We start from the raw sequence: 92,626 nt of genomic DNA on the forward strand, positions 1-92,626 counted from the left end.
GTCCCCGTGTGGCACCCCCCTCCCTGCCCCTCCCCCACAAGGGGGGAGGGAACGGAGAGTGCGCGGTGTTGGCCCGACTCGATTCGACTTCAATTCATCACGCTCTAGGAATGCCTCAACCGCTGGGCGATGTCGGGAGCACTGCTTTTCGCGCCATCCCCTGTTTGTGGCATTGCGCGGGGCTCGTCAAAAAACCAAAGCATTCTCGTGACATACCAGCTGGGCGCGCCATCAACTTGCCACGAAGGTGCCCCTGAGTTCAGATGGTTCTGAATGATTTGCGCTGTGGCAGCGGGGAGAGCTTGAAATGACGGATTTTCGTCGCCTGACGGGGATGTTTGTGGCCGCGATCGGCCTGATCCTTTCTCCGCCCCAGGCCGTCGCCCAGCAGCCCGACCGCGGCGACGAGCCGGGCCTGGTCGCCGACGACGCCTACGAACTCGATCCGGAATGGCAGAAGCAGGTCGTCTACTTCCGCACCACCGAGGCGCCGGGCACCATCATCATCTCAACCTCCGAGCGCCACCTCTATCTGGTGCAGCCGGGCGGGCGTGCGATCCGCTACGGCATCGGTGTCGGCCGCGACGGCTTTCAGTGGCAGGGGCTGCTGAACATCGCCAACAAGAAGGAATGGCCGGACTGGACGCCGCCGCCGGAGATGATCCAGCGCCAGCCCTATCTGCCGCGCTTCATGGCCGGCGGCCCCGGCAATCCGCTCGGCGCCCGCGCCATGTATCTCGGCACCACCGTCTATCGCATCCACGGCACCAACCGTCCCGACACCATCGGCACCAAGGTCTCCTCGGGCTGCTTCCGGCTGGTCAACCACGACGTGGCCGACCTCTACGATCGCGTCCCGGTCGGCACCAAGGTGGTGGTGCGGCAGAAGCCCGAACTCTGAGGGTTATGGTTTGAGCATGATCTTCTCGGAAAAGCGCTTCGCACTTTTCCGGATCATGCTTCCCGCCTTCGTCCAAATTCCTTTTCCCGATATTTTCGAGAGAGAGACATGATGCGCACATTTCGAGGCGGCCTGCTGATCGGGCTCGCGGTTGCCGTGCTGGTTGGCGCCCTGGCGGTGATCTATGAGTTCTACGATACCCGCACCTTGAAGCGCACCGTTCGCCGCGGCGAGGTGTTGTGCGGCGTCAACAAGGGCCTGCCGGGCTTCTCGATCCCGGACGACAAGGGCAACTGGACCGGCTTCGACGTCGATTTCTGCCGCGCGGTGGCCGCGGCGATCTTCAACGATCCGGCCAAGGCCAAATTCGTTCCGCTCGATGCCAGCGAGCGCTTCAAGGAATTGCAGAGCCGCAAGGTGGACATCCTCTCGCGCAACTCGACCTGGAGCATGGCGCGCGAGCTCGACTACGACCTCTATTTCCCAGCGGTTGCCTATTACGATGGCGCAGGCTTCATGCTGCCGCGCGCGCGCAACAAGGAGACCGCGTTGGACCTGACCGGCAGCAAGGTCTGCGTGCAGTCCGGAACCACCACGGCGCTCAACGTCGCCGACTACTTCCGTGCCAACAACATGAAGTACGAAGAGGTGAAGTTCGACAAGCTCGACGACGTCGTCAAGGCCTATGATACCGGCAAGTGCGACACGCTGACCGCCGACGTCTCCCAGCTCTACGCGCTAAGGCTGAACCTGTCCAAACCCGGCGACCACATGATCCTGCCGGACATGATCTCCAAGGAGCCGCTGGCGCCCGTCGTGCGCCAGCGCGACGACGACTGGATGATGATCGTGAAGTGGACGCTCTACGCGATGATCAACGCCGAAGAGCTCGGCGTCAGCTCGGAGAACATCGACGAGGCCCTGAAGTCGAAGAAGCCCGAAGTGATGCGGCTGGTCGGCACTGAAGGCAATTACGGCGAGCAGCTCGGCCTCACCAAGGACTGGGTTGTCCGCATCATCCGCCACGTCGGCAATTACAGCGAGATGTACGAGCGCAATATCGGCGAGAAGTCCAAGCTGAAGATCCCGCGCGGCATGAACCAGCTCTGGAACGCGGGCGGCGTGCAATACGCGCCGCCGGTGCGGTAGGCGGCCGTCATTGCGAGAAGCGGACGCCGTCGCTCGAAGAGCGATGGCGGACGCGACGAAGCAATCCAGACTGCCTCCGCGGAAAGATTCTGGATTGCTTCGCTGCGCTCGCAATGACGAGCTTGGGGCAGGCGCTGTCCCTCTTCTCCGCTGTCATCGCCCGCGAAGGCGGGCGATCCAGTACTCCGAGACGCCAATCGTATACGGAGAAGCCGCGGCGTACTGGATCACCCGGTCGAGCCGGGCGACGACACCGAGTGTAAGGCGGCCCTGCCGCGCCTCACGCAATAGCCTCGAACCCGGATTTCGCTGCCCAGGCTACCGAGCTCAATACCCCCGCGCCCTTGCCAGCTGCTCGGTGTGGTAATTCGCATCGCCGAACAACTCCTCGCACACCCGCGCGCGCTTCATGAAGAAGCCGATGTCGAACTGGTCGGTCATGCCCATGCCGCCGTGCATCTGCACGCCTTCCTGCACCGCGCGCGTGGCGGTGGTGCCGGCGCGGGCTTTTGCCACCGCGACGGCTGACGCTGCTTTGGCAATATCGGCGTCCAGCGCCTGCAGCGCTTTCATCACGGCGGCGCGGGTGATCTCGATGTCGACATAGAGCTCCGCGGCGCGGTGCTGGAGCGCCTGGAATTCGCCGATCAGCTTGCCGAACTGCTTGCGGCTCTTCAGGTACTCGACGGTGCGGCCAAACACCTCTTCGCTCAAGCCCACCATTTCGGAGGCCACCGCGCCGCGGCCGATGTCGAGCACGCCGTCGAGCAGGCCGGCGCCCTGATCGACCTCGCCGAGCACGCTGTCCGCGTCGACCTCGACGTTCGCGAACTCGATCCGCGCGGCGTTGTGCGCGTCGACCATGATGGTGCGCTCGACCGCGACGCCCTTGGCCGCAGGGTTGACCAGGAACAGCGTCAGGCCCTCGCGCTCACCGGGAGAGCCCACGGTGCGCGCCGCGACGATCAGGAGATCGGCGACATGGCCGTCGACAACCAGCGCCTTGGCACCGCTCAGCTTGAAACCATTGCCGGCGCGCACGGCCTGAAGATTAGTCTGGAGCGGACGATGCTTGGCGCCCTCGTCGATCGCAAGCGTCGCAAGCAGCGAGCCGCTGGAAATCTTCGGCAAGAATTCCGCCTTCTGCGCGGCATTGCCCCCGCGATTCAGCGCCGAGGCCGCGACCACGCTGGTGGCGAGGAACGGGGACGGCATCAGGGTGCGGCCGATCTCCTCCATAATCACGCCGGCCTCGACGAAGCCGAGACCGCTGCCGCCGAACTCCTCCGGCACGAGCAGGCCGGCAAAGCCCATCTCCGCGAAGGAATGCCAAAACTCCTTGGAGAAGCCGGTTGGGTCCTTGCTGTCGCGCAAGTGCCGCAGATGCGACACCGGCGCCTTGTCACTGATCAGCCCGCGTGCGGAATCGCGGAGCATCGATTGTTCTTCGGTGAGGACGAGGGCCATGGTGGGCTCCAACAAATGCGGTTCGACTGGATTCGGTGGTCACCCTCATGGTGAGGAGGCGCGTAGCGCCGTCTCGAACCACGAGGCCATCCTTCGAGACGCGGCCTGACGGCCGCTCCTCAGGATGAGGACTTTTGCTAGGCTCCGGGCAAATCGAGGATGCGCTTGGCGACGATGCCGAGCATCACCTCGGACGTGCCGCCCTCGATCGAGTTGGCCTTGGTGCGCAGCCAGGCGCGCGGGCGGGCGCCTTGCCTGGAGCGTTCGCTCTCCCACTCCAGCGCGTCGACGCCACCGGCCGACATCAGGATCTCGTAGCGGCGCTTGTTGAGCTCGGTGCCGTAATATTTCATCGCCGAGGAGAACGCCGGATGCGCCTGCCCGGCCTTGGCAAGATCGACGGCACGCTCGGCACAGGCGGCGAGCGCGGCCTCGTCGACATCGAAGCTGGCGATCCGGCCGCGCAGCATCGCATCGTCCAGGCGGCCAGCTGCGTCGGTGCCGACCGAGTCGGCCGCGATCTGGCCGAGCGGACGGCCGACACCGCGCTCGCCCATGCCCGAGATCATCGCGCGCTCGTGCTGCAGCAAGTATTTCGCGACATCCCAGCCGCGGTTGACTGTGCCGACGACCTGCGATTTCGGCACGCGGACATTGTCGAAGAAGGTCTCGCAGAACGGCGAATAGCCGGAGATCAAGAGTATCGGCTTGGTCGTGACGCCCTTCGAGGCCATGTCGAACAGGATGAAGCTGATGCCGTCATGCTTCTTCGCGGTTGGATCGGTGCGCACCAGGCAGAAGATCCAGTCGGCGTAGTTGGCGTAGCTGGTCCAGATCTTCTGTCCGGTGATGACGAAGTCGTCGCCGTCGCTCTCGGCGCGGGTCTGGAGCGAGGCGAGATCGGAGCCGGCGTTCGGCTCGGAATAGCCCTGGCACCAGCGGATCAGGCCCGCCGCGATCTTCGGCAGATGCTCCTTCTTCTGCGCCTCGTTGCCGTATTTGAGCAGCGCCGGCCCGAGCATCCAGATGCCGAAGCTCGACAACGGCGGCCGTGCGCCGATTCTTCCCATTTCCGCGCGCAGCACCTTGTGCTCGACAGCGCTCAAGCCGCCGCCGCCATATTCCTTCGGCCAGTCCGGCACGGTCCAGCCCTTGTCGCGCATGCGCTCGAACCAGACGCGCTGCGGCTCGGAGGAGAATTTTGCGTTGCGTCCGCCCCAGAACACGTCGGCATCCGAGGTCGCGGGCTTGCGCATTTCCGGCGGGCAGTTGGCCTCCAGCCAGGCGCGGGTCTCAACGCGGAAGGTTTCGAGATCGGCGGCCTCGGAGTCGCCCGCTACGGTGTCTGTCATGGATCGTTTCCATCATTCGAAATCGGCTTGTTGCAGGCGACTCTGAGCCATCGCTCCGTGGAATTCAACCATTTCCACGACGCGCCGCCGCGCATGCCACGCCGCATCGGGCTATAGTGGCCGGCATGGCGATGCCTAAAAATGAAGAGGAAACAACGATGCGGCTGAAACTACTTTCGCCTGGCGAAATGAGCGAGGCCCAGCGGCAGACCTATGACGAGTCGATCGCCGGCAAACGCGGCAAGCCGCCGGCGCCGATGATGGCCTGGCTGAGCAGCCCGGAGATGGCCCGTCACGCCACGCGGCTCGGCGAGGTCCTGCGCTTCGATACGATCTTTCCGGCAAAGCTCTCGGAGATCGCGATCCTGGTGACGGCGCGGCACTGGACGGCCCATTACGAATGGTACGCCCACAAGCGCCTCGCGCTGGCGGGCGGCATGGATCCTGAAATCATCGACGCGATCCGCGACCGCCGCACACCGGAGTTCGACGATCCCAAGGCTAAGATGATCTACGATCTGGCGAAGTCGCTGCATGAGGGCCATGGCGTCGAGAAGGGCCTCTATGACGACGCGGTGAAACTGCTCGGCGAGCGCGGCGTGGTCGAGGTGATCGGCCTGTGCGGCTATTACACGCTGGTGTCGATGACGTTGAACGCCTTCGAGTTCGGACTGCCCGAGGACGAAGTGTCGGAGCTCGCCTGATTGCCGCTCCGGTGCACAGTTTCGCATCGGGAAACGCTGGGTTTCGGGATAGGCCAGTAGCACTGTCCCGGGGCCCGACTTAAGTGGAGCTGGTCAACGGAGCAGCCACATGCCGCAGAACCCAGCCATCAATGCCGGCACCAGGATCGGCCACGTCCATCTCAAGGTCGCCGATCTCGATCGCGCGCTCGGCTTCTATTGCGGCGTGCTCGGTTTCGAGCTGATGCAGCGCATGGGCTCCGGTGCGGCCTTCATCTCGGCCGGCGGCTATCACCATCACATCGGGCTCAACACTTGGGAGAGCAAGGGCGGCTCGCCGCCGCCGCCGGGCACGACCGGACTCTATCACACGGCGATCCTTTATCCGACGCGGCCGGCGCTTGCGGATGCGTTGCACCGCGTGCTCACCGCCGGCATTGCGCTCGACGGCGCCAGCGACCATGGCGTCAGCGAGGCGCTTTACCTGCGCGATCCGGACGAGAACGGCGTCGAGCTGTATTGGGACCGGCCTAGGGAGCGATGGCCGTTCGCGGCGGATGGGAAGCTTGCGATGATCACGAAACGACTGGATGTCGAGGAATTGTTACGGCAGCGGGAGGGGTGAACTTCGCTCTCACCTCGTCATTGCGAGCGCAGCCCGTAGGGTGGGTTAGCGAAGCGTAACCCACCACGCTTCGGCAAAATGCCGGACTAAGTTGGTGGGTTACGCTTCGCTAACCCACCCTACGAAGTCTTCATGTGAGGCACCCCCCGCACCATGATCATCGCGGCCGCCACGACCTCCAGCGCGATGCAGAGGTAGAACGGCAGCGAATAGCCGCCGGAGAGATCGCGCAGAAAGCCGACCACGCCGGGGCCGAACGCATAGGTCACCTGGTTGATCGCGGTGTTGAGGCTGATCAACACGCCGAACGAGGCCGAATCGAACTCTCGCTGCACGATCAGCGACGGCAGCGTGATGAGGTTGCCGACCGAGAAACCGAACACCGCGCAAGCTGCGATCAGCACGTAGTCATTGTGCAAATTGATGACGACGAGGAGCGCCGCGGCCTGGCTCAGGAACGACAGCGCCGAGGCAAGGCGCTGGTTGAGGCGGTCGATCACCATCGAGAACAGCACGCGGCCGACCACCGCCATCGCGGTCAGCACCGCCACCGCGACCGCCGCGCGCTCGCGCCCGATCACGGGATCGAGGAACGAGATCAGGTGTACGATGAAGCCGACCTGCGCGAACAGCACCAGCGCGAACGCGATCGTCACGGTCAGGAAACCGACGTCGCGCATGGCGTGCGTGCGGATCTGCGCCGACGATTGCGGCTTCGCTTTCTCGGCCCCACGCCAGCCGTGGAGATCGGGCGGACGGCCGACGACGATCAGGATCACCGGCACGAGCAGCACCAGCATGGCGCCGGCGACGGTAAACATCGCGCTGGCGAAGCCGATCTGGCCGATCAAGGTCACCAGCAGCGGCACGCCGACGATGCCGCCGAAACTGGCGCCATTGAGCGCCAGGCTGATCGCCATGCCGCGCTTCTGGTCGAACCACAGGCTGATCGTGTTGGTGATCATGGCAAGGCTGGTGCCGGCCCAGCCGAAGGCGAGCACGGCATTCGCCAGATAAAGCTGCCAGGGCTCGCGCACCGCGCCGATCGCAACCGCGGCGGCCGACATCGCCAGCGTGCCCGCGATCAGGCCGAGCCGCGGGCCATATTTGTTGACGGCTTCGCCCACGAAGACCACGAGCAGCGCGCCGAACAGGTAGAAGAACGTGGTGCACGAGGAGATCAGCGAGGCCGACCAGCCGTGCGCACGCTGGAGCTCGGCGACATAGACGCTCTGGCCGTAGAAGCCGAGCCCCCAGCCGAATGTCGCAAGCAGGAAACAGACCGCAACGATGCGCCAGCCTTCGTAGCGGAGGGAGGATTCGTCGATCGCGGGATGTTGAGGATTGTCGAGCATTTTTGCTTACCGCTTGTTTTGCTCCGTCATGCCCGGGCATAGCCGTCTGAAGGACGGCGTCGCTTCCGCTCGCCTATGCCCGGGCATCCACGTTCTTTTTTTCGCGCAGCAAAGACGTGGATGGCCGGGACAAGCCCGGCCATGACGACATCTATTAACTCTCTCTCAGAAAATCACTTCGACAGCGATCGAAGTATCAACGCTGCTGCCAGCCTCCTGCCAGTCAGATCGCGTCCGGGAACTCGCCCATCGCTGCTTCCAGCCGTGCCCTGCGGCGGCGGGCCCAGGAGACGAGCGAGAGCACGACGAGGCCGAGCAGCGCCGGCGGGAATACCACCATGTTCACCGCGGACCAGCCGAAATTGGCGAGCAGCTGGCCCGACGAGAACGAGCCGATCGCCATCATGCCGAACACCAGGAAATCGTTGAAGGCCTGCACCTTGTTGCGTTCCTGCGGGCGGTGCGTCTCCAGCACCAGCGCGGAGGCGCCGATGAAGGAGAAATTCCACCCCACACCCAGCACGATCAGCGTGGCCCAGAAGTGCATCGCGGTGATGCCGGAGAGACCGATCGTGGCGGCACCTGCTTCCAGCAGCAGGCCGGCGGCGACGATTCTGGGCGCACCGAAACGGGCGATCAGCGCGCCGGTGAAGAAGCTCGGTCCGTACATGGCGACGATGTGCCATTGAATGCCGAAATTGGAATCGCTGAGGCTAAGGCCGCACAGCTTCATGGCGAGCGGCGCCGAGGTCATCACCAGGTTCATCATGGGATAGGCGATGACGCCGCACAACGCCGCCGCGATGAAGCGCGGCTGGGTCACGATTGTGAGCAGTGGCCGCCCGCCATGGAGATCCGCCGGCGCCGGCCTCGGCATGTCGACGCCGGCGACGATGCCCATCGCGACCAGCGCGACCGCAGCCTGCACCAGGAAGCTGAAGGCGAACAGATAAGGCGACCAGACGTCCATGGTCCATTGCACGAGCTGCGGACCGAGCACGCCGGCGAACACGCCGCCGGCCATCACCCAGGACACCGCCTTGGGCCGGTACGCCGCGCTGGCACCGTCGGCGGCGGCGAAGCGATAGGATTGCGCCACCGCGCCATAGAGGCCGCCGAGGAAGGTCGCGACACAGAACAGCGTGAACGAAGCGTGCAGGATCGCGAACGAGCCGAGCAGGCCGGTGAGCGTGCCGCAACCGGTGCCGATGACGAAGGCGGCGCGGCGGCCGAAGCGGCGCGAGATCGCGCCGGTCGGCAGCGTGCCGGCGGCAAGCCCCACCACATACATCGATATCGGCACGGTCGCGAACGACATGTCGGGCGCAAGCGTGGCGCCGACGATCGCGCCGGTGGCGAAGATCACCGCCGAATTGGCGCCGGTCAGCGCCTGCGCCGCCGCAAGGCGCACCACATTGGTACGCACGCGGGCGCCGGCGCCGGCAGCGATTTCGTCGGTAGAAGTCACGTCAAGCATCGGCATTTCCGCCCCAAAGGAGCTCACAAGGGCCTAGTTGATTCCCGGCACTATGGAGGGGCGCGGGAGGGGGAGCAACCGGCGCAAACGGGCGCAGGCCATGCCTCTGACGCAATCGGACCGATGATACCGGGCCACGCTCTTGACGGCTTGCGCTCGATCAAATCCTATCCCGCCGCGCGATGTTTGCGGAGTTTGCATCATGTCCATCGACGACAGGCCCACGCTTGGCATGCCCGATGACGATCCCTGGCTCTGGCTGGAGGAGATCGAAGGCCCGCGCGCGCTCGATTTCGTCGAACGGCAGAACAGGGTGACGCTCGACAAATTCGGCGGCCCTGCGTTCGAACGCGACCGTGACACGCTCGCCGCGATCTACGACCGGCCCGACAACATTCCCTATGTCAGCCGCCGCGGCACGCATCTTCATAATCTCTGGAAGGACGCTGCCAACCCGCGCGGCCTGTGGCGGCGGACCACTCTGGCGGAGTTTCGCAAAGCCAGCCCGGCGTGGGAGATCATGCTGGATATCGACCAGCTCGCGGCGCGCGAAGGCGAAGACTGGCTGCTGAGCTCGATCAGCTCGCAGCCGGGACAGTCGCAAGTCATCTTGAGCCTGTCGCGAGGCGGCAGCGACGCCGTCACCTTGCGGGAATTCGACGTCGACACGAAGAGCTTCGTCGCTGATGGCTTTGCGCTGCCGGAAGCCAAGGGCGGCGTCGACTGGCTCAATCCGGACACGCTGCTGCTGTCCAGTGCTCATGGCGAGGGCATGACAACGAGCTCTGGATATTCAAGGACCGTTCGGCTGTGGCGGCGCGGCCAGCCTGTGGATCAGGCGCAAATGATCTTCGAGACCACGGCCGATCATATGATGGTCTATGGCAGTGCCGACGACACCGGAGCAAAGCCGCGCACCTGGATCACCGACCAGATCGATTTCTTCAACTACGCCATCTGGCTGCGCGACGAAGCCGGCGCCACGAAAAAGCTGGACCTGCCGACGGGCATCTGGCTGCAAGCGCATGGCGACTGGTTCGCGATCAAGCTGCGCGAGGCCTGGTCGAGCGAAGGGCGAACCTATGCCGCTGACGCCGTGCTCGGCATTTCGCTCCCGGCGTTCATGGCCGGCAGCCGCGACTTCACGCTGCTGTTCGAGCCCGGACCGCGACGCGCGCTACAAGGCTTCTTCTGGACCGCGGGCAAGCTGGTGCTCTCGATCCTCGACGAGCTCAGACCGCGCTTCGAGATCTGCACGCCGTCGACCAGGGGCTGGAGCCGCCAGACACTCGGCGGCCTTCCCGGCATCGGCGTTGTCGATGTCTGGCCGCTCGATCGTCATGCATCCGAGAGCAATGGCGATTTGCTCGCCAATGTGCAGGACCCGCTCACGCCGCCGTCGCTGCTGTTGATCGAGCGCGGCGTGACAAGCCCCACCGTGCTGAAGCAGGCGCCGAGGACGTTCACCGCCGACGGTCTCGTGGTGACGCAGCACGAGGCGATCTCGATCGACGGCGAGCGCATACCTTATGTTCAGACCGGCCCTGCCGGCGAGACCGGCGATGCGCCGGTCTATATGACCGCCTATGGCGGCTTCGGGCTCGCGGTGAAGCCGTACTACAACGCCTCGCTCGGCAAGCTGTGGCTGGAGCGCGGCGGCACCGTCGTGCAGGCGAATTTGCGCGGCGGCGGCGAGTTCGGCACGCGCTGGCATGATGCCGGCCGGCTCGCCGGCAAGAAGCTGTCGCATGACGATTTTGCGGCCGTGGCCGCCGATCTCGTCCGCCGCGGCGTCACGAAAGCGAAGTGGATCGCCGCACAGGGCGGATCGAACGGCGGCATCCTGATCACCAACATGCTGGTGCGCTATCCAGAGCGTTTCGGCGCGCTGTTCTGCACCATCCCGCTGATCGACATGCGCCGCTACACCAAGCTGCTCGCGGGCGCGAGCTGGATCGCCGAATATGGCGATCCCGACAAGGCCGGGGAATGGGAGTGGCTGAAGACCTACTCCGCCTATCACAACGCAAAACCCGGCCAGTCCTATCCGCCGATCCTGATCGCCACCACGCGGCGCGACGACCGTGTCCATCCCGGTCACGCGCGCAAGATGGCCGCAAAGCTCCAGGCAATGGGCTACGAGGCCTGGTTCTACGAGCCGGCGGCGGGCGGCCACGGCTACGGCAAGGACAACAAGGAGCGCGCCGGCTTCGAGGTGCTGGGTTATCAGTTCTTGACGGACAAGATCGGCTGGCGGGACGGCGAGGCCTGGGGCCTCCCGTCCTGAGGTACAGGAGCTTCGCGGCCATCCTTCGAGACGCCACTGCGCGGCTCCTCAGGATGAGGTCTCGTTTCGCGGCGAGATTTTAGACCCTCATGGCGAGGAGCGCCGCCTCACGGCGCGTCTCGAACCACGAGGCCGAGCAGGTTCGCAGCAACGCCGCCGCCTAACCCCGCTCAAACACCAGCACGAGATTGTTCGCGGGCATCTCGAGCGTGTCAATCAATGTGAGCCCCGCGCCTCGCGCCAGTTCCTCGACATCGCCGATGTCGCGCACGCCCCAGTCGGGATTGCCTTCGCGCAGCGAGGTGTCGAACACGGCATTGCTGAGCGCGGTGTGCTTGCCGTCGCGCTTGAACGGGCCGTAGAGGAACAGCTTGCCGTCGGCGCGCAAATAGCGGCCGGCGCCGGCGAACAGGCCCTTGGCCACATCCCATGGCGCGATGTGGATCACGTTGGCGCAGAACACGGCCGCGAGACTTGTCGGCCCCTGCCCGCTCTCGATCTCCGGACACCAGTGCGGATCGGACAGATCGATCCGCAGCGGCGAGCGGACGTTCGGCAGGCCGGAATGCACGCGCCAGGCCTCGATGCTCTTGAGGTGCCGCTGGTTGAGGTCACTCGGCCACCAGATCAGGCCGGGCGTATGGCGGGCGAAATGGACCACGTGCTGGCCAGTTCCGCTGCCGACCTCGACCACGTTGCCCGAGGTCCCGGCGAGGTGCTTTTCCAGGGCCGCCCAGATCGGCTCGTGATTGCGATGAAATGCCGGCGCATCAAGCCGCCCGTCCGGCTCGACCCGGCCGCCGTCCCTGCCAAATTCAACGACATAGTCAGCCAATTTGAGGTCCCCTGAAAACTGGAGAACGAAGATGAAAACTCGATGAGCGCCCGAACGCTCCAAAATCACCGGCCTGCGCTCAAGGACCGAATCCCCGAACAAATAATCTCTTTAGTTGTAATGCGGAAGATATTAACTCCATTTTGGCGCGCGCATAGTCTTGATTGTCAGGCGATGCCCTTTGTGCTTTGGAACGCTCCTGTTTCCGCCAACGAGATCATCGACATAACGTCTTGGAACGACGCCTTGGAATGACGCCTTGACCGCCCTGTCCTGGAAGCCCCTGCTGTTCATGCTGGCCATCGTCGCCGGCCTCGCCGCGAGCCCGGCGCTGGCGCAATCCACTGTGACCGACGGCCAAAAACTCGCCTTCGACCGCGGCAAGGGCAATTGCCTGACCTGCCATGTCATCAAGGGCGGCGACCTGCCGGGAACGATCGGGCCGGAGCTGAAGGACATCAAGGCGAAATACCCCGACCGCAACGACCTGGTCGCGATCCTGTTCGACGAGACCAAGCGCAACCCGCAGTCGATGATGCCACCGTTCGGCCGGAACCGGATTTTGACCGAACAGGAGATCAGCGCGATCGTCGATTTCCTGCAAACCCTGTGACGGCCGGCCAAGGGACCGACCAGGAGAGATTTGAGATGCACAAACCCCCTCTCGCGACGCGGCGCCTGATCCTTCAGGGCGCAGCCTCGGTCGCGCTGCTCGGCCTCGGCAATCTGCCGTTCGCAGCCCCCGCGCGCGCCGCGGCCAATGACAAATATCCGGAAGAGGCGTTCAAGCAGAAGGGCGAGGCGGACGCGATCAAGGCGCTCTATGGCAGGAACGCCGAACCCTCCGACAAGGTCAAGTTAGATGCGCCCGAGATCGCCGAGAACGGCGGCGTGGTGCCGATCTCGGTGACGACGACGCTCGACAAGGTGACCTCGATCTCGTTCTTCGTGGCGGAGAATCCGAATGCGCTCGCAGCTTCCTACAGGATTCCTGACGGCACGATGGCGAGTGTCGCCAACCGCCTGAAGATGGCCAAGACCACCAACGTGACCGCGATCGTGGAAGCCGACGGCAAGCTCTACAGCGCGACCAAGGAAGTGAAAGTCACCGTCGGCGGCTGCGGCGGTTAAGGGAGGAAGTTCGAGATGGCATCCAGCATTCGCGTCCGCGCCACCGCCAACGGCGACATCACCGAGGTGCAGGCGCTGATCCAGCACCCGATGGATACCGGCTTCGTCAAGGACTCCAAGGGCGAACTGATCCCGGCGCATTTCATCCAGGAGCTGAAGTTCGAATGTAACGGCAAGGACGTCTTCGTCGCCGAATGGGGCACCGCGGTTTCCAAAGACCCCTACGTCAAGTTCAGCTTCAAGGGGGCCAAGAAGGGCGACGACCTCAAGGTTTCCTGGACCGACAACAAGGGTGTGTCGGATACGACCACCGCGAAGATTTCGTGATGACACGGCGCGCTGCGATCCTTCTCGGTTCAGCCTTCGTCGCGCTCGCGGCGCTTGCGTTTGCGTCCCCGCGCGTGGTCGCAGCAGACAAGGTCGACCCTGTCGCCGACGCAAAAGCGTTCCAGAACTTCTTCTTCCAGAAGTTTCCGAACGTGAGGCACGAGGATTTCGTCAACGGTCCTTATTCCATGAACGAGGACATGAAGCGGCAATGGCGGGAGAAGGAGGAATTCCCGCCCTACGAGTTCGCGCTCGATGCCGGCAAGGAGATGTTCGCGACGCCGTTCAAGAACGGCAAGACCTATGCCGATTGCTTCCCGAACGGCGGCATCGGCATCCGCCAGAACTATCCTTACTTTGACGAGAAGGAAGGCAAGGTCGTCACGCTGGAGCTCGCGCTCAACCGCTGCCGCGAGGCCAATGGCGAAGCGCCCTATTCCTACGTCAAGGACGAGATGGCCTCGCTGACCGCCTACATGGCCTTCACCTCGCGCGGCAAGCCGATGGACATCAAGATCCCGGACGATCCGCGTGCACTGGCGGCGTTCGAGAACGGCAAGCGCTATTTCTACACCCGGCGCGGTCAGATGAACTTCTCCTGTGCCAGTTGCCACGTGCAGAGCCCGGGCGAGCGCATCCGCGCCGAGATCCTGGCGCCGGCACTCGGCATCCTGAACGCGATGCCGATCTACCGCTCCGAATGGAGCGGCATGGGCACGACCAGCCGCCGCTTCATCACCTGCAACAGCCAGACCCGCGCGGTTCCGCTGGAACCGCAGGCGGATGAATATCGCGACGTCGAGTATTTCCTCTCCTACGTCGCCAACGGCCTGCCGATTTCCGGACCGGGAGCGCGGCCATGAAGCGGTCACTTCCCATCGCCATGCTGCTCGCGCTGAGCTTCGCGCCACCCGCGCGCGCGGCAACCGAGGCGGACTACAAGGCGGCCTATGTCGCCGCAGAAGCCGCATCGAAGGAGGCGGCCGCCTTGCGCCACCAGTGGACCACGACCGTCTCGACGCTGGCCACGGCCAGGAAAGCCGCCGACGGCGGCGATTTCGATCGTGCATTTGCCGCGGCGAAAGAGGCCGAGGCGCTGGCGAAGGCATCGATCTTCCAGGCCACGTCTGAAAAAGAGGCCTGGAAAACGATGGAAATCCGCTAGACTGTTCCTCAGTGGAACTGTCTTTGCGATCATTGAGGGCGCGTCGAGTTCGAGATGGCCATCCGCCGCCGCGATTTCCTGAAGAGTGTAGGCATTGCCGCCGTCTCGGCCGGGCTGCCGCGGCTTGCCCGCGGCGCTGACGCTGCGAGCATCTACGACATCGAGCGCTCCGGCAACGCGCGGATCCTGCACATCACCGATACGCATGCGCAGCTCAACCCGGTCTATTTTCGCGAGCCAAGCGTCAATATCGGCATCGGCCAGATGATGGGACAGCCGCCGCACCTGGTCGGCCGCGCCTTCCTCGACCGGTTCGGAATCCGGCCCGACAGCGCCGATGCCTATGCCTTCACCTGCTTCGAGTTCGAGAAGTTCGCCGCCCGCTTCGGCAAGCTCGGCGGCTTTGCCCATCTGAAGACGCTGGTCGACCGCCTGCGCAGCGACGCCGGCGAGAAGCACACCCTGCTCGTGGATGGCGGCGATCTCTGGCAAGGCACTGGCCTTGCCAATACCATGCAGGGCCGCGACATGGTCGAGGTCGCCAACCTGCTCGGCATCGAGGCGATGACCGGGCATTGGGAATTCACCTTTGGCGAGCAGGTGCTGCGGGACAATCTCGAGCGCTTCAAGGGCGAGTTTCTGGCGCAAAACGTCTTCCTGACCGAGGAAGCCGCCTTCAACGACGCTCAAGCCTTCGACAAGGCGACGGGCCGCGTGTTCAAGCCGTCGATCATCAAGGAGCTCGGCGGCCATCGCGTCGCGATCATCGGCCAGGCCTTTCCTTACGTGCCGATCGCGCATCCAAAGCGGTTCACGCCGGACTGGACTTTCGGCATCCGCGAGGAGGAATTGCAGAAGCATGTCGACGTGTTGCGCGGACACGACAAGGTCGATGCCGTCGTCCTGCTGTCGCATAACGGCATGGATGTCGACCTCAAGCTCGCAAGCCGCGTCACCGGCATCGACGTCATTCTCGGCGGCCACACCCACGACGCGATCCCGCAGCCGGTCGCGGTGAAGAATGCGGGCGGCACCACGCTCGTGACCAATGCCGGATCCAACGGGAAATTCCTAGGCGTGCTCGATCTCGCGCTCGACAAGGGCAAGGTCAGCGACGTCAGGTATCATCTGCTGCCCATCTATTCCGAACTGCTCAAGCCCGATCCTGGGATGGCCGAGCTGATCGGCCGGCTGCGCGCGCCGTACGCGGCGGACTGGTTGGAGAAGATCGCCACGCCGGACCGCCTGCTCTATCGGCGCGGAAATTTTTCCGGGCCCGTCGACGAGCTGATCTGCACCGCTTTGCGCAGCGAACTCGATGCCGAGATTGCGCTGTCGCCGGGCTTCCGCTGGGGTGTCACCTTGCTGTCCGGCCAGGGGTTGACCATGGAGGACGTGCTCGCGCAAACAGCGATCAGCTATCCCGAGACGTACGTGCAGGAGATGACGGGCGGCCAGATCAAGGACGTGCTGGAAGACGTCTGCGACAACCTCTTCAACGCCGATCCCTATTATCAGCAGGGTGGCGACATGGTTCGCGCCGGCGGCCTTGCCTATACCTGCACGCCGACGGCCGCGATCGGCAGCCGCATCTCCGAGCTGAAGCTCGGCAACGGAAAGTCGCTCGACGCAAACCATCGCTACAAGGTCGCCGGCTGGGCGTCGGTCAACGGCCAGCAGGGCGCGCCGGTGTGGGATGTCGTCGGCAAATATCTCCGCTCGGGCCGGTTGATGCCGCCGGAGCGGCTCGGCTCCGGCGTCACGCTCAGGGGTGTCGAAGACAACCCGGGCATTGCAGGACAGGGATGACGCGTTCGCAAAAATTTGGCGCGATGATGCTGACGCTGTTGGCCTGGACGGTGATCGCACCGGCTTCGGCCCAGCAGGTGCCGCTCCAGGACAAGCCGTTCGCCGAGCACAAGGTCGTGCTCCAGCTCTCCGACGGCGATGCGAAGAAGCAGGCGCTGGTGCTCAGCGTCGCCAACAACCTGTTGAAGGCTTACGATCCCGACAAGGTCGCGATCGAGGTCGTGGCCTTCGGCCCCGGCATCGATCTCTTGCTTGCCGGCAACGACCGCCGCAAGCAGGTCGAAAGCCTGATCGCACAGGGCGTGCGCTTCGACATCTGCCTCAACACCGTCGACACCATCGAGCGGGAAACGGGAAAGCGGCCGGAGTTCATTCCTGCGGCCACGCCGGTGCAGGTCGGCGTGGGGCAGATCCTGTCTTTGGCGGAGAATGGCTATACGGTGGTGCGGCCGTAATCTCTCCGCCAGTCATGAAGGCTGTCGTGTGGGATGCTTTGCCGAGCGCCGCCGGCCTTCATGGTTCGAGACGCGCCGTAAGGGCGGCGCTCCTCACCATGAGGGTCTAGGATTTCCCGCGAACAAGACCTCATCCTGAGGAGCCCGCCAACATCGGGCGTCTCGAAGGATGGGCCACAAAGGCGCGGCCTCCCACGGCCGCCGGGATCGACACTTACGTAAAATAATATTCCCTATTTTCCTCTCCACACAGTGACTTGCTTCTCTTTTTAACCCGTGGCGTAGTAGAAACCTGAATCAGTTCGCGCCGGGTGTTGCCATGATCTTCCGCCAGCTCTTCGACAGCGTTTCAGGCACCTACAGCTACGTCCTGGCGAGCCGACCGGGCGGCGAGGCGCTGATCCTCGATCCCGTGCTGGAAAAGGTCGACCGCTACTGCCAGCTGCTGCGCGAGCTCGACCTCAAGCTGGTCAAGGCGGTCGACACTCATCTGCATGCCGACCACGTCACCGGTCTCGGCGAATTGCGCGACCGCACCCATTGCATGACCGTCATGGGCGACCAGACCAAGGCCGACGTTGTGGCGATGCGGGTTGCCGACGGCGACAAGGTGACGATCGAGGGACTGTCGCTCGACGTAATGTACACGCCCGGCCACACCGACGATTCCTATTCCTATCTGATGGGCGACCGCGTCTTCACCGGCGATACGCTGCTGATCCGCGGCACCGGCCGCACCGATTTCCAGAACGGCTCATCGCGCGCGCAGTACGACTCGATTTTCAACCGCCTGCTCAAATTGCCGGACGAGACGATGGTGTTTCCGGCGCATGACTACAAGGGCGACACCGTCTCCACCATCGGCGAGGAGAAGCGCTACAATCCGCGGCTCCAGGTGCGCTCGGTCGACGAATATATCGAGCTGATGGCCAATCTGAAGCTGCCCAATCCGAAGATGATGGACGTCGCGGTGCCCGCCAACATGCATGTCGGCTTGCATCAGGAGGAGCTGGAGAAGGAGGGCCGCGCGCTCAGCGCGGCCGAGGCGATCCGCTCGCTCGGCCGTCCCGACATCCTGCTGGTCGATCTGCGCGAGACCAATGAGCGGATGAAGCACGGCACGCTCGAAGGCGCGCTGCACACGCCCTATCCGTCCGTCGAGGAGAGCCTGAAGCCCGGCGGCATGCTGCGTGAGGTCGCGGCGGCGACCGGCCGCCGCGTGGTGTTCTTCTGCGCCTTCGGCGAGCGCTCTGCGATGGCGGTGGCCGCCGCCAAGGATGCCGGGCTTTCCAACACCGCTCACATCGCCGGTGGCATCGACGCCTGGAAGAAGGCCGGTGGGCCGGTCATGCGGGGCTGACGTCATCGTTTCGCCCCTTGAGATAAGTCAGGGACCGCACATATTTTCAGGCTAGAAGCGGATGACGCATCACCATCCGGGAACAGCCATGGCCAAGACCGCCAAACCAAGCGAGCCGCCCAAAAAGGTGGGCGACAAGACGAAGCAGCCATCGCCCCCGCGCGACGATACCGGCGATGATTACGAGGATGGCGACATCGCCACCCCGAAACGCGATCGTTACGGCCCGGATGACGAGCCGTTGTGAGCGCGGTGAGTGCTGCGTCTTGACTGGCGATCGCGCATCACCCTTCAATGTCGTCCCGGCGAAGGCCGGGACCCATACCGCGTGATCCATCTATGCGGATGGTCGTAGTACCGAACGACGATTCGTCGTCACACTGCTCCTTGAGGTTATGGGTCCCGGCCTTCGCCGGGACGACCACGTGGAGACGTCTGGATTCCCCTCGCTTTGCCACCCGCACTAGCTGCCATGCGCCTGCGTTCATGGACAAATAGCTGCAGTCCCCGATAGTTTGCGCTCCCTGACGGACCTGAAACGGTAGCAATGGTCGACGTTCTCGCCGCACCGCAACAAGGCAAGGCGGACAGCGCGCTGCGCACGCTGACCGGAATCTCGATCGCGCATTGGGTCAGCCATTTTCATCTGCTGGTCCTGCCGATGCTGTTTCCGTTCCTGAAGAGCCAGCTGGGCGTCGGCTATGTCGAGCTCGGTTTCGCGCTGACCGTCCTTGCCGTCGTCTCGGGACTGACGCAGGCGCCGACTGGCTATCTCGTCGACCATTTTGGCGCGCGAAGGATCCTGCTGGGCGGGCTGACACTCGGTGGGCTTGCGCTGATCATCCTCGGCCTGCACCTGAGCTACACCTCGCTGATCGCGGCCGCCGTGTTGCTCGGGCTCGCCAACAGCGTCTATCACCCCGCCGACTACGCCATCCTGGCCGAGCACATGGACGAGGCGCGGATGGGCCGCGCCTTCTCGGTTCACACCTTTGCCGGCTATTTCGGTGGCGCGGTGGCGCCGGCGATCGTCGCAGCGCTGGTCATTGTATCCGGCGGCGTCGGCGCGCTGATCGTATCGGGCGCGATCGGCGTGCTGGTGGCGCTGCTGCTGCTCTTGATGAACATTCCAGATGCCGGCGCCAACAAGAACAGGCCGGGCAACGCGGCCGAGCCGAAGCATGCCGTCATCACACCTGCCCTGATCACACTGACCATGCTGTTCATGCTGCTCAGCCTGTCCGTTGCCGGCATCAGTAATTTCGGCGTGGTCGCCCTGATGAGCGGCTACGGCGTCTCCTACTCCGCCGCCAATGTCGCACTGACGGCGTTCCTCGCCGCCAGCGCCGCCGGGGTGCTGGCGGGTGGCTTCCTCGCCGACCACACCGAGCGCCACGGCTACGTCGCTGCGGCCTGCTTTGCCGTGAACGCGGCGATCGTGCTGCTGATCGCTTTGGTCACGCTGCCGGGTTGGGCTTTGACAGCGGCGATGACGGCCGCGGGATTCCTCTCCGGCGTGATCGCGCCCTCGCGCGACATGCTGGTGCGCAATGCGGCGCCTCCCGGCGCCGCGGGGCGCGCCTTCGGCATCGTCTCCACCGGTTTCAATCTCGGCGGCATCGTCAGCCCGCTGCTGTTCGGCTGGATCATGGACCAGAGCGCCCCGCACTGGGTGTTCGGCGCCTCCGTGATGTTCATGCTGGCAACGGTGCTGCTGTCGCCGTTGACGGAGCGGCGGGCGCAAGCCACTGCGAACTGATTGGCGGTATCTCCACGTATTCAACTGTCGTCCCCTTACCCTCCCCTGGAGGGGTCCGAGACGAGCGAAGCTCGCTCGTGGGTCGGCTCACATGGAGCGCAGCGAAAATGTGAGACGGGGTGGGGTGGTCTCTCCAAAGAAACGGTGCCCGAGTGGACGGATCACCCCACCCCGCTCGCGCTTCGCGTGATCGACCCTCCCCCTCCAGGGGAGGGTAAGAGCGCCGCCCCTTACGTCGGCGACACTGCGCCCTTCAGCGCGGCAGCCTGCGGGGCAGCGTTGCCGGTCAGCCTGGCGCGCTCGGTGTTCGGCCACAGCAGCAACAGGCCGAGCAGGCCTGAGCCGACCATGATCACGGCGTTGATGGTGAAGCCGGTCATATAGCCGTCGACCATGTTTCCGGCGCGCTGGATCACGGTGCCCATGACGGCGGGCGCGACAATGCCCGCGAGCGTGTAGAGCGCACCGTAAATCGCGAGAACCGCGCCGCGCTGCGAGGCCGGAGTGAATTCGCCGAGCATGGGCGGGCAAACCACATAGATGGCACCGCACAGGCCGGTGCCGACCACGAGCAGGGCGATCTGGAAACCCGCGCCCTGGACATGCGGCATCGTGGCCAGGATCAGGCCACCGATCACCAGTGGCACGGAGCCGAGTACGCCACGCGCGATGCGAGTGGTCGAGCCGCGCGCCATCATCACCTGCGAGATCCAGCCGGTGAGGATCACGATCGTGGCGCCGAACACCCAGGGCAGGATCGAGATGAAGCCGGCCTGGCTCTGCGAAAAGCCGAGCCCCTTGACGATGAAGGGCGTGAACCAGGTGAGACCGAGCGACAGCGCCCAATAGGCGCCGAAGGTCGCCGCCACGCAGCCGATGAAGGTGCGTGAGGTGAGGAGCTGAAGATAGGGGATCCTCGGCTCGTTCGCCGCGAGAAACTGGGTGTCCTCCAGCGGGCCTTCCTTGCCGAGCGCGAGCCAGGCCGCGACCCAGATCAGGCCGACGATTCCGAGCGCGCCGAAGGCATAGTGCCAGGAATGGTTGACGATGATCCAGTTCAGCGCCGGCACGGCGAGGATGACGCCGAAGGCCGAGCCCTGCGACAGGATTGCGGTCGGCAGCGTGCGCTTCTCGTCGGGGAACCATTTGTAGATCGCGTGCATAGCGACCGAAGCCGCCGGACCTTCGCCGGCGCCGAGCGCGATGCGGCAGATCACGAGTGTGGTGAAGCTGACGGTGCCAACCATCGGGAACTGAGTGAGCGCCCAGATCACGGCCAACGTCAGCAGCACCCAGCGCGTCGGCACCTTGTTGACGATGAAGCCGACCACGATGGCCGAGATCGAGAACAGGAAGAAGAACGACGAGCCCAGCAGGCCGAACTGCTCCGGCTCGAGTTTCAGCTCGGTCATGATCGGTACGCCGGCGAGACCGACGACGATCTTGTCGGCGAAGTTCACCAGCATGAACAGAAACAGGAGAAAGGTAACGGTCCAGGCGCCCTTCGGTGTTGGCTTGGACATCCCCGTCGTCTTGTCCGCCGCTTTGGGCGTTCCCTGAGCGCTCATGCTTCTCCCCGTCTGCCTCATTTGGCAGTTTTATGATTTGGCTTTCCTGGAGCTAACAACGGCTTCGATGCCAACGCAACCCGGCATTTCCACGTCAAGTGTGCTACGCAGCATTCCCGTTAATTCCGTCCGGCGCCATTGATCGTGCTGAGCATCAAGAATCTCTCCAAGACCTTCTCCTCGGCCGGCGAGCCCGTTCATGTGCTGCGCGGTGTCGACCTCGAGCTCAGGGCCGGCGAGCGCGTCGCGCTGACCGGCGAATCCGGCAGCGGCAAGAGCACGCTGTTGCACCTGATCGCCGGGCTGGATGCTGCCGATGGCGGCACGATCCGGCTGGAGGACGCCGAGGTCACCAACCTGTCGGACGCGGGCCGCGCGGCGGTGCGGCGCGACCGGATCGGACTGGTTTTTCAGCAGTACAATCTGATCCCGAGCCTGTCGGTCGAGGACAATCTCGCCTTCCAGGCGCGAATCGCCGGCCGGCACGATGCGGCCTGGACCAAGGAACTGGTCGAACGGCTCGGGCTCGCCGGCCTGCTCAAGCGCTATCCCGAGCAATTGTCCGGTGGCCAGCAGCAGCGGGTCGCGATCGGCCGTGCCTTGGCGACAAAGCCCTCGCTGCTGCTCGCGGACGAGCCGACCGGCAATCTTGACGAAGAGACTGCCGACGACGTGCTGGCGCTGGCGCGCGACCTCGTCGCGCGCACCGGCTGCGGCTTCCTGATGGTGACGCACAGCCTGCACCTGGCCGGCACGCTCGACCGCCACGTCATCCTGCATGCGGGGCGGATCGCATGAGACGGGCGCTGTGGGTTCTCGCGGTGCTGCTCAGCCATTGGCGGCGGCACAAGATGCAGTTCGCGACGCTCGTGATCGGACTGGTTGCAGCGACCGCACTGTGGAGCGGCGTGCAGGCGATCAACCAGCAGGCCCGCAACGCCTATGACCGCGCCGCAGCGACCTTCGGCGGCGTTCGCACGGCGATGCTGGTTGCACCGAATGCGGCAACCTTCTCGCAGGACCTGTTCGTCAAGCTCCGCCGCGCGGGCTGGCCGGTCTCGCCGGTGCTGGAAGGCCGCGTCCAGGTCAACGGGCGTTCGATACGGCTGCTCGGCATCGAGCCGGTGACGCTGCCGGCTGATGTCGGCAACGCGCCGCGCCTTGGTGCTTCGGATTTGAGCAGTTTTGTTGCACCGCCCGGCCAGACATTGGTGGCGCGGGAGACGCTGACGGACCTGCAGGAGCAAGAGGGCGCGGCACCCTCGATCAGCAGTGGCGCAAAGCTGCCGCCGCTGCGCGTGCTGCCGCAGCTCGTCCCCGAGGTTCTGGTGGTCGACATCGGTGTGGCGCAACGTCTGCTGAACAAGCCGGACCAGGTGTCTCGCCTCCTGATCGGCACGCCGAAGGGCAAGCCCGCGCCGCTCGCAAGCATCGTTGGCGACCAGTTGCAGCGGATAGAGCCGAACGCAGAGACGGAGCTGGAGCGCCTCACCGACAGCTTTCATCTCAACCTCACGGCGTTCGGCCTGTTGTCGTTCTTCGTCGGTCTCTTCATCGTCAACTCGGCCGTGGGCCTTGCCTTCGAGCAACGGCTGCCGATGCTGCGCACCTTGCGGGCCTGCGGCGCGTCGGCGCGGCTGGTCAACACGGTCATGGTGGTCGAGCTGGTGGTGCTGGCGCTGGTCGCCGGCCTGATCGGGCTCGCCTGCGGCTATTTCATCGCGGCTGCGCTGTTGCCCGATGTCGTCGCGTCGCTACGTGGGCTCTATGGTGCGCAGATCCCGGGGCAGCTCACGCTGCGGCCCGAATGGTGGCTCGCCGGCATCGGCATCAGCATCGCCGGCGCGATGGTGGCGGCCGCGACCAGCCTGATCAAGGCGTTCCGCATGCCGGTGCTGGTGACGGCGCAGCCCTACGCCTGGCAGCAGAGGCAGCGCCGCTGGCTGATCCTGCAAAGCGCGGCGGCCTGCGCCGTATTCGCGGTCGCACTGCTCCTGCTTCGCTATGGCGATTCGCTGATTTCTGGTTTCGGCGTGCTGGCGGCCCTGATGTTTGGCGCGGCACTAATCTTGCCGGCTTCCCTGGAAATCATCCTGCTTGTGGGCCAGCGCACCGCGCGGGGGCCGCTGGCGCGGTGGTTCTGGGCGGACAGCCGGCAACAGCTCTCCGGATTGTCGCTGGCGCTGATGGCGCTGCTGCTTGCGCTTGCCGTCAATGTCGGCGTCTCCACCATGGTCGAAACCTTCAGCCGCACTTTTGTCGGCTGGCTCAGCGGCCGGCTCGCGGCCGATGTCTACATCAGCGCATCCGACAATGCGCAAGGCGTTGCGATCCGAAACTGGCTGAAGGACCGCAGCGAGGCCCAGGCGATCCTGTCAGGCGGGCGCGCCGAGACGCAGGTTCAGGGCCAGCCGGTGGAATTGCTCGGCCTTCCCGATCATGCGCTCTATCGCGAGCGCTGGCCGCTGCTGGAGGCCGCGCCGCGCGCCTGGACCCGGCTCATACCGGGCAATGCCGCCTTCATCAGTGAGCAACTGAGCCGCCGCATCAACGTCCGTGTCGGCGATGTCGTCGAGGTGCCAGCACCGGGCGGGACCTGGGAGCTCGACATCGTCGGCATCTACGCCGATTACGGCAATCCCAAGGGGCAATTGGCTGTCAATGTCGCGGCGCTGATCCGGCAGTTTCCGCAGACGCCGCAGACGCGGATCGGCCTCATCGTCGCGCGGGACAAGATTGCCGGATTGATCGTCGCATTACAGAAGCAGTTTGCGCTCGACGAGCGCAGCGTCGCCGACCAGGCGACGGTGAAGGCCGAATCGATCCGCATCTTCAATCGCACCTTTGCCGTGACGTCGGCGTTGAACGCCTTCACGCTCGGCGTGGCCGGCATTGCGCTCCTGACCAGCCTGCTGACGCTGGCAAATTCCCGCCTGCCGCAGCTCGCGCCGCTGTGGGCGATCGGCATCACGCGGCCACGCCTTGCCGCGATCGAACTGACCAAGACGCTGTCGGTCGCGCTGTTCACCGCGCTGCTCGCGGTACCGCTCGGGCTGTTGGTGGCGTGGTGCCTGATTGCGATCGTCAACGTGAAGGCGTTCGGCTGGCGGCTGCCATTCCATGTGTTTCCGCTGCAACTGGTCGAGCTGATTGCGGTCGCGCTGTTGGCCTCGCTGCTCGCCGCTGCACTGCCGGTCTTGCGGTTGGCGCGGATGCAGCCGGCGAACCTCGTCAAGGTGTTTGCCAATGAGCGCTGACAGGATTTCGCGGCGCGCCTTTGCCGGCGGCATCGTCGCCCTCACCCTCGCACGCCGTGCCGGCGCGCAGGGCTATGCCGGGCTCGGCGAGAAAGCCGACGGCTTTGCGCAGGTCGCGCCGGGAAAGCTGTTTACCTTTCCGGCCGATCACGGGCCGCATCCGGAGTTTCGCATCGAATGGTGGTATCTGACGGCGAACCTCGTCGATAGCAGCGGCGCGGCTTGCGGCCTGCAATGGACGCTGTTCCGACAGGCGACGCAGCCGGGGCCGCAAGGCGAGGGCTGGGCCAATCAGCAGCTCTGGATGGGGCATGCCGCCGTGACGCGCGCCGACACCCATCGTTTCAACGAGCTGTTTTCGCGCGGCGGCGTCGGACAGGCTGGGGTCACGGCAAAGCCGTTCGCGGCGTGGATTGACGATTGGGAGATCAAGGGATCCGAGCAGACCGATGATCGCACCCTGGCGCCGCTGACGCTGAAAGCGTCGGGCGCCGATTTCAGTTACGCGCTCACGCTGGAGGCCGACCGGCCGGTAGTGTTGCAGGGCGATGGCGGCTTCAGCCGCAAATCCGAGCGCGGGCAAGCCTCCTACTATTGCAGCCAGCCGTTCTTTCGCGCGCGCGGCAGCCTCATCATCGACGACAAGCCGGTCGACGTCTCGGGCCAGGCCTGGATGGACCGCGAATGGAGCAGCCAGCCGCTCGACGCCGACCAAACCGGCTGGGACTGGCTGTCGCTGCATCTTTCGTCCGGCGACAAGCTGATGCTGTATCGGCTGCGGCAGAAGGACGGCAAAGACTATCCATTCGGCAACTGGATCAGCGCAGACGGCCGCACGCAAATGATCGCGGGAAACGATATCCAGATGACCCCGAAGGCGACGGCAGAGGTCGCAGGACGCAAGCTGCCGGTGGAATGGCAGATCGCGATCCCGTCGCGATCGTTCTCGGTTGTCTGCAAACCTCTCAATGCAAAGGCATGGATGGGGACCGGCTTCTCCTACTGGGAAGGACCGATCAGCTTTGCCGGCACGCATGATGGCGTTGGCTATCTCGAGCTGACCGGGTATTGAACCGCCACCTCCTTCAAGGGACTAGTGATGTATCACCTTACCGCCCTCGTCACGCTGCTGGCGATCCTGTTTTATTTCTTCGTCTGCATCAACGTGTCGCGCTCGCGCACCAAAACCGGCGTCAAGGTCCCGGCGATGTCGGGACACCCGGATTTCGAGCGGGCCTTCCGCATCCAGATGAACACGCTGGAATGGATGCCGATCTTCCTGCCGTCGCTCTGGCTGTTTGCGATCTACATCAGCGATGCGGCCGCAGCCGGAATCGGCGCGGTCTGGATCATCGGCCGCATCGTCTACTTCATCGGCTATTCGAAAGCTGCCGCGAAGCGCGGCCCGGGCTTTGCGATCCAGGGCATCGCCAGCATCGTGCTGTGGGCGGGCGCCCTGGGAGCGGTGGTGTTGCGGTTGGTGTAATTCCGCAAGCCCTTCGCATCTGCACTCTGACATGATGAGAGCGCAGCCTTCGTCCTTCCGTCATCCGAATTGTCGAGGAGGCAGCCGGCCTTGCCGGTTGCCTCGCTGCGCCTGCGTCGCTATCGTTCGCCCAAACAGGCCGCAAAAGGCCCAAAAGACGGAAGTCCAGGGAGGACGAGGATGCGGAGCGTTTGGGCGCTCGCCGCGACGGCGGTGGTGCTATCTTTGCTGGCGTTTTCGACCATCACGTTGGCCGGCGAGCCCAAGCAGGGCGGGATTTTGCGGATGTACCACCGCGACAGCCCCGGCAACGCCTCGATCCATGAAGGCGCGACCTACTCGATCAATGTTCCCTTCATGCCGGTGTTCAACAACCTCGTCATCTACAAGCAGGACGTGGCGCAGAACAGCATGGACACCATCGTCCCGGAACTCGCCGAGAGCTGGGCCTGGGTCAACGACAACAAGACGCTAACCTTCAAGCTGCGCCAGGGCGTCAAATGGCATGACGGCAAGCCGTTCACCGCGGCGGACGTCAAATGCACCTTCGACATGCTGATGGGCAAGTCGCAGCAGAAGTTCCGGCAGAACCCGCGCAAGACCTGGTACGAGCAGGTGAGCGACCTCACCACCAACGGCGATTTCGAGGTCTCCTTCAATTTGAAGCGGCCGCAGCCTTCGCTGCTGGCGCTGCTCGCCTCGGGCTACACGCCGGTCTATCCCTGCCACGTCTCGCCCGGCGACATGCGCACCCATCCAATCGGCACCGGCCCGTTCAGGTTCGTCGAGTTCAAGGCCAATGAATCGATCAAGCTCGTCCGCAATCCCGACTACTGGCACAAGGGCCGGCCCTATCTCGACGGCATCGAGTTCACCATCATCCCGAACCGGTCGACCGCCATTCTCGCCTTCGTCGCCGGCAAGTTCGACATGACATTCCCGACGCATATCACGATCCCGCTGCTGAAGGACGCGAAATCCCAGTCACCGAATGCAGTCTGTACGGTCGAGCCCACCAACGTCTCGACCAACATCATCGTCAATTCGTCCGCGCCACCGTTTGATAACATCGACATCCGCCGCGCCATGGCGATGACGCTCGACCGCAAGGCCTTCGTTTCCATCTTGTTCGAAGGGCAAGCAGATATCGGCGGCACGATGCTGCCGCCGCCGCAGGGTCTGTGGGGCATGCCAAAGGACATGCTGCAGAGCATTCCCGGCTATGGACCGGATGTGAACGCCAACCGCGAGGAGGCGCGCAAACTGATGCAGAAGGCGGGCTACGGCCCGGACAAGCACCTTGCGGTCAAGGTCTCCACCCGCAACCTCGCGGAATATCGCGATCCCGCGGTGATCCTGATCGATCAGCTCAAGAGCATCTATATCGACGGCGAGCTCGACGTCGTCGAGACCGCGAACTGGTTCCCGAAGATCGCGCGCAAGGACTACATGCTTGGCCTCAATTTGACCGGCAGCGCCGTCGACGATCCCGACCAGTCGTTCTACGAGAACTATTCCTGCGGTTCGGAGCGCAACTACACCAATTACTGCAACAAGGAGATCGAAAAGCTGTTCGACGCGCAGTCGCAGGAGACCGACCTCAACAAGCGCAAGAAGCTGGTGTGGGATATCGACAAGAAGTTGCAGGAGGACGTCGCCCGCCCGATCATCTTCCATGCACGCGCCGGCACTTGCTGGCACCCTTATGTCAAGGGTGTGACGGTGATGTCGAACAGCTCCTACAACGGCTACCGCTATGAGGACGTCTGGATGGACAAGTAGCGCAGGCGGCTGACGGGCTCGGGAGGCGAGACATGTTTGCCTATCTGGTACGGCGCCTGTTCCTGATGCTCGTGACCCTGTTCGGGATCTCGATCGTCATCTTCTGCCTGCTGCGCATCGTGCCCGGCAATATCGTCGACATCCTGTTTGCCGCGGCCGGGTATGTCGATCCGGCCGACAAGGCCAACCTCGAAAAGGAACTCGGCCTCGACCAGCCGTTGGTGGTGCAATATCTGCACTGGATCGGCGGATTTTTGCGCGGCGATTTCGGCTACTCCTACGTCTCGGAGAAGCAGGCGCTGCAGGAAATCCTGCCTCGTATCCCGATCACGGCGCGGCTGGCCGGGCTTGCGCTGCTGTTTTCCGCCTCGATCGGCATTCCGCTCGGCGTCATCAGCGCGGTGAAGCAGGGAACACGGCTCGACTATGCCTTGCGGGTGGTTAGCCTCAGTGGCCTGTCGCTGCCCTCGTTCTGGCTTGGCCTTTTGATCCTCACCGCGTCGGTGGCGATGTTCGGCCAGATGCCGATCTTCAATCCCAATCCGCAGACATATCTCGAAGCCTTCGCCACCTATGCCGTGCCCGCAGCCGCCGTCGGCTTCCGCAGCGCCGCTCTGACCATGCGCATCACCCGCTCCTCGATGCTGGAGGTGCTGCGCCAGGACTACATCCGCACGGCCCGCGCCAAGGGCGCGTCCGACGCTGCCGTGAACTATCAGCACGCGCTGAAGAACGCGATTTTGCCCGTGATCACCGTGATCGGGATCGAGGCTGCGTTCCTGATCGGCGGCCTGATCGTCACCGAGACCGTATTCAACATCCCCGGCGTCGCACGCTTCCTGGTCGAGGCGATCCGCTGGCGCGACTATCCGATCGTGCAGAACCTCGTGATGCTGATCGCGGTCGTAGTGGTGAGCGCGAATTTCATCGTCGACATGCTGTACGCGGTGTTCGACCCGCGGATCAGGTACACGGATTAGGAGCTCTGCTTGGTCTCTATCGACTATGATCTCGAACTCAGGCGGGCCGGTGCATACGCGACTGGCGGTTGGCGGCGCGTGCTGTTCCTGGCGCAGCGCCATGTGCTGGGTGCGGCAGGACTCGTCATTATGACCCTGTTCGTGTTCACGGCGATCTTCGCCGACTTCATCGCACGCTACGATCCCCTCACCGTCGATTCCGCCCGCGCGCTGGCGCGCCCCAGCCTGGCGCACTGGATGGGCACGGATTCCTTCGGCCGCGACGTGTTCAGCCGCATCATCCACGGCGCGCGGATCTCGCTCGCCGTCGGTCTCGGCTCGACCGCGCTCGGCGGCTCGATCGGCGTGATCGTGGGGCTGACCTCAGGCTATCTCTCGGGCTGGGTCGATCTGGTGTTCCAGCGCGTCTCCGACGTCCTCCAGGCACTGCCGCTGCTTGTGCTGGCGCTGGTGATGACGGCAGCACTCGGCCCGTCGCTGCCGAACGTGATCATCGCGATCGCCATTCCCTTGATCCCGACGGTTGCGCGCGTGATCCGCGCCAACACGCTGGCACTGCGCGAATTGCCCTTCATCGAAGCCGCCAAGTCGATCGGCATGAGCGAGGTGCGGATCGCGCTGCGCCACGTGCTGCCGAACACGCTGGCGCCGCTGATCGTGCTCGCGACCGCCCAGCTCGGCTCAACCATCCTCACTGAGGCCTCGCTCTCCTTCCTCGGCCTCGGCATTCCCGAGCCGTATCCGTCCTGGGGCCGGATGCTGTCGGAATCCGCGGCCGAATATGTCCGCACCGCGCCGTGGCTGGTGATCTTCCCGGGCATTGCGATCAGCCTCGCGGTGTTCGGCGCCAATCTGTTCGGTGACGCCTTGCGCGACATTCTCGACCCGAGGCAGCGCGGCTGATGAAAGAGGCAACCGATCTCGTGCTGGAGGTGAAGAACCTGAAGACGGTGTTCTTCACGAACTCCGGTCTGTTCAAGGCGGTCGACAACGTTTCGTTCACCGTGCGGCGCGGCGAAACGCTGGCGATCGTCGGCGAATCCGGCTGCGGCAAGAGCGTGACTGCGCTGTCGCTGATGCGGCTCGTCCCCGATCCGCCCGGGCGCATCGTCGGCGGCTCCGTCACCCTCGAAGGCACCGATCTGTTGGCGCTCGACGAGACCAGGATGCGCGCGATCCGCGGCAATCGCATCTCCATGATCTTCCAGGAGCCGATGACCTCGCTCAATCCTGTGATGCGGATCGGCGACCAGATCGCCGAGGCCGTGCGGCTGCACCGGGCTATGCCGAACCGGGAGGCTCAGGACATCGCAGTCGAGATGCTGCGGCTGGTGCGCATTCCCGAGCCGGCGCGGCGCGCAAGGGAATATCCGCACCAGCTCTCCGGCGGCATGCGCCAGCGCGCGATGATCGCGATGGCATTGGCTTGCCGGCCGGCGCTGCTGATCGCGGACGAGCCGACCACCGCGCTTGACGTCACCATCCAGGCACAGATTCTGGCACTGATCCTCGACCTTCAGAGAGAGCTCGGCACCGGCCTCGTGCTGATCACGCACGATCTCGGTGTCGTCGCGCAGACGGCGCAGCGCGTCATCGTGATGTATGCGGGGAAGAAGGTCGAGGAAGCCAGCGTCGAGGCGCTGTTTGCCGCGCCAAAGCATCCCTATACGCGCGGGCTGATGGCCTCGATCCCGGCGGTGCCGGCGTCCGGTCTCGCCGCGCAGGCGCGACTGAACGAAATCCCCGGCACCGTGCCGTCACTGGTCCGGCTACCGCCCGGCTGCCCCTTTGCGCCGCGCTGCAAGCTCGCGATCAAGCATTGCGAGGCCGAATATCCTCCGCTTGTCGATTGGGGCGGCGGCCATCTCGCCGCCTGCTGGCGCGCGGCCGAAGTCGCGGAGGTGGCATGAGTGAGGCGCTGCTGGAAGTCACCGACCTGACAAAGCACTATCCGGTGCGCGCCGGCGTGCTGCGCCGGCAGGTCGGCACCGTGCACGCAGTCGACGGCGTCTCGTTCTCGGTTGGCGTCGGCGAGACGCTGGGTCTCGTCGGCGAATCCGGCTGCGGCAAATCGACGGTGGCGCGCAGCGTGCTGCGGCTGGTCGAGCCGACATCGGGGCAGATCCGCCTCGGTGGCGAGGACATCACCCACCTTTCGAAGTCTGCGCTTCGGCCGCATCGCCGTTCGATGCAGATCGTGTTCCAGGACCCGTTCGCCTCGCTCAATCCGCGCATGACCGCGGGTGACATCGTCGGCGAGCCACTGGCCGTCCATGGTCTCGCCAGTGGCAAAGCACTGGAGGCACGTACCGCAAAGCTATTCGAGCAGGTGGGATTAAGGCCCGACCAGATGCGCAGCTTCCCGCATCAGTTCTCCGGCGGTCAGCGCCAGCGCATCTGCATTGCCCGCGCGCTGGCGCTCGGGCCACGCCTGATCGTGTGCGACGAGCCGGTCTCGGCGCTCGACGTCTCGATCCAGGCGCAGGTGATCAACCTGCTGATCGACTTGCAACGGCAGCACGGCTTCTCTTATCTCTTCATCGCGCATGACCTCGCCGTGGTCGCCCATATCAGCCACCGCGTCGCCGTGATGTATCTCGGCCGCATCGTCGAGATCGCCGACAAGGACGAGCTATTTCGCAATCCGCGCCATCCCTATACGCAAGCCCTGCTCGCCTCGGTGCCGATCGCCAACCCGCTTGCCAAGAAGCTCGCACCGCTGGTCGACGGCGACGTGCCGAGCCCGGTCAATCCACCCTCGGGCTGCGCGTTTCACACCCGGTGCCGGTTTGCGATGGAGCGGTGCAAGATCGAGCGGCCGGCGCTGATGGAAGCGGGCGACGGGCACCAGGTGGCGTGTCTGCTCAATGAGGGGACGGGACGAGCCAACGTGGTCCCGTAGGGTGGGTTACCGAAGGCGTAACCCACCACTGTCTGGCTCCGCGAAAGCGAAAAAGTGGTGGGTTACGCCCAGCGAACTGCGCTCCGCGCAGTCGCAAGGCTAACCCACCCTACGGTCGCGCCCCTTGCCGCGCTACCCCGCCCCGATCTTCGCCACGATCCTGCCTGTCGTCACCTGCTCGCCTTCGGCAACGTCGATCGCCGCGATCACGCCGTCGATGCCGGCCTTGTGGACGTGCTCCATCTTCATCGCTTCCAGCGTCAGCACCGGCTGGCCGGCGGCAACGCGCTCGCCCGGCTTGACCAGGACGGCGACGACGCGGCCGTTCATCGCGGCGCGGACCTTGCCGTCGCCGCCGTTGGTTGCGGCGGATTTTGGCGCGGCGAGGGTGAGATCGGTGACCGCTAGCGGGAGGCCGCGGTGCTGAACGTAGAGCCGGTCGCCGTCGCGCAACAATTTTGCGCTGTCCATCACGCCATCATGGCGGAAACGAACAGCGTCGGCATCGAGCTGATCGATCTCGAACCTGTCCTGGCGACCGCCGACCGCAACCGTGAAGCCGCCATCGCGTTCGCCGGTGACCTCGACCTCATGCGTGTGGCCGGCGATCTCGATCTTCGCGGGCAGTGGAAAGGTTGCCGCCAGACTCCGTCCGCCGCGCCATGACGGCGCGAGGGGGCTGGTGACGTAAAGCAGGAGACCCGCCAGGGCGGTCTCGAACGCGCTATCCTGCCGTGGCGCCAGCAGCTCATCGCGATGCGCGCCGATAAACGCCGTGGTCGCCTCGCCGCTGGCAAAGCCGGGATGGCGCAGGCACGACATCAGGAAGGCCTGGTTGGTGGTCACGCCGAAGGCGGTGAGCTGCTCCAGGCCGACGATCAGCCGCCCCCTCGCCTCCTCCCGCGTCGTGCCGCTGCTGATCACCTTGGCGATCATGGAATCGTAGAACGGCGGGATCTCCGAGCCTGATTGCAACGCGTGCTCGACGCGCAATCCTTCCGGCATCTGCCAGCGCGCCATGCGGCCCGACTGCGGCATGAAATCATTTGCGGCATCTTCCGAACATAGCCGGACCTCGATGGCGTGGCCGGAGAACCTGATGTCCTGCTGCTTTACCGGCAATGGCTCGCCGCGCGCCACGCGCAACTGCAGCTCGACCAGATCGAGCCCGGTGATCGCTTCCGTCACGGGATGCTCGACCTGGAGGCGCGTGTTCATCTCCATGAAATAGAATTCGCCGCTCTCGTCGAGCAGGAATTCCAGCGTGCCGGCGCCCTCGTAGCGCAGCGCCTTCACCGCGGCGACCGCGACCTCGCCCATTTTCGCACGCAGCGCTGGCGTCACCGCCGGCGACGGCGCCTCCTCGATCAGCTTCTGATGCCGTCGCTGCACCGAGCAGTCGCGCTCGCCAAGATGGATCGCGTTGCCATGGCTGTCGCCGAACACCTGGATCTCGATGTGGCGAGGATTCTGGATGGCGCGTTCGAGGATCACCGTTGGATCGCCGAACGCTGCCTTCGCTTCCGACCGTGCGCTACGCAGAGCGTCGGGCAACGACCCCGCGTCGACCACGAGCCGCATGCCACGGCCGCCGCCGCCGGCGACCGCCTTGATCATCACGGGGAAGCCGATCTTTCTGGCCTCGGCGAGCATGACCTCGTCGGCCTGATCGGCGCCCTGGTAACCGGGCACGCAGGGCACACCGGCCTTCTTCATGATCTCCTTGGCGCCCGCCTTGTTGCCCATCGCCTCGATCGCCTGCGGCGACGGGCCGATGAAGACGAGGCCCGCATCCTTGCAGGCTTGCGCGAACGCCTCGTTCTCGGCGAGGAAGCCATAGCCGGGATGCACGGCATCCGCGCCACCGGCTTTCGCCGCCGCGATGATGGCGGCAATGTTGAGATAAGACTGCGCCGGCAGCGCTCCGCCGATGCGCACCGCCTGGTCGGCCTGCCGCACATGAAGGGCATCGTGATCGGCATCCGAGTAAACCGCGACGACACCAAGTCCGAGCCGCCGCGCGCTGTGCATCACACGTAGCGCGATCTCGCCGCGATTGGCGATCAGGACCTTGAAGAACGGCCGGTGCTGCACTGATCCGTTCCTCATGGGCGGGCCACCGAAAATTGCATGCGCTGGGGAGTCCGCGCATCGCCCTCGCGGCAGATCGCGAGCACTTCGGACAGCACCGCGCGGGTGTCGCGCGGATCGATCACGCCATCGTCGAGCACGCGGGCGCTGGTCGAGAACACGTCCATCTGACCGTCGAACACGCCGACGATCTGCGCCTTCATGGCCTCGAGCCTGTCCTTCTCGATCGGCTTGCCGCGCCGTGCTGCGGCTGCTTCAGTCACAATCGCCATGGTCTCGGCAGCCTGCTCGCCGCCCATCACAGCGGTTCTGGCGTTGGGCCAGGAGAAGCAGAAGCGCGGATGGAAGCCGCGCCCGCACATACCGTAATTGCCCGCGCCGAAGGAGGCGCCGCAATAGATGGTGATCTGCGGCACGGTCGCCGACGTGACCGCCTGGATCATCTTCGAGCCGTGCTTGATCATGCCGGCTTCTTCGTAAGATTTGCCCACCATGTAGCCGGTGGTGTTGTTCAGATACAGCAGCGGCGTGCGGGTCTGGCAGCAGGCCTGGATGAAATGCGTCGCCTTGTTGGCGCCGGCCGGATCGAGCGGACCGTTGTTGGTGATGATGCCGATCGCCTGCCCCTCGATGCGGGCATGGCCACAGACCGTGGCGGGGCCGTAGTTCGGCGCCATCTCGGTGAAGTCGGAATCATCGACGATACGCGCGATCACCTGCTTCATGTCGACGGAGCGCTTGTGGTCCATCGGCATGATGCCGAGCAGATCGTCCGGATCGTAGCGCGGCGGCTTGTATTGCGCAGCCGCCCTGCCCGGCCGCTGCCATTCCAGCGCCGCCATGATCTCGCGCGCGATGCGCAGCGCGTCGCGGTCATCTTCGGCGAGGTAGTCGCCGAGGCCGGAGATCTGCGTGTGCATCTCGGCGCCGCCGAGCTCTTCTTCGGTGGCGACCTCGCCGGTTGCGGCCTTCAGCAGCGGCGGCCCGGCGAGAAACGCGCGAGTGCGGCCGCGCACCATGACGATGTAGTCGGACAGGCCGGTTTGGTAGGCACCGCCCGCGGTGGAAGATCCATGCGTCACGGTGACGACCGGCAGGCCTGCCGCCGAAAGCCGCGCAAGATTGCGAAAGATATTACCGCCGCGCACAAAATCCTCGACGCGGTAGCGCAACAGATTGGCGCCGGCGCTTTCGACCAGCTGGACGTAAGGCAGCTTGTTCTCCAGCGCGAGCTCCTGCACGCGGAGCGTCTTGTCGAGGCCGTAGGGCTGAAGCGCACCGGCATCGATGCCGGCATCGTTGGCGCTGACCATGCAGCGGATGCCAGAGACGAAGCCGATGCCGGCGATGACGCCGCCCCCGGGCACGCTCTTGTTGGCATCGGGCACGTCGAACATGTAGCCGGCGAGCGTCGACAGCTCGATGAAGGGCGCGCCGGGGTCGAGCACCAGCGCGACGCGCTCGCGCGGCAGCAGCTGGCCGCGCTTGTGGAAGCGATCCTTGGCTGCGGCGGACGCCGCGCGCGTGCGTTCCTCCAGCGCGCGCATGCGGTCGATCAAGGCGAGCATGCCGTCGCGATTGGCGTGGTAGGCCGCGCTCCCGGGGGAGATGGTGTTTTCGAGAATGGACATAACAGTTTCCTGCTCGTCATTGCGAGCGAAGCGAAGCAATCCAGACTGTCATCGCGGAAAGATTCTGGATTGCTTCGCTTCGCTCGCAATGACGGTTGAGGCGATAGCTACCGATTCGTCCCAAAGATCTTCCGCGCCTCGGCCGGGCTTGCGATGGCGCGGCCCGCGCGGCGCGCGCAGGCGGCAACGGCCTCGATCAGCTGGCCGTTCGAGGTCACTTTCTTGCCGTCGGCGAGATAGAAGGTGTCCTCCAGACCGGTGCGCAGATGACCGCCGAGCTCGGCACAGCGCTGGTGCAGCGGCCAGATCTCCTCGCGTCCGATCGCCGTGACCTGCCAATGCGCCTCGGGGCGCTTCAGCTTGAGCAGGATCGGCAGCAGATCGGGATCCGACGGCATGCCGGACGCCACGCCCATCACGAAGTTATATTCGAGCGGGCCGTTGTACATGCCGACCTGGTTGTACATGCCGACGCAGCGGACGATGCCGACGTCAAAACATTCGAACTCCGGGATGGTGCCGACCGCGTTCATGACGTCGAGATAGTCCTTCACCTTCTCGACCGAATTATCGAACATCATCGGCGGCCATGCCCATGTGTTGTCGGCCTTCACCTTCAGGTAATTCAGCGAGCCGGCGTTGCAGGCGGCGATCTCCGGCCTGGTTTCGCGGATGCAATCGAGCGCGCCGCTGTAGTTCGGCCCGGAGATGCCGGAGGTGTGGTTGATGATCACGCCGGGACAGGCCTCGCGTATCGCCTGCTGGATTTCCTTGCTGACGCTCACCTCCCAGGACGGCAGGTGCCCCTTGTCCGGCGCCTGCTGGCGCAGATGGATGTGCATGATGCTGGCGCCGGCATCGAACGCAGCCTTGGCCTCGCGCGCCATCTGCTCCGGCGTGACCGGCACGTTGTGCTGCTTCGGGTCGGTAAGCACGCCGTTCAGCGCGCAAGTGATAACGACCTTGTCGCTCATGCCTCTTCGCCCATGATCTGGATGTCTCGCACGTTGACAATTCAACGCTTGCGATCATGTGACGCGCGGCATGCGGCTTCTTGCGCGGAGAAGCTAGAGATTCGGCGATGCTGCGTAGGGTGGGTTAGCGAAGCGTAACCCACCAAGGTCTCTCAACCGCGGAAGCAAAAGTGGCGGGTTACGCCCAGCGGACTGCGCTTCGCGCAGCCGTGGGGCTAACCCACCCTACGATGCCTCCGCGAGCCTCACCGTCTCGCTGCTGCGATAGATCGCAAGGTCGCGCGAGCCGACGAAGATTGCGCGCGGCTTCAATCCGTAGAAGCGGCGGATCGAATGGCTGAAATGGGTGCTGTCGGGATAGCCGATGTCCTGCGCGAGATGGGCGAGGTTGAGGTCCTGGTTGGCGAAGTGCAGCAGGTGCCGCGCGCGTTTCCAGGCGCGGAAGGAGCGGAACGAGATGCCGGTCTCTTCCTTGAACAGATGCAGGAAGCGCGAGGCGGAAAGTCCGGCATCCGCCGCACATGTATCCGCCGTCACAGGTTCTCCCGTGAAGCGACCGAGGCGCGCGACTGCGCGCATCACACGGGGGTCGAGCACGCGGCGCGGCAGCGCCTCGCCAAAACACATCTCGTCGAATTCGGCGGTGGTGATGTCGCCATAGCGGCGCTGCCGCAGCAGCGCATAGGCGGCCAGGATCTTGCGGGCATAGACGGCCTTGTCCGGCCCGGTGAGCCGCGCAACCAATGCTTCCGACGCTCCGTCCGACATGCTTTCCGGTTCGAGCGTCACACTGATCGCAGTGCGGTAGTCGCTGGCGATGGAGTGCCGCTGGTTCGGCAGGGTCACGATCAATTCGCCTGACGTGTTGACGTCGTCGATCGAGAGATGCAGGTTGCCCTTGACCGCCACATAGACATGGCAGCAGCCGGGTGTCCGCTTGCGCGGGCGGCCGAGCAGGCCGGCATAAAACACCCGCTCCGGCGTAATCAGCATCAAATGGTCGGATTCGCGGCCGGGATCTTCCATTGGGGGTCCTCCTCGCGCGGCTCTCTGGCCGCTGCGGACGGAGGTCACCTTAGCGGAAATTTGGGCGCTGTCACGGCGCGATAGCGCTGTCATGGGGCGCAAAGGGTTGGCGGTGCCGGGACGGGTCAAGCCTGTCGTCCCGGCGAAGGCCGGGAACCATACCGCGAGGTCTATCTATTCGGGTGGTGCTGATCCCGAACAATCAATCTTCGCAAAATACCTCCCTGGGGGTATGGGTCCCAGCCTTCGCCGGGACGACAAGGCTTAAGCCCTTACCCTTGGCGCCACGTTCTGCTCGATGCCGGCCTTCTGCTCCGCGGCGACCGCGCGCTTGAAGCCGTCGCGTTGCTGCAGGCGCGCCCAATAGGCTGCGACATTTGGCCCAAAATCCTTGGCGAGCCCGATATTGTCGGCCAGGCGGAGCGCATAGCCGATCACGATGTCGGCGGCGGTAAAGCGGCCGGCGCACAAGGTCTCGGTATTCGCGGTCGCGGCCTCGACGGCGCGCAGCCGGCCCAGAAACCATTTTGCATAGTCGCCGGCAACCTGCGGATTGCGCCGCTCTTCCGGCTCGAGCTGGCTGTAGCGGAGCACCAGCGTCTGCGGGAAGGTCAACGTGGCATCGCTGAAATACATCCAGTTCAGGAACGCGCCGTAGGCGGGATCGCCGGGGTCCACCATCAGCGGCGTCGGCCCGTGCTTGATGCCGAGATAGTGGCAGATGCCGGAGGATTCGGTCATCCGCGCCTCGCCGTCGATCATGAACGGAATGGTTCCGAGCGGATTGAGCGCAAGATAATCCTTGGCGAACACCCGCGGCGGGAACGGCAGCATTTTCAATTCGTATGGCAGCCGCATCTCCTCCAGCATCCAGAGCGGGCGAAACGAGCGCGCGGCATCGCAGTGATAGAGCGTGATCATCAAGAACTTCCTTTGCTGCCGGGCAGCGTGCCCATCATCTTGCACAGGACCATCAGCATGACCTCGTCGGCGCCGCCGCCGATCGAGGTCAGGCGGCTGTCGCGATAGGCGCGGCTGACCGGCGTCTCGTTGGTAAAGCCCATTCCGCCCCAATATTGCAAGCAGGCGTCGGTGAGTTCGCGGCCGAGCCGGCCGGCCTTCAGCTTGGCCATGGTCGCAAGCTTGGTGACATCCTCGCCGGCCACCAATGCCTCGCCGGCGCGATAGATCAGCGCGCGCAACAGCTCGACTTCGGTCTGCATCTCCGCGAGCTTGAAGTGCACGACCTGATTGTCGAGGATCGACTTCCCGAAGACCTTGCGGTTGCGGGTGTATTCGATGGTCTCGCTGATGATGTGCTCATGTGCCTTGAGGCAGGCGGCCGCGCCCCACAGACGCTCCTCCTGGAATTGGATCATCTGGTAGGTAAAGCCCTTGCCCTCCTCCCCGATCCGGTTGCGCTTGGGCACGCGGACATTGTCGAAGAAGATCTGCGCGGTGTCGGAGGAGCGCATGCCCAGCTTATCGAGCTTTCGCGCAACGTTCACGCCCTTGGCCTTCATGGGCACGCAGATCAGCGACTTGTTGCGGTGAACCGGCCCGTCGCCGGTGTTGGCGAGCAGGCAGATCCAGTCGGCCTGGGTGCCGTTGGTGATCCACATCTTGCCACCATCGATGACGTAATCGTCGCCATCCGAGCGCGCAACGGTCTTGATCGAGGCGACGTCGGAGCCTGCGCCGGGCTCGGAGACGCCGATGCAGGCAACGAAATCGCCCGCGATCGAGGGACTGAGAAACTCCCGCCGCACCTCGTCGGAACCGAACCGCGCCAGCGCCGGCGTCGCCATGTCGGTCTGCACCCCGATCGCCATCGGCACGCCGCCGCAGGTGATAGCCCCCAGCTCCTCCGCCATCATCAGCGCATAGGAATAATCGAGGCCCGAGCCGCCGAACTCCACCGGCTTGTTCAGCCCGAGGAAACCGAGACTGCCCATCTTCTTGAACAGCTCATGCGCCGGAAAGATGTCGGCCCTCTCCCATTCATCGACATGAGGGTTGATTTCGTTGGCGATGAACTTTTGCAAGCTGCGGCGGATGTCGTCATGGTCGGCGGTGAATAGCATTTTTACCTTCAGATTCTCCGACAAGTGCTTTTATTTCAGTCGTCATGGCCGGGCTTGTCCCGGCCATCCACGTCTTTCTATCGCGACGGCTGCAAAGAACGTGGATGCCCGGGACAAGCCCGGGCATGACGGAGAAGGCAATCACAATCCCATCTGCCTGCTCGCCAGGTCCTTCATGATCTCCTCGGTGCCGCCGCCGATGGCGTTGACCTTGACCTCGCGGTAGATGCGCTCGGCCTTGATGCCGCGCATGAAGCCGGCGCCGCCGAAAATCTGCACGGCCTCGGAGGCACAGAACGCCATGGTCTGCGTCGCCTGGTTCTTCATCATGCAGATTTCCGCGACCGGGCTCTCGCCCTGCTCAAGGTGCCACGCCAGCAGCTCCAGCATCGCCTGGCTGGCCGCGACCTTCTGCGCCATGTCGACGATCTTGTGACGGATCACCTGGTGCTGCGCCAGCGGCTTGCCGAAGGTCTTGCGCTCCTTGGCATAGGCGATCGCTTCATCGAGGCAGACCCGCGCGAAGGCGGTGCAGCCCGCCGCCATGCCCATGCGCTCGCTGTTGAAGTTCTGCATGATGATCTTGAAGCCCTGCCCCTCTTCACCGATCAGATTTTCGACCGGCACGCGGCATTCGTCGAAATGCAGCGTCGCGGTGTCGGAGGCCCACCAGCCCATCTTCTTGAGCTTGGTGCGCGACAGCCCGGGCGTATCGCCCTCGATCAGGAGCAGGCTGACACCGCCGGCGCCCTCGCCGCCGGTGCGCACCGCAACGGTCAGATAGTCGGCGCGCATGCCTGAGGTGATGAAGGTTTTCTCGCCGCTCACGACGTAGTGATCGTCGTCACGTCGGGCCTTGGTGCGCAGATTAGCGACGTCGGAGCCGCCGCCCGGCTCGGTGATCGCGAGCGCGGAGATCTTCTCGCCGGCGAGGACCTGTGGCAGCACGCGTGCCCTAACCTCGGGACGCGCTGCGCGCGCGATCGGCGGCGAACCGATGGTGTGGCTCATCAGGCTGGCGCTGACACCGCCGGCGCCGGCACGCGCCAGCTCCTGGCTCGCCACGATCTTCATGAACTGGTCGGCGGCGACACCGCCATATTCCTCGGGAAATCCGAGCCCCAACAGCCCGATCCCGGCGGCCTTGCGATAGAGCGCGCGCGGGAATTCGCCGGCCTCGTCCCATTCGTGGGCGAACGGCTCGATCTCCTTTTCGACGAAGCGGCGCATCACGTCGCGGAACGCATCATGCTCGGCGGTATAGAACGGGCTTGTCATTGCGATTTCGCCTCGCTGATGGCGATTCTTCTCATCCACCATGGCCGGAACATCGGCGCCTCACTTGCGCGGAGTGGCTGGCTCGAGCGAACCGCGCCGATCAGAACGCGACCTAGCAACTCAACGCAAGACGATTTTCATCCGTCGCAGGCCAACTCCGAGTCAAAAAAGGCGTCGTGCATAAAACTCCGGCTGGCCTCCCAAGGCCATGCCGGCCATGTTGTACGGCAATGAAGATGCCGGCGGCAGAAGACCGTCGAGGGAGGGACTAGTGGCCGTTCGTTACTACGACTGGATCGCCCATCATGCCCGCCGCACGCCGGGCAAGGTCGCGGCCATCGACCTCGCCAGCGAGCGCCGCATCACCTATTCGCAATTCGACGCGCGCGTCTCGCGTCTCGCCTCATTCCTGCGCGACACGCTAAAAGTCTCGCGCGGCGACCGCATCGCGGTGCTGGCGCTGAACACCACCGAGACGCTGGAGGTGCAGTTCGCCTGCGGACGGCTCGGCGCCGTGTTCGTGCCGCTCAACACCCGCCTGACCATTCCCGAGCTCCAGTTCATCACCGCCGATTGCGCGCCAAAGGTGATGATCCATGACGCCGACCTCGCCGAGACCGCGCTGAGCGTGGCGAAGCTCTGCGGCGTTGCCACCAGCCTGCTGCTCGGCCTCAGCGGCTCCTACGAGGCCGGCATCACTGCCGCAAAGCCGCTCGAGGCAATCGAGGAGGTCACGCTCGATGACGTCTCGACCATCATGTACACCTCGGGCACCACCGGCCATCCGAAGGGCGCGACCATCACCCACGGCATGACCTTCTGGAATTGCGTCAATCTCGGCGGCCCCGCCTGCATCGGGCCGTCTTCGGTGCTGCTCACCGTGCTGCCGCTGTTCCATACCGGCGGGCTGAATTGCTACACTAATCCGGTGCTGCATGCCGGCGGCACCGTGATGATCATGCGCGCCTTCGATCCCGGCACAGCGCTCGGCCTGATCAACGATCCCGCACAGGGCATCAACGTGTTCTTCGGCGTGCCCGCGATCTACCAATTCATGGCGCAACATCCCGCGTTCGCGACAACCGATCTCAGCCGGCTGATCGTCGGCGGTGTCGGCGGCGCACCGATGCCGGTGCCGCTGCTGAAGGTCTGGGAAGCCCGCGGCGTCGCGCTCCAGCAGGGCTACGGCATGACCGAGACGTCGCCGGCCGTGCTGGTGCTCGACCGCGAGGATGCGGCGCGCAAGGCCGGCTCGGCCGGCAAGCCGGTGCTGCACACGGAAGTTCGCATCGTGCGCCCCGACGGCAGCGACGCCGATATCGGCGAGCTCGGCGAGCTCTGGGTCAAGGGGCCGAATATCACGCCGGGCTACTGGAATAGGCCGGAGGCGAACAAATCCTCCTTCACCGACGGCTGGCTGCACACGGGCGATGCGACGCGCGTCGACGAGGAAGGTTTCTACTACATCGTCGACCGCTGGAAGGACATGTACATCTCCGGCGGCGAGAACGTCTATCCGGCCGAGGTCGAGAACGTCCTGCACCAGCTCACGGGAATCGCCGAAGCCGCCGTGATCGGCATTCCCGATCCGCAATGGGGCGAGGTGGGCCTCGCCATCGTCGCAGTCAAGCCGGACGAAAGGCTCACCGAGACAGACGTCTTCGCGCATTGCGCGGCCAATCTGGCGCGCTTCAAATGTCCGCGCCAGGTTCGCTTCGTCACCGCGCTGCCGCGCAACGCCACCGGCAAGATCCACAAGCCAACCTTACGCAAGGAATTTTCGGTGGCCTCCGAAGTCGACGAGGCCAAAGTCGCCAACGCCTGACCAAAGCGCCCCACGCGGGCGCTTCTTTATCTTGAAGTGCCTGCTCCAACCCACAAACAGTCCAAGGAATTTTCATGAAGAGCAAGAAGCTCTCGCTGCTTGCCGCGGCAACGGCTCTGACATTGCTCTCGGCCCAGGCCGCTTCCGCGCAGAAGAAATGATGACGGAGAACATCGGTCGGTGGGGGCTCATGCCGGATCTTACTGCTCAACCTGATCGCGCGGATCGCCGACTGAGGCGCAATATCTAGGCCGGCAGAAACAACGCAAAAGATTCGTCGACCGTACGCCGCAGGTGATCCCGGTACAGCTTGTAGTTTGCGTGGTCGGATGCGATCCGGCCCACGGCCGGATCGATAATATTTCGTGCGGGCACGTAGGCGATCGGCGCCGCAATGGGCGTCAGTTGCGAGCCTGGGCCGGCGCGGAGCGTCGAGATGATTCCGTACATCTCGCCGGCGACCGTCGGCCGCGACACCGTGATCACGCGATGCTGGCCGTGCTTGATGATGACGAGATAGATGAAGCCGGACTGGTGAGGCACGGCGACTTCGCCGCTGTGCTCATAGGCGGCATCGGTCCGCTCGCCCTCGCGGAAGACAAGCGAAGGGACCTTTGGCTCCCAGGCGATTTCGGTGCGATAGGCAAAGATCGCGTCCTTGTCGCCGAAGGACGGTCGCAGCGTGATGTAGAGATCCTCGAGCCAGGTCACCGCGCGGTGCGAATAGGATCCGAGACTGTCTGGCGCGACATCGTTTGCGGCCGGAGGCGTCACCACGACGGGGCTCCTGCGCAGCGACACGCCCAGCGCCTGTTCGAGCCGGACCGTGGTTGCCAGCGTGAACGGCCGGCGTCCGCCGAGCACCTTCTCCAGCGTCGACAGGCTGAGCTTGGCCTGTTCGGCCAGAGCCTGCCGCGAGATGCGGCGTTTGGCGAGCTCCTCGCGGATCGCGCCCGCGACCTCGCGGCTTTGCTCGTCCGAAAGCTGCTTGTCGGAGAGTTTATCCTGCGTCTGCATCGTTACCCTGCTCCAGGGCGATTACTCTAGCAGGACGGACAAGTCAGCACAAAACCGCACATCGCCGCCTTGGCGACCGCCTGCCCGGGCCAGGGGCGGCGGAACATTGCCGATCATTCTGCTCGCGAAATCTGCTCCTCCGGCGAATGCTGATAGCCAGCAAACATCCTTCGGGAGCAGGTCAAATGGACACCTACGACGCGGTCGACAACGATGAACACCCTATGCTGGGCCGGCTGATCAAGCTCGGACTGTTCCTTCTCGTGCAGGGCATTGCCGTGATGTTGGTTGCCTTCGTGGCCCTGCTCGTGAGCTTCGAGCCGGGCTGGTCGGCGACGACGGAGCAGGCGAGCCTGCTGCAGCCCGGCGATGCCCGGTCCGGCACCCTCCTCCTGAAGGAGGACGGCGTCTATACCGAAGCCATCCGGCTCGGCATCGATGTCGACGTCACGGTGTCTGGCCCGACACTGCGCGCCCGCATCACCCAGGTCTTCCGCAATCCCAGCAAGGACTGGGTCGAGGCGACCTATGTCTATCCGCTGGCGACCGACGGCGCCGTCGATGCGCTGAAGATGGTTGTCGGCGACCGCGTCATCGTCGGCGACATCAAGGAGCGCCAGCAGGCGCGCGTCATTTACGAGCAGGCGCGCCGCACCGGCCAGAAGGCCGCGCTCACCGAGCAGGAACGGCCCAACATCTTCACCAACTCGGTCGCCAATATCGGCCCTGGCGAGACGGTGCTGGTGCAGATCGAATATCAGGAGCCGGTGCATCAATCCGGCAGCGAATATTCACTGCGGCTGCCGCTGGTGGTCGGACCGCGCTATAATCCCGCCCCGATCGCACAGAGCGTCGACCTCCGGGCCGACGGCTCCGGCTGGGGCACGACCACGACCGACCCGGTGCCGGACCGCGAACGTATCTCGCCGCTCGTGCTCGATCCCGGCAAAGATCCGCCTGTCAATCCAACCAGCATCACTGTGCGCCTGAAGGCCGGCTTTGCCCTCGGCGAAGTGAAGAGCCATCACCATAACGTCAAGATCGAGAGCCCGGACAGCGCGACGCGCGTCGTCACGCTCGCCGGTGGCACCGTCGCCGCCGACCGCGATTTCGAGTTGACCTGGAAGCCGGCGGCAGAGAAGGCGCCGTCGGTCGGACTGTTCCGCGAGCATGTCGGCGACGCCGATTACCTGCTCGCCTTCATCACACCGCCCGCCGAGCAGACGACGCAGAAGCCGCTGCCCCGCGAGGTGGTGTTCGTGATCGACAATTCCGGCTCGATGGGCGGCACGTCGATCGTTCAGGCCAAGGCGAGCCTGCTTTACGCACTCTCTCGTCTCCAGCCGTCCGACCGCTTCAACGTCATCCGTTTCGATGACACCATGGACGTGCTGTTCCCCGCGTCCGCGCCTGCGGACGCGGAGCATATCGGCGAGGCAACCTCTTTCGTAAGCGCCTTGCAGGCGCGCGGCGGCACCGAGATGGTGCCGGCGATGCGCGCGGCGCTGACCGACAAGCTTGGCGAGACCAGTATGGTTCGCCAGGTCGTGTTCCTGACCGACGGCGCAATCGGCAACGAGCAGCAATTGTTCGAAGCGATCACCGCGATGCGCGGCCGCTCGCGCGTGTTCATGATCGGCATCGGATCTGCGCCCAACACCTATCTGATGACGCGCGCGGCCGAACTCGGCCGCGGCGCCTTCACCCATATCGGCTCGGTCGAACAGGTCGAGGAGCGCATGCGCGGCCTGTTCGCCAAGCTGGAGAACCCGGCCGTGACCGGCCTCACCGCAAAATTCTCCGAGGCCAAGGCCGACGTCACCCCGGTGATCATTCCCGACGTCTATCGCGACGAGCCGCTGGTGCTGGCGGCAAAGCTCGACAAGCTCGCGGGCTCGCTCGAGATCAAGGGACGCGTCGGCGACCGCCCGTGGTCGGTGACGCTGCCGCTGCAAAATGCCGCCGAGGGCAAGGGCCTGTCAAAGCTCTGGGCGAAGCGCAAGATCGCTGACGCGGAAGTGGCGCGCACCATGCGCGAGGCGACACCGGAAGAGACCGACAAGACGATCCTGGCGCTGGCGCTCGACCATCAGATCGTCACACGACTGACCAGCCTCGTCGCGGTCGACGAGACGCCGAGCCGTCCCGAAGGCGAGCCGCTCAAGCTCAGTGAACTGCCGATCAACCTGCCGGCCGGTTGGGATTTCGAGAAGGTGTTCGGCGAACGGCCGCAACAGTCACCGATGCAACTGCGCGAGCGCCGCGCCGATGCGGGCAGCCAGCCCGCGACCAGGCGGCCGATGCCCGCCGCGCCCGATGCGATCCGTTTGCCCAAGACCGCAACCTCGGCCGAGCTGAAGATGATCGCGGGCCTGACCCTGATCGTGTTCGCCCTGATCCTGTTCGTGTTCAACCGGCGTCACCCCTTGCTCACTGACGCCGCTTGAGGGAGGAGCCCCCGAACTCCTCCTTCTGCGCGCGCGGCTGCCCGTCCCACCCAAATGGCCGCGCGCGCCTTTTCTGTTGTCATTGCGAGCGCAGCGAAGCAATCCAGGCTGCCTCCGCGGAAAGATCCTGGATTGCTTCGCTTCGCTCGCAATGACGAGTGTGGAGACAAATGCGCCGCATCATCTCACCCCTCGTCCTCGTGCTGGTCGGCGGCATCCTGTTCGGCGACGGCGCCTACATCCACGCCAAGGCCTGGTTCGCGCAGGTGCTGCTGGAGCGCGCATTCGACAGGAGCGTTGCGACGGGCCAACCGGTCAAGCCATGGTCCTGGGCCGACACCTGGCCGGTTGCGCGGATCGAGGTGAAGCGGATCGGCGCCAGCGCCATCGTGCTTGCGGGCACAAGCGGCCAAGCGCTTGCCTTCGGGCCCGGCCACATCGACCAAACCGTTGATGCCGGCGAGCGCGGCATGGCCGTATATGCCGCACATCGCGACACGCATTTCCGGTTCTTGCGGAAGGTTGCCATCGGTGACGTGATCGAGATCACTCGCCGCGATGGGAAGCGCTTCCGCTATCGGGCGGATGCCTCGGCCGTGGTTCGTTTCGATGCATCGGGCATCGACCCGGCGACGAAGGATGTCGAACTTGTGCTCGCCACTTGCTGGCCGTTCGACGCCGTGACGTCCGGCCCCGAGCGCTATGTCCTGCATGCCACCTTGATCGGGAGCGACCGATAGCAGTGCGACCGGCCTCTCGTCGCCGACAACGCGAGCGGTGATCCGAGCGCGTCGATCACCCGTGCTTGATGCGTGTTCATTCCATCGCACGGCATACCCACCCGTTGCCACTCCGAAGAACTCGCCCTAGAACAGAATGACGCGCACCAACAAGAACAACAGGTGAGGTCATGCCATGGAAGCTCGCGTATCTGCTGCGTCCGGTTCTTCGCACCCATGGTCTCCGCCGCGCGACGCCAGCGACATCGTCAAGGGCATCCACGCCATGCTGCACCCGCACAATATCGTGCTGGTGGGCGCGACCGACAAGCCCGGCAACTATGCCGAGCGCATCTGGAATAATCTGGTCAAATACGGCTTCGAGGGCGGGCTCTATCCGGTCAATGCCAAACGCGAAGCCATCTGGGGCGTCCCCTGCCACAAGGATTTTGCCAGCCTGCCCGAAAAGCCCGATCACGTGCTGGTGCTGGTGCCCGCACGCTTTGCCGTGCAAGTGATCCGCGACGCCGCCGCGGCCGGCGCGCGCTCGGCCACCATCGTGACCTCCGGCTTCAGCGAGCTGCAGGATGAAGGGAGCAAGAAGCTCGCCGCCGAACTGCAACAGGCGGTGCGCGAGACGGGCCTTGCTGTCACCGGCCCAAACTGCCTCGGCAATCTGAGCGCCGGCGAAAAGCTCTTCACCAATATCGACGACCGAATCGTCACTATGGAACAGGGCGCTGTGGCGATCGCCGGGCAGTCCGGCGCTATCGTCATGGCAATCCGCCAGGCGCTCGAGGACCGCGGCGTCGGTGTCGGCTACATGGTGACGACCGGCAACGAAGCCGGACTCGAGACGCCGGACCTGATGCGCTATTTCGCCGAGGATCCGAGCATCAAGGTGATCGTGGTCTATCTCGAAGGCGTGCGCAACACCAAGGCGTTCCGCGACGCCTGCAAGGCTGCGCGCGCGGCCAGCAAGCCGGTGATCGCGCTCAAGCTCGGGTCGTCCGAGGGCGGCCGCGCGGCGGCGATGGCGCACACCGGTGCGCTCGCGGGCTCGATCGAGACGTTCGACGCCATCGCAACCCGCGAGGGCGTGATCCGCGTACGTGGGCTCGACGAGCTGATCGAGACCACCGAATGTTTCGTGCATGCGGCGGTACCCAAGGGCGATCGGCTCGCCGCCGTCACGCTGTCCGGCGGCAAGCGCGGCATGCTCATTGACGCCTTCTACGCAGCCGGCCTGAACTTCGCGCCGCTGAGCCCGCATGTCAGCGGCGAACTGGCAAAAATGCTCGGGCCAGGCTCGATCGTCGGCAACCCGCTCGATGCCGGCTTTGCCGCGGTGGTCGACCCCTCCGTCTACATGAAATCGATCGAACTGATGATTGAGGATCCCGACATCGACATCGTCATCGTCGATTCCGAGCTGCCAAAGGCGCCGCACGAGCTGCGCGAGCGTAATTTGCGCATCGTCAATGAGATAGCGAGCCGGGCCTCGAAACCGGTGATCTATCTCAGCGCGATGTCGATCGGCTTCAGCGAATTCACCAAGAGCTTGCGCAAATCGCTGCCGCATTTGGCGGTGATGCAGGGCATGGACCGCGCGGTCACCGCGATCAAATCGCTGCTCGACTATGCCAAGCTGCGCAAGGAGGTGCCCGACATCGTCTCAAGCTCGAGGCCTGCCGCGCGCGCCGTGCTGGAGAAGACGCTGAAATCGGCTACCGGCGCCGCACTCGACGAGGTCGCCTCGAAGAAGCTCCTGAAGGCCTATGGCATCCCGGTCTCGAAGGAGGCAATCGTGCAGACGTCGGCGGACGCCGCGAAGATCGCCAGGCAAATCGGCTTTCCGGTCGTGGCAAAAGTCGTCAGCGCCGAGATCCTGCACAAATCCGATATCGGCGGCGTGGTGTTGAATCTGAGCAGCGCGGCGGAGGTGAAGAAGGCGTTTGCCGACATCACCGCGCGGGTGAAGAAACTCGAAGGCAAGCCGAATCTCGACGGGATCCTGATCGCGCAGCAGGTCAAGGCCGATCTCGAGCTCGTGGTCGGCGCGTCCCTCGATGCCGAGATGGGGCCTGTCGTGTTGTTTGGCACCGGCGGCATCGACATCGAGCTGATGAAGGACGTGGCGCTCGCCGGCGCGCCGCTGGACGAGGCCGAGGCGCGGCTTTTGATCGGCCGGACCAAGGCCGGCGTCAAGATGCGCGGCTATCGCGGCAAGCCGGCGTTGCACGAGGCTTCCGCCGTGAAGGCACTGGTCGGCCTTTCCAACCTGATCGCGGATGCCGGCGACCGGATCGCCTCGATCGACGTCAATCCGTTCCTGATCAACGCCAGGACCGGCGTCGCCGTCGATGCCCTCATCGTGCTGAATAACGCTGCAGCAAAACGCGCTGCCGGGCACTGAGGCACCGTAGGGCGGATTAGCGTAGCGTAATCCGCCAACTTGTCCCCATGCACGCGCCAGGCAGTGGCGGGTTACGCTTCGCTAACCCGCCCTACTTACCATTGCGACCGAAGTGCCATCCGGGCACCTTCCAACTTCCCCGCTTTGGCCGTAGAATCGCACCTGCATGGCACGCGCAAGCAATCTGGTGATCGGTATGGCGACGCTGGCGGCGATCGCCGTGGCGTTCGGTGGCGTGCTCGGCGTGCAGAAATGGCGCAGCATCCAGAGCCGGAGCCAGTTGCGCGTGGTGTTCGAAGGCGGCTCCGCCAGCGGCCTGCGCCGCGGCGGGCCGGTCAATTTCGATGGCGTGCCCGCCGGCCAGATCCTGTCGATCAAGCTGGACAATCCGCGCAAGGTCGTGGCGCTGGTGATGCTCGACAACACAGCGCCAATCCGCAAGGACACCGTCGCCGGTATCGAGTTCCAGGGCCTCACCGGCGTCGCGGCGATCTCGCTGATCGGCGGCGCGCCCTCCGCGCCGCCAGTGCCGCTGGACGCCGACGGCATCCCCGTGCTGACCGCCGATCTCAGCGATGCCGAATCCATCGTCGATACCCTGCATAGTGTCGATCGCACGATCGTCAGCAACGCGCCCGCGATCAAGGACGGCCTGCATACGTTCGAGGGCTACACCGCCGATCTGAGGAGCAAGGGCGCCGAGATCGACTCCGTCATGGCCAAGGTCGATAGCGCCTTCGCGGGCTTCGACAAGGCGGTCACAAAGATCGAAAGCGTGGTGCCCGGCTTCATTGACGGCAAGGCCGACGAGCTGTTCGAAAAAATAAGGGAAATGCACGAGCTCGCCGATTCCATGAAGAAGAAATCGGCGAATTTCCTCGAGGACGGCCGCAAGACCCTGCTCGACGTCAGCGAAGCCGCCAACAAGATGAGCGGAACGCCCGTAGCTCCACGCCCGCCGCGCAAGCCGCCGCAGACGAAACAATAGGGCCTACCACGTGTAGCGCACGAGGCCCTTGCCTGCGTAGGAGCGAGTGACCTCTGAGAGCTCGCCCTCGAAGGTCAATGCCGCGGACCAGCCGTTCATCCAGTTCATCTGCACCGATGCAGTGGTCAGCGCGGAATCGCGCGCCTGCGCGGCGCCGTTCACGACGAAGGCCGATCCCGGCAGCGTCTGGAACACCGCATTGACGCTGCGGTCCGGGTTGAAATCATGCGCCCAGGCGGCGCGACCGCGCAGCGTGACCACACCACCGGCGGCCGCAAACGATTTGTCGGCGCGCAGGCCGAGCTCGGTGCGGGTGTTGGTCACGCTCTTCGCGGCATAATTCAGCGCGAAGACGTTGCTGCCGACGACCGCGAACTCTGAATAGCCCGGAAGGCTGAACATGGTGGCCTGGAGCGCGGCATAAGGCGTGAGGCCGATCCACTGCGTCGCGTGGCGGTAGCCGCCCTCGATTCGGCCTGAGAGCGCGTTCGCATTGAACTGCGCGCGCAGCTGGTCGACGCCGGCGGCCGTGACGACGCGGTTGGTGGTGACGTCCTGCCAGCCATAGGCCAGCGCCGCCGTGACATAGGCAGGTCCCGCGGCGTGGCGCACGAAGGCGCCCGCCTGGAACAGGTCCGAGCGGCCCCAGCCGAGCCCGTTGACGCTGAAGCCGGTGCCGCCGCCGGCCAGCGCAAAGCCCGCGATCGTCGATGGCGAGAAGCGATAGTCGAGACCGACCGCTGTGCCGTAGACGCTGCTGGTGGCGTTGTTCGAACCGAGCGCGGCATTGCCGTCGGTCGTCTGCGAGCCGCCATAGCCAGCCGCCCAGACGTTCCAGCGCTGCTCGAAACTTGTCGGCGGCGCCTTGCGGTAGATCGAGGCAAAGGCATCGCTGGGGCGCTTGCCGGTTGCGGCATAGGCACTTGCATTCGTCTCGACCGCATAAGGCGTCGCGCCGGGCACGCCGCTGCGCCCAGTACCGAAGACATCGGTCAACAAGCCGAGGAACAGATTCATCGCATCGAAGGTCGTCTGCTGCGATCCTGTCCCCGGCTCGCCGGAAGCTTGCGTCAGGCCCGTCGGCGAGAGATTGGCCAGGGCCACGGGAAGGCTGCCGGTCCGGTTGAAGACGCCCGTCAGGGCGTTGGCAACATTCTGCTGATTGACGCTGAGACCTGTACCGTAGCTCAGCGAGAGATCCAGAAAGACGTTGTTGGGATCGTAGCTCAGGCTGGCCTTCAGGTTCGACGACAGACCCGCGACGGCCGGATTGAACGTGTCGGGAAGCGTCGTCGCATTCAGGATCGTGTAGTGCTTCGCGATCGAACCGGTCGGGACGACTGTGACCGTGGCACCATTGAGCGTAGAAGTCCCGGTGACGACCGTGATGCCGTTGCTCGCGCCCGAGACCTGCACCATGTACGTCGACGCCGTCGTGAAGGTGAGATCGCCGTTCACATTGAGCGTTCCGGTCGGGTTGCCCGGCGCCAGCGTGCCGCCATTGAGGTTGATCGTGTTGACGTTGCCGACGCCGCCGAATGTGCCGCCGGTCGCGACGCTCACATTGCCGTTGATGGTGCCGGCCAGCGTGAGCGTGCCACCCAGCACGTTCCAGTCCTGATTGCCGGTGCCGGTCACGGTCCAGGTCGAATTGTCGACCTTGTTGAAGGTCGAGAAGCCGTCATACTGAAGACCGACACCGAGCAGGCTGAGGTTGAACGTATCCTTGCCGGTGCCGCCAAGCTGGAACGTGTCGGTGCCGGAGGCGAACACCTGGCCGTTGATGACGCTGCCGGGACCCAGCGTGAGTGTGTTGTTGCTACAGCCGCAAAGATCGATCGCCGCAAAACCGGTCGCAGCATTGATCGTGCCGGAATTGAAGACGGTACCGCCCTGGTTCAGATTGATGCCGATGCTTCCAACGCCGACATTGATAGTACCGGTGTTGACGACCTGGTTGCTTGTCGACGTCGTCGACACATAGATGCCGTAGCCCGCGTCCCCGACGGTGATTGTGCCACGGTTGGTCGCGACGTTGTCGTTTCCGATGATCGCGATGCCGTATGCGCCATCTCCCCCGGTAATGCTGCCGTTATTCGTGACCGAACCGGACAAGCCGGTGAGACCGACGCCCAGACCTACCGCACCAACGTTGACCGTTCCATTCTGGGTGATGACGGCATTGTTGCCGTTCACCTGCATGCCGGCCGTGGAGTCGACGCCCGTGATCGTCCCGGTGTTGGTCACCCTGGCGGCGCTGCCGATCAAGGCGATGCCTATGCCAAACTGCGCGACGGTGATTCTGCCGGCGTTGCTGACGGTCTCGCTATTGCCATTCGCGAGGATGCCCGTGGCGCTCTGGCCGACGGAAATACTGCCAGTCGCCGTGTTCGTGACCGTGTTGTGATCACCGATCGCAAAAATGCCGCCGGAAGACCCGCTCGAGGCGCCGACCGTGATCGCACCGGCATTGGTGACAGTGGTGTTGCCGAAAACGTAAATGCCGATCGTGCCGTCGAGACCGGTGATCGTGCCGCTGGCAGAATTCGTGATCGTGTTGTTCAGGCCAGCGAAAATTCCAGACCCGCTCGCTCCGACCGACAGCGCGCCGGTGTTGCTGATGACGTTGTTGTCGTGGACCGAGATCGCGGAGCCACCGTTGCCCGTAGTGATCGTCCCGTTGTTGGCGATGGCGTTGTTGTCCAGCACCGAGATGCCGAGACCGTTGTCGAGCACCGTGACGGCGCGATTGTTGGTCACGGTGTTGAAATTGCCGCCATTGATGCCGGTGAGGCCCGAGCCCGCCGACACCGTGCCGTTGTTGGTGATGATGTTGGTGTCGTTGACGTTGATCGACGCCGTGCCGTTGTCGTTGACGGTCGCGCCGGTCAGCACATTTACGGTCAGATTGGTGATGCCGCCGCCGGCCGCAAAGCCGTCGGCATCGGCCCCGCTACAGGTGACGGTTTGCCCGCTTGCCGCCGGATCGGGCGCGCAGTCCGCCTGCGCCGATGTCGCCGACAGGTCGAGGCTGAGAACGACTGCCACGACAGACGACGCGACCGCGCCAAGGCGCAGTCCAATCCGTCCGGTCGACGGCAACCGAAATTCCACCCCAATGCCCTCAGTCCAGCGCTCCCAGCGGCGCTGCCGGCAAATTAGGCGACCGGGTCCCTACGTGGAACTACGGAATCGGCGGAATCGCTGGGCGGCAGCAAAACTGGGCTGATTCAGCTGGTCATGTTGCAACCGAGCCACGCATTTGCGGTGCAGACCGATCAATCCACGATGTATGACGTGTGCGGCTCGGTCGCAGTATTGACCGTCGTTCACATCAATGACTGATCATCCAGGACCGCGCCGCCCCCCACTGGGAGCGAGCGGCACGCCTTCGCATTCTGGTTTGGGCATTGACTTAGTAGTTGCTCGGCGCCGCCTCATTCGGGATGCCGTCGATCGGGCACTCATCGGTGCCCGGGGTCGAGCGGGTCATCGCCTCGACCATATCACGCGTGCCCTCGGGATCGGCGATCCAGTTCTTGTAGAAATCATACGGGCAGGCTGCAACGCCGCGCGGACTTTCGCCGGAATTGATCATGCCGGTGTAGCCGCGGTGAACCAGCTTGTAGAGATGGTTCTGCGACTGGCCGTTGCGGCGCGCGTCGCGGATCAGATTTTTCGACAGCTGGGCATACTGGATGCCGTACTCCTCCTCGCCGGTTTCGCCGAGGGTGCGGCCGTCGAAGCCGATGATCGCGGAGTGACCGAAGTAGGAATAGACGCCATCGAAGCCGGCGGCATTGGCGACGGCGACATAGACGTTGTTGGCCCACGCCATGGCCTTGGAAATCAGGATCTGCTGCTCCTTGGCCGGATACATGTAGCCCTGGCAACGCACGATCAGCTCGGCGCCCTTCATGGCGCAGTCGCGCCAGATCTCCGGAAAATTGCCGTCGTCGCAGATGATCAGGCTGACCTTCATCCCCTTCGGGCCGTCGGAGACATAGGTGCAATTGCCGGGATACCAGCCCTCGATCGGCACCCACGGCATGATCTTGCGGTATTTCTGGACGATCTCGCCCTTGTCGTTCATCAGGATCAGGGTGTTGTAAGGCGCCTTGTGAGGATGCTCCTCGTGGCGCTCGCCGGTCAGCGAGAACACACCCCACACTTTCGCCTTACGGCAGGCCTCGGCAAAAATCGCGGTCTCTTCGCCGGGTACCGCCGAGGCCGTCTCGTACATCTCCTTGGAGTCATACATGATGCCCTGGGTGGAGTATTCCGGGAAGATCACGAGGTCCATGCCGGGCAACCCGAGCTTCATACCGACGATCATGTCGGCAATCTTGCGGGCGTTATCGAGCACCTCGGCCTTGGTGTGCAGGCGGGGCATCTTGTAATTCACCACTGCGACGCCGACGGTGTCGTTGCTGCTGGAAATGTCGCCGTGAAGCATTGTGACCGCTCCTGTGCTTTTATTCGTTTGAGGTTGCCGGCGGGCAGCCGGCCGCATGCGTCAATGACTGATCATCCAGGGCCGCGCGGTGGGAAAGCCCTTGGCCCCACTCTTGGTCTTGGTCATCAGCCGCGCGGGCTTTTTCTTGTCCGACGCGCCCTTGGACGAACTCTTGCCCGGTGAGCAGCAGCCGCAGCCGGGTCCATGCGAAGCCTTGTACTGCGCGAGCGTCTGCGGCGCATGCGAGCTGCGCTCGTTGACGGCGTGCGCCTTGCGCGTCTCGGACGGCATGCAGAAGAAGTTCGGCGCGGTCAGGATGACGCGCGGCGCCATTGTCTCGCAGTGCGGGCAGGCCTGCGGATCGTCGCATTCCGCCATCGGACGCAGGTCCTTGAAGGGACCGCAGTCGTCACAGAGATATTCATAGACCGGCATCTTGTATCCCTTCGTTCGGTGATGACAGAGCGTCCGCTTCATCTCGCCTCGCTTGCGGGGGGAGGTCGGGACGCATCGCAAGATGCGTTCCGAGTGATGGGGAGTCTCCGCAACCTCACTGCCACCGCTTGTGCCGAGACAGCCCCTCACCCCAACCCTCTCAGCGCGAGCGAAGCTCGTCGCGTCCCCGCAAGAACGGGGAGAGGGAGCGCAGCGTCATTTGTCCGGCGAGATCGGCATCTGGATATCGCCCGTGATGTGCTTGATCGGTCCCGCCGACGACGGCATCACGTCGAAGTCGAAGATCTCCGTCGGCAGCCACAACGTGGCGCAGGCATTGGGCACGTCGACCACGCCCGAGATGTGGCCCTGGCACGGCGCGGTGCCGAGGATCGAATAGGCCTGGGCACCGGAGTAGCCGAACTTCTTCAGATACTCGATCGCGTTGAGGCAGGCCTGGCGATAGGCGATGTGGACGTCGAGATAATGCTGCTTGCCGGCCTCATCGACCGAGATGCCCTCGAAGATCAAATAGTCCTTGTAGTTCGGCGTGATCGGCGACGGCTTGAAGATCGGATTCTTGATGCCGTATTTCGCCATGCCGTCCTTGATCACCTCGACCTTCAGGTGCAACCAGCCGGCCATTTCGATCGCGCCGCAGAAGGTGATCTCGCCGTCGCCCTGGCTGAAGTGCAGATCGCCCATCGACAGACCCGCGCCGGGCACATAGACCGGGAAGTAGATCTTCGAGCCGCGCGACAGATCCTTGATGTCGCAATTGCCCCCATGCTCGCGCGGCGGCACGGTGCGTGCGCCTTCGGCTCCGATCTTGGCTTTAACGTCGCCTTTGGCGCGACCGCCATGGGCGGTCGGCGCGAACGGCGGATTGGCAAGGCCGGGCACGCGGGTCGGGTTGGTCGAGATCAGCTCGGCCTCACGCTTGTTCCACATGTCCAGCATCTTCGGATCGGGCAGACAGCCTATCAGGCCGGGATGGATCAGGCCGGCGAAGTTGACGCCCGGGATGTGGCGCGACGAGGTGTAGAGGCCCTTGATGTCCCAGATCGACTTTTGCGCCAGCGGGAAATGGTCGGTGAGGAAGCCGCCGCCGTTCTGCTTGGAGAAGAAGCCGTTGAAGCCCCACAGGCTCTCCTTCAGCGGGCCGACGTCGAGCAGGTCGACCACCAGCAGGTCGCCCGGCTCGGCACCCTTGACGCCGATCGGGCCCGAGAGGAAGTGCACGATCGACAGATCGATATCGCGGACGTCATCGGCGGAATCGTTGTTCTTGATGAAGCCGCCGGTCCAGTCATAGGTCTCGATGATGAAGTCGTCGCCGGGATTGACCCAGGCCACGATCGGGATGTCCGGGTGCCAGCGGTTGTGCACCATGTCATTATCGTAAGCCGACTTGGTGAGATCGACCTTGATCAGTGTCTCTGGCATCGAGATGCTCCCCTTTTACACGGTTGGTTAGACGGACAGATATTTCGACACTTGCGCGGCATCGACGCTGTCGCGCGGATCGTCGCGCACGATCTCGCCGTTCTCGATCACCAGCACGCGGTCGGCGATCTCGAGCGCGAAGCTCAGAACCTGCTCGGACACGACGATCGACAGGCCACGTTCGTCGCGGATGCGCTTCAAGGTGCGCGCCATGTCCTTGATGATCGAGGGCTGGATGCCCTCCGTCGGCTCGTCCAGCAGCAGCACCTTCGGCTTGGTCGCGAGCGCGCGGGCGATTGCGAGCTGCTGCTGCTGGCCGCCGGAGAGGTTGCCGCCGCGGCGCCCCTTCATCTCCAGCAGCACCGGAAACAACTCATAGATGTCGCCGGGCACCTCGGTCCCGCCGGAGACGACGAGGCCGGTCTCGATGTTCTCCTTCACCGTCATGGTCGAGAAGATCATGCGGCCCTGCGGCACATAGGCGAGGCCCTTGGCCACTCGCTCATAGCTGGGCAGGCTGCCGAGCTCGGCACCGTCCATGGTCACCGAGCCGCTCTTGGCCGGCAGGATGCCCATCAGCGATTTCATCAGCGTGGTCTTGCCCATGCCGTTGCGGCCCATGATCGCAACGATCTCGTTGGGCGCGACCTTGACGTTGAGCCCGTGCAGCACCTCGCTCTGGCCGTAGGCGACATGAAGATCGGAGATTGCCAGCATGATCGCTTCCCGGGTCAGTGTGAGTTCTGGTGTGGCCGTTTTGCCGTGAACGCCTTCCTTCTCCCCTTGTGGGAGAAGGTGGCACGGACGAAGGCCGTGCCGGATGAGGGGTCTGCATCTACGAATGCGAAAGGCCGTTTGACGCGCGGAGAGATACCCCTCACCCGGATCGCATCTGACGATGCGATCCGACCTCTCCCACAAGGGGAGAGGTGCACCGTCAATGCCGCAGCGGACTCACCCAACTTCGTCATCTGTCAGTGCCCCAGATAGACTTCGATGACCTTGGGATCGTTCTTCACCTTCTCCATGGTCCCTTCGGAGAGGATCTGGCCCTGGTGCAGCACGGTGACCTTGTGCGCGATGTCCTCGACGAACTTCATGTCGTGCTCGATCACCAGCACCGACCGGTTCTTGATGATGCGGTTGAGTAGCTCGGCGGTCTTGGCACGCTCGGACAAGCTCATGCCGGCGACGGGCTCATCCAGCATCAACAGGTCCGGGTCCTGGATCAGCAGCATGCCGATCTCGAGCCACTGTTTCTGGCCGTGGCTGAGCTCGGAGGCGTAGGTATTGAGCTTGTCCTTGAGAAAGATCATCTCAGCGACCTCCTCGACGCGCTGCTTCACCGGCTGGTCGCGCTGGAAGGTCAGCGAGCCGAACACGGTACGGCCGCGCGGAAAGGAAATTTCGAGGTTCTCGAACACTGTGAGATCCTCGAACACCGACGGCGTCTGGAACTTGCGTCCGACCCCCGTCTGCACGATCTCGTTCTCTTTCATTTTCGTGAGCTCCTTGCCACGAAACTGGATCGAGCCCGCGGTCGCCTTGGTCTTGCCGCAGATCAGGTCGAGCACCGTGGTCTTGCCGGCCCCGTTGGGGCCGATGATGACGCGGATCTCGTTCTCCTCGACATAGAAGGAGAGATCGTTCACGGCCTTGAAGCCGTCGAACGAAACCGTGAGGCCGGACACGGCGAGCAAAAAGTCCTTGGGCTGATGACCGACAAGCATGATGATCTCCTCACTCGGCCGGCGCGCCGTCGGCGACTGAATCGTCGGTCCATGCGGCCGACTTCGGTTTGCGCGAGGCGAACAGACGGTCGATGCGGGGCTGGACATAGTCGGCCCAGATGCCGGACAGTCCATTCGGGAAGGCGAGCACGACGGCGATGAACAGTGCGCCGAGGCCGAACAGCCAGAGTTGCGGGAAAGATTCCGACAGGCTGGTCTTGGCGAAATTCACCAGAATGGACCCCCACACCGCGCCGAAGATCGACATCCGGCCGCCGACCGCTGTGTAGATCACCATCTCGATCGACGGCACGATGCCGACAAAGGACGGCGACATGAACCCGACATTGAGCGCGAACATCGCGCCGCCGATCGCGGCGAAGATCGCGGCCATGCAGAATGCGAAGATCTTGAAGTTGGCGACGCTGTAGCCGGAGAAACGGACGCGGTCCTCCTGTTCGCGCATCGCCACCAGGATGCGGCCGAGCTTGGTCAGGCGAATGAACTGCGCGATGCCGATGCAGGCGAACAGCAGCACCACCTCTACGAAGTACAGGATGACCTTGGCGTGGTCGGGCCGGATGTCCCAACCCTTGAGGGTGCGAAGGTCGGTCATGCCGTTGATGCCGCCGGTGTAGCCCTGCTGTCCGACGATCAGAATGGTGAGGATTGCGGCGACGGCCTGGGTAATGATCGCGAAATAGGTGCCGCCGACGCGACGCTTGAACATCGCGGTGCCGATGATCAGGGCGAACAGACCGGGGACCAGGATGATGGCAAGGATGGTAAAGCTGAGGCTGTGAAACGGTTGCCAGAACAGCGGCAGCGACGTGATCTGATTCCAGTCCATGAAATCCGGAATGCCGGGCGTCGACTGGATCTTTGTGTTCTCGACGCTGGAGGCTTCCAGCTTGAGGAACATTGCCATGCAGTAGCCGCCAAGGCCGAAGAACACGCCCTGCCCCAGGCTCAGAATGCCGCCATAGCCCCAGCACAGCACGAGCCCGATCGCGACAAAGGCATAGGTCAGGTATTTCGCGACCAGATTGAGGCGGAACACATCCAGCGACAGCGGCAGGATCACGAACAGCACCGCGGCTAGCACAATGAAACCGATAAGTTCGGACCGATTGAAGAAGCGTGAGTTGACGACCATCATTTGCCTGCTTCTTGTTATTTGCGGACTTTGAGGGCGAACAGACCCTGCGGCCGCAGCATCAGAATGCCGACCACGGCGAGCAGCGTCAGCACCTTGGCCATCGAACCCGACAGGAAGAATTCGAGCGTCGATTGCGTCTGCGAGATCGAGAATGCGGAGGCGATGGTGCCGAGCAGGCTTGCGGCGCCGCCGAACACGACGACGAGAAAGGTGTCGACAATGTAGAGCTGGCCCGACGTCGGCCCGGTCGAGCCGATCATGGTGAAGGCGCTGCCAGCGACGCCGGCGATGCCGCAGCCGAGCCCGAAGGTGTAGCGATCGACCTTCTCGGTGTTGATGCCGACGGCGCCGGCCATGATGCGGTTCTGCACCACCGCGCGCACCTGGCGGCCCCAGCGCGACTTGTACATCACATAGGCGACGCAGACGGTGATCAGGACGGTGAGACACATCACGAAGACGCCGTTGATCGGCACTTCGATGCTGTCGGTCACATGCAGCGAACCGAGCATCCACTGCGGCAACTCGACGCCGACCTCGCGCGCGCCGAACACGGAGCGATAGGCCTGCTGCAGCATCAGGCTGAGGCCCCAGGTGGCAAGCAGCGTGTCGAGCGGGCGCTTGTAGAGATGCCGTATCAGCACCCACTCCACCAGCATTCCCAACGCACCGGATGCGACGAAGGCCAGGATCATCGCGAGGAAGAAGTAGCCGCTGAACAGGTTGGGCAAATAGGTCTGGAATAAATTCGAGGTCATCCAGGTGACGTAGGCCCCTAGGATCATGAACTCGCCATGGGCCATGTTGATGACGCCCATCTGGCCGAAGATGATCGCAAGCCCGAGCGCCATCAGGACGTAGACCGAGAACAGGATCAGTCCTGCAAAACCCTGCATGACGAAGATGGAGCCAAGGTCACCAAGCGAGTAGTCGCCGAACATCGATGTCCTCCGTCGGGGAATAGGGTCCCCGCGTCGCGAGCAGGTTCGCGACGCGGGGGTCTTGGGCGTGGACTTGCAATCCACGCCAGGGAGCGGCTTGATCTCGAGGAAGCCGCGGCAGCCGCCGCGCGCTTCTTACTGGTAGCCTTTGGGGAACGGATCCGGCTCGACCAGATCGGCGGTCTCGTAGATCAGTTCGAACTGACCATCGAGCTTGGCGCGGCCAACCCGGGTCTTGGACCAGAGGTGATGATTTTCGTGGATGCGCACATAGCCTTCCGGCGCACCCTTGAACTCGACGCCCGGTGAAGCCGCCGCGATCTTGTCGACGTCGAAGGAGCCGGCCTTCTCCACCGTCAACTTCCACAGCCACGGGCCGAGATAGGCAGCCTGGGTGACGTCTCCGATCACGGTCTTCTCGCCCCACAGCTTCTTGAACGCCGGCACGAAGGTCTTGTTGTTCGGATTATCGAGCGACTGGAAGTACTTCATGCAGGCATAGGCGCCCGCGATGTTCTCGCCGCCGATGCCGTCGATTTCGTCTTCGGTCACCGAGATCGTCAGCAGCGCCTGCTTGGAGAGGTCGATGCCGGCGGCCTTGAGCTGCTTGTAGAATGCGACGTTCGAGCCGCCGACGACGTCGGTGAAGATCACGTCGGGCTTGGTCAGCTTGATCTTGTTGATGACCGAATTGAACTGGGTGTTGCCGAGCGGATAATATTCCTCGCCGACGACCTTGCCCTTCAGCACGTTTTCGACGTGCTTGCGCGCGATCTTGTTCGAGGTGCGCGGCCAGATGTAGTCCGAGCCGATGAAGAAGAACGACTTGGCGCCCTTTTCCTTGGCGATCCAGTTCAGGCCGGCGAGAATCTGCTGGGTCGCCTCCTGGCCGGTGTAGATCACGTTCTTGGACTGCTCGAGGCCTTCGTAGAAGGTCGGGTAATAGAGCATGCCGTTGTACTGCTCCATGACCGGCAGCACCGCCTTGCGCGAGGCCGAGGTCCAGCAGCCCATGATGGCCGCGACCTTGTCGTTGACCAGCAGCTTCTTGGCCTTTTCCGCGAAGGTCGGCCAATCGCTGGCGCCGTCTTCCTGGATGAACTTGATCTTGCGCCCAAGTACGCCGCCCATGGCATTGATCTGCTCGATGGCGAGCTTTTCGGCTTCGATCGAGCCGGTTTCGGAGATCGCCATGGTGCCGGTCGCCGAATGCAGGATGCCGACCGTCACCTCTGTATCGGTGACCGCGAGGCCCGTGGTGTTGACGGCTGAGGTCGCAGGTGTCTGCGCAAACGACGCCCGCGGCAGCATCGTGATGGCCGGCACGGCCGCCATTCCCATCAGCAGTTTGCGCCGTAGCGGCGACAATAGGCCCTTGTTTGTTTCGTCTGACATGAGCACCCCACTTTTTGTTCGAGGACACGCGATTGGTGCCGTGAGGATGGCTCGAATTTGTGCACCGCAAGCATACGCAAGATCGCGTATACTGCACCGCAAAATGACGACGTAGGCTTTTGGTACGGGTTTTGCGAGGGATCGGCGAGTTCGGGAGTGGGATTAAGTGGCAGGGCGGCAGCGAATAGACCGCGTCAGGCGCCAGTACAACCAATGGGTCGCCAACCAGACGCTGGAAGACTACGCGCTGCGCTTCACCGCCAAGAGCGCTCGCCGGTGGTCCGCCGCCCGGGTCGCCAACACCGCCATCGGCGCGATTTCGTTCCTGGCCCTGGAAGCTATCGGCGGCACCATCACCCTCAACTACGGCGTCACCAACGCCACTGCCGCGATCCTCGTCGTCTCCGCCATCATCTTCTGCTGCGGCGTCCCGATTGCCTATTATGCCGCCAAGTGCGGCATCGACATCGACCTGCTCACTCGCGGCGCCGGCTTCGGCTATATCGGCTCGACCGTCACCTCGCTGATCTACGCCTCCTTCACCTTCATCTTCTTCGCGATCGAAGCGGTGATCCTGGCGACTGCGCTGGAGATGTGCTTCGGCATTCCGCGCCCGATCGGCTACCTCGTCAGCGCGGTCGCGATCATCCCGCTGGTGACCTACGGCATCACGCTGATCAGCCGCTTCCAGCTCTGGACGCAGCCGCTCTGGATCATCCTGCACATCCTGCCCTTTGTCGCCATCGCCTGGGCCAACCCGCACTCCTTCGCGGAGTGGCACAAATTCTCGGGCGAGCACGGCGACATGAACGGCAATTTCGATCTGTTGCTGTTCGGTGTGGCGTCCTCCGTGGTGTTCTCGCTGGTGGCGCAGATCGGCGAACAGGTCGACTTCCTGCGCTTCCTGCCGCGTGACCGCCGCGCCTCCAAGGCGTCGTGGTGGATCGCGCTGATGAGCGCGGGGCCAGGCTGGATCGTGCTCGGCGCACCGAAAATGCTGGCCGGTTCGTTCCTCGCCTACTTCGCTCTCAGCCACGGCGTGCCGTCCGAAGAAGCCGCCGAGCCCGCGCATATGTATCTCGAGGCGTTCCGCTATGTGCTGTCGCAGCCGGATCTCGCGCTCGCCCTGACCGGCACCTTCGTGATCCTGTCGCAGCTCAAGATCAACGTCACCAACGCCTATGCCGGTTCGATCGCCTGGTCGAACTTCTTCTCGCGTTTGACCCACAACCATCCCGGCCGCGTCGTCTGGCTGGTCTTCAACGTGATGGTGGCGCTGCTGCTGATGGAGATCGGCGTCTACAAGGCGCTGGAGCAGACTCTCGCGCTCTATTCCAATGTCGCGATCGCCTGGGTCGGCGCGCTGGTCTCCGATCTCGTGGTCAACAAGCCGCTCGGCCTGCGCCCGCCACAGATGGAATTCAAGCGGGCGCATCTCTACGACATCAATCCGGTCGGCGTCGGTGCCATGACGATCGCGACCATCGTCTCCATCGCCGCCTTCTACGGCCTGTTCGGACCGACCATGAAGGCGCTTGCCGCCTTCGTCGCGCTCGCTGTCGCCTTCGTCACCGCGCCGGTCATCGCCTGGCTTACCGACGGCAAGTACTACATCGCGCGCAAACCGAAGCGGAGCTGGGCTAATATCGAGGCGATTCAGTGCTGCATCTGCGAGCATGCGTTCGAACCCGAGGACATGACGTCCTGCCCCGCCTATGCCGGCCCGATCTGCTCGCTGTGCTGCTCGCTCGATGCGCGCTGTCATGACCTCTGCAAGCCGCATGCGCGCGCGCAGGTGCAGTTCTCCGAGGCGCTCGGCAGGATTTTGCCGCAACCGATCTATCAGCGGATCAATTCGCAGCTCGGCCATTACGTCGGCGTGTTCGTGATCTCTGCCGGCCTCGTCGCGCTCGTGCTCGGGCTGATCTATCTCCAGACCTCGGCGAGCGTGCATGGCGAGAACGTGCTGGTCTCCAACGTGCTCTGGAAGGTGTTCTTTTCGCTCAGCATCATCATCGGCGTGGTGGCCTGGCTGTTCGTGCTGGCGCAGCAGAGCCGCCGCGCCGCCGAGGCCGAGACGCTGCGGCAGACCACGCTGCTGATCCAGGAGATCGACGCGCACAAGCGAACAGACGCCGAGCTCCAGCGCGCCAAGGAGGTCGCCGAATCCGCCAACCTCGCCAAGAGCCGCTATGTGGTGGGCCTGAGCCACGAGCTGCGCTCGCCGCTGAACGCAATCAGCGGCTATGCCCAGCTGCTCGAGCAGGACACGACGCTGCCCACCAAGCCTCGCGATCAGGTCCGCGTCGTCCGCCGCAGCGCCGACCATCTCTCCGGTCTGATCGACGGCATTCTCGACATTTCCAAGATCGAGGCGGGACGGCTCTATCTGTCGCGCGACGAGGTGCGCTTGAGCGAATTCCTCGACCAGCTCGTCGGCATGTTTCGCCTTCAGGCCGCGGCGAAGGGCATCGACTTCGTGTTCAGGCGGCCGGCGACGTTACCGACCGTGGTCTATGCCGACGAGAAACGGCTGCGTCAGGTGCTGATCAATCTGCTCTCCAACGCCATCAAGTTCACCCAAAGCGGCAGCGTCCAGTTCGTGGTGCATTACCGCAGCCCGGTCGCCGAGTTCGAAGTGATCGACACCGGCCCCGGTATCCAGGGCGACGATCTCGAACGCATTTTCGCGCCGTTCGAGCGCGGCGCGCTCGGGGTCTCGCAGCCGCAGAGCGGCACGGGACTGGGTCTCACGATCAGCCGGCTGCTCGCCGGCGTGATGGGCGGCGACATCAAGGTCACCAGCACGGTTGGCCGCGGCAGCACGTTCAAGGTGAAGATGCTGCTGTCCGAGGTTACCAATCCCAGGCGCACGGCACCGGTGGAGGCGCCGGTCTCCGGCTATCAGGGCGCGCGCAAGACCATCCTCATTACCGACGACGACCCGGTGCATCGCGATCTCTTGCGCGAGGTGCTGACGCCGCTCGGCTTTATCCTGCTCAGCGCCGCCGACGGGCCCGGCTGCCTCGCGCTGGCGCAGCATTGCCGGCCCGATCTGTTTCTGCTCGACATCTCGATGCCGGGCATGGACGGCTGGACCGTGGCGGAGTCACTGCGCGCGAGCGGCCATCACCAGGCCCGCATCCTGATGGTGTCGGCGAGCGCGCTGGAGGCCCATGGCACGCCGCTGGCGCAGCCCTTCCACGACGGCTATCTGATGAAGCCGATCGACATTCCGCGGCTGCTCGAAACCATCCGTCAGCTGCTCAAGATCGAATGGCAGTACGGCTCGCACGAGATCGCGGTACCGCTGTGGCGACCGGAAAGCGGTTCGCGGCCGCCGGTGCGGCACATCGTGGCGCTGATCGGGCTCGGTCAGATCGGCTACGTCAAGGGCATTCAATTGAAGCTCGACGAGATCGGCAGCGAGCATCCGGAGCACGCCGATTTCGTCGCGCAGATGCGATCGCTGGTCGACCGCTTCGACCTCGACCAGTACATGGCCACATTGAAGACATTGCATGCGTATGAGCACTGAGCCGAAAAAGCGCGACGTTGCGCTGGTCGTCGACGACTCCCCTGAGACGCTGCGGCTGCTCACCGACGCGCTTGACGGCGCGGGGATGACGGTGATGGTGGCGCTCGACGGCGCCGCAGCAATGCGCATCGTCGACCAGATCACGCCCGACATCGTGCTGCTCGACGCCGTGATGCCAGGCATCGACGGGTTCGAAACCTGCCGGCGCCTGAAGCGCGATGCGGGGCTTGCCAACGTTCCCGTGATCTTCATGACGGGCCTTGCGGAGACCGAGCATATCGTGCGCGGGCTTGAAGCCGGCGGCGTCGACTATGTGACCAAGCCGATCGCGATCGAGGAGATGCTGGCGCGCATCCGCGTCCATCTCGGCAATGCGCGGCTGACCCAGAGCGCGCGTGCGGCCCTCGACGTCTCCGGCCGGTTCCTATTCGCGGTCAACCGCCAGGGCGGCATTCTCTGGGCGACGCCGCAGGCGCAGAAGCTGCTATCCGACCACCCGGGCACCCATGCGGGCGACGACTTCAGACTGCCGCCGTCGCTGCTGCAATGGCTGGAGCAGGCGCGAGGCAACTCGAAATCGCAGGCCGCTTCGCTGCCCGACAATCCGCAGCTCCGGCTCTACTTCATGGGCCAGCTCGGGGCGAACGAGTTCCTGCTGCGGCTATCCAAGGAATCCGGCACCACGCTGCCGCCGGAATTCACCAGCGAGCTCGGGCTGACCACCCGCGAAGGCGAGGTGCTGGCATGGCTCAGCAAGGGAAAGACCAATCGCGACATCGCCCAGATTTTGGGATTGAGCCCGCGCACGGTCGACAAGCATCTCGAGCAGATCTACGCCAAGTTAGGAGTGGAGAACAGGACGGCCGCTGCGGCGATCGCGACCAATGCGACGCGGAGGAATTCGTAGCGGCCCGAATGAGTTGAGACGCTGCTCGCCCAACAAGGGGTGTCGTCCCGGCGAAGGCCGGGACCCATAGCCGCAGGGAGCAGTTTGGCGAAGACTCGCTGCCGTGAGACAATCACTGTCTGCAATCGATAGATTCCGCGGTATGGGTCCCGGCCTTCGCCGGGACGACATCGCAGCGTATGGCCGGCGCTCGCCCCTACCCGTAAACAAACGCCCTATCGTCCAGATCCGTCTTCGGGATCTCGTCCTTTTCGGTCCAGTAATCCTGGCTGTGCTGCCATTCCGGCTTGTCGCCGCGCTTGGGCAACAGGTTCATGTTGCGCATCATGTAGCCGGGGTTGAAGTTTTCCGGATCGATCCACGGCAGGATCGGCATGTTGTGATCCTCGGGACGCAAGCTGACCTCGACCTTCTTGGCGCCTTTGTTTTTCATATGGCCGAGCAGCCGGCAGACGAAATCGGCGACGAGGTCGACGCGCAGCGTCCAGCTGGCGCGGAAATAGCCGAACACCCAGACCATGTTCGGCACGCCCGTGAACATCATGCCGCGATAGGTGACGGTGTCGCCGAACGCGAGCGGCTTGCCGTCGATCTCGAAGGCGATGTCGCCGAGCGCGGCGAGATTGAAGCCAGTCGCCGTGACGATGATTTCGGCTTCGAGCAGCTTGCCGGACTTGAGCTGAATGCCGTTCTCGACGAAGCATTCGATCTCGTCGGTGACGACGGAGGCCTTGCCGCTCGCAATACCCTTGAACAGATCGGCATCCGGTACGAAGGCAATGCGCTGCCGCCACGGCCGGTAGCTTGGCGTGAAGTGCGTCTCGACGTCGTAGTCCGGCCCGAGGACCGCACTGATCTGCCCGATCAATTCCTTCTTCACTTGCTCGGGCTTGCTCACGCAGAGCTTCGTGAAGGCATCCTGCTCGAACAGGATCTTGCGGCGGACGATCTCGTGAATCCACGCCTCGTCAACCTGAAGCCTGCGCAGCTCCTCGGCGATTTCGATGGCGTTGCGACCGAGCCGGAAATAGGTCGGCGAACGCTGGAGCATGGTGACATGCGCACATTGGTCCGCGATGTTCGGCACCAGGGTCGCCGCCGTCGCACCCGAGCCGATCACGACGACTTTCTTGCCCGCGAGATCGATGTCGTCCGGCCACGTCTGCGGGTGGACGATGCGGCCCTTGAAGCGGTCCGTGCCCTTCCATTCCGGCGTGTAACCTTCCGAATGGCGATAGTAGCCCTGGCACATCCAGAGGAAGTTGGCGGTGAATGTCTTCGCTTCACCGCTATCGGTCGTGACCGCCTCGATGGTCCAGAGATTTTGCTCGCTCGACCAGCTCGCGGAATTGATTTGGTGCTTGTAGCGGATGTGTCTGTCGAGATCGTTTTCGGAGATCGCCTCGTTCATGTAGGCGAGGATCTCCTCGGCCGTCGCGATCGGCGGACCGACCCAGGGCTTGAAGCTGTAGCCGAAGGTATGGAGGTCGCTGTCCGACCGGATGCCGGGATAGCGATGCGTGGTCCAGGTGCCGCCGAACGTCGCCTGCGTCTCCAGGATGACGAAGCTCGTGCCGGGAAGCTGCTTTGTCAGGTGATAGGCGCTGCCGATGCCGGAAATGCCGGCACCGACGATCAGCACGTCGAAATGCTCCGAGGCCTGTTTGGTCGTGGCGTGACTGCGAACAGCGACATTCATTGTTGCTTCTATGCCTTGCTTGTTTTTATGGCCGTCCTTGACTGGACGGCGCGTTTCCTCCGCGACGGGCATGGTCGCCCATCGCGCTTCCACTTCAAGATGGCATAGATCGAGCCGCGGTCAAATCACAGCGCCGCACCCCAGCTCCGTGCGGTCTGCAGTATCCAATCGCGATAGAGCGTGAGCGGCGTGACCCCGGTCAGCCCGCCGCAGCCGGCGGCGCCGTTCGGCCCCGTCGACCAGCTGATGACGCCGACGAGCACGGGACCGTTCGGCCTGTCCTCGAACACCGGGCCGCCGGAATCACCGGTGCAGGCGCCAATTCCGTCGCGAACACCGTTGGTTACGGGATCGACCAGCCGGATCTGGAGCGTGCCCGGCTGGCCCGTAGCAACGAGCGCCGCAACGCGCGTCGCGCCGCCGCTTTTTCCCTCGCCGCGCACGGTCACGCCGATACCGGCGATGGTGAAGCGGCCGCCGACCTGGATCGGAACATTCGGCGCGCCGACCGGCACCGTCGATTTTCCTTTGAGTGGAATTTCGAGTTGCAGCAGAGCTACGTCGGCGGTGGCGCGATGCGACTGCATCGCCTGCATGTTGAAGTTCGGATGGATCGCGACGGTCCGTACGTTCTGGAGTTGCGGCTTTCCGTCGGCACCATAGTCGACAATTTTGTAGTCGGCGCCGGGCTGTACGCAGTGGGCGACGGTGAGCGCAAGTTTCGGCGCGATCAGGCTGCCGGTGCAAAAATTGCCGCGTGAGCCGACGATGGTGACAACGGCGCGCGCGACACCATCGGCCTGCGGCGTGCCCCCGCCGACGATGGCGTGCGCAGGTGTGGCGAGCAGCAGCGCGGCTGCCATGAGCGTTGCGAGCTTCTTCATGGGAACATGTCTCAAAACAATGAGGGCCTGCGCTCGGACTGGTCCTTGTCCATACCGCATGCTAGCCGTTTTGGCAGAGAATTCGCGAGGGCAGGACATTGGCAATCGAGGCAGTGATCTTTGATTTTGGCGGCGTGTTGACCAGCTCACCGTTCGAGGCGTTCGCGCGATTCGAGGCCGAGCGCGGCCTGCCGATCGACATCATCCGGCGCACGAACGCTGCCAACCACCTTGAAAACGCCTGGGCGAAGTTCGAGCGCGCCGAGGTCGACATCGACGCGTTCGACCAGTTGTTCGCCGCCGAATCGCTTGCGCTCGGCGCGGAAGTGCGCGGCCGTGACGTGCTGCCGCTGCTGCAGGGCGATCTGCGTCCCGAGATGGTGGAGGCATTGAAGCGCATCAAGGCACAGTTCAAAACCGGCTGCATCACCAACAATTTGCCGGCCAATGCGATCGGCAGCATGACCGGGCGCACGCTCTATGTCGCCGAGGTGATGGCGCTGTTCGACCACGTCATCGAATCCGCCAAGATCGGTCTGCGCAAGCCCGATCCGCGCATCTACCGGATGATGGTCGAGACGCTGAAGGTCGATCCGAAGAATTGCATCTATCTCGACGACCTCGGCGTCAATCTGAAGCCCGCACGCGAGATGGGCATGATCACGATCAAGGTGGCCAGCGGAGTCCAGGCGATTGCCGAGCTCGAGGCGGCGACGGGATTGAAGCTGGGCTAGCTGCACTGTCAGTCCCTCATCCTGAGGAGCGCGTCTTTGCGCGCGCCTCGAAGGATGAAGGCCCCGCTCGTGCCCCTCGCCCTTCGAGACGCCGCGCAAGCGCGGCTCCTCAGGGTGAGGGATAGAGAGGGCGCGTGCCGCCTCAACGAACTCGTCATTGCGAGCGCAGCGAAGCAATCCAGAATCCCGCCGTGAAAAGACTCTGGATTGCTTCGCTGCGCTCGCAACGACGAGATCGGGGCGACGTCCTTCGTCAAACACCCTACTCCGCCGCAGCGGCGATCCGCTCGGGGAAGGCGGCGGCGAGCGAGGCGCGATCGGGTTTCAGCACGCCGCGCTCGGTGATGAGACCGGTGACGAGTCGCGCCGGCGTGACGTCGAAGGCGTAGTTTGCGACCGGCGAGCCCTCCGGCACGATGCGCACGGTCTCCAGCCGGCCATCGGCGGTGCGCCCGGTCATGTCGGTGACTTCCGTGCCGCTGCGTTGCTCGATCGGAATATCGCGGATGCCGTCACTGACGGCGAAATCGACCGTCGGCGACGGCAGCGCGACATAGAACGGCACGTTATTGTCGTGCGCGGCGAGTGCCTTCAGGTACGTGCCGATCTTGTTGCAGACGTCGCCATTGGCGGCAACCCGGTCGGTGCCGACGATGGCGAGATCGACCATGCCGTGCTGCATCAGATGCCCGCCCGTGTTGTCGGCAATCACCGTGTGCGGCACGCCGTGATGACCGAGCTCCCACGCCGTGAGCGAAGCGCCCTGGTTGCGCGGGCGGGTCTCGTCGACCCAGACGTGGATCTTGATGCCGCGCTCATGCGCCAGATAGATCGGCGCCGTCGCCGTGCCCCAGTCGACGGTGGCGAGCCAACCGGCGTTGCAATGGGTGAGCACGTTGACCACTTCGCCGGGCTTGTTCGCCGCAATCGCCTCGATCAGCGCCAGGCCGTTGTGGGCGATGCCGCGGTTGATCTCGACATCCTGCTCGGCGATCTCGTCGGCGCGCGCGTAGGCGGCTTCCGCCCGTTCCGGCGGCTTGACCGGCGCGAGCGCCGCGCGCATCTCGTCCAGCGCCCATTTCAGATTGATCGCGGTCGGCCGCGCCACGATCAGGGTTTCGTAGGCGCGCTTCAGGCCGGCATCGGAAGCGTCCTCGCGCATGGCGAGCGCCATGCCATAGGCCGCTGTCGCGCCGATCAGCGGCGCGCCGCGCACCAGCATATCGTGGATGGCGATGGCCGCGTCTTCGCACGAGGTCAGTCGGGCGACGACGAACTCATGCGGTAGCCTGCGCTGGTCGATCGCGCCGACCGACCAGCCGTCGCGCTCGCGCCAGATGCTGCGAAAATGCTTGCCGTCGACTTTCATGGCGTTCTGCCTTTCGTCTCAGCCGCGCAGCACGCGGCCCGCCACCGCACCGAGCTTCGCTAGCAATTCCGGATCGCGCGCCTCGGGCGCGGTGATCAGCGCGGTGTCGAGTGCGCGGTCCGAGCCGATCGGACACGGCTCATGCTCGCGCGGGAAATCCTTCGCCAGCCGCGCCACCAGCGCCTTGGCCTTGTCGGCATTCGTGGTCAGCACGCGGATGATGTCCTGGACGGTCACGGCATCATGGTCGGGATGCCAGCAGTCGAAATCCGTCACCATCGCAACGGTGGCGTAGCAGATCTCCGCCTCGCGGGCGAGCTTGGCCTCGGGCATGTTGGTCATGCCGATCACGGAATAGCCAAGAGTCTTGTAGGTCATGCTTTCCGCATAGGTCGAGAATTGCGGCCCCTCCATGCAGACATAGGTACCGCTGCGCACGATCGCGATCCCTTCCGCTTCCGCAGCGGCGGCGAGATGGATGCGCAGCCGCGGCGACACCGGGTGGGCCATCGAGACATGGGCGACGCAGCCCCTGCCGAAGAACGAGCTCTCGCGCTTGTGGGTACGGTCGACGAACTGGTCGACCAGGACGAACGTGCCGGGCGGCATCTCCTCCTTGAAGGAACCGCAGGCCGAGAGCGAAATCAGGTCGGTGACGCCGGCGCGCTTCAGCACATCAATATTGGCGCGGTAGTTGATGTCCGAGGGCGACAGCCGGTGTCCCTTGTCATGCCGCGGCAGGAACACGACCGGTAACCCCGCGATGGCACCGCGTCGCAGCGGCGCCGACGGCTCGCCCCAAGGGCTCTCGATCACCTCTTCGTGCGCACCCTCAAGGCCCGGCAGGTCGTAGATGCCGGAGCCGCCGATGATGCCCAATACCGCCTGCGTCATGCCTGCTCCACCCGTTCGCGCCGCGCGATCCCGTGGACCAGCTATGCCAGTTTTGCGGCGGTTTTGGAACGGGGTGGGTGGCTGGATGGCGGGGTCGTGAGGGGCGTATGCGCCGCACACTCAGCGTCATCCCGGCGAAGGCCGGGACGAGTGCGTCTAACTAAGCCGCCGTGGCCGGCTGCAGCTGGGCCGTCACCATCCGTTCCAGTGTCTCGACGGACTGGAAGTTCTCCGGCGTGATCTCGGACTGGGGAATGGTGAAGTCGAACTCGGCTTCGACGCCGAGCATCAAATTGACCATGTCCATCGAGGTCAGGCCGACGTCGACGAGCTTGGCCGCCGGCGTGACGTCAGCGGAGAGCGAATTCTGTTCGAGGATGCCCTTCACCAGCTTGATGATGCGATTGCGCACGTCGGTGTCGAAGGCCTGCATCGGCAAATTCCCATCTGTCTATCAAGGTCGGACCGGATTGCCCGCTACGATGGGCACGGCCGCCCGATCCCGCAATGGGCGCAAGCATTACTTCGCGTTTCTTAGTAAACGATGACTCAGATTGTCCGAAATTCATGCCTCTACCAAATCGCTAACGCGATGCCGGAGGTTTCGGCGATGCCGACAACCGGGCCTTAACTGTTCGTTCGGAATTTCGGTTTGTTTACCCTCTATTTCATCGACGAATTTGAATTAAATCCCTAGCCTCACCTCACAAGCAAAGATGGTCGGAGGATCGCCGGACGGCATCGCGAATGATGCTGGCGATATCGAACGGCAAACCGGAGGCGGACGAGCATGAACGTGCGTGAAGCGGTCCTTACTGTCGATGACGCGCCGACGAGCTTTCTCGAGCAGGGGCCGTCCCTGGTGGAACGTGCGGCGCGCACCGCTACCGTGGCGGCTGCCGACGCCGACGGCGTCGATCGCGACGCCCGCTTTCCCCACAAGGCATTCGAAGCCGCGCGTGAGCAGAAGCTGCTCGGCGTCATGATCCCGGTGGAGTACGGCGGCTTCGGCGCTTCGATCCACGACGTCGCCGACATCTGCTACACGCTCGGACGCGCCTGCGCCTCCACCGCGATGATCTACGCGATGCACCAGACCAAGGTCGCCTGCGTCGTCAGGCACGGCCATGGCATCCCGTGGATGGAAACCATGATGCGCCGGGTCGCCCGCGACCAGTGGCTGCTCGCCTCTTCCACCACCGAAGGCCAGAACGGCGGCAACATCCGCGCCAGCGCGGCCGCGGTCGACCACGCCGGAGACACCGTTTCGCTGGTGCGTGACGCAACCGTGATCTCCTACGGCGCCGAGGCTGACGGCCTCGTCACCATCGCGCGCCGCGCCACGGACGCCTCCGCGTCCGACCAGGTGCTGCTGGCGCTCGCCAAGGACGATTATTCACTGAAGCGCACGCTGGGCTGGGAAACGCTTGGCATGCGCGGAACCTGCTCGACCGGTTTCGAGCTGAAGGTGGACTGCCCCTCCGACCGGGTCTTCCCGGAATCCTACGACAAGATCCACGCCCAGACCATGACGCCGTTTGCGCATCTGTGCTGGTCGTCGGCCTGGGCCGGTATCGCGGCTGCGGCCGTGACCCGCGCGCAAGCCTTCGTCCGCAAGGCAGCTCGCAGCTCCGGCGGACAGATGCCACCGGCAGCCGCGCATTTCACCGCAGCGAAGATGTCGCTGGCAAAACTCCGTGCCTTGATCGCTGCCAATCTCGACGCCTTCGCCAGCAACGAGCATGACGAACGTGCGCTGAGTTCGCTCGACTTCCAGTCTTCGATCACGCTTCTGAAGGTCCAGGCCTCCGAGCTCGCGGTCGAGACCGTGATGCATGCGATGCGCACGGCCGGCCTGTCCGGCTATCGCAATGACGGCGAGTTCACCATGGGCCGCCACCTGCGCGACGTGCTGTCGTCACCGATCATGATCAACAACGACCGCATTCTGGCCAATGCCGCGACATCGACGCTGATGAGCGGCGTGCCAGCAAGTCTTCATGACTAGCAAACCTTCGAGATTGATCAGCCTTAGAGACCAACAAGAATAATTTCAGATAGCAGGACGTCGAACATGAACATTGCTGTTCTCCCCAATTCGCCCGACACCGCGCCGCAGGCCGTCGATCCGCTCGACCATCTCGCCGACACGCTGTTTCATCCCATGGGCTCGGATGGCGTCTATGCCCGTACCGCGCTCTATGAAGGAATCGTCGAGCGGCTGGCCGCACTGATCACCAGGCATCGCGAGGCGGGCACCGAGGTGATGCGCTTCCCGCCGGTGATGAGCCGTGCCCAGCTTGAAAAGTCCGGCTACCTGAAGAGCTTTCCGAACCTGCTCGGCTGCGTCTGCGGCCTGCACGGCACCGAGCGTGAGATCAATGCCGCGGTGAGCCGCTTCGATGCTGGCGGCGACTGGACCACATCGCTTTCGCCGGCCGATCTCGTGCTGTCGCCCGCCGCCTGCTATCCAGTCTATCCGATCGCGGCGAGCCGTGGCCAGCTGCCCAAGGGCGGCCTGCGCTTCGACGTCGCCGCCGATTGCTTCCGCCGCGAGCCGTCAAAGCATCTCGACCGGCTGCAATCGTTCCGGATGCGCGAATATGTCTGCATCGGCAGCCCCGACGACGTCGCCGATTTCCGCGAGCGCTGGATGGTGCGCGCGCAGGCGCTCGCGACAGATCTCGGTCTGACCTTCCGCGTCGACTATGCCAGCGATCCCTTCTTCGGCCGCGTCGGCCAGATGAAGGCGGTGAGCCAGAAGCAGCAGCAGCTCAAGTTCGAGCTCCTGATTCCGCTGCGCTCGGAAGAGCAGCCGACCGCCTGCATGAGCTTCAACTATCACCGCGAGCATTTCGGCACGACCTGGGGCATCCAGGACGCCGATGGCGAACCGGCGCACACCGGCTGCGTCGCCTTCGGCATGGACCGACTCGCGGTCGCCATGTTCCACACCCACGGCACCGATCTCTCCGCGTGGCCTGCCAAGGTGCGGGACATCCTGGGCATGCAGCCGCAGGTCGCCGCCGACGCCCACGGCGAAGGCTGGCGCTAACGGGAACGAGGCCTCTCTTACCACGGGCAAGACGAGCGTGATCCACACCAAGGTCCGATGCCGCGAGATTACCGAGTCCGATGTCGAAGCCATCGCGGATCTGCTGACGCGCGGCTTCGTCGGCCGCTCGCGCAACTACTGGATCCAGGGTCTACGCCGGCAGGCCTTCCGGCTCGTGCCGGAGGGCTATCCGCGCTTCGGCTACATGCTCGACAATGACGGCACTCCGGTCGGTGTCCTGCTGCTGATCTACACGACGCGGATGGAGGGCGAGGACACCACCATCCAGTGCAATCTGTCGAGCTGGTATGTCGAGCCGGCCTACCGCAACTACGCGCCGCTGCTGACCAAGATCGCGCAGCGGCACAAGGAAGTGACCTATCTCAACATCAGTCCGGCACCGTGGACTTGGCCGATCATCGAAACGCAGGGTTTTCGCGCCTATAGCCGCGGCATGTTCTTCTCGGTGCCGGCGCTGTCGCGCGCGCCGCGCTGGAGCAAGATTGAGGTGATCTCGCAGCACGCCAAGCAGGTCGACGGCCTCTCCGAGGCCGAGACGGAACTGCTGACGCGGCATGCGCGCTACAATTGCCTCACTCTGGTCTGCCGCACGCAGCAGGGCACCTTCCCCTTCATCCTGCAATCGGTGCGCATCCGCCGCGGCATCATTGCCCCGCCGGCGATGCAGCTGATCTATTGCCGCAGCGCCGCCGAATATGCCACCTGCGCCGGCCGCATCGGCCGCCTGCTGCTCCGGCTTGGCAAGGTCGCCGTGGTCGTTGCTGGCAACGGTCCGATCCCCGGCGTCGCCGGCCTCTACACCGAGCGGCGCGGCCGCAAATATTTCAAGGGCCCGCACCCCCCGCGGCTGGCCGATCTGACCGATACCGAGCTGGTGCTGTACGGGCCGTAGCCCGAGGCGCGCGCCCGCACACTCGCCCTCGTCCCGAAGACCGGGACGACGCCGAGATTGTTGCATGCTCTCAACCAAGCGCAACATGCACGCTTCTCCGCATCGCCGGTCACCCTCCGTAAACTACTGCGCTTAAGGGACTTTTCCCGCCTCTTCGCTACCCTCGGCGTCTGAATGACGTTGCGTTAAGTCTATCGCCCGCCGAGACCCGCCGATCCCATGACGTCGACCCACGACAACGAGCTTGGTGCACACTGCGAGCAGGGCCCGGAGGCCCTGGTCTCGCTGAGCCAGCTTGCGCTCGACCAAATGGAGCAGGGCGTCTGCGTCTACGACGCCGACAACCGGATCGTGCTGGTGAACCAGCGCTATTTGAGCCTGTTCAACATGTCGGCCGAGATCGTGCGGATCGGCACGAGCTATCGCGACGTGCTCACCCACAGCGCGTCGCTCGGCAATTTCCCGGTGGATGAGATCGAGGCGCTCTACACCAGACGCTTGAAGCAGATCGCGGCCGGCGAGCCGTTCCGTGCCGAACAGCAACTTGCAAGCGGCCTCGTCATGGCGCTCGAGCTCAAGCCGCTCCCCGGCGGCGGCTGGATGACGATCTGCGACGACGTCAGCCGCCTGGCCCGGCTCGAGGCGGAATTGCGCGTGCAGACCGAGCGCAGTCAGCATGCGCTCGCCAACATGTCGCACGGTCTCATCATGTACGATGCGGACAGCCGCGTCGTCGTCTGCAACGAACGCTTCGTGAATCTCTACAACCTCGACGCCGACATCGTGAAGCCCGGCGTCGCGCACAGCGCCGCCATCGACCACTGGCTCTCGCGCGGCAACATGCCGGGCATGTCGGCCGACGAATTCCACGAGACGAGGCTCGAGGACGTGCGCGCCAGGAAGGCGAAAACCCTGCTGGTGATGCGTTACGACGGGCGGATGGTGCAGGCGGTGTCCCGCTTCCTGCCCGACGGCGGCTGGGTGACGGTGCACGAGGACGTCACCGAGCGGCTGCAATACGAAGAGACCCTGCGGCAGCAGAACTTCATCCTCGATGCAGCGCTGGAGAACATGGCGCACGGGCTCGCATTTTTCGACAGCGACATGCGCCTTCGCGTGTGCAACGCCACTTATCGCAAGATCTATCGGCTGTCGCCGGAGGAGACCAGGGCCGGCACGCATCTCGCCGAGCTGATCGAGCGGTCGATGGCGAACGGCGCGTTCTCTTCGGAATACAGTCCGCAACAACTCCTGGAAATGGCCAGTGCACGAATTGCGAACCGGGATTCGTCGCCGATGCGGCGGAGCATGTCGAACGATACCGTGATTTCGGTGCGCTACTGTGCGCTGCCCGATGGCGGCTTCGTCGCCACCTACGAGGATATCACCGAGCGCGAGCGCGCAATCGAAGAGTTGAGCGAGCAATATCGCCGCTTCGACGCGGCGCTGAACAATATGAGCCAGGGCCTGTGCATGCTTGATTCGAGCCTGCACGTGATCGTCTGCAACCGCCGTTACATCGAGATGTATGGTCTCTCGCCCGACATCGTGAAGCCCGGCGTCTCGATGCGGGAGATCATGGAACATAGCTGCGAGATTGGCATCCATCCGGACATGACGGGTGCCAGGCTCTATGCCGACTATGTCGAGCGGCTGCGCGAGGGCGAGCACACGCTGCACCGCCATTTGAGCGACGGCCGCATCATCAAGCTCAATCACAAGCGGATGGAGCATGGCGGCTGGGTCGTCACCTATGAGGACGTCACCGAGCGCCACAAGGCCCAGGCCCGCGTCGCGCACATGGCGCAGCACGATTCGCTCACCGACCTGCCCAATCGGACGCTGTTCCGCGAGAAAATGGGCGAGGGACTGAACCAGATCGCGATCGCCGGCGGCGCCATGGCCGTGCTGTGCTTCGACCTCGACAATTTCAAGACCGTCAACGACCGCCTCGGACACGCCGCCGGCGACCGGTTGCTGCGCTGGGTCGCGGCGCGGCTGAGGGAGAATGTCGGCGAGCACGACACGGTCGCGCGCCTCGGCGGCGACGAGTTTGCCGTTCTCCAGCGCGGTCCGCAGCCACAATCGGCCGAGCGGCTCGCGCGCCGACTGGTCGAGATCATCGGCCGTCCGCCGCCGCTGGAGAGCCAGTCGATCCATATCGGCGTCTCCGTCGGCATCGCGATCGCGCCCGACCACGGTCTCGACGCCGACGAGCTGATGAAATGCGCCGACCTCGCGCTGTACCAGGCCAAGGCCAAGGGCCGCGGCGCCTATCAGCTGTTCGAGCCCGAAATGGAGGAAGAGGCGCGCAGCCGGCACGCGCTGGAACATGATCTGCGCGGCGCGCTGGAGGCCAGCGAATTTCATCTGGTGTTCCAGCCGCAGGTGCTGCTCGACACGTCCGAGCTCACCGGGTTCGAGGCGCTGCTGCGCTGGAAACATCCCTCGCGCGGCCTGGTCTCGCCGGCCGAGTTCATTCCGATCGCCGAGGAGACCGGCCTGATCGTTCCGATCGGCGAATGGGTACTGCGCACCGCCTGCGCGACCGCGGCGTCCTGGCCCGACGTCACCATCGCGGTCAACCTGTCCCCGGTGCAGTTTCGCTCGCGCGGGCTGGTGGCGATGGTCACGAGCGCGCTCGCCGAGGCCGGCCTGCCGCCGCAGCGGCTCGAGCTCGAGGTTACCGAGACCGCGCTGCTCGACGACAGCGAGGCGACGATCGCGATTCTGCACCAGCTCCGTTCGCTCGGAGTGCGCGTCAGCCTCGACGATTTCGGCGTCGGCTATTCCTCGCTCAGCTATTTGCGCAAATTTCCATTCGACCGCATCAAGATAGACCGTTCCTTCGTCGGCACGCTCGGCGAAAGCCCGGAAAGCATCGCCATTGTCCGCACCATCGCGAGCCTCGGCTCGGTGCTCGGCGTCGAGACCACGGCGGAGGGCGTCGAGACGATCGAGCAGCTCGACTTCGTGCGTGAATGCGGCTGCACCGCAGTGCAGGGATATTATTTCGGCAGGCCGTGCCCGGCGGCCGAGGTCGTCCACACGATCGAGCGGCTCAACGCGGTCCGGCGCGTTGCGTAAGAACTTTACCCGCCCCTGCGCGCTGCGCTCCGCGCCAGATTCCGCCATGTGAGTGCAGATATTGAAGCTGCCCTACAACGCCGCTGTTGCCGGCGCTCCGCAAAAAGCGCGAGCTGGTGAGGCGGTCAAAGGCGTATTGACGCCGTGTGCACCCACTTCTTCAGCGGAGGGCAAGCCGTGGCTCGGCGACGCGGATTGCCCGGTCATCCAGCGGCTGGGCACAGTCGGCCGCGCGGCGTGAGCGCAGAGCGTGATCAATCCTCGCCGGTTCCTTCGAGCCGATCGCGCAGAGCGTTAAGCACACGGTGCGCGATTTCGATCTCATTGACCGAGAAGCCGTGCGACAGGCCATTGACCCATGGGACCTGCAACCGGCCCGCGGCATCGTAGATCTGCCTGCCCCTGTCGGTGAGCACCACAAGCTGCGCCCGGCGATGATGCGGGTTGGCCTCGAACACGACGAGACCATCGCGCTCAAGGTCGTTGACGATACGTTGCACGTTCTGGCGATTGGCGCCCAGATTGCGCGCCAACCAGGCGACCGGCTCCGGGCGGTCAGCATCGATGATCGCCCCAAGGATCTGCCAGCGCGCACTGGTGAGACCGAGCGACGCCACCAGCCGATCGCCAGCGGTCAGGAGAAGGCCGTTAGCCCGGAACAGGTCGAGGATCAGGCTTGTCAGCGCCTCGCCCGCCGGGGTGCGCTTGCTCTTGCTCATTTGTCACGATCATTCTCTATTGACATGATGATGTCAATAGTCTATGTCCTGGATTGTCAAATTAACATGATGATACCAAATCGAACGGAGCGATGCCATGCCCCAGATGCGCCCCCTCGATCCGGCCTTTCCGATTGACCGTCAGATCGCGCTCGATGCCGGCCCCGTGGTGCTGGTGAATCTGTTCACGCTCGATGCGGCCGACGAACAGGGCTTCCTGAAGAGCTGGCAGGATGATGCCGCCTTCATGAAGCGGCAACCGGGTTTCATATCAACTCAGCTTCACCGCGCCGTCGGCGACAACCCGACCTATCTCAATTACGCAGTGTGGGAATCCAACGCGCATTTCCGCGCGGCCTTCGCTCACCCGGAATTCCGGGCCAAGATTGCAGTCTATCCCGCATCCGCCGTCGCGAGCCCGCATCTGTTTCAGAAGGTCGCGGTGCCCGGCATCTGCGTAGCGTAGCTGCAGATCCCAAGGCGGTTACCCCGCCGCCGGCAACGCGCTGTCCGGCGGAGCGCCCCAGGGGCGCTCGGCCGAGGCGAGCCCGATCAGGCGTCCCTGAATGTAGTCGCAACCCCAGTCGCGCAGCATGTTGGCGGCTTCCTCGTCCTGCACCCATTCGGCAACCGTCTTGATGTCGAGGCGGCGGGCGAGATCGATCAGGGTCTGCACGAAAGCACGGTCGTCGGGGGAGCGGGTGATATTCTGCACGAACGCGCCGTCGATCTTGACAATGTCCACGCCCAGCTTGCGCAAATTCCGGAACGAGGTGTAACCGGCGCCGAAATCGTCGATCGCGATGCGGCTGCCGAAATTCTTCAGCCGCGTGACGAAACCGCGGACGTCGTCGATGTCCTGGATCGCAACCGTCTCGGTGATCTCGACGATGAGCCGCTCGGCGACGCCGGGATGGGCGCGCATGAGCGACTCAATTCCCGCCCACCAGTCCGGATCCATGGTCGTATCCGGCGAGATGTTGAGGCTGAGCCGAATGTCAGGCGCGGCGGCGAGCTCGGCGACGACGAGCTCGAGCACACGGTGATCGACCAGGCGGATGAGGCCGAGCCGCTCGGCCACCGGCACGATGTCGGGCGCGAGCAGCACCTGGCCGTCGCCCTGATCCATCCGCACCAGACATTCGTGGAACGCGCCCTCGCGCGAGGCGGCCGACACCACCGGCTCATAGGCGAGCCTGATGCGGCGTTCGTTCAGCGCGGTGACAATCTCGTCGGTGACGCGGATGTTGACGCGGCGTTGCGCGTCGCGCTCGGCATTCGGCCGCCACGCGGCGAACGAGCCGGAGCGGCGACGCTTGGCGGCGTCGAGCGTCTCATGGGCGCGATTGACCGCCTCATCGGTGCTGCGGGCATAACGCGGCAGGCTGACCGCGCCGATTGAGGCGGTGACCGACACCGGGCCGGACTTGGTCGGCACCACCTCGTCGCGAATGCCGGCGAGAAAGCGCTCGGCCGCGACGTTCATGTCGTCGACGGTGCAGTTCTTCAGGATCAGGCCGAACTTGTTGCCGGAGAAGCGCCCGAGCACATCGCCGCCGCGCAGCCGCGTGCGGATACGCTTTGCCACGTCGAGGATCACGGCATCCGCAACATCGAAGCCGAAGGCGTCGTTGACACGCGCGAGATGGTCGATGCCGACCAGCATGAAGGCTGCGGTCGAGCGGAAGCGCGTCGTCTCCTCGATCGCCTCGGCCAGCGCCGCGATCAGATGGGAACGGTTGAGTTCGCCGGTCAGGGGATCGAGCCGGGCGAGCCTTGTCAGCTCCTCCTCGCGGGCGTGGCGCTCGTTGTTGATGCGGACGGAGCCGATCGCGCGCACCGGGCGGCCATCGGGACCGGCGAACCAGCGGCCGGTCTCCTCGATCCAGACCACGGGATCTGACGCGCTCATGCGCACGCCGTATTCGACCCGATAGGGCGTGCCGTCAGCGCCGTGCACGGCGGAGCTCTGCGCCAACGCGGCGGTCCGCAGCGATTGCGCGGGCTCGATCAGCTTGGCGAACTCGGCACCGGTGGCAAGCCGCTCGGCGGGGATGCCGGGGAAGACGGCGCCGACCTGCTCGCCCCAAACTATGGCGTCGCTGGTGAGATCCCAGGCGAACACGGCTTGGCCAAGGGCGGCCAGAATTTCGGAGGCCTGCGGCAGTGCGGGGGTCAAAATCGCCTCGATTCGGGACATCAGGAGGTCCTGAGCCGGCACAGGATAGAGCCAGATTCGCCCCCGACCCTAGGCAAAGTTGATAAACAATTTGGAAACCACATTTTGCAGGCTCCCGGAACCAAACCGGCCCGGCCGGCATAGGCTTTGCGAGTACATGACACGCACCGGCGCCAGCGTCCCGAAACGCGACAGGTTCTGCCGGATCAACGGTGATTGCGATGTTGAGTACTGATCGATCGGACGGGATGGAAAGCGGCGCGGGCACGGCCCTGGTGCCGCTGATGCCGACACTTGCGTGGGCCCACAAGGCGCCACTGCCCCGTCCGGATTCGAGCTTCGTCACCCAGCTCATCGCCAACGCCGAGCACCTGCCCCAGGCCAGCCAGCTCCGCCGCGCTTCTTCCGAGGATGTGCAGGTAGCCTATGGCAGCAGGCGCCCGCTGCAAACCGTCAGCGCCCGCACGCGGCAGGTGGCTTGAGGTTGATCAGCGCGGCGCGTCGGGAGACGAGGGCGTACCGTTGCCCGGCTGCAAATGCGGCGAGGGGATTTCCGGCGACGGCGGGATGCTCTGCACAGGCTTCGGCGCGGGATGATCCATCAGCACGGATTCGGCGACCGATTGCGCCGAGGGCGCGGGTGGCGCCGCCGGTGACTGCGGCACAGCGACCGGCTCGAACTTGGGCTCGAAGGTTGCTTCATCGGCCGGCACCTCGACCTGACGCTTGGCCTTGCGCGGCGCCGCCTCGGCAACATAGGTCGCGCGGCGACGCGTGCGCTGGGCGATGCCGCCGAGGAAATCGGCCATCGCGAGCAGCACCAGGAGGAAATAAGTGGAGTTGCCGAATTTGGGCCACATCACGAATTCGGCTGCTGCCGCGCCGAACACGATCAGCGACAGCAAATGATCCATCAGGAATTTCGAGCCTGGTCGCGCGCCTTTGACCACTTCAAGCAGCAGCAGCACGACGCCGAGCGCCAGCATCACATCGGCGAGCGTGACCGGCCAGGTCTCGCCTGACATCATCGGCACATTGAACAGCACATCCGTGAAGGACACGGTGGGCATCAGGAAGGCGATGATGTTGTAGACCGCGAGCGGGATCAGAAGCAGCGGGAAACCGACCATCGGCAAAATGCCTTCTCGATCAAGATGTCCAGGCAGGACAATGCGGCGGCGAAGCGTTTGCTCCGCCGCCGTCACCGTCATATCTCATGGGTTGGCCGAAATCAGGCAGGCTCAATCATCCTGCCTGAGAAAGAATCCTGCCTTCAGGACTCTTTCTTTTTCAGGACCTGCCGGCCCTTGTACATGCCGGTCTTGAGGTCGAGATGGTGCGGACGACGGAGCTCGCCGGAATCCTTGTCCTCGACATAGGTCGGCTTCTTGATCGCGTCAGCCGAGCGGCGCATGCCGCGGCGCGACGGCGAGGTTTTTCTTCTCGGAACGGCCATTTCATTACCCTCTAGGAATTGGTGTTGTCCGGGCATCGTCCGCGAGGGACGGCTCAGCACCCGCAATAGGAGGCGAGCTGAATGCCGATCAAGGCCGGGCTTATAGAGGAAGGCTGGCCGCAAAGCTAGGCTTTTGGACCGGAAAATGCGCCCGAAAACGACCCAAAATCAGCGACTTTCCCGCCAGCAGGTCGACAGCGAGCTGGCCTGCGCCCGCGCCACATAGGTCCCGGCCAACCGCCGGACGCCCGGGCCGGGGGTTCTGGCACTGCGTTTGACCGGATTGGGCAGGGTCGAGACCAGCAGCGCCGCTTCCCGGGGGGACAGGCTGGCGGCCGATTTGCCGAAGGCATAGGCGCTGCCCGCCTCCACCCCAAACTGGCCCTGAGGGCCGAGCTCGGCGATGTTGAGGTAAATCTCCAGAATCCGCGGCTTGGGCAGGACGAGGTCAATCCACAGCGCCAGCGGGAATTCCAGCGCCTTGCGGACGAAGTCCCGCCCCTGCCAGAGGAACAGGTTCTTGGCCACCTGCTGGGTGATGGTGGAGGCGCCCCGGAACGGCGTGCCGTCCTCCTGGGCATCGTCGATGGCCTCGCGCAGCGCGCCCCAGTCGATGCCGTGATGCTTGCAGAAATGGGCATCCTCGGCCGCCACCACCGCGCGCGGCAAATAGGGCGACATCGCCGCCAGATCGATCCATTCCCGTTGCATCGGCGCGCCCCGGAGCGAGCGCCAGGCCATCAGCGTCGAAACGGGGTGGCCGGTGCGGTAGAACGGCGCGATCACATAGGGCGCGAGAGCTGCGACCGCGAGCATCACCAGCAGGATTTTGACGATGCGCAAATCGACCTTTCCGGCGCAAAATGAAACGCGGCTGTGGGCTGGGCCATTAAGTCTGTGATAATTCGGGCCTTTTCCAGCACTTTTTAGGCCTTCCAAACGATTGACTGAGGCGGGCTCATAAAGGATTGTCCCGCCGAATTTTAGTTCTGGAGCCCTTCTTGATGACCGGCACGTCCCCGTCAGATTTCGCCAAACGTCTGGACAAGACCGCTGATGATACCGAAGCCCTGCTCGGGCGTTTGCTGGCGGACGACATCCTGCCCGATGAGATCGCGCGGCCCAAGCGACTGATGGACGCAATGCGCTATTCGAGCCTCAACGGCGGCAAGCGCCTGCGGCCCTTCCTGGTGGTCGAGAGCGCGGCCGTGTTCGGCGTTCCCCGCGAGGCCGCGCTGCTGGCCGGTGCCGCGCTCGAATGCATCCACTGCTATTCGCTGATCCACGACGACCTGCCGGCGATGGACAATTCGGACCTGCGCCGCGGCCGTCCCACCCTGCACAAGAAGACCGACGATGCGACCGCGATCCTCGCCGGCGACGGCCTGTTGACGCTCGCCTTCGACATCATTACCCGCGACGAGATCCACGGCGACGCCAACGTGCGGCTGCTGCTGACACGCGCGCTGGCGCGCTGCGCCGGCATCGGCGGCATGGTCGGCGGCCAAATGCTCGATCTCGCCGGCGAAGGTCGGTTCGGCGACCGCGAGCCGGTCGATGTCGCGCGCCTCCAGCAGATGAAGACCGGCGCGCTGCTGCGCTATGGCTGTATTGCCGGCGCAATCCTCGGACAGGCGACGCCTGCGGAATATCAGGCGCTCGACGATTACGGCCGCGCGCTCGGCGAAGCCTTCCAGATCGCCGACGATCTGCTCGACGTCGAGGGCGACGCGGCAGCGCTCGGCAAGCCCTCGGGGCAGGACGCGGCGATGGGCAAGACCACCTTCGTGACCCAGCTCGGCATCGAAGGCGCCAAGCAGCGCGTGCGCGACCTGCTGGCGCGGGCCGACAGCGCGGTCTCGATCTTCGGCGATCGCGCCGCCGTGCTGCAAGCCGCCGCGCGCTTCGTCGCCGAGCGGAAGAACTGAGGCAAGGATAGAATTTTCACCTTGCCCCGCTTGCGGGGAGAGGTCGACATTCAAGCGGAGCTTGAATGTCGGGTGAGGGGGATTCTCCTCGAGCTCAACTCTCACCGTCCTCGCGGAGACTCCCCGTCACCCCAACCCTCTCCCCGCAAGCGGGGCGAGGGAGCGGACCGCCGCTGCGGCGGCAACGAGAATTTAGCGAGAGGCCGTAGCCGTCATGGCCACCGACAAGGAAGATCCCGCCCTCGCTCGCTTCCGACGCATGTCGCGGCCGATGCGCGTACTCTACGCGCGGCCGCGAACATTCATCTCACTCGCTGTCGGCATCCTCGTCTGCCTGCTTTTGCCGGGCTCACTCCGACTGACGACGCGGCTCGTGCTCGGCTGGAACGCGCTGATCGCGGTCTATCTGATGCTGGTCTACGCAATGATGCTGTGCAACGATCATCAGCACATCCGCCGCGCTGCCGCGATGCAGGACGACGGCCGTTTCGTCATTCTGCTGGTGACGGCCGTGGGCGCGTTCGCCAGCATCGCGGCGATCGTCGCCGAGCTCGGCACGCATCGCGGCGCGGCGGAGCTGACCATCGCGATCACCACCATCGCACTGTCCTGGGCCGCAGTTCACACGACATTCGCGCTGCACTACGCGCATGACTATTACCGTCACGCCGAGCCCGGCGGGTTGCAGTTCCCGAGCGGCGACAAAGAAGACCACGCCGATTATTGGGACTTCGTGTATTTCTCGTTCGTGATCGGCATGACTGCGCAGGTCTCCGACGTCGGCATCACCGACAAGACCATCCGCCGCACCGCCACCGCGCACGGGATCGTGTCTTTCATCTACAACACCGCATTGCTGGCGCTGACGGTGAACATCGCCGCGAGTGCGATTGCGACATAGCTGTCGTCCCGGCCTAGTGCGCAATTGCGCACGGGCGGGTTCCCCCTAGCCATCCCCGATGTGCCCGCGATATTGCGGCAGATTGTCCGTAATTTCGTACCACGGCGCCTTGGAGCCCACGAAAATATGGGCACTTGGCCGAATCGAGGGGGCGTCGATCAGAGTTCCCATGGCGACATGGACCCATTTTCCTTCCCGCACCCGGGAATAGAGCAGCGAGCCGCAGCGCGCGCAGTGCGCGTCATGGGTGACGTCGTCCCCGAAAAGGGTGCGCTGGTCCTCGCCATGGACGACGCGGAGCTTGCTCTGCTCGATCCCGGCGAACGGTTTGAAGGCGGAGCCTGTGGTGCGGCGGCAGTTCGAGCAGTGGCAGTTCATCGCGTAGGCGAATTCGTCCGCCACCTCAAAGCGCACGGCGCGGCAGCAGCATTCGCCGGCAAGGATGCGAGCGTTAGAATTTTCTGATCCGGTCATCACTGATGCCCTCGCGCGAATGGCGGGAGACACCCATAGCGCAATTTGGTGTGTAAGACTAAGTTTCCCCTCGAGCCATCATTCAAAGGAATGACCCATGAGCCAGAATCGTTCGAGCGTCGAAGCCGTCGTGCAAAGCTATTTTGACGGATTGTACGAGGGCGACGCGGAAAAACTCGGCGCCATCTTTCACCCCTCGGCTGATTTGCGCTGGGTCGAGAAGGGCGAATTGCAGGTGCTGACCGTGCCCGACTGGCTCGAGCGCGTGCGCAAGCGCGCTTCCGCCAAGGCCGAAGGCAAGCCGCGCGAGGATTTCATCGTCACCATCGACCGTTCGGATGACAAGACCGCCTTCATCAAGGTCAAGTGCCAACTGCCGCCGCGCTATTTCACCGACTATTTGGTCGCGATGAAGCTCGGCGACGGCTGGCAGATCGTGTCGAAGTCGTACCGGTATGATCTGAAAGAGTGAGGAGGGCTTCCGCCGCTCGCCGCGTCTCACTGTTCAGAACGCCCTGTCCACATCCTCCGTCATTGCGAGCGCAGCGAAGCAATCCAGAATCTTTCCGCGGAGACAGCCTGGATTGCTTCGCTACGCTCGCAATGACGACGTGGATAGCGTGTGCGCTACGTTTTCCCTCCGTCTCGCCTGAAGGTCCCCCATGCTCCTCGATCGTCGATCCCTGCTCGCTTCACTGTGCTGGATGGCCGCCTCTCCCGTGTTTGCCTCAGACGCGCCGCCTGAACTCGAATCCTACGAGCGCGAGAGCGGCGCGCGCGTCGGGGTCTACGCGGAAAATCTCGCCACCGGCGCAAAGCTCGCCTGGCGCGCCGACGAGCGGTTCGTGATGTGCTCGACGTTCAAGGCCTCGCTTGCAGCCTGCGTGCTGGCCCGGGTCGATCGCGGCGAGGAGCAGCTTGCGGCCGTGATCCCCTACGGCCAGGCCGACCTGCTGGAATACGCACCGGTCGCAAAGCAGAACCTCGCGGCCGGCGCGATGTCAGTCACTGAGATGTGCAAGGCGATCGTCGAGCTCAGCGACAACACCTGCGCCAATTTGCTGCTGGCACGGATCGGCGGGCCCGCCGCACTCACTGCGTTCTGGCGATCGCTCGGAGACACCACCTCGCGGCTCGACCATAACGAGCCCGCGCTGAACCGTTCGCCACCCGGCGATCCCCACGACACCACCACGCCGGCCGCGATGGCGGGCAATCTGCGGCGGCTGGTGACGCGCGAGGCACTGTCGCTTTCATCGCGCGCCCAGCTCACCGACTGGATGGTGGGCTGCAAGACCGGCGCCAACCGACTGCGCGGCGGCCTGCCCGCGAGCTGGAAGATCGGCGACAAGACCGGCAACAACGGCAAGGACGCATCTGGCGATATCGCGGTGGTCTGGCCCAGGCCCGGCGCGCCGATTCTGATCGCGGCCTATGTCCAGGGCGGCTCGCCGAGCGCGGCGCAGATCGAGGCGGTGTTCGCGCGCATCGGGCACATGGTGGCCGAGCGGCTGGCCTGACCGCACGCATTGACCTTACAGTCGCTTCCGGGTGATGACAGGCGATCATGGAAGCGACGTTTCAGATCTTTCTCATCCTGCTAGCCGTGCTGGCATGTGTGGCGCTGGCCGCACGCCGCTTCAACGTGGCGCCCGCCATTCTCCTGATGCTGGCCGGCGTCGGCCTCGCCTTCGTGCCGGGCATGCCGCCGGTCGAGCTGCCGCCGCAGCTGGTGCTGTTGATGGTGCTGCCGCCATTGATCTACTCGGCCAGCGTCGCCATGAGCTGGCGCGAGTTCCGCAAGAATCTGCGCCCCATCGTGCTGCTTGCGGTGGGGGCGGTGATGTTCACTGCGGCGATGGTGGCGACCGCCACACACTATTTGATCGGCCTGCCCTGGACCATCGGCTTCCTGCTCGGGGCCATCGTCGCGCCGCCCGACGTGGTGGCACCGCTGGCAATCGCGCGACGGCTGAACATGCCGCGCCGGATATTGGTCGTGCTGGAGGGCGAAGGGCTCGCAAATGACGCCACCGCGCTGATCCTCTATCGATTTGCGCTCGCTGCGATCATGGTCGGCCATTTCTCGCTGCCGGTCGCGGTCGGCGAGTTCTCCCTGATCGTCGCCGGCGAAATCGCCTACGGCATCGGCGTCGGCTGGCTCTCGCTGCGCGCCCGCAAATGGTCCGGGGATCCGCAGGTCGAGCTGACGCTGTCGCTGATCACCCCTTACGTCTCCTACTGGCTGCCCGAACATGTCGGCGGCTCCGGCGTGATCGCCACGGTCGCATGCGGCCTCTATGTGAGCTGGAACGGCCCGCTGCTGATCTCCTCGGCGACGCGCCTGCAAGGCATCTTCTTCTGGGACCTCGTGATCTATTTGATCGAGGGCCTGCTGTTCCTGCTCACCGGCTTCCAGATGCGCGCGCTGTACGAGAAATCGAAGGCGTTCCCGCTCGACGACATCATGATCGCGACTGCAGTGGTCGTGGTGATCATCGTCATCGCGCGCTTTGCCTGGCTGTTTCCGGCCACCTACCTGCCGCGGGTCTTGAGCAAAAGCCTGCGCGAACGCGATCCGTCGCCGCCCTGGCAATGGGCCTTCACGCTCGCCTTTACGGGTGTGCGCGGCGCAGTATCGCTCGCAGCGGCGCTGGCGCTGCCGTTCACGCTGCCGGACGGCGAGGCCTTTCCGTACCGCGACCTGATCCTGTTCGTCGCCTTCGGCGTCATCTTCATCACCCTGATCGGCGTCGGTCTTACCCTGCCGCCGGTGGTCCGTTGGCTTGGCATTGCGGATGCCGGTCATCACGAGCATGCACTCGAGCACGAGGCGGAAATTGCCGCGCGGCGTCAGGCGCTCGACGCCGCACTGAAATCGCTCGACGCGCTGACGGGAGAGAAAGCGGTCTCGGAGGAAGTGATGCGGCTGCTCCGCGCGCGTCACGAGATCCGCGCCAACCAGCTTCCGGACTCGCTCGATCCCGCCCACCACGACGTCTCCGCCGCCGGCACCGCGCTGACCCGCGAGCTGATCGCCGCCGAGCGCAAGTTCATCCACGAGCTCCTGCGCGACGGCCAGATCACCGACGAGACCAGGCGCCGGATCGAGCGCGATCTGGATCTGGAGGAAGCAAGTTTGGCGAACAGGGAGTATCGGGGGGCGCCGTTGTAGGCGCGCTGTCGTCCCGGCGAAGGCCGCCTCGTCATGGCGAGCGCAGCGAAGCAATCCAGACTGCCCCCGCGGAGAGACTCTGGATTGCTTCGCTGCGCTCGCAATGACGATTGTGGAAACGGCGGAGCACACTACCGCCTCTCGCAAAACTCCCGCATCGCCGCCGCGACGGCTGCCGCAATCAGCTCCTGCCGCTCCGGCGAGTTCATCGCCATTTCCTCGTCGCGGTTGATGATGGAGCCGGCCTCGAGCAGCACTGCGGCGCTTCGGGTCCGCGAGAGCACGACGAGTCCGTCATAGCGGTAGACGCCGACATCCTTGTCGAGCAGCTGGCGGCGGTAACGGCCCATCACCGGCAGGGTGTACTGGCTGGCATAGTGCAGGCCATGCTCCTTCAGCTCCCTGCCCAGCAGCCGGGCGAAGGCGAGGCTTGCGCCAAACCGCGGATTGCGCTCGGACACGAACAGCGAATGGCCGCCGAAGCGATCGCTGAAGAAGCTCTTGGCGCCGTCGAACTCCCATTCCTCGATCATCTTGTCCGGCACCGAGTCGTGGTGGACCGACAGGAAGAAGTCTGCATGCGCATCATTGGCGGCACCGACGCGCTTGAGCAGGCTCGCCCTCGCCTTGCCTTCCGTGACGAGCACACGGGTCGCGGCAAAGCCTCCCGACTTCAATCGCTCGCCGATGAGCTTTGCCAGATGAAGATTGAAGCCGAACTCCGGGTCATTGCGCGCGCTGGTCGCGCCCTGCGACTCGGAGGTGTGCCCCACATCGACGACGATCCGGAATTTTCGCGGCTCGCATTTTTCCGGCGCCGTCGGCCTTGCTCTGGCCTTTGTCACTTTCCGTGCAGGAACAGCATGGCCTTGATCGATCGGCGACAGCGCAAGCGTGACGAGCGAGGCGACGATTGCTGCTATGATGCCCCGCGCTGACGACAAGCTCTACTCCGCCGCTGCAATCCGGGGACGCCCGACAAAGCCCGCAATGTCGCCGAAACGCTCCAGCATCACCGCGGGCAGATCCTTAGCCTTGCTGGTGACGCAGGCCCCGGAGCGCACCGCATAGCGATTCTGATGCGCGGCCTGCGGCGGGGCCTCGCCCTGCTGGAGCGCGCGGGCGAGGTCCATCACGGTCTTGCGGAAGTGCATGATGCCAAGATCGGTCGGACCGAGATGCTCGCGGGTGCGGTCGGCGATCGGGCCCTGGCTGTCCTGCACGGCGGCATCCTCCTCGGAAACGCCCTTGATGCCGGTGTAGCTCCTGGTCTTCTGCAGCTTGCGATCAATCAGATAGTCGTTGCCCTTGTGGCGCAGCGGCACGTAATTGTCATCGACCTCCGCGATCACGCCGTTGCCGCGGTCGTAGGCCTCACGCTCGGCTTGAGTCAGCGGCCGCTCTGGATTCCACACGTAGGTGTAGATCCAGCAATTGGTGTCGGTGACCGGCACGAAACTCTGGCCAAAAATATTCTCGCCGGGCATCGCGCTCGGCGCATAGGCGTGGAACGGCATCAGGAACTGCGCGATGCGCCAATAGATGTTGTCGCCGCCGGTAAGCCGGCCGCCGGCGATGGTAAGGCCGGCGTCGTGCGGAGCGATCTTGATCACCGGGCGCGGGTCCTCGGCGATCCAACGCATGTGGTCGCTCGACATCCGCGCGATCGGGTTCACAAAATGCTTCTTGATGTCCAAAATCTCGTTCTCCTCCTTGTCGAAGGAGAGATGCGCGAAGGTGAAATGCGCGGTGTCGATCGAGCCTTCCAGCGCCTGCACCCAGTTGCAATCCTGCCATTTCTTGCTGACGTAGCGATGCGAGGCCGGCAGCAGCGCCATTTCAAGATCGGGCAACTCGGGCATAACATCGGCCGGGCCCATATAGGCCCATATCATCTCGCCCCATTCGCGCACCGGATAGGACTTGATGCGGATGAGATCCTTGGCATGGAGATCGGGATAGGAGGTCGGCATGTCGACGCATTTGCCGTCGGTATCGAACTTCCAGCCGTGATAGACGCAGCGGATGCCGCATTCCTCGTTGCGCCCGAGCCAGAGATTGGCGCCGCGATGCGGGCAATACTGGTCGATGATTCCGACGACGCCGCGCGAGTCGCGGAAGGCGAGCAGTTCCTCGCCGAGCACGACGATCTTCTTCGGTTCGCCGTCGGGCTCGGGCAGTTCTTCGGACAGCAGAACGGGAATCCAGAAGCGACGCAACAACTCGCCCATGCCAGTTCCCGGGCCGGACTCTGTCAGGAACTTGTTGTCCTCGGCGCGGAGCATGGCGGACCCTCCCCGATTTGTTTTCGGCAAGATTGGCGCGGGAGCGGGAGGACGTCAACGCGGAAAGCGGTGCGTAGGGCGCGTTAGCGAAGCGTAACCCGCCGCTTCTCGCGTCGCGGCCGAAATGGTGGATTACGCTTCGCTAACCCACCCTGTACCCTTCTGGCGTTCGTGGCGGCCGTTCGGTGTAGACTGGCCGTGCGGGCCGATCTGCCGGGAGCAGCCTTGCCCACCTGTGCCTTGAGCACCTTCGTAGGAA

The 92,626-nt window shown here is 64.3% G+C and carries 80 protein-coding genes; 44 read left to right on the top strand and 36 right to left on the bottom strand.

Annotated elements, in window-relative coordinates; genetic code table 11:
• Positions 1-307 precede the first annotated feature (307 nt).
• Both GWG65_RS31970 and GWG65_RS31975 read left to right on the top strand, forming a co-directional pair.
• Positions 308-901 (top strand): L,D-transpeptidase, encoded by a 594-nt coding sequence (locus tag GWG65_RS31970; protein WP_275199477.1) that lies wholly within the window; start codon positions 308-310, stop codon positions 899-901.
• Between the two features lie 111 nt (positions 902-1,012).
• Positions 1,013-2,050 carry an amino acid ABC transporter substrate-binding protein gene (locus tag GWG65_RS31975; RefSeq protein WP_275199553.1) on the top strand — a complete coding sequence of 346 codons (1,038 nt, stop codon included), beginning with the start codon at positions 1,013-1,015 and terminating at the stop codon, positions 2,048-2,050.
• A 327-nt stretch (positions 2,051-2,377) separates the two neighbouring features.
• On the opposite strand, the gene GWG65_RS31980 is transcribed toward GWG65_RS31975, so the two are convergent.
• Both GWG65_RS31980 and GWG65_RS31985 read right to left on the bottom strand, forming a co-directional pair.
• The gene (locus tag GWG65_RS31980) at positions 2,378-3,517 is read right to left on the bottom strand and encodes an acyl-CoA dehydrogenase family protein (protein WP_275199478.1); all 1,140 of its coding nucleotides are present in this window, start codon (positions 3,515-3,517) and stop codon (positions 2,378-2,380) included.
• Between the two features lie 137 nt (positions 3,518-3,654).
• Entirely contained in the window at positions 3,655-4,869 is a 1,215-nt protein-coding gene (locus tag GWG65_RS31985) for an acyl-CoA dehydrogenase family protein (RefSeq protein ID WP_275199479.1), read from the bottom strand.
• 158 nt (positions 4,870-5,027) lie between these two features.
• Between GWG65_RS31985 and GWG65_RS31990 the strand changes: the two genes are divergently transcribed.
• Positions 5,028-5,573: a carboxymuconolactone decarboxylase family protein gene (locus tag GWG65_RS31990; protein ID WP_275199480.1), complete on the top strand. Its 546-nt coding sequence runs from the start codon at positions 5,028-5,030 to the stop codon at positions 5,571-5,573.
• A 109-nt stretch (positions 5,574-5,682) separates the two neighbouring features.
• A complete protein-coding gene (locus tag GWG65_RS31995; RefSeq protein ID WP_275199481.1) occupies positions 5,683-6,177 on the top strand; it encodes a VOC family protein in 495 nt (164 codons plus the stop codon).
• A gap of 119 nt (positions 6,178-6,296) precedes the next feature.
• Here the strand turns inward: GWG65_RS31995 and GWG65_RS32000 are convergent, their stop codons facing one another.
• On the bottom strand, positions 6,297-7,532 hold the full coding sequence (locus GWG65_RS32000; RefSeq protein WP_275199482.1) for an MFS transporter: 1,236 nt from the start codon (positions 7,530-7,532) through the stop codon (positions 6,297-6,299).
• Positions 7,533-7,755: 223 nt separating this feature from the next.
• Entirely contained in the window at positions 7,756-9,009 is a 1,254-nt protein-coding gene (locus GWG65_RS32005; protein WP_275199483.1) for an MFS transporter, read from the bottom strand.
• A gap of 202 nt (positions 9,010-9,211) precedes the next feature.
• Between GWG65_RS32005 and GWG65_RS32010 the strand changes: the two genes are divergently transcribed.
• Complete coding sequence (locus GWG65_RS32010) at positions 9,212-11,296, top strand: prolyl oligopeptidase family serine peptidase (RefSeq protein ID WP_275199484.1); 2,085 nt, start codon at positions 9,212-9,214, stop codon at positions 11,294-11,296.
• Positions 11,297-11,456: 160 nt separating this feature from the next.
• On the opposite strand, the gene GWG65_RS32015 is transcribed toward GWG65_RS32010, so the two are convergent.
• Positions 11,457-12,131 (bottom strand): DUF938 domain-containing protein, encoded by a 675-nt coding sequence (locus tag GWG65_RS32015; protein ID WP_275199485.1) that lies wholly within the window; start codon positions 12,129-12,131, stop codon positions 11,457-11,459.
• 292 nt (positions 12,132-12,423) lie between these two features.
• Here GWG65_RS32015 and soxX point away from each other — a divergent pair, with 292 nt between their 5' ends.
• The 10 genes from soxX to GWG65_RS32065 all read left to right on the top strand — a co-directional run bounded on the left by soxX (position 12,424) and on the right by GWG65_RS32065 (position 20,137).
• The gene (gene soxX, locus GWG65_RS32020) at positions 12,424-12,744 is read left to right on the top strand and encodes a sulfur oxidation c-type cytochrome SoxX (protein ID WP_275199554.1); all 321 of its coding nucleotides are present in this window, start codon (positions 12,424-12,426) and stop codon (positions 12,742-12,744) included.
• 35 nt (positions 12,745-12,779) lie between these two features.
• Positions 12,780-13,262 carry a thiosulfate oxidation carrier protein SoxY gene (gene soxY, locus GWG65_RS32025; RefSeq protein WP_275199486.1) on the top strand — a complete coding sequence of 161 codons (483 nt, stop codon included), beginning with the start codon at positions 12,780-12,782 and terminating at the stop codon, positions 13,260-13,262.
• 15 nt (positions 13,263-13,277) lie between these two features.
• A complete protein-coding gene (gene soxZ / locus GWG65_RS32030) occupies positions 13,278-13,589 on the top strand; it encodes a thiosulfate oxidation carrier complex protein SoxZ (protein WP_275199487.1) in 312 nt (103 codons plus the stop codon).
• Positions 13,589-14,452: a sulfur oxidation c-type cytochrome SoxA gene (gene soxA / locus GWG65_RS32035; protein WP_275199488.1), complete on the top strand. Its 864-nt coding sequence runs from the start codon at positions 13,589-13,591 to the stop codon at positions 14,450-14,452. The genes soxZ and soxA overlap by 1 nt, the downstream gene beginning before the upstream one ends.
• Positions 14,449-14,754, top strand: coding sequence for a hypothetical protein (locus tag GWG65_RS32040; protein WP_275199489.1), 306 nt, complete (start codon positions 14,449-14,451; stop codon positions 14,752-14,754). Before soxA ends, GWG65_RS32040 begins: the two co-directional genes overlap by 4 nt.
• A gap of 54 nt (positions 14,755-14,808) precedes the next feature.
• Positions 14,809-16,563, top strand: a complete 1,755-nt coding sequence (gene soxB / locus GWG65_RS32045; protein ID WP_275199490.1) for a thiosulfohydrolase SoxB — start codon at positions 14,809-14,811, stop codon at positions 16,561-16,563.
• A complete protein-coding gene (locus tag GWG65_RS32050) occupies positions 16,560-17,018 on the top strand; it encodes a hypothetical protein (protein WP_275199491.1) in 459 nt (152 codons plus the stop codon). Before soxB ends, GWG65_RS32050 begins: the two co-directional genes overlap by 4 nt.
• 319 nt (positions 17,019-17,337) lie before the next feature.
• A complete protein-coding gene (locus GWG65_RS32055) occupies positions 17,338-18,378 on the top strand; it encodes an MBL fold metallo-hydrolase (RefSeq protein WP_275199492.1) in 1,041 nt (346 codons plus the stop codon).
• Positions 18,379-18,466: 88 nt separating this feature from the next.
• The gene (locus GWG65_RS32060; RefSeq protein ID WP_275199493.1) at positions 18,467-18,625 is read left to right on the top strand and encodes a hypothetical protein; all 159 of its coding nucleotides are present in this window, start codon (positions 18,467-18,469) and stop codon (positions 18,623-18,625) included.
• A 300-nt stretch (positions 18,626-18,925) separates the two neighbouring features.
• The gene (locus GWG65_RS32065; RefSeq protein ID WP_275199494.1) at positions 18,926-20,137 is read left to right on the top strand and encodes an MFS transporter; all 1,212 of its coding nucleotides are present in this window, start codon (positions 18,926-18,928) and stop codon (positions 20,135-20,137) included.
• Between the two features lie 230 nt (positions 20,138-20,367).
• On the opposite strand, the gene GWG65_RS32070 is transcribed toward GWG65_RS32065, so the two are convergent.
• A complete protein-coding gene (locus GWG65_RS32070; protein WP_275199495.1) occupies positions 20,368-21,705 on the bottom strand; it encodes an MFS transporter in 1,338 nt (445 codons plus the stop codon).
• Positions 21,706-21,849: 144 nt separating this feature from the next.
• On the opposite strand from GWG65_RS32070, the gene GWG65_RS32075 reads away from it, so the two are divergent.
• The 9 genes from GWG65_RS32075 to GWG65_RS32115 all read left to right on the top strand — a co-directional run bounded on the left by GWG65_RS32075 (position 21,850) and on the right by GWG65_RS32115 (position 32,112).
• Positions 21,850-22,503 carry an ABC transporter ATP-binding protein gene (locus GWG65_RS32075; RefSeq protein ID WP_275199496.1) on the top strand — a complete coding sequence of 218 codons (654 nt, stop codon included), beginning with the start codon at positions 21,850-21,852 and terminating at the stop codon, positions 22,501-22,503.
• On the top strand, positions 22,500-24,962 hold the full coding sequence (locus GWG65_RS32080; protein ID WP_275199497.1) for an ABC transporter permease: 2,463 nt from the start codon (positions 22,500-22,502) through the stop codon (positions 24,960-24,962). Before GWG65_RS32075 ends, GWG65_RS32080 begins: the two co-directional genes overlap by 4 nt.
• Positions 24,952-26,034 carry a lipocalin-like domain-containing protein gene (locus GWG65_RS32085; RefSeq protein WP_275199498.1) on the top strand — a complete coding sequence of 361 codons (1,083 nt, stop codon included), beginning with the start codon at positions 24,952-24,954 and terminating at the stop codon, positions 26,032-26,034. Before GWG65_RS32080 ends, GWG65_RS32085 begins: the two co-directional genes overlap by 11 nt.
• 27 nt (positions 26,035-26,061) lie before the next feature.
• Positions 26,062-26,448 carry an MAPEG family protein gene (locus GWG65_RS32090; RefSeq protein ID WP_275199499.1) on the top strand — a complete coding sequence of 129 codons (387 nt, stop codon included), beginning with the start codon at positions 26,062-26,064 and terminating at the stop codon, positions 26,446-26,448.
• Between the two features lie 180 nt (positions 26,449-26,628).
• Positions 26,629-28,230 (top strand): ABC transporter substrate-binding protein, encoded by a 1,602-nt coding sequence (locus GWG65_RS32095; RefSeq protein ID WP_275199500.1) that lies wholly within the window; start codon positions 26,629-26,631, stop codon positions 28,228-28,230.
• Positions 28,231-28,262: 32 nt separating this feature from the next.
• Positions 28,263-29,210, top strand: coding sequence for an ABC transporter permease (locus GWG65_RS32100; RefSeq protein ID WP_275199501.1), 948 nt, complete (start codon positions 28,263-28,265; stop codon positions 29,208-29,210).
• A 9-nt stretch (positions 29,211-29,219) separates the two neighbouring features.
• The gene (locus GWG65_RS32105; RefSeq protein ID WP_275199502.1) at positions 29,220-30,113 is read left to right on the top strand and encodes an ABC transporter permease; all 894 of its coding nucleotides are present in this window, start codon (positions 29,220-29,222) and stop codon (positions 30,111-30,113) included.
• Positions 30,113-31,120: an ABC transporter ATP-binding protein gene (locus GWG65_RS32110; protein ID WP_275199503.1), complete on the top strand. Its 1,008-nt coding sequence runs from the start codon at positions 30,113-30,115 to the stop codon at positions 31,118-31,120. The genes GWG65_RS32105 and GWG65_RS32110 overlap by 1 nt, the downstream gene beginning before the upstream one ends.
• Positions 31,117-32,112, top strand: coding sequence for a dipeptide ABC transporter ATP-binding protein (locus GWG65_RS32115; RefSeq protein WP_275199504.1), 996 nt, complete (start codon positions 31,117-31,119; stop codon positions 32,110-32,112). Before GWG65_RS32110 ends, GWG65_RS32115 begins: the two co-directional genes overlap by 4 nt.
• 132 nt (positions 32,113-32,244) lie before the next feature.
• On the opposite strand, the gene GWG65_RS32120 is transcribed toward GWG65_RS32115, so the two are convergent.
• From GWG65_RS32120 to GWG65_RS32150, 7 genes are all read right to left on the bottom strand, one after another.
• Positions 32,245-34,221: an acetyl-CoA carboxylase biotin carboxylase subunit gene (locus tag GWG65_RS32120; RefSeq protein ID WP_275199505.1), complete on the bottom strand. Its 1,977-nt coding sequence runs from the start codon at positions 34,219-34,221 to the stop codon at positions 32,245-32,247.
• Complete coding sequence (locus GWG65_RS32125; protein ID WP_275199506.1) at positions 34,218-35,834, bottom strand: carboxyl transferase domain-containing protein; 1,617 nt, start codon at positions 35,832-35,834, stop codon at positions 34,218-34,220. The genes GWG65_RS32120 and GWG65_RS32125 overlap by 4 nt, the downstream gene beginning before the upstream one ends.
• 107 nt (positions 35,835-35,941) lie before the next feature.
• Positions 35,942-36,808 (bottom strand): 3-keto-5-aminohexanoate cleavage protein, encoded by an 867-nt coding sequence (locus GWG65_RS32130; RefSeq protein ID WP_275199507.1) that lies wholly within the window; start codon positions 36,806-36,808, stop codon positions 35,942-35,944.
• A gap of 225 nt (positions 36,809-37,033) precedes the next feature.
• The gene (locus GWG65_RS32135) at positions 37,034-37,834 is read right to left on the bottom strand and encodes an AraC family transcriptional regulator (protein WP_275199508.1); all 801 of its coding nucleotides are present in this window, start codon (positions 37,832-37,834) and stop codon (positions 37,034-37,036) included.
• A gap of 264 nt (positions 37,835-38,098) precedes the next feature.
• Entirely contained in the window at positions 38,099-38,755 is a 657-nt protein-coding gene (locus GWG65_RS32140; protein ID WP_275199509.1) for a glutathione S-transferase family protein, read from the bottom strand.
• A complete protein-coding gene (locus GWG65_RS32145; RefSeq protein WP_275199510.1) occupies positions 38,755-39,918 on the bottom strand; it encodes an acyl-CoA dehydrogenase family protein in 1,164 nt (387 codons plus the stop codon). Before GWG65_RS32145 ends, GWG65_RS32140 begins: the two co-directional genes overlap by 1 nt.
• A gap of 141 nt (positions 39,919-40,059) precedes the next feature.
• Positions 40,060-41,196 carry an acyl-CoA dehydrogenase family protein gene (locus GWG65_RS32150; protein ID WP_275199511.1) on the bottom strand — a complete coding sequence of 379 codons (1,137 nt, stop codon included), beginning with the start codon at positions 41,194-41,196 and terminating at the stop codon, positions 40,060-40,062.
• Positions 41,197-41,467: 271 nt separating this feature from the next.
• Between GWG65_RS32150 and GWG65_RS32155 the strand changes: the two genes are divergently transcribed.
• Positions 41,468-43,021, top strand: a complete 1,554-nt coding sequence (locus tag GWG65_RS32155) for a long-chain fatty acid--CoA ligase (RefSeq protein ID WP_275199512.1) — start codon at positions 41,468-41,470, stop codon at positions 43,019-43,021.
• Positions 43,022-43,267: 246 nt separating this feature from the next.
• Here GWG65_RS32155 and GWG65_RS32160 read toward each other — a convergent pair whose 3' ends face one another.
• Positions 43,268-44,038: a helix-turn-helix transcriptional regulator gene (locus tag GWG65_RS32160; protein ID WP_275199513.1), complete on the bottom strand. Its 771-nt coding sequence runs from the start codon at positions 44,036-44,038 to the stop codon at positions 43,268-43,270.
• A 185-nt stretch (positions 44,039-44,223) separates the two neighbouring features.
• On the opposite strand from GWG65_RS32160, the gene GWG65_RS32165 reads away from it, so the two are divergent.
• The 4 genes from GWG65_RS32165 to GWG65_RS32180 all read left to right on the top strand — a co-directional run bounded on the left by GWG65_RS32165 (position 44,224) and on the right by GWG65_RS32180 (position 50,608).
• On the top strand, positions 44,224-46,485 hold the full coding sequence (locus GWG65_RS32165; protein ID WP_275199514.1) for a marine proteobacterial sortase target protein: 2,262 nt from the start codon (positions 44,224-44,226) through the stop codon (positions 46,483-46,485).
• Between the two features lie 170 nt (positions 46,486-46,655).
• Positions 46,656-47,225, top strand: coding sequence for a class GN sortase (locus GWG65_RS32170; RefSeq protein WP_275199515.1), 570 nt, complete (start codon positions 46,656-46,658; stop codon positions 47,223-47,225).
• Between the two features lie 175 nt (positions 47,226-47,400).
• Positions 47,401-49,620, top strand: a complete 2,220-nt coding sequence (locus GWG65_RS32175; RefSeq protein ID WP_275199516.1) for an acetate--CoA ligase family protein — start codon at positions 47,401-47,403, stop codon at positions 49,618-49,620.
• Positions 49,621-49,786: 166 nt separating this feature from the next.
• Positions 49,787-50,608: an MlaD family protein gene (locus GWG65_RS32180; RefSeq protein ID WP_275199517.1), complete on the top strand. Its 822-nt coding sequence runs from the start codon at positions 49,787-49,789 to the stop codon at positions 50,606-50,608.
• Between the two features lie 3 nt (positions 50,609-50,611).
• Here GWG65_RS32180 and GWG65_RS32185 read toward each other — a convergent pair whose 3' ends face one another.
• The 9 genes from GWG65_RS32185 to urtA form a co-directional block, all read right to left on the bottom strand.
• A complete protein-coding gene (locus tag GWG65_RS32185; protein ID WP_275199518.1) occupies positions 50,612-53,656 on the bottom strand; it encodes an autotransporter domain-containing protein in 3,045 nt (1,014 codons plus the stop codon).
• 367 nt (positions 53,657-54,023) lie between these two features.
• Positions 54,024-55,064 (bottom strand): aliphatic amidase, encoded by a 1,041-nt coding sequence (locus tag GWG65_RS32190; RefSeq protein ID WP_275199519.1) that lies wholly within the window; start codon positions 55,062-55,064, stop codon positions 54,024-54,026.
• 60 nt (positions 55,065-55,124) lie between these two features.
• Positions 55,125-55,499: a zinc ribbon domain-containing protein gene (locus GWG65_RS32195; RefSeq protein WP_275199520.1), complete on the bottom strand. Its 375-nt coding sequence runs from the start codon at positions 55,497-55,499 to the stop codon at positions 55,125-55,127.
• Between the two features lie 216 nt (positions 55,500-55,715).
• On the bottom strand, positions 55,716-56,945 hold the full coding sequence (gene fmdA / locus GWG65_RS32200) for a formamidase (protein ID WP_275199521.1): 1,230 nt from the start codon (positions 56,943-56,945) through the stop codon (positions 55,716-55,718).
• Positions 56,946-56,972: 27 nt separating this feature from the next.
• The gene (gene urtE, locus GWG65_RS32205) at positions 56,973-57,662 is read right to left on the bottom strand and encodes an urea ABC transporter ATP-binding subunit UrtE (protein ID WP_275199522.1); all 690 of its coding nucleotides are present in this window, start codon (positions 57,660-57,662) and stop codon (positions 56,973-56,975) included.
• Positions 57,663-57,919: 257 nt separating this feature from the next.
• A complete protein-coding gene (gene urtD, locus GWG65_RS32210) occupies positions 57,920-58,675 on the bottom strand; it encodes an urea ABC transporter ATP-binding protein UrtD (protein WP_275199523.1) in 756 nt (251 codons plus the stop codon).
• Positions 58,676-58,685: 10 nt separating this feature from the next.
• The gene (gene urtC / locus GWG65_RS32215; RefSeq protein WP_275199555.1) at positions 58,686-59,831 is read right to left on the bottom strand and encodes an urea ABC transporter permease subunit UrtC; all 1,146 of its coding nucleotides are present in this window, start codon (positions 59,829-59,831) and stop codon (positions 58,686-58,688) included.
• A 17-nt stretch (positions 59,832-59,848) separates the two neighbouring features.
• Positions 59,849-60,775, bottom strand: a complete 927-nt coding sequence (gene urtB, locus GWG65_RS32220; protein WP_275199524.1) for an urea ABC transporter permease subunit UrtB — start codon at positions 60,773-60,775, stop codon at positions 59,849-59,851.
• A gap of 135 nt (positions 60,776-60,910) precedes the next feature.
• Positions 60,911-62,170, bottom strand: coding sequence for an urea ABC transporter substrate-binding protein (gene urtA / locus GWG65_RS32225; protein WP_275199525.1), 1,260 nt, complete (start codon positions 62,168-62,170; stop codon positions 60,911-60,913).
• Positions 62,171-62,336: 166 nt separating this feature from the next.
• On the opposite strand from urtA, the gene GWG65_RS32230 reads away from it, so the two are divergent.
• Both GWG65_RS32230 and GWG65_RS32235 read left to right on the top strand, forming a co-directional pair.
• Positions 62,337-65,708 carry an ATP-binding protein gene (locus GWG65_RS32230; RefSeq protein ID WP_275199526.1) on the top strand — a complete coding sequence of 1,124 codons (3,372 nt, stop codon included), beginning with the start codon at positions 62,337-62,339 and terminating at the stop codon, positions 65,706-65,708.
• A complete protein-coding gene (locus GWG65_RS32235) occupies positions 65,692-66,615 on the top strand; it encodes a response regulator transcription factor (protein WP_275199527.1) in 924 nt (307 codons plus the stop codon). Before GWG65_RS32230 ends, GWG65_RS32235 begins: the two co-directional genes overlap by 17 nt.
• Before the next feature lie 196 nt (positions 66,616-66,811).
• Here GWG65_RS32235 and GWG65_RS32240 read toward each other — a convergent pair whose 3' ends face one another.
• Both GWG65_RS32240 and GWG65_RS32245 read right to left on the bottom strand, forming a co-directional pair.
• Positions 66,812-68,314 carry an NAD(P)/FAD-dependent oxidoreductase gene (locus tag GWG65_RS32240; RefSeq protein WP_275199528.1) on the bottom strand — a complete coding sequence of 501 codons (1,503 nt, stop codon included), beginning with the start codon at positions 68,312-68,314 and terminating at the stop codon, positions 66,812-66,814.
• Between the two features lie 125 nt (positions 68,315-68,439).
• A complete protein-coding gene (locus tag GWG65_RS32245; RefSeq protein ID WP_275199529.1) occupies positions 68,440-69,198 on the bottom strand; it encodes a trypsin-like serine protease in 759 nt (252 codons plus the stop codon).
• 98 nt (positions 69,199-69,296) lie between these two features.
• On the opposite strand from GWG65_RS32245, the gene GWG65_RS32250 reads away from it, so the two are divergent.
• Positions 69,297-69,932, top strand: coding sequence for an HAD-IA family hydrolase (locus GWG65_RS32250; protein ID WP_275199530.1), 636 nt, complete (start codon positions 69,297-69,299; stop codon positions 69,930-69,932).
• Positions 69,933-70,194: 262 nt separating this feature from the next.
• Here the strand turns inward: GWG65_RS32250 and mtnA are convergent, their stop codons facing one another.
• The 3 genes from mtnA to GWG65_RS32265 all read right to left on the bottom strand — a co-directional run bounded on the left by mtnA (position 70,195) and on the right by GWG65_RS32265 (position 72,628).
• Positions 70,195-71,301: an S-methyl-5-thioribose-1-phosphate isomerase gene (gene mtnA, locus GWG65_RS32255; RefSeq protein ID WP_275199531.1), complete on the bottom strand. Its 1,107-nt coding sequence runs from the start codon at positions 71,299-71,301 to the stop codon at positions 70,195-70,197.
• Between the two features lie 18 nt (positions 71,302-71,319).
• Complete coding sequence (locus GWG65_RS32260) at positions 71,320-72,195, bottom strand: S-methyl-5'-thioadenosine phosphorylase (RefSeq protein WP_275199532.1); 876 nt, start codon at positions 72,193-72,195, stop codon at positions 71,320-71,322.
• A 160-nt stretch (positions 72,196-72,355) separates the two neighbouring features.
• Positions 72,356-72,628 (bottom strand): phosphopantetheine-binding protein, encoded by a 273-nt coding sequence (locus GWG65_RS32265; protein WP_275199533.1) that lies wholly within the window; start codon positions 72,626-72,628, stop codon positions 72,356-72,358.
• Positions 72,629-72,985: 357 nt separating this feature from the next.
• On the opposite strand from GWG65_RS32265, the gene GWG65_RS32270 reads away from it, so the two are divergent.
• From GWG65_RS32270 to GWG65_RS32290, 5 genes are all read left to right on the top strand, one after another.
• Positions 72,986-74,203, top strand: a complete 1,218-nt coding sequence (locus tag GWG65_RS32270) for an acyl-CoA dehydrogenase family protein (protein WP_275199534.1) — start codon at positions 72,986-72,988, stop codon at positions 74,201-74,203.
• Between the two features lie 66 nt (positions 74,204-74,269).
• Positions 74,270-75,250, top strand: a complete 981-nt coding sequence (locus GWG65_RS32275; RefSeq protein WP_275199535.1) for an amino acid--[acyl-carrier-protein] ligase — start codon at positions 74,270-74,272, stop codon at positions 75,248-75,250.
• A 37-nt stretch (positions 75,251-75,287) separates the two neighbouring features.
• Positions 75,288-76,163: an acyl-CoA acyltransferase gene (locus tag GWG65_RS32280; protein WP_275199536.1), complete on the top strand. Its 876-nt coding sequence runs from the start codon at positions 75,288-75,290 to the stop codon at positions 76,161-76,163.
• 219 nt (positions 76,164-76,382) lie between these two features.
• Complete coding sequence (locus GWG65_RS32285) at positions 76,383-79,250, top strand: PAS-domain containing protein (RefSeq protein WP_275199537.1); 2,868 nt, start codon at positions 76,383-76,385, stop codon at positions 79,248-79,250.
• Between the two features lie 61 nt (positions 79,251-79,311).
• Positions 79,312-79,491, top strand: a complete 180-nt coding sequence (locus tag GWG65_RS32290) for a hypothetical protein (protein ID WP_275199538.1) — start codon at positions 79,312-79,314, stop codon at positions 79,489-79,491.
• A gap of 13 nt (positions 79,492-79,504) precedes the next feature.
• On the opposite strand, the gene GWG65_RS32295 is transcribed toward GWG65_RS32290, so the two are convergent.
• Positions 79,505-79,969 carry a MarR family winged helix-turn-helix transcriptional regulator gene (locus GWG65_RS32295; protein WP_275199539.1) on the bottom strand — a complete coding sequence of 155 codons (465 nt, stop codon included), beginning with the start codon at positions 79,967-79,969 and terminating at the stop codon, positions 79,505-79,507.
• 97 nt (positions 79,970-80,066) lie between these two features.
• On the opposite strand from GWG65_RS32295, the gene GWG65_RS32300 reads away from it, so the two are divergent.
• Positions 80,067-80,435 (top strand): antibiotic biosynthesis monooxygenase family protein, encoded by a 369-nt coding sequence (locus GWG65_RS32300; protein WP_275199540.1) that lies wholly within the window; start codon positions 80,067-80,069, stop codon positions 80,433-80,435.
• An 18-nt stretch (positions 80,436-80,453) separates the two neighbouring features.
• On the opposite strand, the gene GWG65_RS32305 is transcribed toward GWG65_RS32300, so the two are convergent.
• On the bottom strand, positions 80,454-82,169 hold the full coding sequence (locus GWG65_RS32305; protein ID WP_275199541.1) for a bifunctional diguanylate cyclase/phosphodiesterase: 1,716 nt from the start codon (positions 82,167-82,169) through the stop codon (positions 80,454-80,456).
• 200 nt (positions 82,170-82,369) lie between these two features.
• Between GWG65_RS32305 and GWG65_RS32310 the strand changes: the two genes are divergently transcribed.
• On the top strand, positions 82,370-82,630 hold the full coding sequence (locus tag GWG65_RS32310) for a hypothetical protein (RefSeq protein ID WP_275199542.1): 261 nt from the start codon (positions 82,370-82,372) through the stop codon (positions 82,628-82,630).
• Between the two features lie 6 nt (positions 82,631-82,636).
• On the opposite strand, the gene GWG65_RS32315 is transcribed toward GWG65_RS32310, so the two are convergent.
• The 3 genes from GWG65_RS32315 to mtgA form a co-directional block, all read right to left on the bottom strand.
• A complete protein-coding gene (locus GWG65_RS32315) occupies positions 82,637-83,278 on the bottom strand; it encodes a hypothetical protein (RefSeq protein WP_275199543.1) in 642 nt (213 codons plus the stop codon).
• 143 nt (positions 83,279-83,421) lie between these two features.
• The gene (rpmF, locus tag GWG65_RS32320) at positions 83,422-83,604 is read right to left on the bottom strand and encodes a 50S ribosomal protein L32 (RefSeq protein ID WP_007598106.1); all 183 of its coding nucleotides are present in this window, start codon (positions 83,602-83,604) and stop codon (positions 83,422-83,424) included.
• Positions 83,605-83,772: 168 nt separating this feature from the next.
• Positions 83,773-84,447 carry a monofunctional biosynthetic peptidoglycan transglycosylase gene (mtgA, locus tag GWG65_RS32325; protein ID WP_275199544.1) on the bottom strand — a complete coding sequence of 225 codons (675 nt, stop codon included), beginning with the start codon at positions 84,445-84,447 and terminating at the stop codon, positions 83,773-83,775.
• 161 nt (positions 84,448-84,608) lie between these two features.
• Here mtgA and GWG65_RS32330 point away from each other — a divergent pair, with 161 nt between their 5' ends.
• On the top strand, positions 84,609-85,532 hold the full coding sequence (locus GWG65_RS32330; RefSeq protein WP_275199545.1) for a polyprenyl synthetase family protein: 924 nt from the start codon (positions 84,609-84,611) through the stop codon (positions 85,530-85,532).
• Positions 85,533-85,746: 214 nt separating this feature from the next.
• Complete coding sequence (locus GWG65_RS32335) at positions 85,747-86,433, top strand: DUF1345 domain-containing protein (protein WP_275199546.1); 687 nt, start codon at positions 85,747-85,749, stop codon at positions 86,431-86,433.
• Positions 86,434-86,478: 45 nt separating this feature from the next.
• Here the strand turns inward: GWG65_RS32335 and GWG65_RS32340 are convergent, their stop codons facing one another.
• The gene (locus GWG65_RS32340) at positions 86,479-86,907 is read right to left on the bottom strand and encodes a GFA family protein (RefSeq protein WP_275199547.1); all 429 of its coding nucleotides are present in this window, start codon (positions 86,905-86,907) and stop codon (positions 86,479-86,481) included.
• Between the two features lie 97 nt (positions 86,908-87,004).
• Between GWG65_RS32340 and GWG65_RS32345 the strand changes: the two genes are divergently transcribed.
• The 3 genes from GWG65_RS32345 to GWG65_RS32355 all read left to right on the top strand — a co-directional run bounded on the left by GWG65_RS32345 (position 87,005) and on the right by GWG65_RS32355 (position 90,082).
• Complete coding sequence (locus tag GWG65_RS32345) at positions 87,005-87,379, top strand: nuclear transport factor 2 family protein (RefSeq protein ID WP_275199548.1); 375 nt, start codon at positions 87,005-87,007, stop codon at positions 87,377-87,379.
• Positions 87,380-87,569: 190 nt separating this feature from the next.
• On the top strand, positions 87,570-88,427 hold the full coding sequence (gene bla, locus GWG65_RS32350; RefSeq protein ID WP_275199549.1) for a class A beta-lactamase: 858 nt from the start codon (positions 87,570-87,572) through the stop codon (positions 88,425-88,427).
• 47 nt (positions 88,428-88,474) lie between these two features.
• Complete coding sequence (locus GWG65_RS32355; RefSeq protein ID WP_275199550.1) at positions 88,475-90,082, top strand: Na+/H+ antiporter; 1,608 nt, start codon at positions 88,475-88,477, stop codon at positions 90,080-90,082.
• A 131-nt stretch (positions 90,083-90,213) separates the two neighbouring features.
• On the opposite strand, the gene GWG65_RS32360 is transcribed toward GWG65_RS32355, so the two are convergent.
• Entirely contained in the window at positions 90,214-91,026 is an 813-nt protein-coding gene (locus tag GWG65_RS32360) for an N-acetylmuramoyl-L-alanine amidase (protein WP_275199551.1), read from the bottom strand.
• A gap of 3 nt (positions 91,027-91,029) precedes the next feature.
• Positions 91,030-92,367, bottom strand: coding sequence for a Rieske 2Fe-2S domain-containing protein (locus GWG65_RS32365; protein WP_275199552.1), 1,338 nt, complete (start codon positions 92,365-92,367; stop codon positions 91,030-91,032).
• Between the last annotated feature and the right edge of the window lie 259 nt (positions 92,368-92,626).

This window comes from Bradyrhizobium sp. CSA207, assembly GCF_029051685.1.
Taxonomy (GTDB): domain Bacteria; phylum Pseudomonadota; class Alphaproteobacteria; order Rhizobiales; family Xanthobacteraceae; genus Bradyrhizobium.

Coding starts and splice junctions, on each gene's coding strand:
- GWG65_RS32005 (WP_275199483.1), bottom strand. CDS start 9,009: ATGCTTGACGTGACTTCTACCGACGAAATCGCTGCCGGCGCCGGCGCC.
- GWG65_RS32065 (WP_275199494.1), top strand. CDS start 18,926: ATGGTCGACGTTCTCGCCGCACCGCAACAAGGCAAGGCGGACAGCGCG.
- GWG65_RS32170 (WP_275199515.1), top strand. CDS start 46,656: ATGCGCCGCATCATCTCACCCCTCGTCCTCGTGCTGGTCGGCGGCATC.
- soxZ (WP_275199487.1), top strand. CDS start 13,278: ATGGCATCCAGCATTCGCGTCCGCGCCACCGCCAACGGCGACATCACC.
- GWG65_RS32090 (WP_275199499.1), top strand. CDS start 26,062: ATGTATCACCTTACCGCCCTCGTCACGCTGCTGGCGATCCTGTTTTAT.
- GWG65_RS32270 (WP_275199534.1), top strand. CDS start 72,986: ATGAACGTGCGTGAAGCGGTCCTTACTGTCGATGACGCGCCGACGAGC.
- GWG65_RS32125 (WP_275199506.1), bottom strand. CDS start 35,834: ATGTCCATTCTCGAAAACACCATCTCCCCCGGGAGCGCGGCCTACCAC.
- GWG65_RS32355 (WP_275199550.1), top strand. CDS start 88,475: ATGGAAGCGACGTTTCAGATCTTTCTCATCCTGCTAGCCGTGCTGGCA.
- GWG65_RS32140 (WP_275199509.1), bottom strand. CDS start 38,755: ATGATCACGCTCTATCACTGCGATGCCGCGCGCTCGTTTCGCCCGCTC.
- urtA (WP_275199525.1), bottom strand. CDS start 62,170: ATGTCAGACGAAACAAACAAGGGCCTATTGTCGCCGCTACGGCGCAAA.
- GWG65_RS32070 (WP_275199495.1), bottom strand. CDS start 21,705: ATGAGCGCTCAGGGAACGCCCAAAGCGGCGGACAAGACGACGGGGATG.
- GWG65_RS32110 (WP_275199503.1), top strand. CDS start 30,113: ATGAAAGAGGCAACCGATCTCGTGCTGGAGGTGAAGAACCTGAAGACG.
- GWG65_RS32235 (WP_275199527.1), top strand. CDS start 65,692: ATGCGTATGAGCACTGAGCCGAAAAAGCGCGACGTTGCGCTGGTCGTC.
- GWG65_RS32300 (WP_275199540.1), top strand. CDS start 80,067: ATGCCCCAGATGCGCCCCCTCGATCCGGCCTTTCCGATTGACCGTCAG.
- GWG65_RS31985 (WP_275199479.1), bottom strand. CDS start 4,869: ATGACAGACACCGTAGCGGGCGACTCCGAGGCCGCCGATCTCGAAACC.
- GWG65_RS32100 (WP_275199501.1), top strand. CDS start 28,263: ATGTTTGCCTATCTGGTACGGCGCCTGTTCCTGATGCTCGTGACCCTG.
- GWG65_RS31970 (WP_275199477.1), top strand. CDS start 308: ATGACGGATTTTCGTCGCCTGACGGGGATGTTTGTGGCCGCGATCGGC.
- GWG65_RS32145 (WP_275199510.1), bottom strand. CDS start 39,918: ATGCTATTCACCGCCGACCATGACGACATCCGCCGCAGCTTGCAAAAG.
- GWG65_RS32365 (WP_275199552.1), bottom strand. CDS start 92,367: ATGCTCCGCGCCGAGGACAACAAGTTCCTGACAGAGTCCGGCCCGGGA.
- GWG65_RS32275 (WP_275199535.1), top strand. CDS start 74,270: ATGAACATTGCTGTTCTCCCCAATTCGCCCGACACCGCGCCGCAGGCC.
- GWG65_RS32040 (WP_275199489.1), top strand. CDS start 14,449: ATGAAGCGGTCACTTCCCATCGCCATGCTGCTCGCGCTGAGCTTCGCG.
- GWG65_RS31995 (WP_275199481.1), top strand. CDS start 5,683: ATGCCGCAGAACCCAGCCATCAATGCCGGCACCAGGATCGGCCACGTC.
- GWG65_RS32335 (WP_275199546.1), top strand. CDS start 85,747: ATGGCCACCGACAAGGAAGATCCCGCCCTCGCTCGCTTCCGACGCATG.
- urtD (WP_275199523.1), bottom strand. CDS start 58,675: ATGCTTGTCGGTCATCAGCCCAAGGACTTTTTGCTCGCCGTGTCCGGC.
- GWG65_RS32080 (WP_275199497.1), top strand. CDS start 22,500: ATGAGACGGGCGCTGTGGGTTCTCGCGGTGCTGCTCAGCCATTGGCGG.
- GWG65_RS31975 (WP_275199553.1), top strand. CDS start 1,013: ATGCGCACATTTCGAGGCGGCCTGCTGATCGGGCTCGCGGTTGCCGTG.
- GWG65_RS32000 (WP_275199482.1), bottom strand. CDS start 7,532: ATGCTCGACAATCCTCAACATCCCGCGATCGACGAATCCTCCCTCCGC.
- soxB (WP_275199490.1), top strand. CDS start 14,809: ATGGCCATCCGCCGCCGCGATTTCCTGAAGAGTGTAGGCATTGCCGCC.
- GWG65_RS32120 (WP_275199505.1), bottom strand. CDS start 34,221: ATGAGGAACGGATCAGTGCAGCACCGGCCGTTCTTCAAGGTCCTGATC.
- fmdA (WP_275199521.1), bottom strand. CDS start 56,945: ATGCCAGAGACACTGATCAAGGTCGATCTCACCAAGTCGGCTTACGAT.
- GWG65_RS32340 (WP_275199547.1), bottom strand. CDS start 86,907: ATGACCGGATCAGAAAATTCTAACGCTCGCATCCTTGCCGGCGAATGC.
- GWG65_RS32050 (WP_275199491.1), top strand. CDS start 16,560: ATGACGCGTTCGCAAAAATTTGGCGCGATGATGCTGACGCTGTTGGCC.
- GWG65_RS32195 (WP_275199520.1), bottom strand. CDS start 55,499: ATGCCGGTCTATGAATATCTCTGTGACGACTGCGGTCCCTTCAAGGAC.
- GWG65_RS32295 (WP_275199539.1), bottom strand. CDS start 79,969: ATGAGCAAGAGCAAGCGCACCCCGGCGGGCGAGGCGCTGACAAGCCTG.
- GWG65_RS32240 (WP_275199528.1), bottom strand. CDS start 68,314: ATGAATGTCGCTGTTCGCAGTCACGCCACGACCAAACAGGCCTCGGAG.
- mtnA (WP_275199531.1), bottom strand. CDS start 71,301: ATGAAAGTCGACGGCAAGCATTTTCGCAGCATCTGGCGCGAGCGCGAC.
- GWG65_RS32265 (WP_275199533.1), bottom strand. CDS start 72,628: ATGCAGGCCTTCGACACCGACGTGCGCAATCGCATCATCAAGCTGGTG.
- GWG65_RS32190 (WP_275199519.1), bottom strand. CDS start 55,064: ATGCTTCACGGCGACATTTCCAGCAGCAACGACACCGTCGGCGTCGCA.
- GWG65_RS32315 (WP_275199543.1), bottom strand. CDS start 83,278: ATGGTCGGTTTCCCGCTGCTTCTGATCCCGCTCGCGGTCTACAACATC.
- rpmF (WP_007598106.1), bottom strand. CDS start 83,604: ATGGCCGTTCCGAGAAGAAAAACCTCGCCGTCGCGCCGCGGCATGCGC.
- GWG65_RS32165 (WP_275199514.1), top strand. CDS start 44,224: ATGGACACCTACGACGCGGTCGACAACGATGAACACCCTATGCTGGGC.
- GWG65_RS32310 (WP_275199542.1), top strand. CDS start 82,370: ATGTTGAGTACTGATCGATCGGACGGGATGGAAAGCGGCGCGGGCACG.
- soxA (WP_275199488.1), top strand. CDS start 13,589: ATGACACGGCGCGCTGCGATCCTTCTCGGTTCAGCCTTCGTCGCGCTC.
- GWG65_RS32245 (WP_275199529.1), bottom strand. CDS start 69,198: ATGAAGAAGCTCGCAACGCTCATGGCAGCCGCGCTGCTGCTCGCCACA.
- GWG65_RS32095 (WP_275199500.1), top strand. CDS start 26,629: ATGCGGAGCGTTTGGGCGCTCGCCGCGACGGCGGTGGTGCTATCTTTG.
- urtC (WP_275199555.1), bottom strand. CDS start 59,831: ATGGTCGTCAACTCACGCTTCTTCAATCGGTCCGAACTTATCGGTTTC.
- GWG65_RS32055 (WP_275199492.1), top strand. CDS start 17,338: ATGATCTTCCGCCAGCTCTTCGACAGCGTTTCAGGCACCTACAGCTAC.
- GWG65_RS32305 (WP_275199541.1), bottom strand. CDS start 82,169: ATGTCCCGAATCGAGGCGATTTTGACCCCCGCACTGCCGCAGGCCTCC.
- urtE (WP_275199522.1), bottom strand. CDS start 57,662: ATGCTGGCAATCTCCGATCTTCATGTCGCCTACGGCCAGAGCGAGGTG.
- GWG65_RS31980 (WP_275199478.1), bottom strand. CDS start 3,517: ATGGCCCTCGTCCTCACCGAAGAACAATCGATGCTCCGCGATTCCGCA.
- GWG65_RS32175 (WP_275199516.1), top strand. CDS start 47,401: ATGGAAGCTCGCGTATCTGCTGCGTCCGGTTCTTCGCACCCATGGTCT.
- bla (WP_275199549.1), top strand. CDS start 87,570: ATGCTCCTCGATCGTCGATCCCTGCTCGCTTCACTGTGCTGGATGGCC.
- GWG65_RS32115 (WP_275199504.1), top strand. CDS start 31,117: ATGAGTGAGGCGCTGCTGGAAGTCACCGACCTGACAAAGCACTATCCG.
- GWG65_RS31990 (WP_275199480.1), top strand. CDS start 5,028: ATGCGGCTGAAACTACTTTCGCCTGGCGAAATGAGCGAGGCCCAGCGG.
- GWG65_RS32010 (WP_275199484.1), top strand. CDS start 9,212: ATGTCCATCGACGACAGGCCCACGCTTGGCATGCCCGATGACGATCCC.
- GWG65_RS32160 (WP_275199513.1), bottom strand. CDS start 44,038: ATGCAGACGCAGGATAAACTCTCCGACAAGCAGCTTTCGGACGAGCAA.
- GWG65_RS32285 (WP_275199537.1), top strand. CDS start 76,383: ATGACGTCGACCCACGACAACGAGCTTGGTGCACACTGCGAGCAGGGC.
- GWG65_RS32180 (WP_275199517.1), top strand. CDS start 49,787: ATGGCACGCGCAAGCAATCTGGTGATCGGTATGGCGACGCTGGCGGCG.
- soxY (WP_275199486.1), top strand. CDS start 12,780: ATGCACAAACCCCCTCTCGCGACGCGGCGCCTGATCCTTCAGGGCGCA.
- GWG65_RS32150 (WP_275199511.1), bottom strand. CDS start 41,196: ATGACAAGCCCGTTCTATACCGCCGAGCATGATGCGTTCCGCGACGTG.
- GWG65_RS32330 (WP_275199545.1), top strand. CDS start 84,609: ATGACCGGCACGTCCCCGTCAGATTTCGCCAAACGTCTGGACAAGACC.
- GWG65_RS32260 (WP_275199532.1), bottom strand. CDS start 72,195: ATGACGCAGGCGGTATTGGGCATCATCGGCGGCTCCGGCATCTACGAC.
- GWG65_RS32135 (WP_275199508.1), bottom strand. CDS start 37,834: ATGGAAGATCCCGGCCGCGAATCCGACCATTTGATGCTGATTACGCCG.
- GWG65_RS32130 (WP_275199507.1), bottom strand. CDS start 36,808: ATGAGCGACAAGGTCGTTATCACTTGCGCGCTGAACGGCGTGCTTACC.
- soxX (WP_275199554.1), top strand. CDS start 12,424: ATGCTGGCCATCGTCGCCGGCCTCGCCGCGAGCCCGGCGCTGGCGCAA.
- urtB (WP_275199524.1), bottom strand. CDS start 60,775: ATGTTCGGCGACTACTCGCTTGGTGACCTTGGCTCCATCTTCGTCATG.
- GWG65_RS32060 (WP_275199493.1), top strand. CDS start 18,467: ATGGCCAAGACCGCCAAACCAAGCGAGCCGCCCAAAAAGGTGGGCGAC.
- GWG65_RS32085 (WP_275199498.1), top strand. CDS start 24,952: ATGAGCGCTGACAGGATTTCGCGGCGCGCCTTTGCCGGCGGCATCGTC.
- GWG65_RS32345 (WP_275199548.1), top strand. CDS start 87,005: ATGAGCCAGAATCGTTCGAGCGTCGAAGCCGTCGTGCAAAGCTATTTT.